The sequence below is a fragment of the Mesorhizobium sp. P3_A10 genome (assembly GCF_056403175.1).
In genome coordinates, this window is the sequence record NZ_JBFUFZ010000006.1 from 281628 (window position 1) to 390387 (window position 108760).

115 protein-coding genes, 2 tRNA genes and 1 pseudogene (1 of these 118 running past the window's edge) are annotated in these 108760 nt (G+C 62.6%); 62 read left to right on the forward strand and 56 right to left on the reverse strand.

Features of this window, described 5'->3' with window-relative positions:
- The first annotated feature begins 127 nt into the window (after positions 1-127).
- Entirely contained in the window at positions 128-634 is a 507-nt protein-coding gene (locus tag AC1DXU_RS23025; RefSeq protein ID WP_477372908.1) for a hypothetical protein, read from the forward strand.
- A gap of 63 nt (positions 635-697) precedes the next feature.
- On the opposite strand, the gene AC1DXU_RS23030 is transcribed toward AC1DXU_RS23025, so the two are convergent.
- Complete coding sequence (locus AC1DXU_RS23030) at positions 698-2026, reverse strand: DNA polymerase IV (RefSeq protein WP_477372687.1); 1329 nt, start codon at positions 2024-2026, stop codon at positions 698-700.
- A gap of 65 nt (positions 2027-2091) precedes the next feature.
- Between AC1DXU_RS23030 and AC1DXU_RS23035 the strand changes: the two genes are divergently transcribed.
- Positions 2092-2667, forward strand: a complete 576-nt coding sequence (locus AC1DXU_RS23035; protein ID WP_477372689.1) for an N-acetyltransferase family protein — start codon at positions 2092-2094, stop codon at positions 2665-2667.
- A gap of 102 nt (positions 2668-2769) precedes the next feature.
- A complete protein-coding gene (locus tag AC1DXU_RS23040) occupies positions 2770-4299 on the forward strand; it encodes a hypothetical protein (RefSeq protein WP_477372691.1) in 1530 nt (509 codons plus the stop codon).
- Positions 4300-4332: 33 nt separating this feature from the next.
- On the opposite strand, the gene AC1DXU_RS23045 is transcribed toward AC1DXU_RS23040, so the two are convergent.
- On the reverse strand, positions 4333-4986 hold the full coding sequence (locus AC1DXU_RS23045) for a hypothetical protein (protein WP_477372692.1): 654 nt from the start codon (positions 4984-4986) through the stop codon (positions 4333-4335).
- Complete coding sequence (locus AC1DXU_RS23050) at positions 4983-5282, reverse strand: DUF3572 domain-containing protein (RefSeq protein ID WP_112564834.1); 300 nt, start codon at positions 5280-5282, stop codon at positions 4983-4985. The genes AC1DXU_RS23045 and AC1DXU_RS23050 overlap by 4 nt, the downstream gene beginning before the upstream one ends.
- A gap of 239 nt (positions 5283-5521) precedes the next feature.
- Between AC1DXU_RS23050 and AC1DXU_RS23055 the strand changes: the two genes are divergently transcribed.
- Entirely contained in the window at positions 5522-5893 is a 372-nt protein-coding gene (locus tag AC1DXU_RS23055; protein WP_023667574.1) for a response regulator, read from the forward strand.
- A gap of 33 nt (positions 5894-5926) precedes the next feature.
- A complete protein-coding gene (locus AC1DXU_RS23060) occupies positions 5927-7300 on the forward strand; it encodes a PleD family two-component system response regulator (RefSeq protein ID WP_477372694.1) in 1374 nt (457 codons plus the stop codon).
- A gap of 393 nt (positions 7301-7693) precedes the next feature.
- Here the strand turns inward: AC1DXU_RS23060 and rpmG are convergent, their stop codons facing one another.
- From rpmG to AC1DXU_RS23100, 8 genes are all read right to left on the reverse strand, one after another.
- Complete coding sequence (rpmG, locus tag AC1DXU_RS23065) at positions 7694-7861, reverse strand: 50S ribosomal protein L33 (protein ID WP_006201775.1); 168 nt, start codon at positions 7859-7861, stop codon at positions 7694-7696.
- Between the two features lie 155 nt (positions 7862-8016).
- Positions 8017-8475, reverse strand: a complete 459-nt coding sequence (locus tag AC1DXU_RS23070) for a YqfO family protein (protein WP_477372696.1) — start codon at positions 8473-8475, stop codon at positions 8017-8019.
- A gap of 114 nt (positions 8476-8589) precedes the next feature.
- Positions 8590-9765 (reverse strand): MFS transporter, encoded by a 1176-nt coding sequence (locus AC1DXU_RS23075; RefSeq protein WP_477372698.1) that lies wholly within the window; start codon positions 9763-9765, stop codon positions 8590-8592.
- Positions 9766-9788: 23 nt separating this feature from the next.
- Positions 9789-10529 (reverse strand): NUDIX hydrolase, encoded by a 741-nt coding sequence (locus AC1DXU_RS23080; protein WP_477372910.1) that lies wholly within the window; start codon positions 10527-10529, stop codon positions 9789-9791.
- Positions 10530-10706: 177 nt separating this feature from the next.
- Positions 10707-11156, reverse strand: a complete 450-nt coding sequence (locus AC1DXU_RS23085; RefSeq protein ID WP_477372700.1) for a DUF983 domain-containing protein — start codon at positions 11154-11156, stop codon at positions 10707-10709.
- A complete protein-coding gene (gene rnr, locus AC1DXU_RS23090; RefSeq protein ID WP_477372702.1) occupies positions 11156-13462 on the reverse strand; it encodes a ribonuclease R in 2307 nt (768 codons plus the stop codon). The genes AC1DXU_RS23085 and rnr overlap by 1 nt, the downstream gene beginning before the upstream one ends.
- 5 nt (positions 13463-13467) lie before the next feature.
- On the reverse strand, positions 13468-16104 hold the full coding sequence (topA, locus tag AC1DXU_RS23095) for a type I DNA topoisomerase (protein WP_477314222.1): 2637 nt from the start codon (positions 16102-16104) through the stop codon (positions 13468-13470).
- A 341-nt stretch (positions 16105-16445) separates the two neighbouring features.
- Positions 16446-16823: a COG4315 family predicted lipoprotein gene (locus AC1DXU_RS23100; RefSeq protein ID WP_477372704.1), complete on the reverse strand. Its 378-nt coding sequence runs from the start codon at positions 16821-16823 to the stop codon at positions 16446-16448.
- A 200-nt stretch (positions 16824-17023) separates the two neighbouring features.
- Here AC1DXU_RS23100 and AC1DXU_RS23105 point away from each other — a divergent pair, with 200 nt between their 5' ends.
- Both AC1DXU_RS23105 and glmU read left to right on the forward strand, forming a co-directional pair.
- The gene (locus AC1DXU_RS23105; RefSeq protein WP_477372706.1) at positions 17024-17770 is read left to right on the forward strand and encodes a cytochrome c biogenesis CcdA family protein; all 747 of its coding nucleotides are present in this window, start codon (positions 17024-17026) and stop codon (positions 17768-17770) included.
- Between the two features lie 94 nt (positions 17771-17864).
- The gene (gene glmU / locus AC1DXU_RS23110; RefSeq protein WP_477372708.1) at positions 17865-19232 is read left to right on the forward strand and encodes a bifunctional UDP-N-acetylglucosamine diphosphorylase/glucosamine-1-phosphate N-acetyltransferase GlmU; all 1368 of its coding nucleotides are present in this window, start codon (positions 17865-17867) and stop codon (positions 19230-19232) included.
- A gap of 6 nt (positions 19233-19238) precedes the next feature.
- On the opposite strand, the gene AC1DXU_RS23115 is transcribed toward glmU, so the two are convergent.
- The gene (locus tag AC1DXU_RS23115) at positions 19239-19613 is read right to left on the reverse strand and encodes an ADP-ribosylation/crystallin J1 (protein ID WP_477372710.1); all 375 of its coding nucleotides are present in this window, start codon (positions 19611-19613) and stop codon (positions 19239-19241) included.
- Between the two features lie 228 nt (positions 19614-19841).
- Between AC1DXU_RS23115 and glmS the strand changes: the two genes are divergently transcribed.
- Complete coding sequence (gene glmS, locus AC1DXU_RS23120) at positions 19842-21665, forward strand: glutamine--fructose-6-phosphate transaminase (isomerizing) (protein WP_477372712.1); 1824 nt, start codon at positions 19842-19844, stop codon at positions 21663-21665.
- An 80-nt stretch (positions 21666-21745) separates the two neighbouring features.
- A complete protein-coding gene (locus AC1DXU_RS23125; RefSeq protein WP_477372714.1) occupies positions 21746-22504 on the forward strand; it encodes a DUF502 domain-containing protein in 759 nt (252 codons plus the stop codon).
- On the opposite strand, the gene recG is transcribed toward AC1DXU_RS23125, so the two are convergent.
- A complete protein-coding gene (gene recG, locus AC1DXU_RS23130; protein WP_477372716.1) occupies positions 22456-24564 on the reverse strand; it encodes an ATP-dependent DNA helicase RecG in 2109 nt (702 codons plus the stop codon). The two genes, AC1DXU_RS23125 and recG, sit on opposite strands and share 49 nt — an antisense overlap.
- A 92-nt stretch (positions 24565-24656) precedes the next feature.
- On the opposite strand from recG, the gene AC1DXU_RS23135 reads away from it, so the two are divergent.
- The 4 genes from AC1DXU_RS23135 (at position 24657) to AC1DXU_RS23150 (ending at position 30846) form a co-directional block, all read left to right on the forward strand.
- The gene (locus AC1DXU_RS23135; RefSeq protein WP_477372718.1) at positions 24657-24944 is read left to right on the forward strand and encodes an FAD assembly factor SdhE; all 288 of its coding nucleotides are present in this window, start codon (positions 24657-24659) and stop codon (positions 24942-24944) included.
- 11 nt (positions 24945-24955) lie between these two features.
- The gene (gene mfd, locus AC1DXU_RS23140; protein ID WP_477372720.1) at positions 24956-28447 is read left to right on the forward strand and encodes a transcription-repair coupling factor; all 3492 of its coding nucleotides are present in this window, start codon (positions 24956-24958) and stop codon (positions 28445-28447) included.
- Between the two features lie 130 nt (positions 28448-28577).
- The gene (locus tag AC1DXU_RS23145) at positions 28578-29951 is read left to right on the forward strand and encodes a class II 3-deoxy-7-phosphoheptulonate synthase (RefSeq protein ID WP_477314240.1); all 1374 of its coding nucleotides are present in this window, start codon (positions 28578-28580) and stop codon (positions 29949-29951) included.
- Positions 29952-30141: 190 nt separating this feature from the next.
- Entirely contained in the window at positions 30142-30846 is a 705-nt protein-coding gene (locus AC1DXU_RS23150; protein ID WP_477372722.1) for a hypothetical protein, read from the forward strand.
- A gap of 3 nt (positions 30847-30849) precedes the next feature.
- Here AC1DXU_RS23150 and AC1DXU_RS23155 read toward each other — a convergent pair whose 3' ends face one another.
- The 3 genes from AC1DXU_RS23155 to AC1DXU_RS23165 all read right to left on the reverse strand — a co-directional run bounded on the left by AC1DXU_RS23155 (position 30850) and on the right by AC1DXU_RS23165 (position 33133).
- Positions 30850-31617, reverse strand: a complete 768-nt coding sequence (locus tag AC1DXU_RS23155) for an RES family NAD+ phosphorylase (RefSeq protein WP_477372724.1) — start codon at positions 31615-31617, stop codon at positions 30850-30852.
- Positions 31577-31960 (reverse strand): antitoxin Xre/MbcA/ParS toxin-binding domain-containing protein, encoded by a 384-nt coding sequence (locus AC1DXU_RS23160; protein ID WP_477372726.1) that lies wholly within the window; start codon positions 31958-31960, stop codon positions 31577-31579. The genes AC1DXU_RS23155 and AC1DXU_RS23160 overlap by 41 nt, the downstream gene beginning before the upstream one ends.
- Positions 31961-32062: 102 nt before the next feature.
- Positions 32063-33133: a GGDEF domain-containing protein gene (locus AC1DXU_RS23165; protein WP_477372728.1), complete on the reverse strand. Its 1071-nt coding sequence runs from the start codon at positions 33131-33133 to the stop codon at positions 32063-32065.
- 327 nt (positions 33134-33460) lie between these two features.
- Between AC1DXU_RS23165 and AC1DXU_RS23170 the strand changes: the two genes are divergently transcribed.
- From AC1DXU_RS23170 to AC1DXU_RS23180, 3 genes are all read left to right on the forward strand, one after another.
- Positions 33461-33880, forward strand: a complete 420-nt coding sequence (locus tag AC1DXU_RS23170; RefSeq protein ID WP_477372730.1) for a GFA family protein — start codon at positions 33461-33463, stop codon at positions 33878-33880.
- A gap of 92 nt (positions 33881-33972) precedes the next feature.
- Positions 33973-34332, forward strand: coding sequence for a diacylglycerol kinase (locus tag AC1DXU_RS23175; RefSeq protein ID WP_477314252.1), 360 nt, complete (start codon positions 33973-33975; stop codon positions 34330-34332).
- A gap of 40 nt (positions 34333-34372) precedes the next feature.
- Positions 34373-34966, forward strand: coding sequence for a hemerythrin domain-containing protein (locus AC1DXU_RS23180; protein ID WP_477314254.1), 594 nt, complete (start codon positions 34373-34375; stop codon positions 34964-34966).
- A 1-nt stretch (position 34967) separates the two neighbouring features.
- On the opposite strand, the gene AC1DXU_RS23185 is transcribed toward AC1DXU_RS23180, so the two are convergent.
- Together AC1DXU_RS23185 and AC1DXU_RS23190 are read right to left on the reverse strand one after the other, a co-directional pair.
- On the reverse strand, positions 34968-35573 hold the full coding sequence (locus AC1DXU_RS23185) for a DedA family protein (protein ID WP_477372732.1): 606 nt from the start codon (positions 35571-35573) through the stop codon (positions 34968-34970).
- Positions 35570-36127, reverse strand: coding sequence for a DUF1003 domain-containing protein (locus AC1DXU_RS23190; RefSeq protein WP_477314258.1), 558 nt, complete (start codon positions 36125-36127; stop codon positions 35570-35572). The genes AC1DXU_RS23185 and AC1DXU_RS23190 overlap by 4 nt, the downstream gene beginning before the upstream one ends.
- Positions 36128-36223: 96 nt before the next feature.
- Here AC1DXU_RS23190 and AC1DXU_RS23195 point away from each other — a divergent pair, with 96 nt between their 5' ends.
- The 5 genes from AC1DXU_RS23195 to AC1DXU_RS23215 all read left to right on the forward strand — a co-directional run bounded on the left by AC1DXU_RS23195 (position 36224) and on the right by AC1DXU_RS23215 (position 42778).
- The gene (locus tag AC1DXU_RS23195; protein WP_477372734.1) at positions 36224-36937 is read left to right on the forward strand and encodes a DNA-3-methyladenine glycosylase I; all 714 of its coding nucleotides are present in this window, start codon (positions 36224-36226) and stop codon (positions 36935-36937) included.
- A 77-nt stretch (positions 36938-37014) separates the two neighbouring features.
- On the forward strand, positions 37015-38697 hold the full coding sequence (locus tag AC1DXU_RS23200) for an NAD+ synthase (RefSeq protein WP_477372736.1): 1683 nt from the start codon (positions 37015-37017) through the stop codon (positions 38695-38697).
- Between the two features lie 36 nt (positions 38698-38733).
- Positions 38734-39627 (forward strand): SPFH domain-containing protein, encoded by an 894-nt coding sequence (locus AC1DXU_RS23205; protein WP_477314288.1) that lies wholly within the window; start codon positions 38734-38736, stop codon positions 39625-39627.
- A 4-nt stretch (positions 39628-39631) separates the two neighbouring features.
- The gene (locus tag AC1DXU_RS23210; RefSeq protein WP_477372738.1) at positions 39632-40582 is read left to right on the forward strand and encodes a diacylglycerol kinase catalytic domain-containing protein; all 951 of its coding nucleotides are present in this window, start codon (positions 39632-39634) and stop codon (positions 40580-40582) included.
- A 390-nt stretch (positions 40583-40972) separates the two neighbouring features.
- Positions 40973-42778 (forward strand): ABC transporter ATP-binding protein, encoded by a 1806-nt coding sequence (locus AC1DXU_RS23215; RefSeq protein WP_477372740.1) that lies wholly within the window; start codon positions 40973-40975, stop codon positions 42776-42778.
- 51 nt (positions 42779-42829) lie between these two features.
- Here the strand turns inward: AC1DXU_RS23215 and AC1DXU_RS23220 are convergent, their stop codons facing one another.
- The 5 genes from AC1DXU_RS23220 to AC1DXU_RS23240 form a co-directional block, all read right to left on the reverse strand.
- Complete coding sequence (locus tag AC1DXU_RS23220) at positions 42830-43141, reverse strand: immunoglobulin domain-containing family protein (protein WP_477314296.1); 312 nt, start codon at positions 43139-43141, stop codon at positions 42830-42832.
- Positions 43142-43249: 108 nt separating this feature from the next.
- Entirely contained in the window at positions 43250-43738 is a 489-nt protein-coding gene (locus tag AC1DXU_RS23225) for an NUDIX hydrolase (protein ID WP_477314298.1), read from the reverse strand.
- Positions 43739-43947: 209 nt separating this feature from the next.
- Positions 43948-44448 carry a xanthine phosphoribosyltransferase gene (gene gpt, locus AC1DXU_RS23230; RefSeq protein ID WP_112567259.1) on the reverse strand — a complete coding sequence of 167 codons (501 nt, stop codon included), beginning with the start codon at positions 44446-44448 and terminating at the stop codon, positions 43948-43950.
- Between the two features lie 123 nt (positions 44449-44571).
- Entirely contained in the window at positions 44572-45405 is an 834-nt protein-coding gene (locus tag AC1DXU_RS23235) for a universal stress protein (RefSeq protein WP_477372742.1), read from the reverse strand.
- An 81-nt stretch (positions 45406-45486) separates the two neighbouring features.
- Positions 45487-46230 (reverse strand): competence/damage-inducible protein A, encoded by a 744-nt coding sequence (locus AC1DXU_RS23240; RefSeq protein WP_477372744.1) that lies wholly within the window; start codon positions 46228-46230, stop codon positions 45487-45489.
- A 181-nt stretch (positions 46231-46411) separates the two neighbouring features.
- Between AC1DXU_RS23240 and AC1DXU_RS23245 the strand changes: the two genes are divergently transcribed.
- On the forward strand, positions 46412-47425 hold the full coding sequence (locus AC1DXU_RS23245; RefSeq protein ID WP_477372746.1) for an alpha/beta fold hydrolase: 1014 nt from the start codon (positions 46412-46414) through the stop codon (positions 47423-47425).
- Positions 47426-47478: 53 nt separating this feature from the next.
- The gene (locus AC1DXU_RS23250; RefSeq protein ID WP_477372748.1) at positions 47479-47745 is read left to right on the forward strand and encodes a hypothetical protein; all 267 of its coding nucleotides are present in this window, start codon (positions 47479-47481) and stop codon (positions 47743-47745) included.
- A 78-nt stretch (positions 47746-47823) separates the two neighbouring features.
- On the opposite strand, the gene AC1DXU_RS23255 is transcribed toward AC1DXU_RS23250, so the two are convergent.
- From AC1DXU_RS23255 to AC1DXU_RS23270, 4 genes are all read right to left on the reverse strand, one after another.
- A complete protein-coding gene (locus AC1DXU_RS23255) occupies positions 47824-48063 on the reverse strand; it encodes a DUF2188 domain-containing protein (protein ID WP_477247246.1) in 240 nt (79 codons plus the stop codon).
- A gap of 31 nt (positions 48064-48094) precedes the next feature.
- Complete coding sequence (locus AC1DXU_RS23260) at positions 48095-48373, reverse strand: DUF982 domain-containing protein (RefSeq protein WP_477247244.1); 279 nt, start codon at positions 48371-48373, stop codon at positions 48095-48097.
- 109 nt (positions 48374-48482) lie between these two features.
- Positions 48483-48800, reverse strand: coding sequence for an SH3 domain-containing protein (locus AC1DXU_RS23265; protein ID WP_477372750.1), 318 nt, complete (start codon positions 48798-48800; stop codon positions 48483-48485).
- Between the two features lie 125 nt (positions 48801-48925).
- The gene (locus AC1DXU_RS23270; protein ID WP_477372752.1) at positions 48926-50029 is read right to left on the reverse strand and encodes an NADH:flavin oxidoreductase/NADH oxidase; all 1104 of its coding nucleotides are present in this window, start codon (positions 50027-50029) and stop codon (positions 48926-48928) included.
- Positions 50030-50183: 154 nt separating this feature from the next.
- On the opposite strand from AC1DXU_RS23270, the gene AC1DXU_RS23275 reads away from it, so the two are divergent.
- The 3 genes and pseudogenes from AC1DXU_RS23275 to AC1DXU_RS23285 all read left to right on the forward strand — a co-directional run.
- Positions 50184-50762, forward strand: a complete 579-nt coding sequence (locus AC1DXU_RS23275) for an NUDIX domain-containing protein (RefSeq protein WP_477372754.1) — start codon at positions 50184-50186, stop codon at positions 50760-50762.
- Positions 50763-50924: 162 nt separating this feature from the next.
- Positions 50925-51167, forward strand: a complete 243-nt coding sequence (locus AC1DXU_RS23280; protein ID WP_477372756.1) for a hypothetical protein — start codon at positions 50925-50927, stop codon at positions 51165-51167.
- 289 nt (positions 51168-51456) lie between these two features.
- Positions 51457-51546: pseudogene (locus tag AC1DXU_RS23285) on the forward strand (GDP-mannose pyrophosphatase); the annotation flags it as partial.
- 24 nt (positions 51547-51570) lie between these two features.
- Here AC1DXU_RS23285 and AC1DXU_RS23290 read toward each other — a convergent pair.
- Positions 51571-53076, reverse strand: coding sequence for an HAL/PAL/TAL family ammonia-lyase (locus AC1DXU_RS23290; RefSeq protein ID WP_477372757.1), 1506 nt, complete (start codon positions 53074-53076; stop codon positions 51571-51573).
- 332 nt (positions 53077-53408) lie between these two features.
- On the opposite strand from AC1DXU_RS23290, the gene AC1DXU_RS23295 reads away from it, so the two are divergent.
- Both AC1DXU_RS23295 and AC1DXU_RS23300 read left to right on the forward strand, forming a co-directional pair.
- Positions 53409-53493, forward strand: a tRNA-Leu gene (locus AC1DXU_RS23295).
- A gap of 293 nt (positions 53494-53786) precedes the next feature.
- Positions 53787-53865, forward strand: a tRNA-Ser gene (locus AC1DXU_RS23300).
- Between the two features lie 48 nt (positions 53866-53913).
- Here the strand turns inward: AC1DXU_RS23300 and AC1DXU_RS23305 are convergent.
- Together AC1DXU_RS23305 and AC1DXU_RS23310 are read right to left on the reverse strand one after the other, a co-directional pair.
- Entirely contained in the window at positions 53914-54054 is a 141-nt protein-coding gene (locus AC1DXU_RS23305; protein WP_477372759.1) for a hypothetical protein, read from the reverse strand.
- A gap of 237 nt (positions 54055-54291) precedes the next feature.
- The gene (locus AC1DXU_RS23310) at positions 54292-54570 is read right to left on the reverse strand and encodes a hypothetical protein (RefSeq protein ID WP_477372761.1); all 279 of its coding nucleotides are present in this window, start codon (positions 54568-54570) and stop codon (positions 54292-54294) included.
- Positions 54571-55217: 647 nt separating this feature from the next.
- On the opposite strand from AC1DXU_RS23310, the gene AC1DXU_RS23315 reads away from it, so the two are divergent.
- Complete coding sequence (locus tag AC1DXU_RS23315; protein ID WP_477314322.1) at positions 55218-55397, forward strand: hypothetical protein; 180 nt, start codon at positions 55218-55220, stop codon at positions 55395-55397.
- Positions 55398-55546: 149 nt separating this feature from the next.
- Here the strand turns inward: AC1DXU_RS23315 and AC1DXU_RS23320 are convergent, their stop codons facing one another.
- Complete coding sequence (locus tag AC1DXU_RS23320; RefSeq protein WP_477314324.1) at positions 55547-56212, reverse strand: outer membrane protein; 666 nt, start codon at positions 56210-56212, stop codon at positions 55547-55549.
- Positions 56213-56402: 190 nt separating this feature from the next.
- On the opposite strand from AC1DXU_RS23320, the gene AC1DXU_RS23325 reads away from it, so the two are divergent.
- Both AC1DXU_RS23325 and ade read left to right on the forward strand, forming a co-directional pair.
- The gene (locus AC1DXU_RS23325) at positions 56403-56780 is read left to right on the forward strand and encodes a SecDF P1 head subdomain-containing protein (RefSeq protein ID WP_477372763.1); all 378 of its coding nucleotides are present in this window, start codon (positions 56403-56405) and stop codon (positions 56778-56780) included.
- Between the two features lie 84 nt (positions 56781-56864).
- Entirely contained in the window at positions 56865-58676 is a 1812-nt protein-coding gene (ade, locus tag AC1DXU_RS23330; protein WP_477372765.1) for an adenine deaminase, read from the forward strand.
- A 22-nt stretch (positions 58677-58698) separates the two neighbouring features.
- Here ade and AC1DXU_RS23335 read toward each other — a convergent pair whose 3' ends face one another.
- From AC1DXU_RS23335 to AC1DXU_RS23345, 3 genes are all read right to left on the reverse strand, one after another.
- Positions 58699-59850 (reverse strand): alpha/beta hydrolase, encoded by a 1152-nt coding sequence (locus tag AC1DXU_RS23335; protein ID WP_477372767.1) that lies wholly within the window; start codon positions 59848-59850, stop codon positions 58699-58701.
- A gap of 126 nt (positions 59851-59976) precedes the next feature.
- Positions 59977-61080 (reverse strand): alpha/beta hydrolase, encoded by a 1104-nt coding sequence (locus tag AC1DXU_RS23340; protein ID WP_477372769.1) that lies wholly within the window; start codon positions 61078-61080, stop codon positions 59977-59979.
- Positions 61081-61183: 103 nt separating this feature from the next.
- Entirely contained in the window at positions 61184-62587 is a 1404-nt protein-coding gene (locus AC1DXU_RS23345) for an aminopeptidase P family N-terminal domain-containing protein (RefSeq protein WP_477372771.1), read from the reverse strand.
- Between the two features lie 145 nt (positions 62588-62732).
- Between AC1DXU_RS23345 and ilvA the strand changes: the two genes are divergently transcribed.
- Both ilvA and AC1DXU_RS23355 read left to right on the forward strand, forming a co-directional pair.
- Positions 62733-63989: a threonine ammonia-lyase IlvA gene (ilvA, locus tag AC1DXU_RS23350; protein WP_477372773.1), complete on the forward strand. Its 1257-nt coding sequence runs from the start codon at positions 62733-62735 to the stop codon at positions 63987-63989.
- A complete protein-coding gene (locus AC1DXU_RS23355; protein ID WP_477372775.1) occupies positions 63986-64552 on the forward strand; it encodes a DUF1697 domain-containing protein in 567 nt (188 codons plus the stop codon). The genes ilvA and AC1DXU_RS23355 overlap by 4 nt, the downstream gene beginning before the upstream one ends.
- Here the strand turns inward: AC1DXU_RS23355 and AC1DXU_RS23360 are convergent.
- Both AC1DXU_RS23360 and AC1DXU_RS23365 read right to left on the reverse strand, forming a co-directional pair.
- On the reverse strand, positions 64549-64842 hold the full coding sequence (locus AC1DXU_RS23360) for a DUF2218 domain-containing protein (protein WP_477372777.1): 294 nt from the start codon (positions 64840-64842) through the stop codon (positions 64549-64551). The two genes, AC1DXU_RS23355 and AC1DXU_RS23360, sit on opposite strands and share 4 nt — an antisense overlap.
- A gap of 129 nt (positions 64843-64971) precedes the next feature.
- A complete protein-coding gene (locus AC1DXU_RS23365; RefSeq protein ID WP_477372779.1) occupies positions 64972-65412 on the reverse strand; it encodes a VOC family protein in 441 nt (146 codons plus the stop codon).
- A gap of 329 nt (positions 65413-65741) precedes the next feature.
- On the opposite strand from AC1DXU_RS23365, the gene AC1DXU_RS23370 reads away from it, so the two are divergent.
- The 6 genes from AC1DXU_RS23370 to AC1DXU_RS23395 all read left to right on the forward strand — a co-directional run bounded on the left by AC1DXU_RS23370 (position 65742) and on the right by AC1DXU_RS23395 (position 68691).
- A complete protein-coding gene (locus AC1DXU_RS23370; RefSeq protein ID WP_477315107.1) occupies positions 65742-66317 on the forward strand; it encodes a cold-shock protein in 576 nt (191 codons plus the stop codon).
- Positions 66318-66342: 25 nt separating this feature from the next.
- The gene (locus tag AC1DXU_RS23375) at positions 66343-66906 is read left to right on the forward strand and encodes a DUF192 domain-containing protein (RefSeq protein WP_477372781.1); all 564 of its coding nucleotides are present in this window, start codon (positions 66343-66345) and stop codon (positions 66904-66906) included.
- Between the two features lie 8 nt (positions 66907-66914).
- Positions 66915-67682 carry an alpha/beta fold hydrolase gene (locus AC1DXU_RS23380; RefSeq protein ID WP_477372783.1) on the forward strand — a complete coding sequence of 256 codons (768 nt, stop codon included), beginning with the start codon at positions 66915-66917 and terminating at the stop codon, positions 67680-67682.
- A 107-nt stretch (positions 67683-67789) separates the two neighbouring features.
- Positions 67790-67975, forward strand: coding sequence for a hypothetical protein (locus AC1DXU_RS23385; RefSeq protein WP_477372785.1), 186 nt, complete (start codon positions 67790-67792; stop codon positions 67973-67975).
- Entirely contained in the window at positions 67972-68160 is a 189-nt protein-coding gene (locus AC1DXU_RS23390) for a hypothetical protein (RefSeq protein WP_477372787.1), read from the forward strand. The genes AC1DXU_RS23385 and AC1DXU_RS23390 overlap by 4 nt, the downstream gene beginning before the upstream one ends.
- Positions 68161-68190: 30 nt before the next feature.
- Positions 68191-68691, forward strand: coding sequence for a GNAT family N-acetyltransferase (locus AC1DXU_RS23395; RefSeq protein WP_477372789.1), 501 nt, complete (start codon positions 68191-68193; stop codon positions 68689-68691).
- Position 68692: 1 nt separating this feature from the next.
- On the opposite strand, the gene AC1DXU_RS23400 is transcribed toward AC1DXU_RS23395, so the two are convergent.
- Positions 68693-69292: an HD domain-containing protein gene (locus AC1DXU_RS23400; protein ID WP_477372791.1), complete on the reverse strand. Its 600-nt coding sequence runs from the start codon at positions 69290-69292 to the stop codon at positions 68693-68695.
- Between the two features lie 133 nt (positions 69293-69425).
- Between AC1DXU_RS23400 and cysE the strand changes: the two genes are divergently transcribed.
- Positions 69426-70274 (forward strand): serine O-acetyltransferase, encoded by an 849-nt coding sequence (gene cysE, locus AC1DXU_RS23405; RefSeq protein ID WP_477314354.1) that lies wholly within the window; start codon positions 69426-69428, stop codon positions 70272-70274.
- 151 nt (positions 70275-70425) lie between these two features.
- Entirely contained in the window at positions 70426-70629 is a 204-nt protein-coding gene (locus tag AC1DXU_RS23410; RefSeq protein WP_013531334.1) for a DUF3126 family protein, read from the forward strand.
- Positions 70630-70710: 81 nt separating this feature from the next.
- Here the strand turns inward: AC1DXU_RS23410 and AC1DXU_RS23415 are convergent, their stop codons facing one another.
- Positions 70711-71442: a hypothetical protein gene (locus AC1DXU_RS23415; protein WP_477372793.1), complete on the reverse strand. Its 732-nt coding sequence runs from the start codon at positions 71440-71442 to the stop codon at positions 70711-70713.
- 124 nt (positions 71443-71566) lie between these two features.
- On the opposite strand from AC1DXU_RS23415, the gene AC1DXU_RS23420 reads away from it, so the two are divergent.
- Together AC1DXU_RS23420 and AC1DXU_RS23425 are read left to right on the forward strand one after the other, a co-directional pair.
- Positions 71567-71914, forward strand: a complete 348-nt coding sequence (locus AC1DXU_RS23420) for a DUF6949 family protein (RefSeq protein ID WP_477314358.1) — start codon at positions 71567-71569, stop codon at positions 71912-71914.
- A 19-nt stretch (positions 71915-71933) separates the two neighbouring features.
- Positions 71934-72461 (forward strand): gamma carbonic anhydrase family protein, encoded by a 528-nt coding sequence (locus tag AC1DXU_RS23425; protein ID WP_477372795.1) that lies wholly within the window; start codon positions 71934-71936, stop codon positions 72459-72461.
- Positions 72462-72490: 29 nt separating this feature from the next.
- Here AC1DXU_RS23425 and AC1DXU_RS23430 read toward each other — a convergent pair whose 3' ends face one another.
- The 7 genes from AC1DXU_RS23430 to AC1DXU_RS23460 form a co-directional block, all read right to left on the reverse strand.
- The gene (locus tag AC1DXU_RS23430; RefSeq protein ID WP_477372797.1) at positions 72491-73057 is read right to left on the reverse strand and encodes an ankyrin repeat domain-containing protein; all 567 of its coding nucleotides are present in this window, start codon (positions 73055-73057) and stop codon (positions 72491-72493) included.
- Positions 73058-73178: 121 nt separating this feature from the next.
- On the reverse strand, positions 73179-74915 hold the full coding sequence (locus AC1DXU_RS23435; RefSeq protein ID WP_477372799.1) for an adenylate/guanylate cyclase domain-containing protein: 1737 nt from the start codon (positions 74913-74915) through the stop codon (positions 73179-73181).
- A 447-nt stretch (positions 74916-75362) separates the two neighbouring features.
- Positions 75363-75971, reverse strand: a complete 609-nt coding sequence (locus AC1DXU_RS23440; protein WP_477314366.1) for a transglutaminase-like cysteine peptidase — start codon at positions 75969-75971, stop codon at positions 75363-75365.
- Positions 75972-76255: 284 nt separating this feature from the next.
- Positions 76256-76873: a PilZ domain-containing protein gene (locus AC1DXU_RS23445; RefSeq protein ID WP_477249105.1), complete on the reverse strand. Its 618-nt coding sequence runs from the start codon at positions 76871-76873 to the stop codon at positions 76256-76258.
- Between the two features lie 118 nt (positions 76874-76991).
- Positions 76992-77630 carry a PAS domain-containing protein gene (locus AC1DXU_RS23450; RefSeq protein ID WP_477314368.1) on the reverse strand — a complete coding sequence of 213 codons (639 nt, stop codon included), beginning with the start codon at positions 77628-77630 and terminating at the stop codon, positions 76992-76994.
- 374 nt (positions 77631-78004) lie between these two features.
- A complete protein-coding gene (locus tag AC1DXU_RS23455) occupies positions 78005-78298 on the reverse strand; it encodes a MoaD/ThiS family protein (RefSeq protein ID WP_477372801.1) in 294 nt (97 codons plus the stop codon).
- Positions 78299-78303: 5 nt separating this feature from the next.
- A complete protein-coding gene (locus AC1DXU_RS23460) occupies positions 78304-79386 on the reverse strand; it encodes a WD40/YVTN/BNR-like repeat-containing protein (protein ID WP_477372803.1) in 1083 nt (360 codons plus the stop codon).
- Between the two features lie 239 nt (positions 79387-79625).
- Here AC1DXU_RS23460 and AC1DXU_RS23465 point away from each other — a divergent pair, with 239 nt between their 5' ends.
- Both AC1DXU_RS23465 and AC1DXU_RS23470 read left to right on the forward strand, forming a co-directional pair.
- Positions 79626-80360 carry a rhomboid family intramembrane serine protease gene (locus AC1DXU_RS23465; RefSeq protein ID WP_477372805.1) on the forward strand — a complete coding sequence of 245 codons (735 nt, stop codon included), beginning with the start codon at positions 79626-79628 and terminating at the stop codon, positions 80358-80360.
- Between the two features lie 88 nt (positions 80361-80448).
- Positions 80449-80880, forward strand: a complete 432-nt coding sequence (locus tag AC1DXU_RS23470; RefSeq protein WP_477249016.1) for a CBS domain-containing protein — start codon at positions 80449-80451, stop codon at positions 80878-80880.
- Between the two features lie 49 nt (positions 80881-80929).
- Here AC1DXU_RS23470 and AC1DXU_RS23475 read toward each other — a convergent pair whose 3' ends face one another.
- On the reverse strand, positions 80930-81187 hold the full coding sequence (locus AC1DXU_RS23475; protein ID WP_477372807.1) for a YjhX family toxin: 258 nt from the start codon (positions 81185-81187) through the stop codon (positions 80930-80932).
- 294 nt (positions 81188-81481) lie between these two features.
- Here AC1DXU_RS23475 and gatB point away from each other — a divergent pair, with 294 nt between their 5' ends.
- From gatB to AC1DXU_RS23490, 3 genes are all read left to right on the forward strand, one after another.
- Positions 81482-82981 (forward strand): Asp-tRNA(Asn)/Glu-tRNA(Gln) amidotransferase subunit GatB, encoded by a 1500-nt coding sequence (gene gatB / locus AC1DXU_RS23480; RefSeq protein ID WP_477372809.1) that lies wholly within the window; start codon positions 81482-81484, stop codon positions 82979-82981.
- Positions 82982-82985: 4 nt separating this feature from the next.
- Positions 82986-83474: an N-acetyltransferase family protein gene (locus AC1DXU_RS23485; protein WP_477372811.1), complete on the forward strand. Its 489-nt coding sequence runs from the start codon at positions 82986-82988 to the stop codon at positions 83472-83474.
- 129 nt (positions 83475-83603) lie between these two features.
- Positions 83604-84302 carry an AIM24 family protein gene (locus AC1DXU_RS23490; protein ID WP_477372813.1) on the forward strand — a complete coding sequence of 233 codons (699 nt, stop codon included), beginning with the start codon at positions 83604-83606 and terminating at the stop codon, positions 84300-84302.
- Between the two features lie 33 nt (positions 84303-84335).
- On the opposite strand, the gene AC1DXU_RS23495 is transcribed toward AC1DXU_RS23490, so the two are convergent.
- From AC1DXU_RS23495 to panB, 3 genes are all read right to left on the reverse strand, one after another.
- Positions 84336-85496, reverse strand: coding sequence for a helix-turn-helix transcriptional regulator (locus AC1DXU_RS23495; protein WP_477372815.1), 1161 nt, complete (start codon positions 85494-85496; stop codon positions 84336-84338).
- 216 nt (positions 85497-85712) lie between these two features.
- A complete protein-coding gene (gene panC, locus AC1DXU_RS23500) occupies positions 85713-86564 on the reverse strand; it encodes a pantoate--beta-alanine ligase (RefSeq protein WP_477372817.1) in 852 nt (283 codons plus the stop codon).
- The gene (gene panB, locus AC1DXU_RS23505; RefSeq protein WP_477372819.1) at positions 86561-87397 is read right to left on the reverse strand and encodes a 3-methyl-2-oxobutanoate hydroxymethyltransferase; all 837 of its coding nucleotides are present in this window, start codon (positions 87395-87397) and stop codon (positions 86561-86563) included. The genes panC and panB overlap by 4 nt, the downstream gene beginning before the upstream one ends.
- A gap of 206 nt (positions 87398-87603) precedes the next feature.
- On the opposite strand from panB, the gene AC1DXU_RS23510 reads away from it, so the two are divergent.
- From AC1DXU_RS23510 to AC1DXU_RS23520, 3 genes are all read left to right on the forward strand, one after another.
- Entirely contained in the window at positions 87604-88002 is a 399-nt protein-coding gene (locus tag AC1DXU_RS23510; RefSeq protein ID WP_477372821.1) for an NADH:ubiquinone oxidoreductase subunit NDUFA12, read from the forward strand.
- 113 nt (positions 88003-88115) lie between these two features.
- Entirely contained in the window at positions 88116-88652 is a 537-nt protein-coding gene (locus tag AC1DXU_RS23515; protein WP_477372823.1) for a DUF2155 domain-containing protein, read from the forward strand.
- A gap of 71 nt (positions 88653-88723) precedes the next feature.
- Positions 88724-89110 (forward strand): hypothetical protein, encoded by a 387-nt coding sequence (locus tag AC1DXU_RS23520; RefSeq protein ID WP_477372825.1) that lies wholly within the window; start codon positions 88724-88726, stop codon positions 89108-89110.
- Between the two features lie 11 nt (positions 89111-89121).
- Here AC1DXU_RS23520 and aat read toward each other — a convergent pair whose 3' ends face one another.
- The 6 genes from aat to AC1DXU_RS23550 all read right to left on the reverse strand — a co-directional run bounded on the left by aat (position 89122) and on the right by AC1DXU_RS23550 (position 94441).
- Positions 89122-89739 carry a leucyl/phenylalanyl-tRNA--protein transferase gene (gene aat, locus AC1DXU_RS23525; RefSeq protein WP_477314396.1) on the reverse strand — a complete coding sequence of 206 codons (618 nt, stop codon included), beginning with the start codon at positions 89737-89739 and terminating at the stop codon, positions 89122-89124.
- 26 nt (positions 89740-89765) lie between these two features.
- On the reverse strand, positions 89766-91109 hold the full coding sequence (gene accC / locus AC1DXU_RS23530) for an acetyl-CoA carboxylase biotin carboxylase subunit (RefSeq protein WP_477372827.1): 1344 nt from the start codon (positions 91107-91109) through the stop codon (positions 89766-89768).
- 7 nt (positions 91110-91116) lie between these two features.
- The gene (gene accB, locus AC1DXU_RS23535; protein ID WP_477372829.1) at positions 91117-91575 is read right to left on the reverse strand and encodes an acetyl-CoA carboxylase biotin carboxyl carrier protein; all 459 of its coding nucleotides are present in this window, start codon (positions 91573-91575) and stop codon (positions 91117-91119) included.
- A 26-nt stretch (positions 91576-91601) separates the two neighbouring features.
- Positions 91602-92036 (reverse strand): type II 3-dehydroquinate dehydratase, encoded by a 435-nt coding sequence (gene aroQ / locus AC1DXU_RS23540; RefSeq protein WP_477314402.1) that lies wholly within the window; start codon positions 92034-92036, stop codon positions 91602-91604.
- Positions 92037-92181: 145 nt separating this feature from the next.
- The gene (locus AC1DXU_RS23545) at positions 92182-92985 is read right to left on the reverse strand and encodes a DsbA family protein (RefSeq protein ID WP_477372831.1); all 804 of its coding nucleotides are present in this window, start codon (positions 92983-92985) and stop codon (positions 92182-92184) included.
- A 58-nt stretch (positions 92986-93043) separates the two neighbouring features.
- The gene (locus AC1DXU_RS23550; protein WP_477372833.1) at positions 93044-94441 is read right to left on the reverse strand and encodes a M48 family metalloprotease; all 1398 of its coding nucleotides are present in this window, start codon (positions 94439-94441) and stop codon (positions 93044-93046) included.
- 168 nt (positions 94442-94609) lie between these two features.
- Here AC1DXU_RS23550 and AC1DXU_RS23555 point away from each other — a divergent pair, with 168 nt between their 5' ends.
- Together AC1DXU_RS23555 and AC1DXU_RS23560 are read left to right on the forward strand one after the other, a co-directional pair.
- The gene (locus tag AC1DXU_RS23555; RefSeq protein ID WP_477372835.1) at positions 94610-95761 is read left to right on the forward strand and encodes a pyridoxal phosphate-dependent aminotransferase; all 1152 of its coding nucleotides are present in this window, start codon (positions 94610-94612) and stop codon (positions 95759-95761) included.
- A gap of 8 nt (positions 95762-95769) precedes the next feature.
- A complete protein-coding gene (locus tag AC1DXU_RS23560) occupies positions 95770-96699 on the forward strand; it encodes a glutaminase (protein ID WP_477372837.1) in 930 nt (309 codons plus the stop codon).
- 231 nt (positions 96700-96930) lie between these two features.
- Here AC1DXU_RS23560 and AC1DXU_RS23565 read toward each other — a convergent pair whose 3' ends face one another.
- Positions 96931-99876, reverse strand: a complete 2946-nt coding sequence (locus AC1DXU_RS23565) for an Rne/Rng family ribonuclease (protein WP_477372839.1) — start codon at positions 99874-99876, stop codon at positions 96931-96933.
- Positions 99877-100529: 653 nt separating this feature from the next.
- Here AC1DXU_RS23565 and AC1DXU_RS23570 point away from each other — a divergent pair.
- From AC1DXU_RS23570 to AC1DXU_RS23610, 9 genes are all read left to right on the forward strand, one after another.
- Positions 100530-101792, forward strand: a complete 1263-nt coding sequence (locus tag AC1DXU_RS23570; RefSeq protein ID WP_477372841.1) for an N-acetylmuramoyl-L-alanine amidase — start codon at positions 100530-100532, stop codon at positions 101790-101792.
- A gap of 1 nt (position 101793) precedes the next feature.
- Positions 101794-102009: a hypothetical protein gene (locus AC1DXU_RS23575; protein ID WP_477314420.1), complete on the forward strand. Its 216-nt coding sequence runs from the start codon at positions 101794-101796 to the stop codon at positions 102007-102009.
- Positions 102006-104462, forward strand: coding sequence for a penicillin-binding protein 1A (locus tag AC1DXU_RS23580; RefSeq protein WP_477372843.1), 2457 nt, complete (start codon positions 102006-102008; stop codon positions 104460-104462). The genes AC1DXU_RS23575 and AC1DXU_RS23580 overlap by 4 nt, the downstream gene beginning before the upstream one ends.
- Before the next feature lie 125 nt (positions 104463-104587).
- Positions 104588-105719 (forward strand): peptide chain release factor 2 gene (gene prfB / locus AC1DXU_RS23585; RefSeq protein ID WP_477372845.1). Its coding sequence is split into 2 segments (ribosomal slippage): positions 104588-104653 and positions 104655-105719, totalling 1131 coding nucleotides; the frame shifts between segments, so codons are not numbered across the junction.
- Positions 105720-105970: 251 nt separating this feature from the next.
- Positions 105971-106348: a hypothetical protein gene (locus AC1DXU_RS23590; protein ID WP_477372847.1), complete on the forward strand. Its 378-nt coding sequence runs from the start codon at positions 105971-105973 to the stop codon at positions 106346-106348.
- Between the two features lie 106 nt (positions 106349-106454).
- Positions 106455-106823: a GFA family protein gene (locus AC1DXU_RS23595; RefSeq protein WP_477372849.1), complete on the forward strand. Its 369-nt coding sequence runs from the start codon at positions 106455-106457 to the stop codon at positions 106821-106823.
- Positions 106824-107021: 198 nt separating this feature from the next.
- Positions 107022-107306: a hypothetical protein gene (locus tag AC1DXU_RS23600; RefSeq protein ID WP_477372851.1), complete on the forward strand. Its 285-nt coding sequence runs from the start codon at positions 107022-107024 to the stop codon at positions 107304-107306.
- Between the two features lie 115 nt (positions 107307-107421).
- A complete protein-coding gene (locus AC1DXU_RS23605) occupies positions 107422-108072 on the forward strand; it encodes a YiaD family glycine zipper/OmpA-like lipoprotein (protein WP_477248974.1) in 651 nt (216 codons plus the stop codon).
- 241 nt (positions 108073-108313) lie between these two features.
- On the forward strand, positions 108314-108760 hold the 5' portion of the coding sequence (locus AC1DXU_RS23610) for a hypothetical protein (protein WP_477372853.1). Its footprint extends 162 nt past the window's final position; the window shows 447 of its 609 coding nt (coding positions 1-447); the start codon lies at positions 108314-108316; its stop codon lies off the right edge, out of view.

Here is a 108760-nt window from a genome sequence, read left to right on the forward strand (position 1 = left end):
TGGGCCACAGCCGCGTTGCAAAACAGACATACTGGAAGCGGAACCTGACGCCTCGGCGGACGTTGATTCCCGGTATTTGCCAAATTTGTTGGAAGTGCTGTTTTTCAATACCAATGGGAGAGTTCCGATGAAATCATTCTCGCGATTTCTGCTTGCCGGCTGCTTGATAGCCGCAAGCGGCGCAGCCCATGCCGACGAGGCTGATTTTCTCAGCTCCTTGCAGGGGAATTTCTCCGGCAAGGGCACGGTCCAGGTAACCACCGATGTGCCGAACGTTGGCGTATCCTGCAGCTTCAAGTCGAATGCGACCTCAACCTCGCTCTCGCTGGATGGTAATTGCCGCGGTCTGATCGTGGTCACGCGGGCCATCAGCGCCAACTTGAAGGTCGCGGGTGCGAAGTACAGCGGCGTTTATGTCGGATCGCGCACCGGGCCGGCACAGCTCGCCGGCAGCCGTTCGGGCAACGCGATCAATCTCGGGATCCGTTGGGCGACAGAGGTCAACGGCGATCGCAAGGCGCGGCTGACGGTCGAGAAAACCAGCGGCAACGGCATGCGGCTGACGGTGACCGACGTCGATCCGAAGACCGGCAAGAGCGTGGTGACGAGCCGGATCGATCTGACACGGATCTGATCTATCTTATGGTTGGATCATGATCTTTTCCGAAAACCGGTGCCCACTTTTCGGGATCATGGTCTAATCCTCGATCGGCTCCGGCGGGTGGGCGTTGCGGCCCTTGCCGAAGGTGTAGCCGGTTTCCACCGCCTTGTTGCCGAACTTGTCGCGCAGCGTGTCGATGGCGCCTTCGGCCATCGCGCGCTTGCGCGACTGGATGTCGACGAGATCGGGCGGATCGGCCTTGTCGTCGTCGGAGAGGTCGCTGACGCCGATGCCGAGCAGCCGGTATTTCGTGCCGTCGGCTTCCTTGCGCAGCAGTTCGAGCCCGGTCTGGAAAATGCGGTCGGCCAGCCGGGTCGGGTCGCCAAGCTGGCGGTTGCGGGTGCGGAGCTTGAAATCCTGCGTCTTCAGCTTCAGCACCACGGTGCGCCCGGCAATGCCTGATTTCTTCAGCCGCCCCGAGACCTTTTCCGACAGCGCTCTCAGCACCGGCACCAGTTCGTCCATGGTTGCAATGTCGGTGTCGAAGGTGGTTTCCGCCGATACGCTCTTGGCGTCCTGGTCGGGATGGACGCGGCGGTCGTCCTCGCCGCGCGACAGGTGGTAGAGCCGGTCGCCCATGACGCCATAGCGGCGCATCAGATCACCGCGCTCCATGCGCTGCAACTGGCCGATGCTGCGAATGCCGTCGCGTTCCAGCGTGGCGGCGAAGGCTTTTCCCACGCCCCAGATCAGTGTCACCGGCTGCTCGGCCAGAAAGCCTGGCGCTTCGGCCTCGCCGATCACCGAGAGGCCGCGCGGCTTGCGGAAATCGGACGCCACCTTGGCGAGGAACTTGCAGTAGGAAAGGCCCGCCGAGACAGTGATGCCGATCTCCTTCTCGACGGTCAGCGCGAACCGCGCCAGCACCACGGCAGGCGGCATGCCGTGCAGCCGCTCGGTGCCGGCAAGGTCGAGAAACGCCTCGTCGATGGAGAGCGGCTCGACCAGCGGCGTCAATGCCTGCATCAACGCGCGGACTTCGCGCCCAACCCGGACGTATTTTTCCATGTCCGGCGGAATGACGACGGCTTCCGGACAGGCTTCGAGCGCCTTGAACATCGGCATTGCCGAGCGCACGCCATGGATGCGGGCGATGTAGCAAGCGGTGGACACGACGCCGCGCTTGCCGCCGCCGATGATCAGCGGCCGGTCCTTCAGCGCCGGGTTGTCGCGCTTTTCGACGGCCGCATAGAAGGCGTCGCAGTCGATATGGGCGAGGTGCAGCCGGTAGAGTTCGGGATGGCGGGCAAGTCTCGGGCTGCCGCAGCGTTCGCAGCGGCGTGCCTCGCCGCGCTGAAAGGTCAGGCAGTCGCGGCAAAAACCGTGCTCGGGATTGTTGACAGGGGTCGCCATCGCTGCGAACATAAAGAGAACAAATGCAATGGTACGTCAGTCCGAGGGCAGCGACAAGCTTGGCCTGGGGAGAACGCATGAGCACGACCATAAAGCCGCTGGCGCCCGCGCTGTGGGCGGATTTCGAAGATCTTTTCGGCAAGCAGGGCGCCTGTTATGGCTGCTGGTGCACGCATTTCCGGCTGGCGCCGTCGGTGCGCCGCGAGAGCAGCCGCGAGCGCAACAAGGATCATATCAAGGCGCGCATCGAGGCCGGGCCGCCGCCCGGGCTGCTGGCCTTCGAGGACGACAAGGCGGTCGGCTGGATGCAGATCGGCCCGCGTGCCGACGTGCCCGAATGGAACAATCAGGGCAGGGGCTCGGCGCCGGTCGACCCGGCCGATGCCGTGGATCCAGGCGTCTGGGCGATCTCCTGCTTCTTCATCCGCGCCAAGGCGAGGGGGCGCGGCATCTCGCACCGCCTGGTCGAAGGTGGCATCGCCTTTGCCCGCGAGAACGGCGCGCGGCAGGTCGAGGCCTGCCCGATCGACCTGTCGCGCGATTCGCGGTCGATCGGCCTGTTTGTCGGCTCGTCGCGGGTGTTCGAGAAGGCCGGTTTCGAACGGCTGGTCGAGCGCAAGAGCGGCCGGCCGTTGATGCGGCTGGTGTTGTAGGCAATCGCCGGCAATTCATGCGCCTTGTCTTGCAGCCGTGATGGTATTTCCCTACCAGTGGCAAGAACGGTTTTGACGGCCGTAATAGAGTGGAGGATCGATATGAAGCGCGTTTTGCCATTTGTTTTGCTTCTTGCCTGCAGCGTACCGGCCTTTGGCCAGACGGTCGACAGCCAAGGCGCCAAGCAGCTTACCGACAATCTGGCGCGCTATTTCGGCAAGACGCCGTTCGACATCGGGTTTCTGAAGATTTCGGTCGACGGCGATTCCTACAAACTCGCATTCGATTTCAAGCCGCTCGTGGAACTCTTCGCAAAAGAGGATGGCTTGAAGCTTGATCTCACGCCCTATGCGCTGTTGACCAAGCCACGCAGCGATGGCGCGTGGGATGTTTCAGGCAATCTGGCACCGGAAGGGACGATGGAGTTCAACGGGCCTCAGGGGCCGCAAAGCATGAAGATGTCGATCAAGGGCGGCAAGTTCGTCGGCATCTACGATACCGAACTGGCGGCTTTCAGCAGCGCGACGTCGTCGCTGGAAGGCATGACGATGACGTCGCAGGACGCCAAGCAGCGCACGGAGATGAGTTCTGGTGCTGGAACCGCCACAATGAGCGCTACGAAGGGCGCAAATGGCGGTGTCGATTTCAACCTGGTTCAGACAATCGCCGATTTTGCCGACTCGGTCACGATCGATAACCCGAACAACGGGCAGAAAATCCCGCTGACGGTCAAGTCGCCCGAATTGTCGGTGGACGCGAAAGGCAAGGGGCTGCGCACGAAGCCTCTTCTGGACCTGTTGGCCTTCGCCGTGGCCAATGAGGATGAGGCGAAGCTGAAGGCCAACCAGGCCGAGCTCAAGTCGCACCTCCTGGCCGCGCTGCCGCTGTGGGAGCGGGTCGATGGTGCTTACGGCTTCAAGGATTTCAGCGTCGGCAGCCCGGTCGGCAGTTTCGGCGCGGCCAATGTGGGTGTTGCTTTCGGCATGGACGGCGTCGCCCGCAGCGGGACGATCAATTACGGGATCAAAGCGTCGGGGCTCTCGATACCGCAGTATCTTGTTCCGGCCTGGAGCGTGGCGCTGCTGCCCACCGATTTCGATCTCAATTTCGGCGGCGCCAACATCGATCTCGACACCATGGCGAAGAAGGCAATCGAAGCCTTCGATCTCAACAAGAACCCGCCGTTGTCGGACGAGTTTGGCGAGGGGCTGAAGGCTGACTTCCTGGCCAATGGTCCCAAGATCGTCATCGGCCACAGCACGGTCAAGAGCGGCGGTGCTGAAATCGCGCTGGAGGGCGACATGACGTTTCCCGATGGCGAGAAGCCCGATGCCAACATGACCATCGACGTCACCGGCTATGACAAGATCGTGGCAAGCCTGCAGGAGGCGGCGAGGACCGACCCTCAGGCTTCGCAGGCTTTCACCGGCGCCCTGGCCATCAAGGGATTTGCCAAGACCCTGCCGGACGGCCGTCTGGAATGGGTGATCAGCGCCAAGCACGATGGCTCGGTGGCGGTCAACGGCGCCATGCTGAAAGGCCCCGATCCGGCGGTGGAAGACAACACCGATCAGGGTGCTAACCTTGGCGAGGGTAACAGCGGCGGTGCGGGGGCGAAGCTCAGTCCCTGACTGAGAGCGTCGGACCTTGACGCTGCTGGCTTTTTAGAGCTCGAGCGCTGCTACGATCTTCGGCATAGCCTCGTGCCAATCCTCGACGGCGACGATGTCGTCCGACACCGGCGGCAGGAATGCGCGCAGCGAATTGTCGGCCATCAGGTGGAAGAGGTGGGCGTCGGCAACGGCGCTGCGCACCGACACCAGATTGTGCGGCTGGTCGTCGACGAAGGCCACCGGCCGGCCCTTGTTGCCGCGCAGTTTGGCCACCGCCGGGCCCTTGGCCATTTCGGTGGTCAAAAGCGGGTAGCTCAATCCGAGAGCGTCGAGGTGTTCGCGGCGCGCCGCCCGATGCCTGTGCGGCATGGCCGTCAAAAGGATGATCTCGGCGCGGCCGCCGATGCTCGCCAGCGCTTCGGCCGCGCCATCGGTGATGCTTTGCCAATCTGCCTGTGCGTCGAAGAATTCGCCCAGAAGCGCCGTCACCTCCTCCTGTTCGATCAGCCGGCCGTTCGCCGTTTCGGCAATGTTGCCGGTGAGGCGGAAGGAGGCGAGCGTCAGCTTGAAGCCGCGCGACTGGAGGAAACGCGGGAACGGCCGGATGAATTCGAGCACGACATCGTCGACGTCGAGCACCAGCAGCGGCCGGTCGTCGGCGGCAAGTTCCTCGATCTGGCGCGCGGTTTCGGGATCATCGCTCATATCGAATGCTCATGATCGTCGCCGCCAAGCGGCAGCGCCCGCAACGCCTTGCCGACGGAGGCCGGCGGCGTGCCGGTTTCCTCGGCGAAGCGCAACAAGGTCGGTTCGTGGGCAAGGATGAACTGCAGCACGCCGGCGAGGAATCCCGGCTCGCTGGCGGCGCGCCGGATGGAATGTGCCTCGATGCCGGTGATGGCCAGGAAGCGCGGCAGGAGTTCCGGATCGGCGGCGACGAAGCCCAGGGCCTTCACGGCAATGGTTTCGGCTTCCTCGCGCATTGACGCTGCGTTTGCCATCACTACCTTCTGGGTGCGGAAATGAGTCTCTTTTCCGCAGTAATCGCTAGCGTCGCCTGCGGCAAGCCACCGCCCCGGTCCAATGCGGTTTTCGAGGCGGAAATCCGAATGGCTTTTGCGGCCGCGGGTTTGCGTTTCGTCAATCATATTGCCTTAGAGTGAACACGGGTTTGGTGTGCTCCGGCAAAGGGCGCATGACGGCAGGCTTCGGACTGAAGGCCGGTCGGGACGGGAAATCGATGCCTAAGAAGGTCATGATCGTCGAGGACAACGAGCTCAACATGAAGCTCTTTCGGGACCTCATCGAAGCAAGCGGCTATGAGACGGTGCGCACGCGCAACGGTCTGGAGGCGCTCGATCTGGCGCGCCAGCACAGGCCCGATCTCATCTTGATGGATATCCAGCTGCCCGAAGTGTCAGGCCTGGAAGTGACCAAATGGCTGAAGGAGGACGATGACCTCCACTCCATCCCGGTCATCGCCGTCACCGCGTTTGCCATGAAGGGCGACGAAGAGCGCATTCGCCAGGGCGGTTGCGAGGCGTATATTTCCAAGCCGATCTCGGTGCCGCGTTTCATCGAAACCATCAAATCCTATCTGGGCGACGCCTGATGCGCATAGCCTGCCGAGCTGGAGCCTCATGACATGACTGCGCGGATCCTCGTCGTCGACGACATCCCTGCCAATGTGAAGCTGCTCGAAGCCCGGCTGCTGGCCGAGTATTTCGACGTGCTGACCGCTTCCAACGGACCGGACGCGATCGAGACCTGCGAAAACGGCAAGGTCGATGTCGTGCTGCTCGACGTGATGATGCCTGGCATGGATGGGTTCGAGGTCTGCAGGCGGCTGAAGAGCGATCCGGCGACTTCGCATATCCCGGTGGTGATGATCACCGCACTCGACCAGGTTGCGGACAGGGTGCGTGGTCTCGAAGCCGGCGCCGACGACTTCCTGACCAAGCCGGTCAATGACCTGCAGCTGATGACGCGCGTCAAAAGCCTGGTGCGGTTGAAGTCGCTGACCGACGAATTGCGCCTGCGCGCCTCGACCACACGCAATATCGGCATCGAGGAGCTGTTGAGCCGCACCTTCACGCCCGAAGACGTGACGCCAAAGGTTCTGCTGATCGACGAGCGCAAATCCTCGGTTGAGCGTATCCAGAAGATGCTGCGCGACAGTGCCGATCTCGACATTGCCACCGATCCGCATGCAGGCTTCTTCCAGGCTGCCGAAGCGCCCTATGAATGCGTCATGATCTCGACGGCCTTTGCCGATTTCGATCCGCTGCGGCTGTGCTCGCAGTTGCGTTCGCTCGATCGCACCCGCTTCCTGCCGATCATCCTTCTGGCCCAGGAAGGCGAGGAGGGGCGCATCATCCGCGGCCTCGAACTTGGCATCAACGACTATCTGATGCGGCCGATAGACCAGCAGGAGCTGCTGGCGCGGCTGCGCACGCAGGTGCGCCGCAAGCGCTACAATGACCAGCTGCGCGCCAGCGTCACCCAGACCATCGAGATGGCAGTGACCGACGGGCTGACCGGCCTGCACAACCGCCGCTATCTCGACAGCCATCTGCAGACGCTGTTCGATCGCGCCGTGGCGCGGCGACGGCCCTTGTCGGTGATGATCACCGATCTCGACCGCTTCAAGACCATCAACGACGCCTATGGTCATGATGGCGGCGATGCGGTGCTGCGCGAGTTCGCGCGACGGCTGCGCAAGAATGTGCGCGGCATCGACCTTGCCTGCCGCTTCGGCGGCGAGGAGTTCGTGGTGGTGATGCCGGACACGGATGGCGCGGTCGCCGAAAAGGTCGCCGAACGCATTCGCGCCGAAATCGCCCAGCTTCCCTTTGCCCTCGATCATGAAGGCAAGACGGTCGAAGTCACCGTCAGCGTCGGCGTGTCGTCGGTGCTCAAGGGGGCGGATACGGTTGCGGCACTGATGAAGCGCGCCGATCTTGCGCTCTACGAAGCCAAGAGCGGCGGCCGCAACCGCGTCGTCGCCAAGGCGGCGTAGGCCCGATTATCCAGTCAACCCGACAGGGTTAGGAATTTACCTTAATCCAAGCGATTCGGCCGCCTTGGTTAAGAAATTGTTGATTTCCATAAGCCATTGCGCAAATGTGCAGCCCATAGACGGAGCCGGCGCGAGGACAGATTGCCGGATCGATCCGAAAAATACCCCATGATGCTCAGGTCCGCCGCATCTCCTGGGTCCGTGGGGTCGGCCGGCCGGCGCTGGCACATAGTGGCCTCCTCGTACCGCTGCCAATCGCCGACCGGCCCCCTTATTCAAAACAATGACATGAGGAGTCCGCGCCAAGCTTCGGAAGCTTCGTGCTTTTCCGCGTGCTCAAACAAAAACGCCGCCCAATGGGCGGCGTTTTTGTTATCGCGGAAAGAAACCAGATTACTTGATCTTGGTTTCCTTGAATTCGACGTGCTTCTTGGCGACCGGGTCGTACTTGCGGAACGACAGCTTGTCGGTCTTGGTGCGGCTGTTCTTGCTGGTCACGTAGAAGAAACCGGTGTCGGCGGTCGACAGAAGCTTGATCTTGATGTTTGCGGCTTTGGCCATGATATCAGTCCGTTGTGTTGGTGGAGTTTTGGCCGCTGGAGCACGGGGAAACACCCGGATGCGGGAAACTTGGCGCGACACATAAAGAATGCGCCCTGAAAGTCAAGCCCGCGCGACCTGGCCTCTTCCTTCTCCCCTTGTGGGAGAAGGGAAGTCTATGCATCCTCCTTGACCAGTGAGGCGGCCTTCTTCCAGTCCCCGGTGGTGTTCCACCAGCGATTCGGATTGGCCTGGTCGTCCAGCCCCTTGGACCGGCTGGCAAGGATCGGCTGAATGCGGATCACCGGCTCCTGATAGGAATGCGCCTGGAAAATGGCCTCGACCACCCGGGAGGCCAGTGCCTGGTCGTCGGGCAATTCGAACGAGACCTCTACAGTGCCCGGGCGACGCCGCAGTTCGGTTTCCGGGCCCGCGGCAGCGCCTTCCAGCGGCCTGTAGCGTTCGATGCCGTGCGCCGACTGATAGGCATTGCGGTCATATTTGCCCATCACCAGCGGCGCGATGGCGACCACCGCGTCCATGATGCGGTCGACATCGGCGGCCGGCGCCTGAAAGGTCACCAGCAGCAGAAGCGTCATGCGAACGGATGTGGTTTCAAAGCCGCTGTCGATCATGGAGATATCCTCAACTCAGGAGTTTTTGAGGACACTCTTTTAGCCGAAGGCTCCTGACACGGTTCTGTCAGCAGCCGCAGCGTGTCGCCGTGGGCTGGCGGCCAATGCCGTGCGCTACAGAAACTTTCGCAAGAGCCTGACGCCGACCAGGGCGATATAGGCGCCGAAGAACAGGCCGAGCGCCCAACCGAAACCGGACGGTCCAAAAGCGTCCATGCCGATGCCGATCGCCTGCGGCCCAAGCACCATGCCGACACCGTAACAGAGCACGAAGGCCGCGTTGGCGGATGCCAGTTCGTGGCCGGAAAGCTGCGATCCGAGATGAGCAAGGCCGATCGTGTACATGGCCGCGACCACGCCGCCCCAGACGAACAGAAGTGCCGCCATCAGGTGCCAGTTCTGCGCGAAGAACGGCATGAAGATGGTGCCGGCAAGTCCAACGATGGCGCAGGCCAGAAGCAGATAGCGGCGGTCCGAGACGCGGTCGCTGATCATGCCGATCGGGATCTGCAACAGCACGTTGCCGAGGCCGATCATGGTCAGCAGCAGGGCGGCGTCGGCCTCGGAGTAGCCGATGCGGTTGCCATAGACCGGGAACAGCGCAAAACCGCCGGTTTCGACGGCGCCGAACACCAGCACGGCGGCGGTCGCTGTTGGCACCAGCCAGATGTAGCGCAGGAAATTGCTGGTCTCGCCGTCGGCCACAATGGTGGGGCTTTCGTTCCGCGCGGCCAGCACCGGTACGGCGGCCAGCGCCACCAATCCGATGATGACGCCGAAGGGTGCGAAGCCGGCGCTGCCGAGATGGGCGAATATCCACGGTCCCGCGGCAAAGCCGAGCGAGAGCACGGTGGCGTAGATGCCGAGGACCAGGCCACGCCGATGCGGCGGCGCCGAGGTGCTGATCCAGAACTCCGACAGGATGAACAGCACCGTCAGCGCGATGTGCAGGACGATGCGGAGCGGAAACCACATCCAGAAATCCGGCGCGAAATGGAAACCGATGAAGGCCAGCGCGCCGGCAACAATCATCGCGATCATCGTCCAGGCGACGCCGAAGCGCGTGGCAAGCGGGGTGGCGAGCGGGGCCCCGGCGATCGAGGCCAGGCCGGCGACCGCGGTGTTGAGGCCGATCATCGAGGCCGAATGGCCGCGTGTTTCCAGGATGACGCTGAGCAGCGGCATGCCGAGACCGATGGCGATGCCGACGACGCTGATCGACGAGATCGCCGCGATCATCGGCAGCCAGTGTACGCGTTCGTCGCCCTGTGGTTGGGTATCGACCGTCATGAGATGCCTGATTACTCGATGCTTTACAGAATTTCGCGGGTGAAGCGGTTGCGGACCAGCCGGTAGAACGGCACCGAACCGCCCGGACGCAGCTGCGGATCATGGGCAAGGCGCGTCCGCAGCTCGTCCAGGATCATGCGGGTGATGTCGGGTATGTCGGCTTCCCTGGCCTTGGCCAGCGGCAACCAGACCAGTTCCTCGAGCTCGTTGGTCGGGCCGCCACCCGGCAATTCGACCACCACATCGCTGCGCCAGGCGCTAAGGAAGCGCGTGTCGAAACGGCGCACCCGGTTGGGCGGGGTGATGGCGCGGGCAATGAAGCGCAGCGCTGCCAGCGAAGGCGTTACGCCGTGCTCGACAAAACCCTGCCAGTCTCGCTTGTCCGTCGCAAAGGCGCCTTTCTGGCCGATGAGCAGGCCAGCTTCCTCATAGGTTTCGCGGATCGCCGAGAGCGCAATAGCGCGGGCGCGCGCCAGGCTGGTGCGGCCGACGCCGGCGGTCAAATTCGCTTCTTCCTGGGGGTGCAAGGCGGTGGCGACGGGTATACGGCTGTCGGCTGGATCGGTGCGGCCGCCGGGAAAAACGAACTTTCCTGGCATGAAGGCGTGGCCGGCATGGCGGCGGCCCATCAGCACCAGAAACTCATCGCCCTGGCGGTCGAGCAGGATAAGCGTCGCCGCGTCACGCGGGCGCATAGGCTTGGCGTGATGCGGGATCTCGCGCCGCTCAACCTTGTCGACTTCCGCCTTGGTCATCCCGTCCATACGTCCGACCTGATGCATGTCGCCCAAAAGTGCGTAGCGGTTTTGGGGCAGCGACATGCATGAAAACACAAATTAAAAGCGCGCCGCATGAATCCCTTCACACGCGACGCGCTTTAGCGGAATCTTCTCGGATGCGAAAGTGGCGTTCAGCCATGGCCGATTGCGCCAACCCTGATTTCAAGCCTCGGGATAAGACTCGATCCTGTCTTCTTCGCCACCGAAGCCGTGCATATAGAACGCCCATTGCAGGCCGATGACGGCGCCTTTGACCGGTTGCAGCAGCGCCAGCGCCAAAAGAATGGTCAGCGGCACCCAGATGGCGATGTGCTGCCAGAGGGACAACGTGGACGTCGCCTCGACGCCCATGAAGGCGCCAAGCACGATGTGGCCGACGATGACGATGACGAGATAGGCGGGCAGGTCGTCGGCGCGGTGGTGATGAAGGTCCTCGCCGCAGACTTCACATTTGTCGACGGTCTTGGTGAAGGCGCGGAACAGTTTTCCCTCGCCGCAATGCGGGCAGCGGCCAAGCAGGCCGCGCTTCATGGCCGTCCACAGCGGGCGGGCGGCCCGGCCGGAATGATGTTCGCCACCGAAGACTTGTTCCAAACCCAGTTCGTTTTGCATCATCGTCTCCTGCCGCGCGAGCCTGGACGCGATTGCGACGCACGGGCGCGGCCCTTGGCCTTGTGAAACGACCGCTTGGAGCCGGGCAGCGGCTTCGGGTCGGTCAGCATCTCGAAGCGCATCGCGCCGGCCATGGGCGCCACTTCGATAAGGCGGACTTCGACGCGGTCGGCAAGCTGATAACCCTTGCCGGTGCGCTCTCCGTAGAGCGATCGGGCCGTCTCGTCGTATATATAGTAATCGCCGCCGAGAGTTGACACCGGGATGAAACCATCTGCGCCAAATTGTGGCAATTGGACAAATAGTCCCGATTTGGTGACGCCCGAAATACGCGCGTCGAACCGATCGTCAATGCGCTCGGCAAGATAGGCGGCAATCAGCCGGTCAACCGTGTCGCGCTCGGCTGCCATGGCGCGGCGCTCGGTGCCGGAGATCAGCACCGACACGTCTTCGAGCCGCGCTTCCTCATCCTGCGTCAGCCCGCCCGGACCAAGGCCAAGGGCAGCAATCAGCCCGCGATGCACGATCAGGTCGGCATAGCGGCGTATCGGCGAGGTGAAATGCGCGTAGCGTTTCAGGTTGAGGCCGAAATGGCCGATGTTCTTGGGCGAATATTCGGCCTGGCTCTGCGAGCGCAGCACCACTTCGTTGACCAGCCCCTCATTGTCGGCACCACGCACGCGCTCCAGAATGCCGTTGAACTGGCTTGGCCGCATCTGCGCGCCGCGCGCCAAGGACAGGCCGAGCGTCTGCAGGAACTCGCGCAGCGATTCCTGCTTGGCCAGCGAAGGCGCGTCATGGACGCGGTAGACCAGCTCCTGTTTTTTTGCCTCCAACGTCTCTGCGGCGGCGACGTTGGCCTGGATCATGAACTCTTCGATCAGCTTGTGGGCGTCGAGCCGTTCCGGGACGATGACACGATCGACGGTGCCGTCCGGCTTGAGCATGATCTTGCGCTCGGGCAAATCGAGATCGAGAGGCTGGCGGCCATCGCGGCCACGCTTCAGGATGGCGTAGGCGTCCCATAGCGGCTTCAGTATGGTGTCGAGGATCGGGCCGGTCTTGTCGTCGGGCGCCCCGTCAATCGCGGCCTGCGCTTGCGGGTAGGCCAGTTTTGCCGCCGACTTCATCATGACGCGGTGGAAGGAGTGCCTGAGCTTGCGGCCTTCGGCGGAAAAAGTCATGCGCACCGCCAGCGCCGGCCGATCCTGGCCTTCGCGCAGCGAACAAAGATCGTTGGAAATGCGCTCGGGCAGCATCGGCACGACGCGGTCGGGGAAATAGACCGAATTGCCGCGCTTCAGCGCCTCGCGGTCGAGTGCCGTGCCATAGCGGACATAGGCGGCGACATCGGCGATGGCGACGGTGGCGATGACGCCGCCGGGGTTCTTCTCATCAAGATCCGGCGTGGCGAACACCGCGTCGTCATGGTCCTTGGCGTCGGCGGGGTCGATGGTGATCAGCGGCAGGTCGCGCCAATCCTCGCGGTGATCCAGCGTCGCGGGCTTCACCGCCTCCGATTCGGCGATGACATCTGACGGAAAGATGTGCGGAATATCATGGGCGTGGATGGCGATCATCGAGACCGCCTTTTCGCTGGTCAGCGACCCCAGCACGTTGAGCACCTTGGCTCTCGGCAGCCCGTAGCGGGAGGCCCGAGCCGGCTCGACCTCGACCAGGTCGCCGTCCTTGGCGCCGTTCTGGAATTCCTTGTCGACGATCAGTTCGGGCTGGCGGCGCTCTACCGGTTCGATGCGAAAGGTGCCGTCCTGAAGCACGCGAAAGATGCCTAGAACGGCGTCGGTGCGCTTCTCGAAGATCTTCATCACCCGCCCGGTATAGGCGGGGCCGGTCGCTTCATTGGTCGGAAAGGTCTTGGCCAGCACGCGATCACCGATGCCCGGTGCCGGGCCATTGCCGCTGCGCGACACACGGATCGAGACGACGGGCGGCTCGCCAGGGCCGACGGCCTCGGCCGGATGCGCCAGCAAGATGCCGTCGCCGTCGCGGCCAAAGATGTCGAGCACGGCGACATGGGGCAGGGCGCCGACGCGGGCGAGCTGCTTGCGCTCCTTGGTCAGCAGGCCCTCGTCCTGCAGGTCGCGCAAGATGTCCTTCAGCCAGATGCGGTCGTCGCCGCGCAGCGCAAACGCCTTGGCGATCTCGCGCTTTCCGGAGCGGTCCGGATTTTCGGCGATGTAGCGCAGGATTTCGTCGCGGGACGGGCGATAGTCGTCCTTGACCTTGGCGCGGGTATCAGCGGTGCGCGGATCGCCGTGGGTTCTACCGGTGATCCTGCGCGCCACGCTGCTTATCCCTTTTTCTTGGCCGCCGGCTTCTTCGCCGCCGCCTTCTTGGTTGCTGTCTTCTTGGCTGCCGGGGCCTTGGCCGCTGCCGCCTTGCGGAAAGGCTTCTTGCCACCGCCGCCCTTGGCTTCCTTCTCGGCAATCAGCGCCAGTGCGTCCTCGATCGTCACCGACTGCGGGTCCTTGCCCTTGGGCAGCGTCGCGTTGACCTTGCCGAAGTTCACGTAAGGCCCGTATTTGCCGTCGCGCACGACGATCTTGCCGCCGCCGTCCGGATGGTCGCCAAGCTCCTTCAGCGCAGCGGCGGTGCCGCCATTGCGGCCGCCCTTGCCCTTTAATTGCTTCTCGGCAATTACCGACACGGCGCGGTTGAGGCCGATCGAAAACACCTCGTCGATGCCTTCGAGATTGGCGTAGGTGCCGTCATGCAGCACGAACGGACCATAGCGCCCCAGGCCGGCTGAGATCATCTTGCCGCTCTCCGGATGCTTGCCGACATCGCGTGGCAGCGACAGCAGAGCGAGCGCCTTTTCGTGGTCGATGGACTCGACCGTCCAGCCCTTGGGCAGGCTGGAGCGCTTGGCTTCCTTGCCGTCGCCGCGCTGCAGATAGGGGCCGAAGCGGCCGCTGCGCAGCGTGATTTCCTCGGCTGTGTACGGATCCTTGCCGATCACCTTGGTGCCGTCCTCGCCGCCGCCATTCTCGCCATTGGGGTTGGCGGCGTCGCCGAGCTGGCGGGTGAACGAGCATTCGGGATAGTTCGAGCAGCCGACAAAGGCGCCGAACTTGCCGAGCTTCAGCGACAGATTGCCGGTGCCGCATTTCGGGCAGATGCGCGGGTTCGAGCCGTCTTCGCGCGCGGGAAACACCAGCGGCGCCAGTTCTTCGTTCAGCGCATCGAGCACGTCGGTGACGCGCAGTTCCTTGATGTCGGCGACGGCGCCGGAAAAATCCTTCCAGAAATCGCGCAGCACGTCCTTCCAGGCGAGCTTGCCGTCGGAAATCTCGTCGAGCTTTTCTTCGAGAGACGCGGTGAAGTCATACTCGACATAGCGCCGGAAGAAGCTTTCGAGGAAGGCCGATAGCAGACGGCCCTTGGCCTGCGGCACCAGCCGCCGCTTGTCGAGGGTGACGTAGTCGCGGTCCTCGAGTGTCTTCAGGATCGCCGTGTAGGTCGACGGACGGCCGATGCCGAGTTCTTCCAGCTTCTTGATCAACGACGCTTCGGAATAGCGCGGCGGCGGTTCGGTGGAGTGCTGGGTGGCGTTGATTGCTTCGCGGGCAAGCTGTTCGCCGGCGCGGATTTCGGGCAGACGGCGGTTTTCCTCGTCTTCCGCATCGTCGTCCTTCTGGTCGGTGTAGGCGGCAATGAAGCCGTCGAAGCGGACGACCGAACCGACGGCGCGAAGCTCGGCGGTGCGGGGGCCGTTGACCGCCTCGATCTCGACCGTGGTGCGCTCGATCTCCGCCGGCTGCATCTGGCTGGAGATGGCGCGCTTCCAGATCAACTCATAGAGCCGCATCTGGTCGGAATCGAGATATTGCCTGACCGAGGCGGGCGTGCGCATGAAATCGGTCGGACGGATCGCCTCGTGGGCTTCCTGGGCGTTCTTGGCCTTGGTGGTGTACTGACGCGGGTTTTCCGGCAGGTATTTGGGGCCGAACTCCTTGACGATGGCGTCGCGCGCAGCGGCGATCGCCTCGGGCGCCATCTGCACGCCGTCGGTTCGCATATAGGTGATCAGACCGGTGGTCTCGCCGCCGATTTCCATGCCTTCATACAGCCGCTGCGCCACTTGCATGGTGCGGCTGGCCGAGAAGCCGAGGCCCGATGACGCCGCCTGCTGCAGCGTCGAGGTGGTGAAGGGCGGACCGGGATTGCGCCTCGTCGGCTTGGCTTCGACCGACAGCGCCTTGAAGGTGGCGCCTTCGAGCATCGCCTTGATGTCGTCGGCCTGCGCCTTGTTGGCAATGTCGAGTTTTTGCAGCTTCTTGCGGTCGAAGGCGGTCAGCCGTGCTTCGAAATTCTCCTTGCGCGGCGTGCCGAGGATGGCGGCGACTTGCCAGTATTCCTCGCGGATGAAGCGCTCGATCTCGGATTCGCGGTCGCAGACGAGGCGCAGCGCCACCGACTGGACGCGGCCGGCGGAGCGGGCGCCCGGTAGCTTGCGCCAGAGCACCGGCGACAGCGTGAAGCCGACGAGATAGTCGAGCGCGCGGCGGGCGAGATAGGCATCGACCAGCGGAGCGTCGATCTGGCGCGGATTGGCCATCGCTTCCAGCACCGACGATTTGGTGATGGCGTTGAAGACGACGCGGCTGACCGGCTTGTCCTTCAGCGCACGCTTCTGCTTCAGCACTTCCAGCACGTGCCAGGAAATCGCCTCGCCCTCGCGATCCGGATCGGTGGCGAGGATCAGGCCATCGGCGTCCTTGACCGCCTTGGCGATGTCGGCGAGGCGCTTGCCCGAGGCCGTGTCGACGGCCCAGGACATGGCGAAATCCTCGTCCGGACGCACCGAGCCATCCTTGGCCGGCAGATCGCGGACGTGACCGAACGAGGCCAGAACCTTATAGTTCTTGCCGAGGTACTTGTTGATTGTCTTTGCCTTGGCCGGCGATTCGACGACGACGACGTCCATGAGGTCTCATATCAGCTGTGGTGCGGCAGAAGAATTCCGCTGCGCGCGACGAAATCTCGTACAATTTGTCGCTCACATGGCCGCGCTTTTGCATCCGGTCAAGGGGAAGCGCCCAAATTGCGGGGATGTCGGCAGCAATACACTCTTAGAGTGTATGGAGAAAATCACAGAATTTTGGGCAAGAGCACTTTGTGTCCCAGGCCCCCCGGGAAACGACTCGGGGGGCCGTCGCTAGCCGGTCGTCACGATAGGCAAAAGGCTGGCCGCCGGAGGGGGCTTGGAGGGGGAATCCGGCAGCCAGCCCTTTTCCCGCCGATGGAGCGGGAATCCAGGTTCGAAAATCAGTCGGCCTTGACGATATGCCAGACCTCGCCGACGCCGTCGCCGGTGACATCGCCGGCCTTCTTGTCCTTGATGAAGGTGTAGACCGGCTTGCCGTCATAGGCCCACATCTTGGTGCCGTCGGTGCGGTCGACGACGCTCCATTCGTCATCCGCCTTGGCGCCGGCCTCGGCCTTCAGCGGCGGCCAGTTGGTGGCGCATTTGTCGTAGCAGTTGGTCTTGCCTTTTTCGTCCTTGTCGTAGGTATAGAGCGTCATGCCGTTGGCATCGGTGTAAATCTTGACGCCTCCGACCTCGGCTTCCTTCCACGCCTCGGCAGCGAAGGATGCGGCGGTGCTGAGCAAAAGCGCGGCCAAGCCTGCTGTTATCGTTTTCATCGGAATCTCCCTGGGTGATCTCGAAGCGCGCGGACAATCGCGGCCTCGTTCTGCAAACGCCGCCCGGCGGCGGTTTCTTCCCGGTCAATCCTGACTTCCTAGTCAATCCCGTCGGGCACGGCGACGACTTGCCACGCGATGGTGATTGGCGGACGGGTACGGTCGCGGCTATATGGCAGCGCAAGGACCAGGAGACGGAAATGGCATTGGACATCGGCTATGTCAGCGCGGTCGGGGCAGGGGCGATCTCGTTCCTGTCGCCTTGCGTGCTGCCGCTGGTGCCGCCTTACCTGTGCTACATGGCCGGCGTCTCGGTCGACGATTTCCGCGGCGACGCCGGCGCCACGGCAAAGGCCGGCGCGCGCGGCGCGCTGCTTTATTCCTCGCTCGCCTTCGTGCTCGGTTTCTCCACGGTGTTCGTGGCGCTCGGCGCCGGCGCTTCGACCATCGGCCATTTGCTGCGCGTCTGGCAGGAGCAACTGGCGATGGCCGCCGGCGTGCTGATCATCCTGATGGGCCTGAATTTCCTCGGCATCCTGCGTATCCCGCTATTGTCGCGCGAGGCGCGGTTTCAGTCACAGGGCAAGCCTGCCAGCCTGATCGCCGCCTATGTCATGGGGCTGGCCTTCGCCTTCGGCTGGACGCCGTGCATCGGCCCGGTGCTGGGGCCGATCCTGACGCTGGCGGGTGGCCGCGAGACCGTGGGCGAGGGCGCATTGCTGCTCGCCGCCTATTCGCTTGGGCTCGGCATTCCGTTCCTGATCGCGGCGCTGTTTTCCGGCGCCTTCATGCGTTTTCTCGGAAAGTTCCGCGTCCATCTCGGCCGTGTCGAAAAGGCCATCGGCGCGCTGCTGGTGGTCGCCGGCGTGTTTTTCCTCACCGGCGGCGTGCAGGCCGCGTCCTACTGGCTGCTGGAGAACTTTCCGGTGCTGGGGCAGCTGGGGTAGGTGTCCGCCTCACCGGAATTTAACCGCATTGGTGCAGCATGGCGCCAGTGCTAGATAGTCCCGATTCCTGATCCCTTTCATACGGTTGCCATCCATGAGCCAGAGATCCTGCCTGTCCGTCATCCTCGCCGCTGGCGAAGGTACGCGCATGAAAAGCGCGCTGCCGAAGGTGCTGCACCCGATCGCCGGCCTGCCGATGGTCGCCCATGTGGTGAAGGCGGCTGAGGCCGCAGGCGCCGGGGATCAGGCGCTGGTGATCGGCCATGGCGCCGACGAGATGCGCAAGGCGGCGCAGAAGTTCGCACCGAAGGCCGAGACGTTCGTCCAGGAAAAGCGGCTTGGCACTGCACACGCCGTGCTGGCGGCGCGCGCTGCGATATCAAGGGGTTATGACGATGTGCTGGTGATGTTCGGCGACACGCCGCTGATCGATCCGGACGCGCTGACCGTGGCGCGGCTGAAGCTGGCGGAAGGTGCGGCCGTTGTCGTGATCGGCTTTCGCACACCCAATCCGACCGGCTACGGCCGGCTGATCGAAAAGGGCGGCAAGTTGGTCGCCATCCGCGAAGAAAAGGACTGCTCCGACGAGGAGCGGACAATAAACTTCTGCAATGGCGGGCTGATGGCGATTGCCGGCAGCCAGGCGCTGAAGCTGCTCGATGCGGTCGGCAACACCAACGCCAAGGGCGAGTATTACCTCACCGACATCGTCGAGATCGCCAGCGGGCAAGGGCTCGACGTCGTCGCCACCGAGGCTAGCTTCGAAAACGCGCTCGGCATCAACAACCGGGCGGAACTCGCCGAAGCCGAAGGCATCTGGCAGGCGCGCCGGCGTCGTGCGGCGATGCTTTCCGGCGTGACGCTGATCGCGCCCGAAACCGTGTACTTCTCGCACGACACCGAGATCGGCGCCGATACCATCGTCGAGCCCAATGTCTGGTTCGGGCTGGGCGTAACGATCGGCACGGCGTCGAGGATCCACGCCTTCAGCCATTTCGAAGGCGCCACCATCGCCTCGCATTGCGAAGTCGGGCCGTTCGCGCGGCTGCGGCCTGGCGCCGATCTCAGGAACAAGGCCAAGGTCGGCAATTTCTGCGAGGTCAAGAAAGCTGTTGTCGAGGAGGGCGCCAAGGTCAATCACCTGACCTATGTCGGAGATGCCCGGGTCGGTGCGGGCGCCAACATCGGTGCCGGCACCATCACCTGCAACTATGACGGCTACTCGAAGTTCTTCACCGATATCGGCGAAGGGGCTTTCATCGGCTCGAATTCCTCACTGGTGGCGCCGCTCACCATTGGCAAGGGCAGCTACATCGCCTCGGGCAGCGTCATCACCGAAAGCGTGCCTGACGACGCGCTGGCTTTTGGCCGTGCCCGCCAGAAGACCATTCCCGGCAAGGGCAAGGAAATACGCGAGCGTTTCGCTTCGGTCGCGGCGGCGAAGAAAAAGGCTGCCGGGTGAGAGGCGTTAGCCGGAAATCTTCGCGTCTTTGCCAAAAGCGGCTGTCACTTCGATCTTGCCGACGATGGCCTCGTTGAATACAGCGAGATCTTCGGCCGGGATCCAGTATTCCAGATGCGCCTTGCTGCCGGCATGCTCGACGCGGTAGCGGTCGAGAAAGCTCTTGAGGACATCGAAGCGGGTGACGAATCCCGAGCCGCTGGCCGGCACGTTCCAGTCGCGGGCGATCTGCACCGCATTTGCTTCGGTCGTCACGGGATAGAAAATGGGCTGCTCGGGCAGGCGCGGTGGAAACGCCTGCATGCCCGAGGCCTCGATCAGTTCCAGTTCCTGTGGGCCGACAGGACGCCAGAGTGTTACGATGTGCTTGCTTTCGCTCATGGCCGGGTTACTAGCCAAATATCTCTGTGGTGAAAACCATCGTCTCAGGTCGATCGCCAGAAAAAACTGAACGATTGCAGTAACCGGATTGCAAGAGCAGTCTGGCATGGTGCATCGGTGCAGAAGCGTTCCGGCTGATACGGGACGAAACGCAATGTGACTTTCGCGGCAGGCCGGCCATCCCTAAATAGCGCTGGGTTTTCTGCAGGGAATCGGGGGCAAGCAGCCATGTGCGGTATCGTTGGGATTGTCGGCCACTCGCAGGTGGCGCCGCTCATCGTCGATGCGCTGAAGCGGCTCGAGTACCGGGGCTATGACTCTGCCGGTGTCGCCACCATCGAGCATGGCCAGCTCGGCCGCCGCCGCGCCGAAGGCAAGCTGATCAACCTCGAGCGTCGGCTCAAGGACGAGCCGCTCGATGGCACGATCGGCATCGGCCACACGCGCTGGGCGACGCATGGCGTGCCCAACGAGACCAATGCACACCCGCATTTTTCCGACGGCGTCGCCATCGTCCACAACGGCATCATCGAGAATTTCGCCGAACTGCGCGAGGAGCTGATCCGCGACGGCTATTCTTTCGCGTCACAGACCGACACCGAGGTGGTGGCGCATCTGGTGGCGCGCGAGCTGGCCAAAGGGCTGAAACCGGTCGAGGCCGCGCATCAGGCGTTGAAGCGGCTGGAAGGCGCCTTTGCGCTCGCCATCATGTTCAGGGGCGACGAAGACCTGATCGTCGGCGCCCGCAACGGCCCGCCTTTGGCCGTCGGCCATGGTGACGGCGAAATGTTTCTCGGTTCCGACGCCATCGCGCTCGCCCCGTTCACCAATTCGATCACCTATCTGGAAGACGGCGACTGGGCGGTGGTGCGCCGCGGCGGCGTCGCCATCTTCGACATGGATGGCAAAGAGGTCGAGCGGAAGCGACAGCAGTCGCTGTCGACCAGCTTCATGGTCGACAAGGGCAACCGGCGCCATTTCATGGAAAAGGAGATCCATGAACAGCCCGAAGTGATCTCGCACACGCTGGCGCATTATGTGGATTTCGTCGGCGGGGTCTCGAAGCCGCTCGACCTGCCGTTCGACTTTGCCAAGATCGGCCGGCTGGCGATCTCGGCCTGCGGCACCGCCTATCTTGCCGGGCTGATCAGCAAATACTGGTTCGAGCGCTATGCGCGGCTGCCGGTCGACATCGATGTCGCCTCCGAATTCCGCTACCGCGAGATGCCGCTGTCGGCGAATGACGCCGCCTTCTTCATCTCGCAATCGGGCGAAACCGCCGACACGCTGGCCTCGCTGCGCTATTGCCGCAAGGCGGGCATGAAGATCGGCGCCATCGTCAATGTGCGGGAATCGACCATGGCGCGCGAATCCGACGTCGTGCTGCCGACACTCGCCGGCCCCGAGATCGGCGTTGCCTCGACCAAGGCTTTCACCTGCCAGCTCTCCGTGCTGGCATCGCTTGCCGTGCGGGCCGGCGTGGCCCGCGGCACGATCTCGAAGGAGCAGGAGAAAATCCTGGTGCGCGAACTCTCGGAAGCGCCGCGCTATGCCAACCAGGTGCTGAAACTCGAGGCGCAGATCGAACGGATCGCGCGCGAACTGTCGCGCTACTCCGACGTGCTCTATCTCGGCCGCGACACCAATTTCCCGCTGGCCATGGAAGGCGCGCTAAAACTCAAGGAAATCTCCTATATTCACGCCGAGGGCTATGCCGCCGGCGAGTTGAAGCATGGGCCGATTGCGCTGATCGACGAGAACATGCCGGTCATCGTCATCGCCCCGCATGACCGCATTTTTGAAAAAACCGTGTCGAACATGCAGGAAGTGGCGGCGCGCGGCGGCAAGATCATCCTTATCACCGACGCCAAGGGTGCGGCCCAGGCCAGCGTGAAGACGATGGAGACGATCATCCTGCCCGACGTGCCGGAAATCATCTCGCCGATCATCTATGCGCTGCCGATCCAGATGCTGGCCTATTTCGCCGCCGTGTTCATGGGCACGGATGTCGACCAGCCGCGCAACCTGGCGAAATCGGTGACGGTGGAATAGGCGTTCTTTAAAAACTTCGCAGTTCCAAAGCGCTTTACGGTTCACTAGTGTTGCGGTGCAACCCGCGCCCCCGGTGACCCATGTCCGACGCCCCACGAACCTCCGGCATGACCCGGTTGAGGAATTATTTCCTGACGGGCTTTGTCGTCTGCGCACCGCTGGCGATCACCGCCTATATCGCCTGGTCCGTGGTCGGCTGGGTCGATTCCTGGGTAAAGCCCTATATTCCGGCACGCTACAGCCCGGACACCTATCTGCCGTTCCAGGTTCCGGGTTTTGGGCTGATCGTGGCGTTGTTCCTGATCACGATGATCGGTTTCCTCACCGCCAACATCGTCGGCCGCGCCATCGTCAATTTCGGCGAACGCCTGCTTGGCCGCATGCCGCTGGTGCGCGGCATCTATGGCTCGCTGAAGCAGATCTTTGAGACCGTGCTGTCGAACAAGGGTGACATGTTCCGCCAGGTCGGGCTGGTCGAATATCCGCGCAAGGGTGTCTGGTCGCTGGTTTTCGTCGCCAGCGAGAAAGAGACCGAGATCAACCAGAAGCTCGATCAGGAAGGCGACCCGCTGATCGCGGTGTTCATGCCGTGCACGCCCAACCCGACCACCGGCTTCCTGATGTATGTGCCGAAATCCGACATCGTGCTGCTCGACATGACGATCGAGGACGGCGCCAAGCTGATCGTCTCTGCCGGGCTGGTGGCGCCGGAGGTCAACGCCAAATTGGTGACGCTGAACGGCGAGCAGATCGATGGAGATCTCGCCAACCCGCCAATCGGCGCTCTGTCTCAGCCGGCGCGCAGGAGCCGGACGGCTTCGTCGCGGCCGAACAGGTAAAGCAACAGCCGCAGGGCTTCGCCGCGCTCGGACTGCAGTTCCGGATCGCGCGACAGGACCAGCCTGGCGTCGTCACGGGCGGCTTCCAGCAGGTCGGCATGCACTTCCAGGCGCGCCACCTGGAAGCCCGGCGTGCCGGATTGGCGGGTGCCCAGCAACTCGCCTTCGCCGCGCAGTTTCAGGTCCTCTTCGGCTATGCGGAAGCCATCCTCGGTCTCGCGCATCACCGACAGGCGGCGCTTTGCCGTCTCGCCGAGCGGGTCCTTGTAGAGCAGCACGCAGGAGGAGGGCTTGTCGCCGCGCCCGACCCGGCCGCGCAGCTGGTGTAGTTGCGCAAGGCCAAAGCGCTCGGCATGTTCGATGACCATGATCGTGGCGTCGGGCACATCGACGCCGACCTCGATGACGGTGGTGGCGATCAGGATGCGGGTTTCGCCGACCTTGAAGGCGCGCATCGCTTCGTCTTTTTCGGCGCCTTTCATGCGGCCGTGGACAAGACCGATGCGGTCGCCGAACAAGGGCGCCAGCGAGGCAAAGCGGTCCTCGGCCGACATCAGCTTGATCTCTTCAGATTCCTCGACCAGCGGACAGATCCAGTAGATCTTCTGGCCGTCAGCGACAGCGTCGAGCATGCGGCCAACCAGTTCGTCGAGCCGCTCGAGCGGTAAAGTGACGGTGCGGATCGGCTGGCGGCCGGCCGGTTTTTCCGTCAGCTTCGACACGTCCATGTCGCCGAAGGCGGTCAGCACCAGCGTGCGCGGGATCGGCGTTGCCGTCATCACCAGCATGTCAGGCGCGTCGCCCTTGGCGGTGATGGCAAGCCGCTGGTGGACGCCGAAGCGGTGTTGTTCGTCGACGACGGCGAAGACGAGGTCGTGGTAGGTCACCGTCTCCTGGAACAGCGCATGGGTGCCGACGACAATGTCGATGTCGCCGCTGGCCAGACCGGCCAGCGTGTCTGTGCGTTCCCGGCCTTTCTCGCGGCCGGTGAGGATGGCGATGCGCAGGCCGGCTTGTTCCGCCAGCGGCGTGATGGTGGCAAGATGCTGGCGTGCCAGGATTTCGGTCGGCGCCATCAAGGCGGCCTGGCCGCCGGCTTCGACAGCGCGCGCCATGGCCAGCAACGCCACCACCGTCTTGCCGGAGCCGACATCGCCTTGCAGCAGCCGCAGCATGCGTTCGGGAGCGCCGAGGTCGGCGTTGATCTCGGCCAGGGCGAATTCCTGGCTTGATGTCAGCGAATAGGGCAGGGCCGCACGCAGTTTTTCGACGATGCGACCGTCGCCGACCAGCGGCCGCCCCGACAGGCGACGGACCTTTGCCCGCACCAGCGCCAGCGACACCTGGCCGGCCAAAAGCTCGTCATAGGCGAGACGCCGCCAGGCCGCGCCGTCGACGGAGACATCGATGGGGTCAGCCGGGTTGTGGATGCGGGTGAGTGCGTCAGCAAAGGGCGGGAAGGTGCGGCGGCGCAGGAATTCGGCGTCCTGCCATTCCGGCAGCACCGGCAGCCGGGCGAGCGCCTGGCCGATGGCGCGGCGCAGCACTTTTCCCGATAGCCCGGCGGTGAGCGGGTAGACCGGTTCGACCAGCGGCAGGTTCTCGGCGTCGCCGGCCAGCGCGATATGGTCGGGATGGACCATGGTCGGGCGGCCGTTGAACCATTCCATGCGGCCGGAGACCACGACATGTTCGCCCACGGGCATGGCCTTTTCGAGATAGGCTGCATGGGCATGGAAGAAGGTCAGCCCGATCTCGCCGGTGTCGTCATGGGCGTAGACCCGGTACGGCACCGACCGGTTGCCACGTGGCGGTGGCTGATGGCGGTCGATGCGCACCTCGAGGGTGACAATGGCGCCCTCGGCGGCAAGTGCGATGCCCGGCCGGTTGCGGCGGTCGATCACCGTGTGCGGCAGCACGAACAACAGGTCACCGGCGCGCGCGGCACGGTCGCCGAGATCGGCCGGCACGATTTTCTCGATCAGCGTGCCAACCTTCGGCCCGACGCCAGCGAGCGAAGTGATCGGGACAAACAGCGGATCGAGGATGGAAGGACGCATGATGTCAGCTTATGTCGCGACAGCCGCGGCGCAAGGCTGACACCGTCCTCTATCCACGCTATATGCGCCGTTCAAGACCCAGGATCCGTACGATGACCGGAACGACTCGATCAAGCGAAGGGCTCGACGCCCGCCGCCGCAAGCTTTTGTTCCGCTCCTGGCATCGCGGCATGCGCGAGATGGATCTTATCCTCGGCAGCTTCGCCGATGCCGAGATCGGCGCCTTGACCGATGACGAAATCGACCAATATGAGGGGCTCCTCGACATTCCCGACACCGAATTCCTGCCCATGGTCACCGGCGAGCGCCCGGTTCCCCTCGAAATCGACTGTGCGGTCCTGCAAAAGATCCTGGCGTCCCGCCGCTCCATGACATTCTGAACGTGTAACCCATGAGCCTCATCCCCATAATCGGCCTGCCGAAGGGCCGCGCCGGCCAGTTCATCGTCGACGGCGTCGCCGACGGCTACGAGGCCTTCGCGCTCGTGCAGGCGGCACTCGAGATCGCGCGCGACAAGCCGGTGCTGTTCGTAGCACGCGACGGCCAGCGCCTGCCGTCGATCGTCGAGGCGCTGGCCTTTGCCGCGCCCGGGCTGCCGGTGCTGGAACTGCCGGCCTGGGACTGTTTGCCTTACGACCGCGTCTCGCCTGGCTCGGACGCCGCCGCCAAGCGGCTCGATGCGCTCACCGCCATGATCGCGCTGGCCAAGAAGCCGCATCGCGCTGTCATCCTCACCACCGCCAATGCGCTGCTGCAGCGCATTCCGCCGGCGAGCCTGGTCGAGTCGCAGACGTTCCACGCCAAGCCCGGCAACCAGATCGACATGAACGCTCTGGTGTCGCGGCTGGAGACCTCCGGCTTCGAGCGGGTGCCGACCGTGCGTGGAGTTGGCGAATTCGCGGTGCGCGGCGGCATCCTGGACCTGTTCGCGCCCGGTTGGACCGAGGCGCTGCGTCTCGATTTCTTCGGCGACACGCTGGAATCGATCCGCGTCTTCGACGCAGCGACCCAGCGCACCACCGGCCAGCGCAAGTCGATGGCGCTGCAGGCGATGAGCGAAGTGGCGCTGACGCCCGAAACCATCAGCCGTTTCCGCCGATCCTACATCGAAGCTTTTGGCGCGCCGCAGCGCGACGACGGGCTTTATGCGGCGGTCAGTGAAGGCCGCCGCTTTGCCGGCATGGAGCACTGGCTGCCGTTCTTCTACGAGCGGCTGGAGACGGTGTTCGACTATCTCCCGGACACACCGGTCATCTTCGATCATCTGGCGCATGAGGCGCTGGCCGAACGCCATACGCTGATCCTCGATCACTACGAGGCGCGCAAGAAGCAGGCCGACGGCGCGCTGAAGGACGCCGTGCCCTACAAGCCGGTGCCGCCGGACCTGCTTTATCTTTCGCCGGAAAACCTGGTGGCGTCGCTCGGGCCGCGCGAAGCGATCGACTTCACGCCCTTCGACGCGCCCGATGCCGGCGCCAAAAAGGTCTACCATGCCGGCTCGCGCCATGGCCGGAGTTTTGTCGAGGAACGCGCCGACCCCGGCATCAACGTCTTCGATGTCGTCGTCAAACACATTGCCGACGAGCGCGCGGCGCGCCGTCGCGTCGTTATTGCCGGCTGGACCGAGGGCTCGCTCGACCGGCTCGGCCAGATCCTGGCAGAACACCATCTCGGCAACCTCAGCCAGGTCGCGACGCTGGCCGAGGCGGAAAAGCTCGAGCCGGGGCAGGCGGCACTTGCCGTATTGCCGCTCGAATCCGGTTTCGAGACCGAAACGCTGGTCGTCGTCGCCGAGCAGGACATTCTCGGCGACCGGCTGATCCGGCGCTCGAAGCGCAAGAAGCGCGCGTCCGATTTCATCGCCGAGGCCTCGTCATTGTCCGCAGGCGACATCGTCGTCCACGCCGACCACGGCATTGGCCGCTTCATCGGCCTGCGCACCATCGAGGCGGTCGGTGCGCCGCATGACTGCCTGGAAATCCACTATGCCGGCGACGACCGGCTGTTCCTGCCGGTCGAAAACATCGAGCTTCTGTCGCGCTATGGTTCGGATTCAGCTGAAGCCTCGCTGGACAAGCTTGGCGGCGGCGCCTGGCAGTCGCGCAAGGCGCGTCTGAAGAAGCGCCTGCTCGACATGGCCGGGCAGTTGATCCGCATCGCCGCCGAGCGGCAGATGCGCGCCGCACCGGCTTTGGTGCCGGCAGACGGCCTCTATGGCGAATTCGCCGCCCGCTTCCCCTATGAGGAAACCGACGACCAGCAGACGGCGATCGACTCGGTCAGAGACGATCTGGCCGCCGGCAAACCAATGGACCGGTTGATCTGCGGCGATGTCGGCTTCGGCAAGACCGAAGTGGCGCTGCGCGCCGCCTTCATCGCGGCCATGGAAGGCTTTCAGGTCGCGGTCGTCGTGCCGACGACGCTGCTCTCGCGCCAGCATTTCAAGACGTTTTCACAGCGCTTTTCCGGCCTGCCGATCCGCGTCGGCCAGGCCTCGCGGCTGGTCGGCGCCAAGGAACTGGCAGAGACCAAGAAAGGCATCGCCGAGGGCCAGGTCGACATCGTCATCGGCACCCATGCGCTGCTCGGTTCCGCGATCTCGTTCAAGAATCTCGGCCTGCTGATCATCGACGAGGAGCAGCATTTTGGCGTCAAGCACAAGGAGCGGCTGAAGGATCTGAAGACCGATGTGCACGTGCTGACCCTGTCGGCAACGCCGATCCCGCGCACGCTGCAACTGGCGCTGACCGGGGTGCGCGAACTGTCGCTGATCGCCACACCGCCGGTCGACCGCATGGCGGTGCGCACCTTCATCTCGCCCTTCGATCCGCTGGTGATCCGCGAGACGCTTTTGCGCGAACGCTACCGCGGCGGCCATTCCTTCTATGTCGTGCCGCGCATCAGCGATCTCGCCGAAATCCATGATTTCCTGCGTGAATCCGTTCCGGAACTGAAAGTGGCGGTGGCCAATGGCCAGATGCCGCCGGGCGAACTCGACGACATCATGAACGCCTTTTATGACGGCCAGTACGACGTGCTGTTGTCGACGACGATCGTCGAATCCGGCCTCGATATCCCGACCGCCAACACGCTGATCGTGCATCGCGCCGACATGTTCGGCCTGTCGCAGCTCTACCAGTTGCGTGGCCGCGTCGGCCGCTCGAAGGTGCGCGCTTATGCGCTGTTCACGCTGCCGGCCAATCGCAAGCTGACCGACACCGCCGAGCGGCGGTTGAAGGTGCTGCAGTCGCTCGACACGTTGGGCGCCGGCTTCCAGCTTGCCAGCCACGATCTCGATATCAGAGGCGCCGGCAATCTTCTGGGCGAAGAGCAGTCCGGCCACATCAAGGAGGTCGGCTTCGAACTCTACCAGCAGATGCTGGAGGAAGCCGTTGCCGAAGTGAAGGATTCCGGCGAGGTGCAGGATGGCGGCTGGTCGCCGCAGATCGCTGTCGGCACGGCGGTGATGATCCCGGAAAGCTATGTTCCGGACCTGCAGCTCAGGCTGGCGCTCTATCGCCGCCTCGGCGATCTCGAAAACACTGAGGAGATCGATGCCTTCGGCGCCGAGTTGATCGACCGCTTCGGTCCGTTGCCCGAGGAGGTGAAGCACCTGTTGAAGATCGTCTTCATCAAGGCGCTCTGCCGCAAGGCCAATGTCGAAAAGCTCGATGCCGGGCCAAAGGGTGTCGTCATCCATTTCCGCAAGCGCGAGTTTTCCAATCCCGTCGGGCTGGTCAAGTTCATCGGCGAGCAGGGCTCGCTGGCCAAGATCCGCCCGGACCACAGCGTCGTGTTCAGCCGCGACTGGGCGACTGCCGAAAAGCGGCTGGCCGGATCGGCGGTGGTGATGACGCAATTGGCGCGGCTGGCGGCGGCATAGCCGGCTCATTCGCCAGCGCTGAAATTCCGGTCTAGAATAGGAAATCGGCTTCGTGTATGGAGCCGCCACCCCATATAGGGGCTGAAATGGCGAGCGCGGGTGTTCGCTGGAAAGAGCGTTGGGTGCAACGATGACGAAATGGTCACCGAATTCCTGGAGATCGATGCCGATCAAGCAGGTTCCTGCTTATCCGGATCTCACCGCGCTCAAGAACACGGAAGCCCAGCTCGCCACCTTTCCGCCGCTGGTTTTTGCAGGTGAGGCACGCAAGCTGAAGAAGCAGCTTGCGGCTGTCGCTGCCGGTGACGCATTCCTTCTGCAGGGCGGCGATTGCGCCGAGAGCTTTGCCGAACATGGCGCGGACAACATCCGCGACTTCTTCCGCGTCTTCCTGCAGATGTCGGTGGTGCTGACCTTTGCCGGCGCACAGCCGGTGGTCAAGGTCGGCCGTGTCGCCGGCCAGTTCGCCAAGCCGCGCTCGTCCGACAACGAGACCAAGGGTGAGGTGACGCTGCCGAGCTACCGCGGCGACATCATCAACGGCATCGAGTTCGACGCCAAGTCGCGTATTCCAGATCCCGCACGGCAGGAGATGGCGTACCGCCAGTCGGCGGCGACGCTCAACTTGCTGCGCGCCTTCGCACAGGGCGGCTATGCCAGCCTGGAGAACGTGCACAGCTGGATGCTCGGCTTCGTCTCCGACAGCCCGCAGGGCGAAAAATACGAGTCGTTGGCCAACCGCATCACCGAGACGATGGACTTCATGAAGGCCGTCGGCATCACCTCGGAGACCAACTACGCGCTGCGCGAGACCGATTTCTACACCAGCCACGAGGCGCTGTTGCTCGGCTACGAGGAGGCGCTGACCCGCGTCGATTCGACTTCGGGCGACTGGTACGCAACCTCCGGCCACATGATCTGGATCGGCGACCGTACGCGCCAGCCCGACCATGCGCATGTCGAATATTGCCGCGGCATCAAGAACCCGCTCGGCCTGAAATGCGGCCCGTCGCTGACGCCGGACGGTCTGCTGCAGCTCATCGACCTGCTCAACCCGGAAAACGAGCCGGGACGGCTGACGCTGATCGCGCGCTTCGGATCCGACAAGGTCGCCGACCATTTGCCCAAGCTGGTGCGCGCGGTGAAGAAGGAAGGCCGCAGCGTCGTCTGGTCGTCGGACCCGATGCATGGCAACACTATCGAGGCCGCCGGCTACAAAACGCGGCCGTTCGACCGCATCCTCAAGGAGGTGCAGACCTTCTTCGAAGTGCATCGCGCCGAAGGCACGCATCCTGGCGGCATCCATGTCGAGATGACCGGCAAGAATGTGACGGAATGCACCGGTGGCGCCCGCGCCATCACCGCCGAGGAATTGCAGGATCGCTATCACACCCATTGCGACCCGCGCCTCAACGCCGACCAGGCGATCGAACTGGCGTTCCTGGTGTCGGATCTGCTCAAGAAGAGCCATCCGGTGCAGCACAAGCAGGTTGCAAACGGCTAAGCCTGCCGGCTTGAGTTAAGTTGATCAAAAGCGCTGGAGAAATCCGGCGCTTTTTTCGTTTCGCGGCCATGCATGACGGGCCGTCCTCACATCCGGGCATACGAAAATGTGTTCGCACGCGACCATTGCAAAACCAAGATTGAGGCGGAACGCGGAAGCTCCGAGTTCTCTCTATCCGGTCGCCAGCACCATGCGCCACGAGCATGCTATCATCCACCACCGCGCGCTTGACTTCTGGTCGGCGCGTGCCGCGGTCCTCGTCATCATCTGCCTACAGCTTCTCGTCATCAACGACCTGTCGTTCGGGCCGCGCTGGCTGGCACCCGTGATCGAGGCGACGCTGCTTGTGCCGCTGTCGATCGCGACGGCCTGGACGCAAATGGCGACGCAGAGGGCCGTCGACCACGAGCACTGGTATGCGATCGGCCAGTTTCGCGTCTACATCCGCCGGACGGCCCTGGTCATGACAGGCGTCATCAGCATCATGAACTGCGGCGCACTGGTCCTGCTGGTAAAGGCGCTGCTCGAAGGCCACGCGGGCGCCGGAACGACGCTGCTGGTCGATGCGCTGAACATCTGGGTCACCAACGTCATCGTCTTCGCCTTGTGGTTCTGGAGCACCGACCGGGGCGGGCCGCCGACCTGCGGTCTGGTCAAGCGCGCGCAGGCTGACTTCCTGTTTCCACAAATGACGCTGCCCGACCGCGAAACCCATGGCTGGCTGCCGGGCTTCATCGACTATGTGTTCCTGGCCTTCACCAATGCGACAGCGTTCTCGCCCACCGACACCTTGCCGCTCAGCCAGCGCGCCAAGCTGCTGATGATGGCGGAGGCGATGATCTCGCTGCTGACGATTGCGCTGGTGGCAGCGCGTGCCGTCAACATTTTGGCATAGGCACTAGCGCCCGCGTTCCCAGCGCAACTCCTTCAGGCGGGGGTCGGAAAAAGCGGTCCTGGAAAACTCGAGACGCTTTTCCGGAAATTCGCCGATCGCCTGCACGCCGAAGGCGCCGAGGCGGATGCGCCAGGTCTGTGGTTCCAGCGGTTTGGCCTTGGTGAAACCCTTGCAGGTCAGAAGCGCGATGTTGGCGCCTTTTGGGTCGCGCGCCGACCGATAGCGGATCGCCTGCATCCCGGCCTCGCGTGCGATATCGGCAATGGACTGGCAAGCGGCATAGTCGGTCGGATGCGTCCACGCCGCCTCATCGCGATCGAGTGGTGGCCGCGTCAGGTCGATCGCTTTGTCGATACGTATCGCAGCCGCGAAGGCGGTGTATTCGGCGGCGTCGTGCGGCCAGGGTGTGTCAGGCGATTCGGCAAAGAACAGCAGCCTGTAGAAGGCCATTTCGGCAACCGCGGTCATCATCGTTTCCGCGGCATAGTAGACGCCCAAGGTCTTGCCGGCGCGGCGGAAGCGCGAGCCGTGCGGATAGACCGAGCCGTAGCGGAACGGCGTCGCCAGGAGATAGTGGAGATGCCGGCATTCAAGCGGGATCTGCGGCTTGGTTTCCTCGATCAGCTCTTCCAGCAGCGCCTGCTCGTCAAGCGTGTCGACGACTTTCAGCGTCGAGACACGGTGCTGCGCCTCGACCATGCGCCAGTATTTGCCGTCGAGGCGGACGGCTTCAGACGAGAGCGCGTCGGGAGTCCAGATAGGCAATGACATCGACAAGCCCGGAAATGGTCAGGATTTTTTCAAGCGGGCTGCTGTCGAACGCCGTATTGGCGTTCTTCAGCCACGCGCGGGCGACGGTCTCGTCACCGCCGACGATGGCGTCGAGCGAGCGGAACAGCCGCACGAACAGCACCGCCAATTCGAACGGCTTGGTGCCGCGCTCCAGCAGGAATTCCTGCCGGCGCATGCGCGAAACCGTGGCTTCCGAAACACCGATGACGGAAGCCAGCATCCTGGCGGTAATGTCCAAAAGGTCGGCGGCGCGTAGTGTGGCCTTGGTCAGGACCGCATTTTCGGCTGCATTGGCAGCAATTCGAGGCTGTGTCACGGACATAGGCTTTCCATTTCTGTGGGAAATATAGTCCACAAAAATTCATATGGAAAGATGCTGGATCAAAACAATTCGAGGTGCGACCGGCAACTTGCGGCGGAAGGGTCAGTCCTTCTTGTAAAGCAGCCAGCTTTTGCCGGCGCGGCCGGCCATCGCCGAATGCTTGGTCACGCGGTTGCGCCCGCTGACCTTGGAGCGATAGAGCGCCCGGTCCGCCTTGGTGTACAGGTCCTCGGCACTGTCGGCCTCGGATGCCATGCAGATGCCCATGGATACGGTGACGGTGCCGTAATTGGTGCCGGTCTGGCTGCTGGTGAACGGCGTCTGTTCGATCAGCTGGCGGATGCGCTCGGCGATCTCGTAGGTAGTGTCCTCGCTGACACCCTCGATGATCAGCGCGAATTCCTCGCCGCCGGTACGGGCCACGAACATGTCGCCGGCAATGCTGGTCTGGAAAATGTCGGCGACGATCTGGATGATCTTGTCGCCGACCGGGTGGCCGTAGCGATCGTTGATGTCCTTGAAGCGGTCGATGTCGGCAAGGATCAGGGCGTTGAACAGGATGCCCTTGTTGCTGGTGTAGATTCTGGTGATCTGCTTGTCGAAGGCGCGGCGGTTCCAGATATGGGTCAACGGATCGGTGTCGGCGAGCCGCTTGTACTCTTCGAGCTTGGACTTGACGCTTTCGAGTTCAGCCGTCTTGTCGCTCAGCGTGGTTGCAACCTGCTTGCCGTGGTCGATCGTGGAATTGGTGGCGGCCGATATGGCGCTGACGACTTTTTGCAGCAGATCCTGCGAAAGCAGGCTGCGATTGGAAAGTCCGCTCGACGTTTCGTCGAGGATCCTGCCGTATTTCTCGATATGGCTGCGTTCATTGCGCAGCAGCGAGGCGATGTCCTCGAGCTCGCTGGCTAGGACGTCGCGCGCCTGCTCGACAATGCCCGGACCATGGTGCTGCGCAAAGAAGGTGCGGCCGATCTTGTCCAGCTCCTCTTGCGTCGGCCGGTTGCTCAACGAGACGACGGCTAGGCTGAGCTCGCGATTGGTGCCGTTCAGCGCCTCGTAGAAGATTTCATAGTTGCGCGGCAGGCCGAGCACACCGAGCTGACGCATGGTGGTCACAACGGTGGTTGCGATGTCTGCATTTCGGTCGGTCTGGACGGCTACCGGCTGCATGTGCTGTTCACTCTACCCTGGGAGCCTTCGCAGACCTGCGAGTGCAAGATGTCGCCGACGGGGCGTGAGCCGAATTCCAGGTCAACCTTCGAAAAGCCGCGTCCCCATCACGACTTTCGCTGGCAAGGACCATAGATGCGGGGGCGCTAAAGTTTCCTTAATGTCACCTGGTTTCTCTACCTCAGGCTGCAAAAGGGTTGCTGCCCGTGTCGCGGGAATTCAAAACACGCCCACGCGGTGTCGCATTTGCCGGTACGCGACGGCGGCAGAACTGGAATCCTGCCAGTGTAGCGAAACCATGAATGGCGCTATCAAATGGAGGCGGGGATGGATGACAATCACAGCGGATCGTGCCTGTGCGGGGCGGTGCGCTTCAAGACGCGGGGAGCTTTGCGCGGGGTGGTCTATTGCCACTGCTCGCAATGCCGCAAGCAGAGCGGGCATTTCTACGCCGCAACCAATGTCCCCGATGAAAACATCACGATAACGGGAACCGAGGGCATCACCTGGTACGAGGCGTCTTCGTTTGCCAGGCGCGGCTTCTGCAAGACATGCGGTTCGCTGCTGTTCTGGAAGCCGCGGCACGACGCCTATGTTTCGGTCATGGCCGGGCTGTTCGACAAGCCCACCGGGCTCGAGGGTCAGTGCCACATCTTCGTCGGCGACAAGGGCGACTATTATGCGATCGACGACGCGCTGCCGCAGTTCGAGAAGTCGACGCCGTCGGTCAAGGTGGCCGAGGAGTGACAGTGCGGGCCCATGATTTTTGAAGCAGCTGCCTTATTCCCTTGATCCGGCCATTGCGTTATCCCCTGCCGGTGATTCCAGGGGATTTGAGCATGCAGCGGCTTATCGATGCTTTCTTCAATTCAGTGCGGGCGTTTCGCAAGCTGGCCGCCAGCGAAAAGGCTTTTCAGCAGGAGCTGATGCTGCTGGTGCTTGCCTTGCCGCTTGGCTGGTTTGTCTCGGTGTCGTGGCGCGGCTACGCGCTGCTGATCGGCGCGGTGCTGCTTTTGATCATGGTCGAGGTTCTGAACACCGGCATCGAGGCAGCCTGCGATGCGTTCAGCCGGGAGTTCAACGTCGATATCCAGCTGGCCAAGGATTGCGGTTCGCTGGCGGTGCTGATTTCGGTGCTGATCGTGGCCGGCGTCTGGGGCATCGCCATCATCGAGCGCATCACCGGACTACCGATCTGACACCTCAGGCACTACATGACGGTATCCAAAGGAGACTGTCATGGCCGAGGCCACCGATTTCTTGCTGCTTGAGCGGGCGGGCCTGCCGGACGATCTGCGCTGGCTGGTCGAAAAATACCCGCGTGAAAACTGGCAGGGCCATGCCAACATCCATGGCATGGCCAACATGTGGCTGCAGCGGCACGATATGTTCCGCGAGCTCGGCGGCATGCTCGGCAACGGCATCGGCGACTATCGCGAGGGCAGGCTGACGGCACCGGATTTCGCCCGCTGGTTCGCGCCGCGCCTCAACCATTTTCTTGGGCACCTCGACGGCCACCACAATGTCGAGGACTATCAATACTTCCCGGTCTTCGCCAAAGCCGAGCCGCGGCTGAAACGCGGCTTCGAGATTCTCGATGCGGATCACCACACGATCCATGAAAGTCTGGAGCGCAATGCCGAGACGGCGAATGCCTTCATCAAGACGCTGCAGGAGAGCGAAGACAAGCAGCGCTTTGCCGCTGAAGCCTATGCCAACGAAAACAGCCGGCTGATCGCCATGCTGACCAGGCATCTTGCCGATGAGGAGGATTTGATCATCCCGCTGATCCTAGACCGCGGCGACCGCGCCTTGATCGAGGACGACGACTGAACTACGTGGCGTCGCTATCGCGGGCGTCCTTGGCGCGTTCCTTTTTGGCAACATTGCGGGCGAGGAGCCAGGCAAGGATGGCGACGGCAAGCCCGATGGCGAGCGCTACCAACAGCCGTTCGTGACGATGCAGTGCCTGGCCGACGATACGCTCGGCGCCCAGTCCGAAGACATAGCCGATGGTGCAGAACAATGCCGCCCAGGCCAGCGACGAGATGGCGTTGAGAATGACAAAGCGTCTCACCGTGATGCTGGCAAAGCCGGCTGCTATGCCGCCGACCAGGCGCAGGCCGTAGATGTAGCGGTTCGACAGCACGAAGATGTTGGGGTGCGAGGAGACCATACGGTAGGCGTGATTGAAGCCCGGCCTGGCTTTCAGTTTGAGAACGTAGGGATGGTCGGCAAAGCTTCGCCCAAGGGTGAAGAAGAAGGTGTCGCCGACGAAGGCGCCGAGGGCGGCTGCCAGGAAGGCCTGCAACAGGATGAAGACGTGCTGGTGCGCGAAGAAGCCGCCAAGGATGGCAGCACTTTCACCCTCGGCGATGCAGCCGAGAAAGACGGCGATCAGCCCATACTGCTCGATGAGATGATGGATGGTCTCCGTCATGATGTCTGCGGCATCAGCCGTTCGTCGATCCGCTTCAGCCGGTCGGCGATCTCTGCGATCTCGTCACGCATGCCGATGATCTGGCTGTGGCGCAGTTCGTCGAGCTTTTCATGCAGCGCCATGATCTCGATCTCGGCCTTGAGATTGACCTCATAGTCGTGGGCGGCGTCGATGCGGTCGCGTGCGGCCTGACGGTTCTGCGACATCATGATCACCGGCGCCTGCAGGGCGGCGATCATCGACAGGACGAGATTGAGGAAGATGAAGGGGTAGGGGTCGAACGAACTTTGCCCCAGCAGCCACCAATTGCCACCGATCCAGAGGATCAGGAAAGCGATGAAGGAAAGGATGAACGACCATGAGCCGCCGACGCGGGCGATGGCATCGGCGATACGGTCGCCCGCGCCCTGAAGGCCGGCCAGACTGTCATTGATGTCTTGCGATATCGGCTTGCGGTCGACGGTGCTCTGCAGCACGCGTCGCTCGAGCTCGCTGAGAGCCTCCGGCGTTCGCTTCAGCCAGCGGTTGGCGAGTTCGGGCACGGTCTTGTTCATGGATGTCTCCATCGGAAAAGCATCGGCTTGGCAGCCTCGTCTGCATATAGGAAGATGGCGCTCCGTCAAAAGCGTGGCGTGAGGATGCGAGCAAAAATGCCCGATTTCGCGAAGATCCGTGCCCGCGCAGCAAAACGCAAAGGCGGCGAGGCGCAGCTGTCGTCGCTGCTCGGGCCTTTGCCCAACAATGCCGCGGTGGCGAAAGTTGCAGACGACCGCATTCTCTCGACGATGGCCGAGCGGGTGTTTGCCGCCGGCTTCGTCTGGCGCGTCATCGAACAGAAATGGCTCGGTTTCGAGGAGGCGTTTCTCGGCTTCGAGCCGAAGCGGCTGCTGTTCCAGCCGGATGATTTCTGGCACGATTTGACGGCCGACAAGCGCATCGTGCGCAACCCGCAGAAGATCAAATCCGTGCGCGACAACGCCGCCTTCGTCGAGCGTGTGTCGAAGGAGCATGGCGGTTTCGGCAAGTTTCTCGCCGAATGGCCTGCCGACGACCAGGTCGGGCTGATGGCTTATCTCGGCAAGCATGGCAGCCGGCTCGGCGGCAACACCGGCCAGTATTTTCTGCGCTGGCTGGAGTGGGATGCCTTCATCATTTCGGCCGACATGGGAGCGGCGCTGCGCGATGCCGGCCTCGACATCGCGGAAAGTCCGACATCGAAGAAGGATCTCGGCAAGATCCAGGCCCAGATCAATGCTTGGGCGGTCGAAACCGGCCTGCCGCGTCGCCACATTTCGCGCATTCTGGCGATGTCGATCGGCGAGAACCATTCGCCGGAATCGTTGCGCGAATATATGGGCGAATAGGCTGGTCGCCGTCAGGTCAGAATTGGTCCAAACGAACGCCATTGCCCGGGCAAATTTGGCGCGCTAAGTCAGCAGGCATGACCAAGAAGACCGCCCCCGATATTCTGCGCATCGCTGTTGCCCAGCTCAACCCGACGGTCGGCGATGTCGCCGGCAATCTTGCCAAGGCGCGCGAGGCGAGGGCGGATGCCGCCCGCCAGGGCGCCGACATCGTGCTGTTCACCGAGCTTTTCCTCGCCGGCTACCCGCCGGAGGATCTGGTGCTGAAGCCGGCCTTCCTGAAGGCCTGTGAAAAGGCGGCGCAGGACTTTGCCGGCGATACATCAGATGGCGGCCCAGGCGTCATCATCGGCACGCCGTTGAAGCGTAAGAGCGGCACGCATAACTCGATCATCTTTGCCGATGGCGGCAAGATCCTGGCCGAGCGTTACAAGCTCGATTTACCGAATTACGGCGAGTTCGATGAGAAGCGCGTCTTCCAGGCCGGACCCGAGGCTCAGGGACCCGTCAATTTCCGTGGCGTGCGCATCGGAATTCCAATCTGCGAGGACATTTGGGGCGACGTCGGCATCTGTGAGACGTTGGCCGAAAGCGGCGCGGAAATCCTGCTGGTGCCGAACGGCTCGCCCTATTATCGCGCCAAGATCGATGTGCGCCATCAGGTCGTTATCCGCCAGGTCATAGAAACCGGTCTGCCGATGATCTATGCCAATCAAGTCGGCGGCCAGGACGAGTTGATCTTCGACGGCGCGTCCTTTGCCATCGGCACCGACAAGACGCTGGCTTTCCAGATGAGCCAGTTCGAGGAGACGGTCGACGTCACCACCTGGAAGCGCACGGATGCGGGCTGGGTCTGCTCGGAAGGGCCGATGTCGAAAATCCCCGAGCGCGAGGAGGCGGACTACCGCGCCTGCATGCTGGGCCTGCGCGACTACGTCAACAAGAACGGCTTCAAGAACGTCGTGCTTGGCCTTTCCGGCGGCATCGATTCGGCGATCTGCGCCGCCCTTGCCGTCGATGCGCTTGGCGAAGAACGGCTGCGCGCCGTGATGATGCCTTACCGCTACACCTCGAAGGACTCGCTCGCAGACGCCGAGGCTTGCGCCCGTGCGCTCGGCTGCCGCTATGACATCGTGCCGATCTTCGAGCCGGTCGAAGGGTTTCTGCACACGCTGACGCAGATGTTCGAGGGCACCAAGGAAGGCATCACCGAAGAAAATCTGCAGAGCCGCGCGCGCGGCACCATCCTGATGGCGATCTCCAACAAGTTTGGCTCAATGGTCGTCACCACCGGCAACAAGAGCGAGATGTCGGTCGGCTACGCCACGCTCTATGGCGACATGAATGGCGGCTTCAATCCGATAAAAGACCTCTACAAGATGCAGGTCTATGCGCTGTCGCGCTGGCGCAACGGCCATGTACCGCCGGGTGCGCTCGGCCCTTCAGGCGAGGTGATCCCAAAAAACATCATCGACAAGGCGCCGTCGGCGGAACTGCGCGAGAACCAGACGGACCAGGATTCACTGCCGCCCTATCCGGTGCTGGACGATATCCTCGAATGCCTGGTCGAAAACGAGATGGGCGTCGACGACATCGTTGCACGCGGCCATGAACGGGCGACGGTGACACGCATCGAGCACCTGCTCTACATCGCCGAATACAAGCGCCGGCAGGCGGCACCTGGTGTAAAGATCACCCGGAAGAACTTTGGCCGCGACCGCCGCTATCCGATCACCAATCGATTCAGGGATCGCGGGTAAATATCTGTTTTGACTTGATGAACCCGGGGGGCGTGCATGTTTGTCAGTTATTTCAGGGGAACGCCTGAGTATCACATTGTCCGCTTCAAGAACGGCAAGATCCTTGAGCAGGGGCGCGGCATCAGCTTCTGGTACGGCACGCTCGGCACCACCATCGCGATGGTGCCGGTAACGTCGCTCGACAACCCCTTCATCTTCACCGAAACGACGGCGAACTTTCAGGATCTGGCGATCCAGGGTTCGGTCAGCTACCGCATTGTCGATCCGGTCAAGGCGGCGGAAGGTTTCGACTTCAGCGCCAGGCTCAGACGTGCCGATATCGCCGGCGACGGCCGCGAGAAGATCGCCGAACGTCTCGTTCTCGCTATCCAGAGCCATGCGCGCGCCGTGGTGTCGCGGATGAGCCTGGAGCAGGCGCTGGCCGAGGTGACCAAGCTCGGCGGCAATCTGGCCGAACTGCTGCGCAGCGACCCGATTGCGTCGACGGCAGGCCTGTCCATCGAAGAGGTTCACATAACCTCGGCGCAGCCGACACCTGAGATCCGGCAGGCCCTGCAGACCGAGTACCGCGAGACCTTGCAGCGCCAGGCCGACGAGGCGATCTATGCGCGCCGGGCGCATGCGGTGGAAAAAGAGCGCGAGATCAAGCAGAGCGAACTGGCCACCGAGATCGAGCTGGCCGAACGCAACAAGGTTCTGGTCGACACCGAGGCGCGCAACAAGCTGACGCTCGCCGAGGCCGATGCCAAGGCGCAGCAGCTCGAACTCACCGTCTATTCGTCGGCGCCGGCCAATGTGCTGACGGCGATGGCCTTCAAGGCCTGGGCGGAAAAGGGCGGTTCGGTCGGCAATCTGTCGATCACGCCCGACATGCTGACCAGTGCGCTGAGCCAGCTTGCCACGCCGGCGAAAGCCGGGCCTTCGAAGTGATCTAGTGGCCAGCGAGGGCAATGACAGGCCGATCGATCGGGTGATTGTCGTCACCCGCAAGACCGAGCTTGAGGAACTGACGGCGCGCTTCAACACACAAGGCCAGGCCCGCTTTTATCTGAGGCAAGCCGGCATGAATTTCGATCCGGTCAAGGCCGCGCACGATACCTATCATCGGGCGCTCGAAATGGTGATGGGCTCGCTTCCGGCCGGTCTCAAACAATTGCGGCTCGACCGCGAACTGGTGCCGCAGTTCGAATTCGGTTCCGATGTGGTGATTGCGCTCGGACAGGACGGGCTGGTCTCCAACACGGCGAAATACCTGCCACACCAGCCGCTGATCGGCATCAATCCGGATCCGGCGCTTTTCGACGGTGCGCTCCTGCCGTGGCGCGCCGACGACACCGAACGCGTGCTGGCGATGACGATCGCCGGCAAGGCGCGCCGGCAAGCCGTGGTCATGGCCGAGGCGCGCTCCCGGGACGGGCGCCGGCTGATCGCCTTCAACGACCTGTTCGTCGGCGCCCGCACGCATGTCTCGGCGCGCTACGATCTCAGCTACAACGGCAGGACCGAACGCCAGTCGTCGAGCGGCATCATCATTTCGACCGGTGCCGGCTCGACCGGCTGGCTGCGCTCGGTCATGGCGGGTGCCGCCGGTCTGGCCGCGGCCTATGGTGATACCTCAGTGCCGACAGTGCCGCCGCAGGGCTATGACCGGGAAGGCGAGCAGCTGTTCTTTTCGGTGCGCGAACCGTTTCCGAGCAAGACGACAGGCGTATCGCTGGTGCATGGCGTCATCACCCGCGAGCGTCCGCTTGTCGTGTCTTCGCGGCTGAGCAAGGGCGGCGTGGTTTTCAGCGACGGCATGGAAATGGATTTCGTCGATTTCAATTCCGGCACGGATATGTCGATCACCATCGCCGATCAGAAGGCCTATCTCGTGGTGCGGTGACCGCCCGGCACCGGCTGAGCGTTGTTGTTGCAAAATCGTCTCACTGGTTGGACCAGATGCGCTTTCGGCGGTTCCCTGTCTTGGCGAGGCGTTGAGCCGTCCTTATAAGAACGTCTCCGCGATTCCCCTTTGGGAGGACCGAATGCTAGGATTTGACATTATTATGCGAGGCCGCGAAGCCTAGGTCTCAAACGGCGCGCCGGAAGGTTTCGACCTTCGCTGCAAAGCCCTTCTGAGAACAGGCGTTCGTCGATGCCGGTCGCCACCCGACAAATCGGGTGTGCCGCCAAATATGCCGAACCTTCCGCATTCCTGGGCGAATTGCCCTAACGCGGTTTCTTCAATTTTCGACCTTACCGGGATCGGGCTCGTTTGCGCCCGAATGACATCATGGCTCGTTTTCGAATCGATCTGCGCGCAGGCGCCTTTCGTAGTGTTCTTGGTTTCACGCTCGGCCATTGGCGGCGTCAGCCCTGGCGGCTTTCGCTCATCATGGGCACATTCCTGCTGTCGACCCTGGCCGACGTGCTGACGCCGCTCTATTCCGGCCGGCTGGTCGATGCCGTTGCCAGCAGTGCAGGCGCGGACGAGGTGGCATGGAACGCGGCGATGGCGGCGTTTTCGATGCTGGTGGCCCTGGCGCTTGCCGGCGTCGTGCTGCGCAACCTGGCGTTCATGGCCATCGTCGAACTGACGCTGAAGATGATGGCGGATATCGCCGCCGACGCCTTCCACCGCGTCCAGCGCTTTTCCACCGACTGGCACGCCAACAGTTTTGCCGGGTCGACCGTGCGCAAAATAACGCGCGGCATGTGGGCGCTCGACCTGCTCAACGACACGATCCTGATCGCGCTGTTGCCGTCGATCGTCATGCTCGCCGGCTCGACGCTGCTGCTTGGCTGGTTCTGGCCGATGATGGGTGCGGTCGTTGCGGCAGGCTCGGTGGTGTTCATCACAGTGACGGCGATGCTGTCGCTCGGCTATGTCGCGCCGGCGGCACGGCTGGCGAATACCTGGGATACACGCCTCGGTGGCTCGCTTGCCGATGCGGTGAGCTGTAACGCTGTGGTCAAGGGGTTCGGCGCGGAGGTGCGCGAGGAAACGCGCCTTGCCAGGGTCGTCGCCAAATGGCGCGCCCGCACGGGCCGCACCTGGGTGCGCGGCACCGTCAACGGCACCACGCAAGGGGCGTTGCTGCTGGTGCTCAGGGCCGCGGTCATCGGCCTGGCGCTGTTGCTGTGGTCGTGGGGGCAAGCCAGTGCCGGCGATGTCGCCTTCGTGCTGACCGCGTTCTTCGTGCTGCAGGGCTATCTCAGGGATATCGGCACGCATATCCGCAATTTGCAGCGCTCCATCAACGACATGGAGGAACTCGTCGATTTCCAGTCCGAACCGCTAGGCATCGAGGATCAGCCCGGCGCCAGGCCGATCCGGATCGCCGACGGCCGCATCAGCTTCGACAATGTCACCTTTCACTATGGCAGCCACCGATTGCCGCTTTACCGCGACTTTTCGGTGGACATCGCGCCAGGTGAACGCGTTGGGCTGGTCGGTCACTCGGGCTCCGGCAAGACGACCTTCGTCAAGCTGATCCAGCGCCTCTATGACGTGAATGCCGGCAAGATCCTGATCGACGGCCAGGATATTGCCGCGGTGGCGCAAGCGTCGCTGCGCGGGCAGATCGCGATTGTCCAGCAGGAGCCGATCCTGTTCCACCGGTCATTGGCCGAAAACATCGCCTATGCCCGCCCGGGCGCTAGCCAGGCCGAGATCGAGCACGCGGCGAAGCTGGCCAGCGCGCACGACTTCATCGTTGGCCTGCCGAAGGGCTATGGCACGCTGGTCGGTGAGCGTGGTGTGAAACTGTCGGGCGGTGAGCGTCAGCGCGTGGCCATCGCGCGCGCTTTCCTCGCCGATGCGCGCATCCTGATCCTCGACGAGGCGACATCGAGCCTCGATTCGGAATCGGAGGTGCTGATCCAGCAGGCGATGGAGCGGTTGATGGTCGGCCGCACGACGCTGGTCATTGCGCACCGGCTGTCGACGGTGAGGGCGCTCGACAGGCTTTTGGTCTTCGATCGCGGCCGCATCGTCGAAGAGGGCTCACATGACGCGTTGATCCGGCTGCAAGGCGGCATCTACCGTCGGCTGTTCGAACGCCAGGCGCTGGAACTGACCAAAGGCCTGGTGATCTGACCAGGAAGCATCCAGGCTGGAGACGGCCCGGGTGCCCGTTCTCGCCGGCGGTCAGCCGTAGTGCAGCCTCGGCTTCGGCTCGGTGCCGGTGAACTGAACGCCGATTCGATCATTGCGGCGCCAGCGAACCTCGGATCGATAGCCAATTCCGTCGACGGGAATGTAGAGCAGGAAGCGATCGGGCACCCGGGCGTCGACCGCGACTTTCAGTTCGGCGCCGCCTTCATGCTGGTTGCGCACGGTGCAGCTGATTTCGGAATTCTGGATCCCGGTGATGATCGTCCCGCCCTTGAGCACGCGCTGGCGGTGTTCGCGCCGGTGTTCGTCGGACTTCGCTTCGGTTGGGTTTGTGGGGTCTGCCATAAATAAAAAATCGGATTGGCCGATCGATTGCTCGACGTAGCAGCACCCCCGTGCCGACGGACAGTATGCCACAGATCAGTGGCAGTCGCTGGAAATTTCAGTTTTGAATCAGGCGAACCTGTGCGGATCGGCGCAGAAATAGGCGATGATCTGGCAAAGGTCCGGTTCGTTGACCATGCGCACTGCCTCAGTGGAATTCACCCATTTGCGGGTGCGCGCGCGCTTTTCCTTCCAGCGGTCGGCGACCTTGTCGACTTGCAGCGGAAACACCAGCACTTCGCAAGGCACTTCCTCGCCGGAGGCCAACACCTTGGCGTAGAAGTAGCGGCCGGCTTCGAGATGGGAGACGGTGCCGCGCAATCCGGCTTCCTCGCCGGCCTCGCGCGCCGCCGCCTCGCAAAGCGGCTCCTTGGCCTCGGGCCAGCCCTTGGGTATGACCCAGCGGCCGGTGTCACGGCTGGTGATCAGCATGATCTCGACGCCGTTCCCGGTATCGCGCCAGGGCAAGGCGGCAACCTGCAGGCGGCACGGCGCCGTGCCGAAGAGTCGCCGGACCCTTTCGGCCAGATGGTTGTGCGTCGTTGGCCTCGTCAACATCGGAGAAGCTAGCCCCAGCCTCCAGAATCGTTTGCCGTCTCACGAATCTTACGGCTAATCATAGGCAATAAAAGTAAAAAACTTCACACCGGCGCGCAAAACGCCCCCAGAAACGGTCGATTTCGCGAAATACGATGCCCGCGAACCTCTTTCCAAAGCAAAAGAGTATTCGCACGGCCGTTTCGACTGGAAAAAAGGATCGACGCGAATCAGCCGGCGTGGTCGTCGGCGATCGGCTTCTGGTAGGTAAAACCCATGTCCCAGGGAAAGTAGATCCAGGTGTCCTGGCTGACTTCGGTGACGAAAGTATCGACCAATGGCCGGCCTTTCGGCTTGGCGTAAACGGTGGCGAAATGCGCCTTGGGCATCATGGCGCGCACGATGCCTGCCGTCTTGCCGGTGTCGGTGAGGTCGTCGATGATCAGCACGCCGACGCCGTCGTCGGTGAGCAGCGCGGGCGTGATCTCCTTCAGCACCTGCAACTGCCCCTGGCTGGTGTAGTCGTGATAGGAAGCGACGCAGACCGTCTCGATGACGCGGATGCCGAGCTCGCGCGAGATGATGGCGGCCGGAACCAGACCGCCGCGGGTAATGCAGACGATCGCCTTCCACTGGCCCTTGTTGGCGCCGGCAAGCCGCCAGGCCAGCGCACGGGCGTCGCGGTGGAACTGGTCCCAGGAGACCGGAAAAGCTTTTTCGGGAAGGGACATTCGTGCACTCCGCGCGCAACATCATGGAATGCGCGCGGAATTAACTGGAAAGTCAGGGCATTGGCAAGGGCAACGCAGCTCTAGGCTGTGGACGTGAACGCGTCGCGCTCACGCCCTGATGCATCAGCGCGACAGGAAGGCCGCGACCGGCACGGTGCGCAACACGGTGCGCGTCACCCCGCCGAACAGCAGCTGGCGCAGCCAGGAGTGGCTGTAGGCGCCGAGCACCAGCAGGTCGGCGCCGGTCTCCATGATCCTGGTCTGGATGACGTCATCGACGGAGATGCCGCCCGACTTCAGCACCGAGACGCTGACCGTGGCGCCATGCCTCGACAGGGCGGCGGCGATCTCGGCGCCGGCGGCCTCGGAACTCTCATCCAGCGTATCCGGCGGATCGATGACCAGTATTTCGGTCTTCTCGGCCTCGATGATGAAGGGCAAGGCGTCGAAGGCGGCGCGTGCGGCCTCCTTGCTACCGTTCCAGGCCAGAAGCACGTGCTTGAAGCTGGTGGCGAGCGGACCCGAATGCGGCACCACCAGCACCGGCCGGCCGGCATCATACACCAGTGTGTCGACATCGGCGCTCGGGTCGCCGCCAGACTCGCGCTGCGCGGCGATGATCAGGTCGGCAGTGCGGACGCTGGAGATGCCGGTCAGCGCGCTGTCGCCGGAAAAACTCTCCAGGCTGCGCCACTCGAAGGACAGGCCGGAATTCTCGATATGCCTTAGGAAAACCGCCTGCAATTTGTCGGCGCGCTCCCGGCTCATGTCGGCGGAAACCTGCAGGAACTCGGTATCGGGAAAGCCGGTGGCCGAGGTGTAGGGGACAGGAAGCGCTTCGGCATGGATGCCGATGAGATGGCTCTGGAAGCGCTCGGCAAGCGGGATGGCGCAGTCGAGCACGCGCTCGGCATCCTGTTCGTTCTGCAATATGGCGACGATGGTCTTGAAGCGCATGGCAAATCCCTCATTTTGCGGCGATCGAAATCGTCGACGGGAAACGCTACACCGCCATGCTTTGTTCCGGCCTGATCCAGATCAACTTGCCGTGCTGGCGAAGCCCGCGACCATGGCTTCGACATCGGCGCGCGCTGCGTCCAGAGCCTCCTGGCTGCGGGCGCGGACGACCAGCTCCGTCCAGAATTTGCCGTCGCCATATTTCGGATAGGAGCCGATGATGGTGTCCGGGTGCGCCTTCTGGATGTCGCCCAGGGGACCACCGATCAGGCCTTCGCCGAACGGGCAATGCACGGTCGCCGACAGCATTTTGGTGCCCGCCTTCAGCGTCGGCACGACATTGTCGAGCATGGCCTGGAAAATCGACGGCACGCCGGCCATGACATGGACGTTGCCGATGCGGAAGCCGGGCGCGATGGACACCGGATTGTCGATATGGTCGGCGCCGCGCGGCATGCGCGCCATGCGCTTGCGCGCCTCGGTGTATTCGAGGCCGCGCGTGGCGTAGCTCGCTTCCAGCATGGCATAGGCCTTGGCATCGTATTCGCACGGCACGCCAAAGGCCTTGGAGATCGAATCCGCGGTGATGTCGTCATGGGTGGGGCCGATGCCGCCGGTGGTGAAGACATAGGTGTAGCGAGCGCGCACCGCATTGACCGCGGAGACGATCTCGTCTTCCTCATCGGGAACGATGCGCACTTCCTTCAGGTCGATGCCGATCGCCGTCATGATGTCTGCGAGATGGCCGATGTTCTTGTCCTTGGTGCGGCCGGATAGAATCTCGTCGCCGATGACGAGCATGGCGGCGGTGACGATTTCAGGCATGGGAAGCTCCGGCAAACGGGTCACCTTGGCAGGCAAGGTCGCCTGAGGAAGACAAGGTCGCCTGAGATAGCGCGGCGAACGGCCGGCGGCAATGCCGGGGGAAGACGGACCGGCTTTCACGCCCTTGCGGTCAAACCGGCGGTGGGTGATGGTGCGCGCCCGTCCAGATCCCGGGTGAAGAATGCTTCTATCGATTCTGCTGTGGCTGCTCGGCGGCCTGCTGCTGCTGGCAGTCGCGATGGGCGTCTTTCTGGTGCTGGCGACGTTGTGGATCGCCGCCAAGGCCGAAAGGCTGGTGCCGGCGCGCGGAAAATTCGTCGAGGTCGACGGCAACCGCATCCACTATGTCGAGGAAGGCGAGGGGCGGCCGATCGTCTTCCTGCACGGCATGGGCGCGCAGCTCCACCACTTCCGCCATACGCTATTCGGCCGGTTCGGCCGGGGATACCGGCTGATTGCACTCGACCGCCCGGGCTCCGGTCATTCGGTGCGGGCCAGGGGCGCCACCGGGCGCTTGCCCGAACAGGCCGAAATCGTGCGCCAATTCATGGAAACGCTCGGGCTGGAAAAGCCGCTCGTCGTCGGCCATTCGCTGGGTGGCGCCATCGCGCTGACGCTGGCGGTGGAGCATCCGCAAGCGATTTCCGGCATCGCCTTGCTGGCGCCGCTGACGCATCTGGAACCACGTGTGCGGGAGAAATTCGGCTCGCTCTACATCCAGTCGCCGCTGCTGCGCTGGGTCATGGCCCACACCGTTGCGATGCCGGCAGGCCTGAGATACGCACGGCGCACGCTGAAATTCGTCTTCGCGCCGCAGACGACGCCGGCCGACTATATGGTGGAAGGCGGCGGCTGGTGCGGATTGCGGCCGGACCATTTCTACGCGACTTCCACCGACGTCGTCGCGATCGAGCGCGACCTCGGCGGCCTCGAGCAGCGTTATGGCGAAATCGCCATGCCGGCCGGCATTCTGTTCGGTACGCGCGATCGTGTGTTGGGCATCCATGTGCATGGCGCGCCGATGACGGAAAAGATCAGGGGGCTCGATTTCGAGCCCGTCGAGGGGCTTGGCCACATGCCGCAATTCATCGAGCCGGAACGGGTCACCGCTTTCATCAAGCGCATCGCTGAGCGGGCGTTCGCCGGCCTTGTATCACCGCGCCCTCACGACAATTTCACTGAACCTTTGGGGTGATTGCCGGGTTTACCCGTGTCGCAGCATCGCGACGCAGACACGGAGTAACTTCAATGATCACCAGACTTCTTGCAGCATCGGTTTTGACGATTGGTCTCGCCACCTCGGCGATGGCGCAATCGTCCGCCGTAAATACCGCCCACACCCGGCATCGTCCGGTTGAACAGACGATGACCGTCGATCCGAACACCACCGGCAGCATTGATGCCTCCGGTCTGAACACCATGGGCTCCGGCGCGATGGGACCTTGCGCCTCGAACACGCCAGGACCGGACGCCAACGCCGATTCCAGCGTCAACGATAACTACTGCGGCAAGTAATCGGCTGCAGACCTCGACTGACCGGCAGGATGCCTCCAAAGGGCATCCACGGCCGGCAGAGACAAACAAAATCAAAAACTAGTCGGAAACTTCGGTTTGTGGCCGGTCGCGGCCGTCAGCCAGTTCATCGTGCCATTTGCCGTCGGCGTCCTCATACTGGATGCCGTCAGTCGAGCCCGCAACTTGCTGTTCGGCCGAAGCGATCTCGGCGGCGCGCAGCGCGTCCTGATGATTGGGGAACGTCTCCGAGAATGTCGAACCGACCTTGTAGGCCCAGCCCCCGTCGTGCTCGACGATCTTGTAAGTCAGCTTCGCCATGAAGTCCTCCTGGTGAAAAAGCCCCGTTCGCTCAATGCAGCTTGCTATCGAGCAGCCGGTCGTCGGGAACGAGCACTTCCGATTCCTTGGCCGCTTCGATCAAGGCGCGGCGTGCATCCGCCGTCGAACGGTAACCTTCCAGCACTTTGAGGCAAGTGTCGAGGGCATCACGATGCCGAGGGCCGCGATTTAGCGGCCAAACGGTCATCAGGCACTCCGCCGCCTCCTGGGTGCTGCGGATATGGCGATATTTGCCGACATGACCGAGTTCGACCACGACCGGCGTTTCAAAAGGTTTGTTGTCCATCATGGCCGCAACGCAAAGCAGCCAATTTGGTTGCAAAAGTGGCCGTCAGCCTGCGCCCAAACGTCTCAGAGCCTGTTTGGAAACTCTCCTCCGGCAGCCATCTGGTGGCGCTTCAGTAGCCGCAATCGTTGCGCAGCCAGCGCGCGTTCGCCCAGCCGGTGCCGCCGCCGATTTCGACCTTGTACCAGTTTCCGCGGCGATCGAAGATCTCGGTATGATCGCCGTTGAACAATTGGCCGATCATGCGCGACGACGAGTTCGGCCGCGCCCGCACGGCAAGAAAACCGCTTCCCGTCGCCAGATTGTAGTGGCGGGAGAGGCCGTGCACCGTGCCTTCGCAATATTGCGCGCCGGCCGGCGTTGATGCGCCAATCCAAAGTCCGGCCACGGCTGTCAGCGCTGCAACCGGCAAGAATGCCTTGAATGACATGATTTCCTCCCAAGCCTCGGCCGCGCCCGCCGCAGCCTCACCCAGCGTAACAGTTTGCGGACAAAATTGAAGCGGGGGCAAACTGTCCAGAGAGGCGCCGCGCCGGCATCAGGAGAGCGGGCCGGTCAGCCCGCCGCCTTCATCCAATGCTGCATTGTCGTCACCGAGCGGGCCAGTTGCGGGGCTGGGTGAATTTTCTCGTCGAAGGTGGCGGCGGCGCGCCATCCCCAGCGCGGATCGGCGAGGAAGGCGCGGGCGAGCGCCACCATGTCGGCGCGGCCATCGGCGACGATCGCCTCCGCCTGCTTCGGATCGTCGATCAGTCCGACGGCGCGTGTCGGAATGCCGGCTCCCTTGCGCACCGCTTCCGCCAGATGCACCTGGTAACCGGGACCGGTCGGCAGCTTCTGCAGGGGCGAATTGCCGCCGCTCGAACAGCAGATATAGGCGACACCAAGAGCCTTCAGCGCCTTGGCCACTTCGATCGCATCCTCAACATCGAAACCGCCATCAACCCAGTCTTTCACCGACAGGCGTGCGCCGAGCATCAGGTCGGGGACGGCCTTGCGCACCGCCTTGGCGATCTCGACGACAAACCGCATGCGGTTCTCCAGCGAGCCGCCCCAGCGGTCGGTGCGCTGGTTGGAGAGCGGCGACAGGAACTGGAAGACCAGATAGCCGTGCGCGGCGTGTAGTTCGAGGAAGTCGAAGCCGGCGCGTTCGGCCCGCCTGGCGGCTTCGGCAAAGCGCTCGATGAGCTGCAGGATCTCTTCCTCCTCCAGCGCGTGCGGCACGTTCCAGCCGGTGTCGTAGGCAATGGCCGAGGCCGAGACGGTCTGCCAGGGATCCTCGTTCGGCTGCAATGGCCCGCCGCCCTCCCAGGGCTTTCGGTTGGAAGCCTTGCGCCCAGCATGGGCAAGCTGGATGCCGAATTTAGTGGCCGGAGAACCGACGCGCCTGGCCGCATCCAGCGTGCGCCGGGCTGCCGCCTCGTTGTCGTCGGAATAAAGACCGAGGCAGCCGTGCGTGATGCGGCCGCGCCGTTCGACGTCGGTCATCTCGACGGTGACCATGCCGGCCCCGGACATTGCCAGGTTCATCCAGTGATAGAGATGCCAGTCGCTGGCCGAGCCGTCGTCGGCGGAATACTGGCACATCGGCGCCACCGCGATGCGGTTTGAAAAGGTCAGGCCATCAAGCGTGATCGGCTGGAAAAGCGATGTGGTCATCCGAAAACTCCGGGAAGGATGTTGTTATCTAGGCAATGGCGACTGCCGGCGCCAGACACGAGGCGGTGAAACGCTTTTCTGGACCAATCGCTGGCCGGATTGCGGAAACCGCGGTTCGCGGCTACGCCTTGCCGCCGACGCCAAGGAGTTCATCATGGAAGATCGCATTCGCATCCGTTCGGAGGAAGTCCTTTCCGATGACTGGGCGGTCCTGAAAAAGACCGTCCTCGACTATCGCCGGCGTGACGGGCAGTGGGAGACGCAAATCCGCCAGACCTACGATCGCGGCGACGGCGCGGTGATCCTGCCTTACGATCCGGCGCGGTCGACGGTGCTTTTGGTGCGGCAGTTCCGCTATCCCGCCTATGTCACCGGCCATCGCGAGCCGTTGATCGAAGCCTGTGCCGGCCTGCTCGACGAAAACGATCCGGAGACCGCCATCCGCAAGGAGGCCGAGGAAGAACTCGGCTACCATCTGAAGAGCATCGAACGGCTGTTTGCGCCCTATATGAGCCCCGGCAGCGTCACCGAACGGCTGTGGTTCTTCGTCGCCCGCTACACGCCCGCCGACCGCATCTCGGCCGGTGGCGGCGCGGCGGACGAGGGCGAGGACATCGAGGTGCTGGAAATGTCGCTCGACGAGGCGCTGGCCGGCATTTCAGACGGCCGCATCATCGACGCCAAGACGATCATCTTGATCCAGCATTTGAAGCTGAACCCGATTTCCGTTTGATCCGCTTCCCTGTTCCTGCGCCGGAGGGCACACTGACTGCCGCAAAGACTTGCGAGACAGGACGCCAATGCCACTGCTCCCCGCTTGAGAGCATGCGGCGAGCCGCCGCAGCATCAACGTAAGAAGGGAACGAACCGCTCCGCCATGTGTTAGCAACTCATGATGAACAGATTGGACCCCCACGGTCGCGGGATGGCGGCCGATATTTTGGCGCTGGAACTTGCCAGAGCAAGACAGCGCATTAGCCGAGCCAAACTCGCCCTCGAAAGCGCGGAAGAAATGCTGGACGAGGATTGTGGCGTAGCCGTCAAGCTTGCGCTCTGCAGCACGATCAGGTCCGCGCAACGGCGTGTGCTGGAGGCCAGGAAGCGCCTTACGAAGATCGATCCCGCCGGCATGAATTGACCCGGATTGTAGCCGGCGATGCTCCCGACCTTCAACGTGAAGACCAGCGAAACAGCGACATGTGTTGCGCTGCCAGGCTTGCGATGCTGAGGCACCGAGTGGTCCACCACATCGAGCGCACTGACGCCTCGGCGCAGAAGGTCGAACAGGCGCTGGCCAGGTTCGCTGAGGCAAACGCGCTCGGTGACCGTCTCGCGCCATGGCGTAGGCACTGACAAAACTCGCCTGGGCCGGTTAGGTCGAGAACCCCACGTCAAAGTTAGATGCGGCCGGTTCGACCGCTCGACGAGCGCTGGCCGGCATTTCAGACGGCCGCATCATCGACGCCAAGACGATCATTTTGATCCAGCATTTGAAGTTGAACCCGTTAAAGCCTTAGGACCGAGAAGCCCGGTGAGGGGTTTCACTCGGTGTGCTGCGGACAGGGCGGCACGTCCACTTCGCGGATGAAGGTGCGCAATTCCTCCATGTCCCCGGACAGAGGCCGATCGTCGGAATAATGTGCGATGTTGTCCCGGACCATGCGGTAGATAATGTCGGTGCCGGGCGCACGTGCACCGCGCTCAGCCAGGAAATCATGGGCCTGCGCGGCGGCCATGAGTTCGATTGCCAAAATGTATTCGGCGTTGTCGATAACCGCGAGCAGCTTGTTGGCCGCCACGGTCGGATGCGCCAGAAAGTCCTCCTGCAGGCCGGAAGTAACACCGCCGTCGGTCGCCGCCGGGGCGGCCAGGCGCCGATTGACGTTGCTCAGCGACGTGGCGGTGTATTGGGCAATCATGAAGCCGGAATTGGCTCCGTCCTCATCGGCAAGGAAGGGCGGCAGATTGTTGACAAGCGGATTGACGAGACGGTCGATCCGCCGCTCGCTCATTCCAGCCACCTGCGCCAAGGCAATCGTCAGGCCATCGGCGGCCTGTCCGAGCGCGGGCGCCACCGCATGCGCTTCTGAAACAACCTGCGGATCGTTCAACGATCCGAATACAGCGGGATTGTCGGTGACCGCAGCCAATTCACGGTCGACCAACTCGGCGGACCGATCCAGCACCTCGCGGGCGGCGCCGTGAACATGCGGCACGGCACGAAGACTGAGCGCGTCTTGCGTGCGACTGCCGTGGGCCAGCGCGATAAACTCGCTGCCGTGAAGCCAGCCACGCAGCGATCTGCCGACATCCTGAATGCCGGGTGAGGGCCTCATCGCCAGGATGGCTTCGCCAAACGCCGGCATTTGCGCGCCGGCGGCTTCAAGCGTTAAAGCGGCCGCGGCGTCAGCCCAACCCAGCAAGCGTTCGGCGCGCTGCACGGCAATGCTGGTCAGGCCGGTCGCGCACGCTGTGCCGTTGACGAGGCTCAAGCCTTCCTTCGCGCCAAGCTCCAACGGTTCCAGCCCCATTTCAGCCAGCGCCTCGAGCCCGCTCATGGAGCGGCCCGCCACGGTTGCACTGCCTTCGCCGATCAAGACCAGGGCTACATGCGCATTGTGCGTCAAATAGCCGGCTGATCCACGAGACGGCACATCGGGAACGCAGTCGCGCTCGATAAAGGTAAGCAAATTGCGGACGATCTGAGGGCTTACGCCCGAATGGCCATGCGCGAAATTTGCCACTTGAGCGGCAATGATGGCGCGCACGCCACGTCTCGGCACCAGGTCACCGACGCCGCACGCGTGACTGCGAATGATGTTGCGCGACAGTTTCTTTTGCAGGGCAGGCGCCACGACCTTGCTTGCCAATGCGCCGACCCCGGTATTGACGCCATAGGCGCGGATGCCTTTTTCGACGATGGAAGCCACGATCTGGTTTGCAAAAGCGATCCTCTCCCAAGCTGCCTGACCAAGCGCCAGAGATTCGCCTTCGCTCACTCGCGCGATGTCGCGCCAGCTCGCGTTTTTGTCGATCGTTATTGTCATTGGTCGTTCCGAAAATGGGGCACGCGCTGGTGCTGTTTGCTTGCGTGAAGGGCAGATGAGAACCTTGCTTTTGGCGCCGCACCGTACAACGTCGCGTCGATGCATGATGGCGACGGAATTGCTGACCGATATGACTGTAGCGACGTCGCGGGTGCTAAAACCGGGTCAAGGAAGGCAAAATTGTCGAGTGGGATGTGCCGCATCATCGGCGCCAAGACGGTCATTCTGATCCAGCATTTGAAGCCGGACCCCGGCCTGGTCGGCTGATCGGCAGCGGTCGCCGCCAGAGCAGGCTTGCAATCCTGTCTGGCTCTATTACCAGTGGCGGCCACGCGGACGTGGCGGAATTGGTAGACGCAAGGGACTTAAAATCCCTCAGCTACGGCTATCCGGGTTCGATTCCCGGCGTCCGCACCATCTGCGGAGATTGCAACGGTGCATTTCATTTCACTCGGGAATTCTCGGGCAGCCTATGTATTTACGTGCCATCGGTTCCTCCTTGGAACTCCCGCCGTTTTCGGCGGCGAAACGGCATACTCCTGCATGCTTATGCAAACAATCTACGTCCATTGACGCAAACATGAGCCGCCACAGTGAGGCAGCGGGCTAGGCCATTTAGCATCTTCACCTACTTCCATTGCAGGCGGCGGTTACCCTAATCTCCAGATTGATCGCAGAACGCTTGTTTCTGTAGCCTGCTGTAAATGTTCGCGCTCGTAGCTCAACCAGGACAGAGCCACCAATAGAAGTCTCGGGCAGATGCAGGTTCGATCCCTGCCGAGTGCACCAATGTCCGAACGTCCTGTGCTCTCCGCAATCCTCAGCGGTGTCGTGCTCTCAAGAGCATAGAATCGCTTGGGACTGGTGATCTTCATTTCCATCTACATCGCTGGAATCGCTGCCCTGATGCTCGCCAGCTTGATCTGGCGCTACAGTCAGCGTGACATGGTCGGTATGTGCGGTGCCGATGACCGGCATGGTGCCTACGTCCTGTTTCGGATCGCAGATCCGGCTACACCAAGAGTTGTAATATGCTCCTAGGCCTATTGGAGATGCTGACTGGCCGTCAGTCCAGGCGCATGTAGGTTCAGCCGGCGTGCTAACCGCCGGCGAGGTCCGGCGGCCGGAGGCGGTCCCTCCCCAAAGGCTGCCGGACCCCATCCTGATACAAGCTCATCGTCTAGGCCGTCGGTCCAGCGTTACCGCTGCGCCGGCCTAAGTCAGCCCTTTTTTGCGACCGCCTCGGTGCAACGGTCGGTTAGGAACGGCAGGCTGTTTGGTAACGTCCGGAGTGGTCTCCTCCGCCGCCTGCTTGGTGTCTCGCTGCCCATAGACACGCCAGAGCACGAGCGCGAAGTACCCGATCTGCAGCAAAACCGCTGCGATGATGCCCCACGCAACAGCTTTCCAGATTGATCCTGTGGCTGCATAGGCCCAAGCCCCGACGAAAGCCAACGTCGTCAGCATTCCCACGAGAAACTGCGGAAAATACATTGCCCCAATCCGCTTCCCGTCCCCCAACGGGTCTCAAGCGAAAGCTTTCATTATTTTAGCGATTGCGCAAGTATCAAAACTGTCCAGCCATTAGCGGGGGAAAACGTCCGAACAGGGTTTTGTTGCAGGGTTGCTAATATTAGGTTCGGCTTTAGCCGGCTTGCCCCCAACGAGAGCCCCAAGCCGGTCAGGCCCGACGGTCAGTCGAACACACCCCAACAGACTGTCGGGCCGCTGCCTGTAGCAGCCGGCCGAAGCCAGCGGGAGGGCTGGAGTACGCCAGAGTGCGGTCTGGCAGATTGAAAACGTTCAGATCCGACTTTGCTTCATGAGTTGCTAAAGTACGGAACGTCACATGGACATTGCCGGAACCGAACGGGGCCGAACTAGCCCTTTGCATTACGCTCTAAAACCTGGCCTACCACTTAGGTAGGAGCCTCGCGAAGCGCGCGTTTCCCCCTGCTGGTCTCCAGCCGCCGGGGCCCCTCGCGCGTCCTGGCGCCCGCCTGTGGCTGGCAGCGTATGGGTTAGTCTGCGGCTATCCGGCTCACTCTCGCGTCACGGTGCATTAGCAGGAGCTTGTATTTCGCCTGAAGCAGGATCATCATGCAAGCCGCTTTGTCGGGAACTCTGAGGAAGGTTTTCCGATGCGTCCGGTGCTTATAGTGATCGCCCTGGCAGTTGCCTTTTTCCTATGGGACAGGCTTGCGAACGAAGGCCGGTACACGGATGCAGCGGAACATTCTTTCCGAAACGCTGCCGCTGATCTGCCGAGCGGGTACGGCAGCACCGGCATCAAATTCAACCGCGATCTCTTCAAGCACTAGGTCAGCACGATCTTCGGATCGACGTGGAATGTTGACGATGCTTTTCCCTGATCGCACGGGTTCGGTCCCCGTCGTCCGCTCCAGTAATCACAGGGCGTTTTCGCGTTTTAAAACAAAAGCCTGTGGCGATGGGCTGAACCCAGCGGCGCTCAGAATTTGTAGCTTAGGTTGATGCCGACCGTGTTCAGCTTCACGTCCTGATCGCGATCGTTGAAGGGGGCCGCCACGTCAAAATGCTCGGAGCCGAAATCATAGTAGCGATACTGCGCGCCGACGATGAATTTGTCGGTCAGCGCGTAGTCGACGCCGGCACCCACGGTCCAGCCGACATTCGTGCGTGTGCTGGCGAAGGCCGGGCCCGAGACTTGCGATGTTTCGATGCCGGCAAAGGCGACGCCGCCAATGCCGTAGATCAGCAGGCGGTTCATGGCGAGGCCGGCTTTGGCGTTGACCGACCCGAACCACTTGATGTCGGTACCAAATGTGCCGCCCAGGCCCGATACCGCCGTGCCGTCGATCGTGGAATAGTTGAGGTCGGCCTCAGCGCCGACCACCGCCTGGTCGAACTGCCACAAGCCGGCGACATGGCCGCCGATGAAGCCGCCGTCGATGTCGGGCGTGATGGAAAACGGTGCGCCTTCCGTCACTGATATGTCGGATTGGCCCCAGCCATAGCCAGCCTGCAGGCCGGCATAGTAGCCGGTCCAGTCGAAGCCGGGCGCGGTCATCGGCAGGTCTGTCATTGGATCGGCGGCGAAAGCCGGCACGGCCAAAGCGGTTAAAAAACCGGCACTTGCGAGCGTCAGGCGATGCATCAGGCTTCCCGAACGTCGGTTCCAGAATGACACTTCTGGTTGAAGGTAACTCGATTTGCCGCAAAACGGAATCATATTTCGACCGGGGCCGATATCTTGGGTTGCCATGGTTTACGACCTGCCGCGGCGATGGCGGCATTGCCGCGGCAGCGTCGCCGTGCAAGATCGGCGGCTTGCAAGGTAAAACCGGATGCTCGCCCTGTTTCGTCTGATCGCCGGCCTCGCCATCGTGCTGCTCGCCTGCGGGCTGGCCATGGCCAAGCCGTTGACGCTTGCCATTGCCAAGGCGGATGTCGTGCACGATCCGGCGCCGGGACAAGTGGCGCTCAACCTCAAGCTGACGCCGGGCAGCAAGCAGGCATTCGCGGCCTTCACCAAGGCGAATGTCGGCAAGACCATCGATCTCAGCATCGATGGCGCCGTGGTGATGTCGCCGCGGCTGGTCGAGCCGATCCTCGGCGGTGAGATCAGGGTCAGCGGTACATTCGCCAAGGGCGAACTCAGGCGCCTGGCCGAACGGATCTCGTCCGGAAGCGCGAAGGTCGCGGTCGATGTGAAGGCTGAATAGCCTCGGGACCAATCCACCGATCTAGCGTTCCGCGCTGGTCAAAACGCCGCCGGCTTGGCACAGTCAAGCAAACAGGAGTCTTTCATGGCCAAGAAGCCGTCCGCGACGAAACCCAAACCGTGGGCCGAGATGGCGACGCAGCTGGTCGATGTCGCGATGGGGCGCAAGCCTGCCGATCTGGTCATCCGCAACGGGCGCTGGGTCAATGTTCATTCGGGCGAGATCATCGCCGGCACCGACATTGCTATTGCCGGCGGCCGCTTTGCCTATTGCGGGCCGAATGCCAGCCACGCCATCGGCCAGGGCACCAAGGTAGTCGATGCCGGCGGCCGCTATCTGGTGCCCGGCCTTTGCGACGCGCACATGCATGTCGAGAGCGGCATGGTGACGGTCACCGAGTTCTGCCGCGCGGTGATCCCGCACGGCACCACCTCGATGTTCATCGATCCGCACGAGATCGCCAATGTGCTCGGCCTGCCCGGCGTGCGGCTGATGCATGACGAGGCCGTGGCCATGCCCATCAACGTGCATGTGCAGATGCCGTCCTGCGTGCCCTCGGCGCCGGGGCTGGAGCATGCCGGCGCCGAGCTGACGGTTGCCGATGTCACGGAGGCCATGACCTGGGAAAACATCATCGGCCTCGGCGAGGTGATGAATTTCCCCGGCGTCGTCGCCAACGATCCAGTCATGTCCGGCGAGATCGCGGCGACAGTCAAGGCCGGCAAGACGGTCGGCGGCCACTATGCCTCGCGCGATCTCGGCCTGCCGTTCCACGGTTATGTCGCTGGCGGGCCAGAGGACGACCACGAGGGCACGCGCGCCGAGGACGCCATTGCCCGCGTGCGCCAGGGCATGAAGGCGATGCTGCGGCTGGGCTCGGCCTGGTACGATGTGGCGTCGCAGATCAAGGCGGTGACGGAAGGCGGCATCGATCCGCGCAACTTCATCCTGTGCACCGACGACAGCCATTCCGGCACGCTGGTCCATGAGGGCCATATGGACCGGGTGGTCCGGCACGCCATTCAACAAGGCTTGAAGCCGGTGACGGCGATCCAGATGGCGACGCTCAACACCGCCCAGCACTTCAAGCTGGAACGCGAGATCGGTTCGATCGCGCCGGGTCGGCTCGCCGATATCCTGATCGTGTCCGACCTGGCCGAGATGACCATCGACGAGGTCTATGCGCGCGGCGTCAGGCTGGCCAAGGGCGGCAAGCTCGACATCGACATTCCGGCCTACGACTATCCGAAAACGGCGAAGAACACCGTCAAGCTCGGCAAGAAGCTGAAAGCCGGCGATTTCGACATTGCGGCGCCCAAGGGCGCCAATGAGGTGCGGGTGCGGGTCATCGGCGTGATCGAGAACCAGGCGCCGACGCGGGCGCTCGAGGCCGATCTTGCGGTGGAAGACGGGCTGGTGGCCATGGATCGGCGCAACGACGTCTGCCAGATCGCGCTGGTCGAGCGCCACAGAGGCACGGGCGGCGTCACCAACGCCTTCGTTTCCGGCTTCGGCTATATGGGCGACTGCGCCATGGCGTCGAGCGTCGCGCATGACAGCCACCACATCATCGTCGTCGGCACCAACAAGCAGGACATGGCGCTGGCCGTGAACCGGCTGGGCGAGGTCGGCGGCGGCGTGGTGCTGTTCTCCAAGGGCAAGGAGCTGGCGCTGGTCGAAATGCCGATCGCCGGGCTGATGTCGGACGAGCGGGCGGAAATCGTCGCCGCCAAGGCCGAGCAACTGACCGAGGCGATGCGCAAGATGGGCTGTTCGCTCAACAACGCCTACATGCAGCACTCGCTGCTGGCGCTGGTCGTTATCCCGGAACTGAGGATTTCCGATGTCGGCCTGATCGACGTCACGACCTTCCAGAAGGTTGATCTGTTCGTCTGAGGTCCGGGCAGCGTGCCTTTGGTCAGCCGCCGGTGGCGATGGTCAGCACCTTGAACGGCGTGGTGATGATGATTTCGGCGGCTGAGCCGACGGCCTTGCCAATCCCTTGGCCGATGTCGTCAAACTCGCCCGGATCGTTCGATCGCAGGGCGGCTGGTGTACGCAGTCGGTCACCGAGCAATTGCACCAGGATCGGATTGTCCGCGAACTTGGCATGGTTCAAACGGTCACCGCCCTTGGTCTTGGTCAGATCCGCCACGACCACGCCATAGCTGGCAAGGTCGGCCGCATTGCCGTAGTCGCCGACACGCGGCTTGTCGCCGGAGATCAGGGACGACAGCTTCAGCGCACGGTCGTCTCCCGAGAGCAGGATGGCAAACGGCTTGTCGGGCTTGCCGTAGCGGATCATCTGTTTCTTGAAGACGTCGACGTCGATGTCCGGCGAGGCCAGGATGACGTAGCCGAGCTTGCCGCCGAGATTGCGGTCGCCGGTGATGGCGAGCTGGCGCAGCGCCTCCATCGTCACCCAGGTTCCCATCGAGTGCGCGATGATGTCGATGCTCTTGGCCCGGGTCTTGGCCAGCATCCTGAGCGTCGCCTCGAGGTCGTCGCGGGCAGCGTTGGCACTGTCCTTGTCGTAGATGTAGCCGGTCGTCTTGGCGCTGGACGCCCATGAGAACAGCACCGGCGTGCCCGGATAATTGGTGTCGTGGGCGATCTGCGTCAGCCGGTAGACGCCGTCGTCGAAGCCGTTGTTGAAGCCGTGCACGAACACCAAGGCGCGGTCGCCGCGCATGGCGATGTCGGCGCCGACCGCCTTGGCGAATTGCGGGGCGTCCTCGTAGTGGGTGACGCCGGTCGCGGTGAAGTCCTTGGCCGGGTTCGAGTTGGCGGAACCCTTGGCCCGCTCGATAGCGCCCACCTGATGGACCTTCGGGACGGTCACGTTGACGCGGGCGTAGCTGGTGGTCAGCGAGCGTTCGCCGTCGAAGACCTGGCGCGGGTCTTTCGTCGCCTGCTGGCGGGTGGTGGCGACGAAGATCTCATGCGTCGCCGCAATGTCCGAGGCGGGTGCGGTGATCGTCGTCTTGTTGAGAAGGTCGTGCGTGTTCTGGTTGGCGCAGCCGGTGACGGCGAGCGCGAAGGCTAGGGCGAGGACAGTCTTCGAACACACGGTTACGCGAGCTCCCGCTGGCGCATGACGCCTTTGGCTATTTCGATAGAGCCAGAGGGCGGCCCGGTCCAGTTCAAACTGATCCGGCGCGGCAATCGTGACCATGCGCGGCCACCGAGCGGCACTCTATTGGCCGAGCTGGCTGATGCGGTCGGTCACCGTCTGGTCACTGGCAAAGCCGTCATCCTCACGCAGCCGCTGGCCGATCATCTTCACCAGCTCGGGATTGTCGGCGAACTTGGTGTGATTGAAGCTGTCGGTTCCCTTGACCTTGGAGAGATCGACGACCGTGACGCCGTAGGTGGCAAGGTCGGCGGCGTCCTTGTAGTCGCCGACGCGTGGCCGCGAGCCGGCGATCAGGCCGGAAAGCCGCAGCGCCCGGTCGTCGTCGGAGAGCAGCAGGATGAACGGCTTGTCGGGCTTGCCGTAGCGGCGCATCTGGCTCTTGAACACATCGACATCGATGTCAGGCGAGGCCAGGACGACGTCGCCGAGCTTGCCGCCGAGATCGCGGTCGCCAGTGATGGCGAGCTGGCGCAGCGTTTCCATGGTGACCCAGGTCCCAAGCGAATGGGCGACGATGTCGATGCGCCGCGCGCCGGACTGCTGCAGCATGCGCAGCGTCACTTCCAGCTGGTCGCGGGCGACGCTGGCGCTTTCCTTGTCGTAGACATAGTCGGTGGTCCGGGCGCCCGATGCCCAGGAAAACAGCACCGGCGTGCCGGGGTAGCCGGAATCGTGGACGATCTGGGTGACGCGATAGACGGCGTCGTCAAAGCCGGTGTTGTAGCCGTGGACGAAAACCATGACGCGGCCGCCGCGCGCGGCGATGTCGGCGCTGAGCGCGCTGGAGAATTTCGGCTGGGCGTCGTAGCCGACGACCTCGGAAGCCATGAAGTATTTCGCCGGGTCGTCCGACTTGCCGCGCGAACGCCGCTCGATCTGGCCGGCCTGGTGGATGCCCGGAACGGTGACGTTGACGCGGGCATAGTTGAGCGTCGCCGAGCGCTCGCCATCGAAAACCTTGTTGGGATCGTCGGATTTCTTGCGCGTCGTGGCGATGAAGATCGAGTGATTGCCGGCGATTTCCGTCACCGGCGCGGACACGACCGTGCTGCCGAGAATTTCCTGGGTCTGCTGACCGGCACAGCCGGCAATCAACAAGGCAAGGGCAACGATGCAAAGCTTCTTCAAAGGCACTTCAGAATTCCAATCGAAAGGTGAATTCATTCAGACAGAATTCACTTTGAGGCCAAACGGCCCATCTACCCCCGCGATACCTCCCGGACAGGTAGAGTGCGGCAGAACTAAGTCGTGTCCAGCCGAAAAGCGGTCAGCGCGTGGCGACAGCCATCGCACTGTGGCGCGAAAGCCAAAATGGCGGCAGGAACGCCGGTATGTTGGAGAAGGGCAGCACCTCCGGCTTGAGCCGGATGCCGAGCACGTCGTTCATGAAGGCGCGGCGCGCCTCGATGCGGCGCCAGGCCTCCGGATAGCGCGCGGCGATCTCTTCGCGCAGCGCCTGGTCGGCGAGTGCGATGCCGTCCTCGATATTGGTGGTGAAATAGTCGGTGCCGGTCGCCGGAATGATGTCGACCTGCAGCGCCATGCCCGATTTCAGCGGGATGTCGGAGCCGGCAAAAATAGGCGAATGCATCCATTCGTCGATATGGACGAGATGGCCGGGATTGAGCGAGACGCCGAAGAACGGATCGCCGATGCGATCATGCACGGCTTTCCACAACGTGCCGCCGGCAACGCCGATGCCGACCGTCTCATACCAGTCGACGACGGCGCTGAAATAGGGCGCGACCAGTTTCTCGACATAGTCGCGTATGCCTTGTGGAAGGTCGGCAGCGCTCTCGGCCAGAAAACCGGCGCGGGCGTTGAGCGAGCCCTGGAGGCCATAGGCCATGGTGATCGGGTCGCCGCGCCTGATGATGTCGAGGCGAGGGCTGGGCAAGCCATAGGCCGCGCGCTTGGCGGCCGACAGCATCGGATGACAGCATTGCGGCAGGCCGTTGATGCCCATCAGCCGCGCGGCCTGCAATTCGGTCATGCCGGGTTCGATGCCTTGCAAGACATTGCGAAGGCCTTGCGAGGAAAAGGTCGCAGCGAATTCGAACGACGCCAGCTGGTCGGCCTCGTTGATGGCGCGCAAGCCGTCGGCCGGGTTCATCAACAGGTTGGCCGCGTTCAGGACCGCGCCCTTGTCGCCGACAAGCGTGCGCAGCGTGTCGGCGATGAAGGACGGCAGGTCGAGCGCCGTTTCGCCAAAGCCGGCATCGCCGGGACCAAACGGCTTCCAGCCGATGGCGCCGATGCGCTGGCCGGCCTTCAGGCCGCAAGCGGTGAGGATGTCGGGAAGCGCCGCCGAGCGGTCGCGCGGCTGCGCCGGCAGCGAAAAAGTCTGGTAAAGGATGCGCTCGTAAGGGCCGTCGCAGATCTCGGCGTAGCCCCAGCCTTCATTGCCGACGAGCAGTTTCGGCTGTTTGCCGGGGACGATGACCAGCAGCGTCTCCTCGAAACGGGGATCGTAGCCGCAGAGATAGGCGATATTGGCCGCGTGCTCGCGGTCGCCATAGATGGCGAAGGCCTCGAAGCCCGACGCGGTGCCGCGTGTCAGCAGTGCATCGATGCGCGCTTCGTAGGTGGTGCGCGCAACCAGCGGCATCAGCGTCGGCTCGCCAAATTCCGGCAGCGACATGGTTTTCAGGGCAACCGATGCGACAGGCATGAACAAACGCCTTCAAGTGCTTGCAAGGTTTCTAGGAATGCCCCTGCGGCGGGGCTGCATGATCGACCGGACAATGGCTTTGCGAGGCCGGATATGCAATAGGCGGGGATCAAAGTCGCGCACAGACGATCCGGGTGATCTTGCCATGAACAGTTTCTCCTCACGTGTTGCCGTCGCCGCTGCCGCAATCCGGCAGATCTTTCCCGAAACACCGCTGCAGGAAAACGACTATCTGTCGAAGAAGACCGGCGCGCGGGTGCTGTTGAAGCGCGAGGACCTGACGCCGGTGCGCTCCTACAAGATCCGCGGCGCCTTCACCTTCTTTCGCAAGGCGCTCGCTGCCGGCAATGAAGCCGAGCTGTTCGTCTGCGCTTCGGCCGGCAATCATGCCCAGGGTTTTGCCTTCGTCTGCCGCCACTTTGGCAAAAAGGGCGTGGTGTTCATGCCGGTGACGACACCGCAGCAGAAGATCGACAAAACGCGGCTGTTCGGTGGTGAATTCATCGAGGTCAGGCTGGTTGGCGATTTCTTCGACGACTGCTACCGCGCTGCCTTCGAATTCACCGAAACGACGGGCGCGCATATGGTGCCGCCTTTCGATCACAAGGACATCATCGAGGGGCAGGCGACCGTCGCCTATGAGATTGCCGACCAGATGCCTGGCGCGCGCATGCCCGACATCATCATGCTGCCGGTTGGCGGCGGCGGCCTGGCCGCCGGCGTAACGCATTACTTCGCCGACCAGGGCCGTGACGCGCGCTTTGTCTTCTGCGAACCGGCCGGCGCGCCGAGCCTGCGCGTGAGCCTGTCGGCGGGAAAGCGGATCAAGCTCGCCAAGGTCGACAATTTTGTCGACGGCGCGGCGGTGGCTGAGATCGGCCGCGAACCGTTGCGGCATCTCAAGGAGTTTGCGGCGGACGCTGTGCGGCTGATCCCGGAAAACCGGCTCTGTGCGACGATGATCGAGATGCTGAACGTCGAAGGCGTGGTGCTCGAACCGGCCGGCGCGCTGGCGATCGACGCGCTGAAGGATTTTTCGAAGAAGGAGATCCGGGGCAAGACCATCGTTGCCGTGGTTTCGGGCGGCAATTTCGACTTCGAGCGGCTGCCGGACGTCAAGGAAAGGGCGCTGCGCTTCGAGGGCCTGAAGAAGTACTTCATCATCCGTTTTCCGCAGCGGCCAGGCGCGTTGCGCGACTTCCTCGAAATGCTGGGGCCTGACGACGACATTGCCCGCTTCGAATACTTGAAGAAATCGGCGCGCAATTTCGGTTCGGTGCTGATCGGCATCGAAACCAAGGACCGTCGCAATTTCGATCTGCTGAAGGCGAATTTCGAAGCCGAGGGCGTCCAGTATCAGGACATCACCGACAACGAGACGTTGGCGGGATTCATCATATGAGCGGCAAGGGAAAAATCTTTGTCGCGCTGTTTTCCGGCATCAATGTTGGTGGCAACCGCATCGTCAAGATGGCGGAGCTGCGGGCATTTTTCGAGGAACTCGGCTTTTCCGATGTCGCCACCTATGTGCAGAGCGGCAACGCCGTTTTCCGGTCGTCGAAGGGCGATGCAGCGACGCTGACGAAGCAAATCGAGGCAGCCTTCGAGAAGAAATGGGGATTTTACTCGCGCATCATGGTGCGCGATCTCTCTTGGTTCGAGCGGCTGGTGAGCGAAAACCCCTATCCCGAACTGGCTGCGGAACACACCAAACTCCACGCCTATGTGCTGGAGCGCGAGCCGACCGCCGATGAGATCGCGCGGCTAGCTGAAAAATGCACCGGTCCCGAAAGCTTCGAGATCAAGGGCGACGTGCTCTACCTCAATGCGCCCGACGGGCTCGGCAAATCGGTGTTTGCCGGATTGATCCCGCGCACGCTGAAAGTGCCGGGCACCGCGCGCAACTGGCGCTCGGTGCTGGCGCTGCTGGAGATGGCGGGACAGGCCGCCGGCTTGAACGCCTAGACTGCCGGAGCCTGCTTCCAGTCGAAGGTCAGCTCCTCGCGGAAGGCAAAGCGCTTGATGTGGTCGGCGACGACCGATTCCAGGCGCTCCAGCGATCCGCCTTCATCCGTCGACACCGTGATGTGCAGCGCGCTGGCGTCTGCATCCATGACGGTGCGGCCGAGCGAGAGCTCGATGCTGCCGTGGGTCGGGTTGAACTCGACGGGAAATTTGTGCGCCCAGTGCTTGCACAGCTGCTGCAGATAGCGGCTGGCGTGCTCGGTGGCGACATCGGCATTGCTGGACGGCATGAACGAACCTCTTGTTCTGGCGCTGGCTGTCAGCTGGGCGCGATGACCGTCTAGATAGGTGGCTTTGTACAAAACGGCAAAGGCGGCCGGCTTTTACCTCGGCCGCCTGGCTTCAAGATGGCGTGATCGCTACCAGGTGCCGGTGTTCGTCATCGACGCCCAGGGCTCGGCCTTTGGCTTGGGCGGGCCTTTTTGCAGCAGCTCGAACGAGATGCCGTCCGGTGACTTGACGAAGGCCATGTTGCCGTCGCGCGGCGGCCGGTTGATGACGACGCCACTGTCCATCAGATGCTGACAGGTGGCGTAGATGTCGTCGACCTCATAGGCGAGGTGGCCGAAATTGCGGCCGCCCTTATAGTCCTCAGGATCCCAATTGTAGGTCAGTTCGATCAGCGGCGCCTTGTCGGCGATGCCGCTCTCTTCGTCCTCGGACGCCGCGAGGAAGATCAGCGTGAAGCGGCCCTGCTCGTTTTCGTAGCGGCGCACTTCCTTGAGACCAAGCTTGTTGCAGTAGAAATCGAGCGAAGCATCGACGTCGGCGACACGGACCATGGTGTGGAGATAGCGCATGTGGTTTCCTCGGGATGTTACGTCGCGGCGGAACATAGGGGCCACCCGGCCAAAGGGCAATCGCGGAGCCGGAAGCGGCGAGCGGTTTCGGGAAAAATCCGATGCTCAAGCCAAAGGCAGAACGGCAGTGGGTCCGGTCTGAGAAGCCGCTGTTCTGGCCGCCAGTGGCGCCGGCAAACAACAAATCAGGTATTCCTGTATTGAACCGTGAAAAAAGGCACGTCAGGTCTTGCACAGACCGGAAGCCGCGGTGTTAATCTAATGTCAAGAATCAGTTGCGGTGTTTCTTGAAAAAAGGGGGCATTCTTATGGGGGAAAAGGCCTCTTTCATGGGGCGGGACGAGAGCCTTGACGACGCCTTGCATCGAGACGCTAGCGGCGACTCCGCCGACCTCGTTGAAATCGCCGGCGCGATCAAATGGTTCGACGTGGCCAAGGGCTACGGTTTCATTCTTCCGGATGACGGTTCTTCGGGCGACATCCTCCTCCATGTGACATGTCTTCGAAAGGACGGCTTCCAGACTGCATTGGAAGGCGCGCGTGTCGTCTGCCTCGTCAAGCATGGTGACCGCGGACTGCAGGCGTTTCGCGTGTTGTCGATGGATGTCACCACGGCGATCCATCCGGCCGAGATGCAGGAGCCGCGCACCCACATTTCGGTGACGCCGGAAAGCGGCCTCGAACGGGCGCTGGTCAAGTGGTTCAACCGCACCAAGGGGTTCGGCTTCCTGACCAGGGGTGAGGGCACCGAGGATATTTTCGTCCATATGGAGACGCTGCGCCGCTACGGCATCACCGAGCTCCGGCCGGGTCAGGTCGTGCTGGTTCGCTTCGGACGCGGCGACAAAGGCCTTATGGCTGCCGAAATTCACCCCGATATGGGAACCTTGCCGGTCTCGCATTAGGGCGGTGCCCGGCAGAGGACTTTGAATGGCTAACAGGATCTGGCTGACTGCGGGCGCGATCTGCGCCGTCATTGCCGTTGCCGCCGCCACTGGCGTCTATTTCTATTCGCAGGAACCGAGTGCCGCCGACAGCCGGGCGATGATCCTTCCCGTCGACCCGACGCCGTTGGTTGCGGTGACGAAAGGCGGCGAACGTTCTTTCTCCATCGAGGTCGCAGACACCGGCGCGGAGCGTGAAGCCGGGCTGATGTTCCGCGAAGACATGGCCGACGACCATGGCATGCTGTTTGTGTTCGAGACTGTCGGGCAAGTGAACTTCTGGATGAAGAACACGCCGATGCCGCTCGACCTGATCTTCGTCGGCCAGGACGGCAGGATCCGGGCGATCAAGAAAGGCGAACCGCAATCCGAGGCGATCATCTCGTCTGGCCTGCCGGTGCGCTTCGTGCTGGAACTCAAGGCGGGCACCGCCGCCAGGGACGGCATCGAGTACAACGACCTGCTGCGCCATCCGGCAATCGGCACCGCGTCGGGGCCGGGCAAGCCGCCGGCCGACAATGGCGATGCGCCGAACGCCGGCGGCAGCTGAGCCGGCCGATGCAGTTTTTCTCCCATGACGGTTTCGACCTTGCCTTCCTCGATCGCCAGCCGGCATCGGGCCACGGCGACCCGGTGTTGATGATCCACGGCTTTGCCTCGAGCCATTACGTCAACTGGGTGTCGCCCGGTTGGTTCAAGACGCTGAACGATGCCGGCTACCGTGCCATCGCCTTCGACAATCGCGGCCATGGCGCCTCGTCGAAAAGCTATGAAGAGGCTGACTACACGCCAGCCAAAATGGCTTCGGACGGAGCGGCTCTGCTCAACCATCTCGGCATCGAGCGGGCTCATGTAATGGGCTATTCGATGGGTGCGCGCATTTCGGCGTTTCTGGCGCTGTCCGACCCGGACAAGGTGGCAACGCTGGTCTTCGGTGGCCTCGGCATCGGCATGGTCGATGGCGTCGGCGACTGGGATCCGATTGCCGCAGCCCTACTTGCCGACGATCCCGATGCGACCAGCCATCCGCGCGGCCGTTCGTTTCGCGCCTTCGCCGACCAGACGCGCAGCGATCGCCTGGCGCTGGCCGCGTGCATTGCCACCTCGCGGGAATTGCTTGATGAGGACGACATGGCGCGCATCGCCCAGCCGACGTTGATCGCTGTTGGCACCAAGGACGATATTGGCGGCTCGCCGGACGAACTGGCAGCGCTGATGCCCAACGCCAGGGCCTTTCACATCGAGGGCCGCGACCACATGCTGGCTGTCGGGGACAAGGCCTTCAAGCAACGGGTGCTTGAGTTTTATGCGGAAAATCCGCTCTAACACTTTGTTTTTACGCAATTCCGCAGGGAAAGCGTTACGCGCTTTTCCCGGGAAAACCGCTACACACTTTTCCTGGAATTGCTCCAAGCGGGATGGCGGGTGCCACTATGACACAATGGGGAAGAAGCGCGGACGCTCTGCCGGGCGTCGTCGCGAAAGGCAGGTTCGGCAAACGCTCCATCATGCTGGCGCTGGCCGCCTTTGCAGCGGACGCCATTGTCCTTACCGCAATGGTGGTGCTGCCGAGCGGCACGTCCGAGCTTTCCCAGAACGTTGTCACGGGCGTTTCATGACGATATTTCTGCTCGCGGCGCCGCTGGCGCATATTGCCGGAGTGATTTTCGGGCTGATGGCGCTGTCGCGTTCGAACGACAGCCGCCTGCTCGGTCTTGTCGGCATCCTGCTCAACGGTGCCTCTCTGGCCATTGGCGCCTGGGTGTTTATGGCCATGGTGTCGACGCTCGGCGCCTTTACCTGATCTCGGGTGACCTGCAGGCTTGGTGCCGCCTTGGTTGATCTTCTCGTCACCTACATGGAAATGCGCGAACCGAATTCCGCGCCGGCTTTCGACAGCCCGCTAGCGGGCGCGACGGTGGCGCGCGAAACGCTTGATATGGCCGACTATATCAGCCTCTACCGCGCCGTTGGCGAGCCGGTGCAGTGGGACCAGCGGTTGCGCCTGCCAGCGGGCGATCTCGAGCGCCTTCTCGCCAGCCTGTCGACGCATATCCATGTCCTGCGTGTCGATGGCGAGGCCGCCGGCCTGTGCGAATTCAACGGCGTTGGTCAGGCGGTCGTCGAGCTGACCCATTTCGGTCTCGCTCCGGCTTTCCAGGGCCGCAAGCTCGGACCGTTCCTGCTTGACCGATCGCTTCGTGCCGTCTGGTCGCATGGGCCGGAGAGGCTGTGGCTGCACACCGACACCTACGATCACCCGGGCGCGCAAGCGGTCTATCGGCGCGCCGGTTTCAGGCAGTATGCGCAGCGGATCGAGACTTTTCCTGACTAAATCAGGATTTGAGCGCTTCGAGCGACCGCGCCATGTTTTGCCTGGCCTGGGGCTCGAACCGCTGCCGGAATTCCTCGGTGTGAAAAATGTGCGGGCGGGCGAGGAAAGTCTTCAGAACCGCGCCACGGCCGGCGCGCCACATCGGCTCCTCCACCCAGCCATATTCGCGGCGGACCGCCTGTTCGTACTCGTCGAAGGCTTCCGGGGAAGCCCCGAGGATCGACAGGTCCATGTCGAGGAAGAGAGCAGCGTCGCGGACGGCTTCCTTGTCGGCAAGGCTGGGCAATTCGTGTGTTGCGGTGGCGACTATCATCGCAGCGATGTGATCCAATCGCTCCGCATTGGTGCGACCGGCGAGTTTTTCCTCTGCCAGTGCAGCACTCCTGGCCTCGTTGTCCTTGGCACGGCTGTCATAGATGGCGTCGTGGAACCAGATCGCCGCCTCGACGGCCCTGGGGTCGTGCAGCGATGCGCTATACTGGGCGGCCAGCGCCAGCATCGCCTCGATATGGCTGAGGTTGTGATAGTGGCGGCCTTCGGCGAGATAGAGCGTGGAAAGCTCGTGCTTCAGCGGCGCTTCGATCAAGGGTTCGTTTTCCATGGCGGCTTGAATTCCCGTGAACCAAATCCATTTGATCGAGCACTAAGGAAAATTGAGTTCAATCGTGCTATGATCTGGCTTATATGTGCGGCCGGACAATAGGCAAGCCGGCAGGACGCAGGACAAGACGTCGATGAACAGCATCAGCATTTCCCGACACAGCGCGTTGCAGCCGGTCGATCCGATCTGGCGTTCGATCCGCGATGAAGCGATGGAAGCGGTTAACCGCGATCCGCTGCTGGCAGCGTTCCTCTATGCGACGATCCTGAACCAGGAGAGCCTCGAGGAAGCCGTCATCCACCGGCTAGCCGAGCGTCTCGACCATCAGGACGTCGGTTCCGATCTTATCCGCCAGACCTTCAAGTCGATGCTGGCCGACGACAAGGAATGGTCGTCGACCGTGCGTGTCGACATCCAGGCCTATTACGACCGCGATCCGGCCTGCGACCGCTTCATCATGCCGGTGCTGTATTTCAAGGGTTTTCACGCCATCCAGACGCATCGGCTGGCGCATTGGCTGTGGAACCAGGGCCGCAAGGATTTCGCGCTCTATCTGCAAAGCCGCTCATCCTCGGTGTTCCAGACCGACATCAATCCGGCTGCTCGCATCGGCAAGGGTATCTTCATCGACCACGCCACCGGCCTTGTCGTCGGCGAGACCGCGGTGATCGAGGATGATGTGTCGATCCTGCATGGCGTGACGCTGGGCGGTACCGGCAAGGCCGGCGGCGACCGCCATCCCAAGATCCGCTACGGCGTGCTGATCGGCGCCGGCGCCAAGATCCTCGGCAACATCGAGATCGGCCATTGCTCGAAGATCGCGGCAGGCTCGGTGGTGCTGTCACCGGTGCCGCACAACAAGACGGTTGCCGGCGTGCCGGCCCGCGTCGTTGGCGAGACCGGCTGCGACCAGCCTTCGCGGCAGATGGACCAGCTTTTGCCGTCGCAGTCGATGGACCAGGTCGTCAGCTTCGATATCTGATTTTCCGGCTCCCCGGGCGCGGGCGCCGAAATCCGGCTGCACGCGCCTGGGCCTGGTTCGCGTGCGATCTGTCCGGCTTGCCTTTACATCGCCATTGTCGACGTGTCAGAAGCGCGTTCAAACCAGCAAGCCCGACGATCGGAGAAGACTGTTGAAGCCGGACGAAATCAGAAAGCTGGACGCCTATTTCAAGCGCGTCTTCCAGAATCCCAAACTCGAAGTGAAGGCGCGGCCGCGCAAGGACGATTCGGCCGAGGTCTATGTCGGCGACGAGTTTCTCGGCATCGTCTTCAAGGACGAGGACGACGGCGACTATAATTTCTCGATGGCGATCCTCGACATCGATCTGGCCTGAGCCAGTCACTATGACTGATCGGACCTGCGGACGCAGGCCGATCAGCTCTCCAATTCCAAAATATGCAATGAATAGAGTGCTTTAGTGCGCAGCTTTCAGGACTTGCGCAGCCCTGGTGGCGATCGCCGCGTCGAGCGCTTGCCAGTTGTCCAAAAACTCCCTGGGGAAGCGGTAGGTGAGGGCGAGGCTATCGCCCACCTGGATGTCGCGCTCGCATGGCGCCAGCGATTCTTCAGCGCTTGGACCGCTCAGGCAACGGGCGACGAACGGAGTCTTGCCGGGGCGGCTGGCGACCGCGAGCACCTCGTTGAGATAGCCTGATTTTTCGGTGAAGGCGTAAATCGTCGTGCCGCCGGGGCCAGGCGTGCCGGGCGGGACGATCATTGCACTGTAGATCGGCGCGAAGCGGCCGCTCATGTCGCGCGACATCATCTGCGGCTCGAACGACAGGAAGATAATGTCCTTGCTCTGGCCGGTGTGATTGAAGTCGTCGCGCGCGGCTTCGCTATAGCCGTCCATCTCGGGATAGCGCAGATAGAGGTCGAGGCGCGAGGCGACGCCGTCGCGCCGCGCCTGGTCGAAGCGGATGACATTGGCCGGCACGGCGATGACATTGTTGCCGATGACGATCCTGTGGACGGTCGCGTCATCCGTATATCCGGCCATGGCGATCGAGCGGCCGAACCATTTGCCGCCCAGGCTGATCGCCACCGAAAGCAGCGCCAGCGTCGCGAAGGCATAGAACACCCGCTTCATCAGCCTGGAATCGACGACATCGAACTCCGGGCTGTCGGCGGTGGCTGCCTGCTTCATTTCAATCCCCAAAATCAGCCGCACCTCAAGAGGTGTCCTCGGGCGGCACACATGGCGCGGCATGGCTCTTGCAGCGCGCGTATCGGGTGCGACTGTGCGATTTCATGGTAAACGGAAGGTAAAGATGAGCCCGGTGGAACTCACTCTCTTCGCTTTTGCGGTCGGCGTGACCGCATGCGGCCTGGTCGGATCGGCGATGGAGCTGATCTCGGGCCGCCGGCTTGCCTTTGTCGAGCCCTATGTGTCGCCGTCGCATATCGTGCGTTCGCTGGCCGCAACCGCATGCGCGGGGCCGTTCATGCTCGTCAACGATGCGCTTGACGCCCGTCGGCAGGGACGCATTTCGACGCTGGCGCTGATTTCCTGCGGCTGCACCGCAGTGGCCTGGGCACTGGCGCTCGGCGTCGTGCTGATCGCCATTGCGTCGTGGGCGGGCACGCTCCTAGGCTCGGCCGCCGCTGTCGCGGCCTGAGACGATTCGGAGACGAAAAATGCCGGTCTATGCGATCGATGGAAAGGCGCCCAGCTTCGAGGACGCCGACAGCAACTGGATCGCGCCCGACGCGACGCTGATCGGCGATATCAGGGTCGGCCGCAACGTCGGCTTCTGGTTTGGCGCCGTCATCCGCGGCGACAATGAGGCGATCGTCATCGGCGCTGACAGCAATGTCCAGGAACACACGGTGATGCACACCGATCCCGGTTTTCCCCTGACCATAGGACAAGGCTGCACGATCGGCCACCGGGCTCTGCTGCATGGCTGCACGATCGGCGACAACAGCCTGATCGGCATGGGCGCGATCGTGCTTAACGGCGCCAGGATCGGCAAGAATTCGCTGGTCGGGGCCGGCGCGCTGGTCACCGAAGGCAAGGAATTTCCCGACAATTCGCTGATCGTCGGCTCACCCGCGCGGGTGATCCGGACACTGGACGACGCGGCTGTCGCAAGGCTGCGCGGCTCGGCCGCGCACTACGTGGCGAACGGCAAGCGGTTCAAGGCCGGGTTGAAAGAGGTCTGAGGCCGGCCTAGCCAATCCTCGCCGGCGGTTCATTGCGCCCAACTGTCGGAGCCGCGCCCGGCCATTGCATCGCGCAGCAATGAAGCGCCGGCGTCAAAGCCGGCATTGTCGGCTTCCTCGAGGGCCGTCGTATAGTGATCGACACGGGTTTCGAGCGCCGGGTCGGCGCCCGCCGCCAAAAGCAGGCGGATCGCATCGACACTGCGTATGGCCACTGCATAATGAAGCGGCGTCCAGTCGTTCACGCCCCGCATGTTGGGGTCGGCGTCGCCATCGATCAGCACCTGGACCATTTCCAGCCTGTCGGCCCGGTCGGTCGACAGCGCCGCAATGATTGCCGGAAACCCGCCGTGATCCCCGTAATTCGGATCCGAGCCCGCATCCAGCAAGGTCGAGATGAAGGAAACGGGGCTCCAATAGATCGCATATTCCAGCGGATGGCCAAGGCCGAGTTCGAACGGCATGCGCTCGTCGAACCAGCGGGGCGAGCCGCCCAAGGCCGCGCCGAGGGCTGCGAAGTCGCCTGCCTTGAACGCATCGTCGATGGCCTTGAACAGGCGGTGGCGCTCGCACCGATCTTCCGGGATTTCCAGCATGGCCGTGATCCAGAAGGTGGCTTTTGATCGCTCATACTGCAGCGATCAAAAGCCATTTGGAAGCTGGATCGCGGACCACTCCGTTGTCGAATTCGTCCCCGATCCGCATCCCAGATCGAATTCAAGGTTCCTCCAGCGCCTTGATCGCAAGATGGACGAGTTCGCGCTCGTGCTCCCGATAGTCCTCTTTTGTGTATTGATAGCCCCAGTCCACGCTACGCCAGTCTGGTTTGAGTTTGTTTGCCAGACGGCCTTGCGCCCGCGCTTCATCTAGACGCCCGAGCTTCGCCAGGCATCCGGCCTCATAAACGTGGATGTAGTAGTAAGGGCTGCTGATAGCGGCGAAAGACTTTATCGCCTCGACGTACCGTCGCGCCATCATGAATGCCATGCCCATGGTCTCACGCAGAGAGACCGGAAGGAACAGCGGACTGACGCGGATAGTTTTGAGCGATCTCTCGATAGCCTCGCCCGCCTGTCCCGTGCATAGCAGGTAGTACGCCATTATGTCATTGAGATCTGCGTCATCAGGTGTCAGTTGGAGGGCACGCTGGAACGTTTCCGACGCCGCTTCGAAGTTCTTTTCGAGCAGAAGACACATCCCTCGAATACCCAAGCACCTACTATCCTCGCCGTCGAGTCGCACGGCGAGCTCAGTTTCTTTGTCTGCGGACTGTAACGCGAGTGGCGCCAGTGTTTGCCAGTAAAGACGAAGGTGCATGTGGCCCAACAAAGCATGAGCGCGGGCGAAGGTTGGGTCCAGCTTCACGGCGGTTTCAAATTCCGTTATGGCCTGCGGGATGTCGTCATTGCGCCAGCGGTTTGTGATTTCTAAGCCGCGCAGATAGCGATCATACGCACCCAAGCTTTCGGTAGGATTTCGCCGCGATGCTTTCACAAGGTCAGATTCGAGGTAACCTGGCACCGCAGCGACGATGCTTCTGATCACCTCGTCTTGAACAGCAAAGATATCTTCCAAGTCACGATCATAACGCTCCGCCCAGACGTGGCTCCCGGTCGCTGCTTCGATGAGTTGGGCTGTGATGCGCACGCGTTTGCCGCTCTTGCGAACGCTGCCCTCGACCACATAGCGCACGCCGAGCTTTCGGCCGACTTCTGCGATTTCTGCGGAGGTTCCCTTGAACGTAAATGACGAATTCCGCGCAACCACGAACAACCCATGGTTGCGCGACAGTTCAGTGGTAAGGTCCTCTGTGATGCCGTCGGCGAAGTACTCCTGCTCCTGATCGCCACTCATGTTGGTGAACGGTAGAACTCCAATCGACGGCCTGCTATCGACAGGCTCCGACGGCTTCGGCGGTGTTGACCTAGCGTTGCCAACCAGAAGCGAATAGACCCTTATGGGCTCCGCGATGTTCTTGAGTTGCGTGTTCCCGAGGTCGACGACCGGCAGGTCGAGCCTACCCTTGACCTGGCGAAAGGCATCCTCGGACAGGCAGATCGCGCCAGGTGCCGCGACGCCTTCCAAACGCGCAGCGATGTTGACACCATCCCCCATCAGGTCGCCGTCGCTCTCTTCGACCACGTCTCCTAAATGAATGCCGATGCGGAATTCGATCCGACGGCCTTGCGGCACGCCAGCATTGCGCTCCACCATGCCGTTCTGCACCTCGATGGCGCAGCGCACAGCGTCCACGACACTGCGGAACTCGACCAGCGCGCCGTCCCCTGTGCGCTTAACCACGCGACCGTTGTGCACCGCGATAGTTGGATCGAGTAGGTCGCTGCGAAGTGCGCGCAACCGTGCCAAAGTTCGGTCTTCGTCCTCGCTGGCGAGCCGGCTGTATCCGACCACGTCAGCGGCCAGGATTGCGGCCAGCTTGCGATTGTCGCCCATGGCGCGGACCTCCTTCCCACTAGGATAGCAGAAATGCAATTGCAGAAAGGGACATTTGGGTCTGCTCAACAATCACCGGAGCCGGCAGTTCAGATGGCATCGGCATTGGGCCGGCTATAGCGCTCGGATCGGTGGGCTACCGACCCGCTATTACGTCGACCACGGCTGGCGTTTACGGTCGAGCGCCTCGTTGGTCTGGTGTGCTGTTCACTTGCGCAATTGCCACCAAGCGGTCTCATGCCAGAACAGGCGCCCCGGCCAGGCTGCTGCCAGAAATCGTATCCTTATCGGGATTTAAATGAGCTGCCGCCTGAAATGGTGGAGCCGGCCCGGGGACGGGGCCGGCTCCTTAAAACCCGGTCGTTGGGGACGGGGAGGGTGGGGACTCGACCGGGCTTCCTCGTTAGGCACGTCGCATTGTGCGGCGTGCTTGACCTCTGGTTGTGCTTAGCGGACGCTGGCGACCGCGTCGGCGCGGCCGTCATTGATCGTCACCCAAACGCCGGAATTCTGGTCCGATTGGCGCTTCAGGTAGGTGTAGTCGGTGTCGGTCCAGGACAGCACCCTGGATTCCAGATTGTCGAGGATGAACTCGCCGAGGCTGGTGCGCACGGTGAGCACCGCATGGCCGTCGCCATTCGGCTGGCGCGCCACCGTCATCAGCAAATTGCCGGCGGGGATCCCGGCGCTCATCAACTCGCGGCGCTTCTCCAGCGCATAGTCCTCGCAATCGCCGAAGCCATTGTCGGGATAGGACCAGACCTCTTCCTTGCCCCACTGCTCCATGTCGGTGCGCGGGATGATCCGGGTGTTGACCGAATTGTTGACGTTGACGATCGTCGCCCACAGTTTGCGGGTCAGTTCGACCGGCGCCTGCTTCGGCGTCCGCTCGGTGCATTCCTGTGGAAGCTTCTGGCAGAATTCGTAATGGCCGACCGGCTGCGTGGTGCGGCCGCCAGTGTGCATGAAGGCTGGTTGCGCCGCTTCCGCTGTTCCCCAAGCGGAAAGCTGCATCGCTATTGCCATAAGCAACAGCTTGCCCCTCGTCTTGCTCATTGTTCAGTCTCCCCGTTTGAGAAGACCATGACAGGGTTGGATTTATTTGACGCAAAAACCCGAAGTAGATTTTGAGTAAAACCTCAGTAGAATAAACATAAAATTTGAGCTATTTGAGTATAAAATTCTTCAGGTATTTCTAACCAAGCCGGGTGCCTGCGCCACCACAGATACGGCGCTAGCGAGTACGGATTGGTGGGTTCGGGGGCAGGCTTTGGCGGGGATGTCCGGTCAACAAAAACCGGCCGCAAAGGGCCGGTTCGCTGGATTGCGATGTCGCTGCCTCAGGAGCGCGGGGCGTTGAATTCGGAATCGAGTGTTTCGGGGCGCTGGATGACGGCGAATTCGATGGCGACGCCATCCTCGAAATGGCGGACCACCTGGCCGCGCATGGTCCCCAGCATGACCTGAATGCCGATGGCCGGCTTGACGTCGATCTCGATTGCCGCGCCCGACAGTGACAGGTCGATGATGCGGCACTGATACTGGCGCCCGTCGGTCAGCTGAAGCACGCTGGTCGGATTGCGTGGCGCCACGCGTTCGTGACGACGGTCTTCCGGAAGATCGAGTTCATGCTTGTTGGCAAGCCAGGTCAGCTGCGCGGCAAGCTTGTCTTTCTTGCGGTCCGAGGCGATGACGGTCATCGCAAAGCCATCCTGCGAGGTGCGCGTCACCACGCCCTCGATGCGGCCGATATGATCGATATAGGCAATGACTTTTTCGCCCGGCATGCCGACGCGATCGGTACGAAGCGCGACATTGCCCGGCGACATGTCGATCACCTGGCACGGATGCTCGGTGCGGTCTTCCAGCATGAAGCGGCCGTAGATCTTTACACGGACGCGCTGAAAGTTACGCCTTTCGGCGCGGGACGGCGCGGACTCGACCGCCGCTGACCTCATCATGCCTACACCCCGTTGGGCATTCCTACGCGCCGATGCGAGGAACTTCACCTGCAAAACTACAGGAAAGCAGGTTAACAAAGGGGAAAAGCCGGCCGCCGTGCTTTAAGATTTGGGGTTATTCTTCGCGCCCGCCATCGAAGACGACCAGATGGCGGATGCGGCGCGCCCGGCCCAGTGCCGAAATCGTTTCCGGCGGATCGAATTCGGACGGTACAAGCGAGGGAACGGCGATCTCCGGCCGGTTTTTCAGGTACATCGGGTCCTTGTCCGGATCGATGACGCGGATCGCGTCGATCAAAGCGTCGGTGATCGGGTCCGCCCCCAGCCAGAAGGGCTTTTCGACGGCGCTGATCACGCCCAGGCAGCGCGGATTTTCGATCCCGCCGTCGAGCGGCAAGGCAAGCAGTTCGAAGCGGTTGGAACGGCCATTTTGGCTGAGGCCCTCATAGGTGATGAGCACCACGGATTTCTGCTCGAGAACGCCGTGGAACAGCTTGGAGACAAGCCGCTGGTCCTTCTGGCGCCACAGCGAGGGAAAGGAAAAACCCTTGAGCTCGCGTCCGTAGACGGCGCAAAGCCGGGTGCCGGCAAGCCGAAACACGGCTTCACCGCGGGTGTCCCTTTCCAGGATGAAGGTGTCGGCCAGCAGCGACTTGATATCAGCGGGCTCTACTTCCGAACGCTTCGGGGCAGAGCGCCCATCACGCAGCCTGTTCCAATATTGGAACAGTGTGATCGACCCGTTCTGTTTCATGCTAGCAGCTCCGCGCATTCTGTCTTCTGGTGTCCCATCGGGGAACAGAAAGGGCGCTCTCCGATGACCTACATGCGGTGCGTCGCAGGATGCGTGCCAGCAGCGTTAACACTTGTTCACGGGTCGGGGCCGTTAAGGTTAACAAGTGGTTTACGTTGCTCCTAGGCAGGGTCTGTGGCACATAAAAACCACTCCAGAAGCGGTCGTTTCGCGACGATCGGCAGCACTTCGGTTAAGAGTTTTTTAGGGGAGCAGGGGGCTCGACCAGCCGTTCAAGGGAAACCTTGGACGGCTTCTTTTTGATTCGCGCTTGATGATTCGCCGGATCCACGATTCGCGGCCAAGCGCATCGCTGGGCTATCTTTCGTCCGTGCCTAACCGCCGCTGATCGCCGTCAGGATAAAAACCTCGGCGCCGGGCGCGAGCCTGGTTTCCAGGGTTGCCTTCTCGCCATCGACGAAGACGTTCATATGGCGGCGGATCGCAGGGCGGGAATCGCACATGCGGTCGCGCATGCCGGGCCAGAGCGCGTCCAGCCCGTCGATCATTTCTTTCACGGTCGAGGCCGGCAGTTCGATCCGGCGCGGCGCGCCGGGAAACAGGTCGACGAGCACGCCCGGGAGCCGGGCGACAATAAGGGACAGGCTGCTGGCGGTGTCGTTCGGCATTTGACCTACCCGTTCACCACCATCGTCTCGACGGACAGGATCGGGGGCAGATGCTGGGCGATCTCCGACCAGCTTTCGCCTTCGTTGGCACTGGCGAAGAGCGAGCCGCCGCTGGTGCCGAAATAGACGCCGGCCGGCTCGAGGCTGTCGGTCGCCATGGCCTGCCGCAACACGCCGGCATAGCAATTCTCCTGCGGCAGGCCCTTGCGCTCGTCCAACCAGGTGGCGCCCGCATCCTGCGTCTTCCAGACCGCCGCCTTCGCGTCCGGCACGTAGCGGCCGGCACTGTCGCCGTTAAGCGGCAGGAGGAAGAGGGTGTCGGCGTCGCGCGGATGGGTGGCGGCAGGAAAACCGAAGGTCGAGGGAAGGCCCTTCTCGATGCTCTGCCAGTTTTTGCCGCCGTCGTCGGAGCGGTACATGCCGCAATGGTTCTGCTGGTAGAGCCGATCGGGCTTGCCGGGCGCCATCACCAGGCAGTGCACGCACTGGCCGAACTCTGGGTAGTTTTGTCCTTCAGGCAGGAAGTCCGCGCGGGTACCCCGGTTGCGCGGCTCCCACGTCTTGCCGCCGTCCCAGGTGTAGAACACGCCTGCGGACGAAATACCCACCCAGATCTGCTCCTTGTCTCTGGGATGGGTGACGATGGAATGGAGGATGAGGCCAGCGCCACCCGGGTTCCAGTCCTTGCGGCTGGGGTGATGCTGCAGGCCCTCGATGTGGCTCCAGGTGGTGCCGCCGTCGTCAGAGCGAAACAGGCCGGCCGGCTGCACGCCGGCATAGAGGCTGCCGTTGCGCCTGGCGAGGCTCCACACCGCCTTGATCGGTTCCTCGCCAGCCGCATAGGCCAAACCATCGCTGGAATGCGTCCAGCTCTCGCCAAGGTCGATCGACTTCCAGACCGCCGGGCCGAACCATTCGTTGCCGCCGGCGCCGTAGATCGCGCCGGTCGCGGCGTCGCCGACGACATGGTTCATCGGCCAGTGCTCGCAGAACGGACCGCGCAGCTTCCACGACCCGCGCTTGCCATCGCTCTCGGCGATGAAGGCGCCTTTTTTCGTGCCGATGAGGACCAGGACTTTTTCCGGCATTTTCTCCTCCCGATTGCGTGCCTTTCATCAAGGACGGCGGAGCGTGGGCCTGGCCGACAACGGTCAGGAACTTTTTTCAGTCTAAACCCGTCGAGGCCAAGATGAGAAGATATGGCTGGTTCTTAGCAAATGACCGGCGAGCCGGGCATTGGCTGCTGCCGGGAAATAGAATTGTTCCAACTCGAGCCTCCTTGCTCTAAAGCTCGCGACGTTGAATCCCGGAGCTGAGTGCAAGGCGTATGAGCGAACCTGTAAGCCCATCGGAAATCGAGCTGGCGGAACCTCCTCCGGAGCCGCGCCGCGAGCCGGTGTTCAACCTGCCGCCGGTGGTTCTGGCGGTGATCGGAATCTGCGCGGCCGTCTTTCTGCTGCAGCAATATGTCCTGAACGACACGCAGCAAATGACGCTGCTCTACGACGGCGCCTTCATCCCTGTCCTTTATACCGGACAATACGGCTTCGACTGGTTCCTGTTCACGCGGCCCTTCACCTATGCCTTCATGCATGGCGGTTTTGCGCACATCGCCATCAACATGGTCTGGCTCGCCGCCTTTGGCTCGCCGCTGGCCAATCGTCTCGGTGCGTTCTGGTTCGCTTTGTTCTTCGCCATCACCGGACTGGCTTCCGTGGTGCTCTTTTGGGCCATGCATCCCTATGGCGAGGCGCCGCTGGTCGGCGCCTCGGGCGCAATATCGGGCATGATGGGGGCTGCCGCGCGCTTTGGCTTCAGCATCGACCGTTCATCCGGCAAAGCCGCCTTTGCCGGTGCGCCGCTGTCGATAGCCGCCGTGCTGCGCTCGCGCAGCGTCATGACCTTTCTCGCCATGTGGATGGTGATCAATCTCGCCACCGGCCTGTTCGGCGCCCCCGGCGTCGACAGCCAGATCGCCTGGGAAGCGCATATTGGCGGCTTCGTCGCCGGCTTCTTCGGCCTGCGCCTTTTCGATCGTCGACAGCAGGCAGACCGCACTTGAAAAGCAGCCGATCGCGGCGCACGATGTTCACCGGAACGTGAAAGCCGGTCAGGGCAGGAACCGGCGAGCAAAAACTGAGGAGGACGCCATGACCGTTAAGGCAATTCTCGAGAAGAAGGGTCACGACGTGTTGACGCTCGGGCCCAACGAAAAGCTGAGCGAGGCCATTCGCATGCTCGCCGACCACAAGATCGGCGCGCTGGTCATCACCAATGGCGATCACAAGATCGTCGGCATTCTTTCCGAGCGCGACATCGTGCGGGTCGTCGCCAAGGAAGGTGCTGCCGCCCTCGATATCGCCGTGCGCTCGGCAATGACGCCGAAGGTGAAGATCTGCAACGAGAACCACACCGTCAATGAGGTCATGGAGATCATGACCAAGGGCCGTTTCCGCCATTTGCCGGTGGAAAAGAACGGGTTGCTCGACGGCATCATCTCCATCGGCGACGTGGTCAAGCGCCGCATCGAGGACGTCGAGCGCGAGGCCGACGAGATCAGGGCCTATATCGCCACGGCTTGAGCGGGCAAACAAACCGCCGACCGGAATGCCGGCCGGCGGGATATTGCCGCTATCGGTTGTCGAGTTCGGCGCGGACGAGTTCCAGCCCGCGCCGAGTGATGCGGTAAGGGCCGCCACCCGACGAGGAAACCGCCTTCTTCCGCTTCAGTTTTCGAAACAGGTCGAGGTCGACGCCTGGGTAATGCCAGCCGTCGCGGGTCAGGCATTTGACGAAAGCGATCCGCCTCTTCTCACTCTTTTCGACTTCGATGCGCCCGCCCTGCGCGAGCAGGTGCAGGACGCGCTGTTCAATGCGCGAAATATCCATATGAAGAATTCCCGGGAAAACACAAAATGCCGCCGCCGCGAAGCTTCGCGGCACGGGGTTTCAGGTTTTTCTGCCCTGCCTCATCGAGAGGTCAGGGCCTTACCGGGACTGAGCGTAAGTGGACATCCACTCTCCATTGGGATGACCCGCCTCTAGGCGAAAGCGGCTGAAAAGGCCAGCCTGCGGCTTTGCGCTTGTCTCTTTTGGCGGTTTGCACTAGCGAATGGCTAAAGTTCAGCCTCACTTAACTTGAGCCGAAACGGCTAAAGTTTCGAAATCCAAAAATGGGCCACCATGACACTCATCGACACCCGCACGCCCGACGCCAAACGCCTGATCCCGGGCGCCACCGGCGACTGGGAGATCATCATCGGCCTCGAAGTGCACGCGCAGGTGACTTCCGAGGCAAAGCTGTTTTCGGGCGCCTCGACGGCCTTCGGCGCCGCACCCAATGCCAATGTCAGCCTGGTCGATGCGGCAATGCCGGGCATGCTGCCGGTCATCAACGAGGAATGCGTCAAGCAGGCGATCCGCACCGGCCTTGGGCTGAAGGCGCAGATCAACCACAAGTCGGTGTTTGACCGCAAAAACTACTTTTATCCCGATCTGCCGCAGGGCTACCAGATCTCGCAATTCAAGCAGCCGATCGTCGGCGAGGGCACTGTCATCGTCTCTGTTGGTCCGGACCGGCAGGGCGAGTTCGAGGACATCGAGGTCGGTATCGAGCGGCTGCATCTGGAGCAGGATGCCGGCAAGTCGATGCACGACCAGCATCCGACCATGTCCTATGTCGATCTTAACCGCTCCGGTGTGGCGCTGATGGAGATCGTCTCCAAGCCCGACATGCGCTCGGCCGATGAGGCCAAGGCCTATGTGACCAAGCTGCGCACCATCGTGCGCTATCTCGGCACTTGCGACGGCAATATGGACGAAGGCTCGATGCGCGCCGACGTCAACGTCTCAGTTCGCAAGCCGGGCGGTGAATTCGGCACGCGCTGCGAGATCAAGAACGTCAACTCGATCCGCTTCATCGGCCAGGCCATCGAATACGAGGCACGCCGGCAGATCGCCATTCTCGAGGATGGCGGCAAGATCGACCAGGAGACGCGGCTGTTCGACGCCGTCAAGGGTGAGACGCGCTCGATGCGTTCCAAGGAAGAGGCGCATGACTACCGCTATTTCCCGGACCCCGACCTTCTGCCGCTGGAATTCGACCAGGCCTATGTCGATGCGCTGGCGAAAAACCTGACGGAACTTCCCGATGACAAGAAGGCACGGCTGATCTCGTCGCTCGGCCTGTCGGTCTACGATGCCTCGATCCTGGTGTCGGAAAAGTCGATCGCCGATTATTTCGAAAAGGTCGCTGCGGGGCGCGATGGCAAGCTTGCCGCCAACTGGGTCATCAACGATCTGCTCGGCCAGCTGAACAAGGCCGGCAAGGACATTGAAAATGCTCCTGTCACACCCGATCAGCTGGGTGCGGTCATCGACCTGATCAAGGAAGGCACCATCTCCGGCAAGATCGCCAAGGACCTGTTCGAGATCGTCTGGAACGAGGGCGGCGACCCGCGCCAACTGGTCGAGAGCCGCGGCATGAAGCAGGTCACCGACACCGGCGCCATCGAAAAGGCTGTCGACGAGGTCATTGCCGCCAATCCCGACAAGGTCGAACAGGCGCGTGCCAAGCCGACCATGGCCGGCTGGTTCGTCGGCCAGGTGATGAAGGCGACCGGTGGCAAGGCCAACCCGCAGGCGGTCAACGACCTGGTCAAGGCCAAGCTCGGCATCGAGTAGGGCGATGTTCGTTCGCACCGCCGGGGAACGCGATCTGGCTGCCATCCGCACGCTGCTGGTCGAGACCTGGCACGCCACTTACGATGCGATCTATGGCGTCGAGCGGGTCACCGAAATCACCGGTGAATGGCATTCGATCGCCGCGCTCAAGGCGCGGCTGGTCCGGCCGAACTCCGAATTTCTGGTGGCCGACGACGGCAAGCGCATCGGCGGCATGGCTTTCGCCGCTGCCACCAATGATACGAAGATCGTCCTCTTGAACCAGCTTTATGTCCATCCCGACTGCCAAAGACAAGGCATCGGGCAGGCATTGCTGGAAGAGGTCGAGGCCAGCTTTCCGGAGGCGCAAATGCTGCGCCTTGAGGTGGAAGAAGCCAATGCAGCGGCCATCGCTTTCTACCGTTCGCAGGGGTTTCTGCCCGCCGGCAAGACAGCCGATTGCGGCGGCAATTCAGGGCTGCCGGCGATGGTTTTTGAGAAGGCCATCGGCTAGGCGCGTCTTCCGGATCGCTCCGGCCATCGCGCGTTTTTGATTTGATTGCGTCCCCGACAAGATGAAGGCTGTCGCCGCCGATCCGTACCCGCATCACGAGACGGGACGCGACGGTGCGAGGGGGATTTCATGCCGAGCTTACCGGAATTGATGCCGACACAGGTGTCGGACGAAACCTTTGGTGGCGTCACCTATCATATTGCCGGCGAACTGGTGCCGGTGCTGTCAGTCGACGTCACGCAGATGCCTGTCTATTTCGAGCACCACATCCTGTTGTGGAAGCATTCCACCATCACCATCGGCCTGAAGTCGCTGAAGGGCGCGCTGAAGCGGATGATGGCCGGCATGCAGATTTTTGTCACCGAGGCATCGGGGGCTGGCATCATCGCCTTCAGCCGCGACGGGCCGGGCCATATCGTGCCGATCCATCTGCGGCACGGCGAGGAGATCCAGGTGCGCGAACACCAGTTCCTCGCGGCGACCGGCAATGTCGATTACACCTTCGAGCGCGTGCGCGGCCTGGCAACGATGCTGTTCGGCCAGAGCGGCTTCTTCATCGACCGTTTTCGCGGCGATGCCGGCGACGGCATCGTCTGGCTGCATGGCTACGGCAATGTCTTCGAGAAGACGCTCGCCGCCGGCGAAACCATCGACATCGAGCCGGGCGGCTGGCTGTTCAAGGACGTGTCGGTGAAGATGGAGACCAAGATCGACCGACTTTCCAGCGGGTTTTTCGGCGCCAACATGAATTTCATCGTCAATCGCTTCACCGGGCCGGGCCGGGTCGGCATCCAGTCGATGTATCTGCATATGCCAACCGAGGAATAGGCAGGCTCGCAAGAAACGCGGTCTGGCGCTGTGTCAGTTCGAGCGCAGGGGCGGTGACAATTCGCGCATCAAGAGTTCCAGCCCGCGCTGGTCACTGGCGCCGGTCTTGTCGAAAATCGTCGCCAGCTGCGACTTGACGGTGCCGTCCGAGACGCCGCTCGTGGCGGCGATTTCACGGCGCGTCAGGCCGGCGGCGACATGGCCGGCGACGCGTTTTTCGGCTGCGGTCAGCCCGAACAGCGCGGCGATTGCATCCAGCGCCGGCATTGGCGTCGAGCCGGCGGCGGCGATGAAGATGGCGGCTGCGGCGCGCTGCGACACGCGTGCCGAAATTTCGCGCCGCGCCAGCGGCATGACATGCGCCACCGCCGGAACGGCGGCCCTGACCAGGGGAATGTTGATGCCGGAAGGTCCGAGCGCGAATTCGTCGCGCGTGCCGAGCTCGACGGCAAGGCCGATCGCGGCATTGGCGTCGGCATAGGTGAACGAGAGCTGGCCGCGCGCCGAAGACACCGAGATGTTCTCGCTCAGCAGTGCTTCGGCCGCCGGATTGGCGAAGAGGATCTGCATGTCGTCGGCGACGATCAGCACCGGATGGTCAAGGCCCTCGATGATCGAGCTGAAAATCTCGGCCTTGCGTCGTTCGGCCTCGAACAGGTCGCCGATGGTCACGGCGCGGCGAACGTGGGGGGCAAGCTGGGAAATCAGCTCGAGATCCTCGCTCGAAATCTGGCGCCTGTCCTTGTCCGTCACCACCATCAGCGTGCCGACGCGGGTTGGCCGCTTGATCAGCGCCACCCAGAAGAAATCGTCGAGCCGGTTGGGTTCCACCCATTCGCGCACGATGCGGCTTTCGAGCCAGTTCTGCCGCGCGCCCGGACCTTGCAGCGCATAGATGGAATCGACCGTGAAGGGCGTGTCGATGTCCATCTTCGGCAAGGCAGTGGAGAAGGGCACAGCGGCCCCGTACTCCCGCTGCAGCGGTTCGAGCATGGCCGGATCGCCGCAGGAAACCGAAAATCGGGCCGCGTTGCTGACCGTGTCGACGACCCCAAGTATGGCAAGCTGGCCGATTGCCAATTTGCAGATGGCGTCGAGTGTCGCTTGCCAGCGGTCGATGTCGGCAATCGAATCGTAGATCGCCTCGACGACCTGCGGCAGTGTGCGACCGATCGTATTTGTGAGGGGAGACATGGGTCCTCTTTTGCCACAACAGGAGTGACTCAGTGCCAGGTTCCACAATAGTTTTGCGGAAGGTCGCACACAACCTTTTCGACCTCTCGATGTATGTGAATTGGTTCACATCGGCTTCTGGTTGTGTCCAGGCTGCATCACTGTGCCGTGTGGAGCCGCATATAGTGGCTTGCACAACACATTGCCTGAGTGGCACTGGCGGCTGTGGCCTGCGCGCTAGGCGGAGGGAACTTCCACATTGTCGATCAGCCTGGTCTTGCCCAGCCAGGCGGCGGCGAGCAGGCGTCCGTCGTGGTTTCGCCGCCACGGGCCAAGCGTCAGGCTGGCGCGCGCCGCGACATAGTCGACGCTGCGGAAGCCGGCGCTGAGAAGGGCGCTGCTGGCCTCGCCAGTCACGCTGGCCTCATCGGCGCCAGCTCCAAGTGCTGCCGCCGATCTGTAAAGGATGGCGTTGAGCTGGCGTGCAATCTCAAGCTCGGCTGCGCCGAGATAGGCATTGCGCGACGACATTGCGAGGCCGTGCGCATCGCGCACGGTCGGCGCGCCGATGATCTCGACGGGCAGGTCGAGATCGCGGCACAGCTGCCTGACGACGCAAAGCTGCTGGTAGTCCTTTTCGCCGAAGATCGCCTGGTCGGGAGACGCTTGCAGAAAGAGCTTTGCCACCACCGTGGCGACGCCATCGAAGAAGGTCGGCCGGAAATCCGATTCCAGCCCGGAAGAGGGGCCGCCAACCGAAATCCTTGTGGCAAAACCGGCCGGGTACATTTCGGAGGCGGTCGGGGTGAAGGCGAGATGCGCGCCGGCTTGCGCCAACCGGTCGAGATCGTGGGCAAGCTGGCGCGGGTATTTGTCGAGGTCTTCGGTCGGCGCGAACTGCGCCGGATTGACGAAGATCGAGACAACGCAGCGATCGGCCCTTTCGAGCGCGATCCTGACCAGCGAGATATGGCCGTCATGCAGAGCGCCCATGGTCGGCACCATGGCGACGCTCAGGCCATCGCGCCGCCAGTCCAGGATTTGCGCGCGAAGGGCTGCGACGCTGTCGACGACGATTGGCCGGCTCATGCCCCATCCTTGCTGGCTGAAAAGACGTGGTCCGGGCCGGGAAAACTGCGGTCTCGCACCTCGGCGGCGTAGCGGGCTGCGGCTCCGGCGATGACGCTGCGCAAATCGGCATATTCCTTGACGAATTTCGGCACGCGGTCGACGGTCAGGCCGACCATGTCGTCGATGACCAGGATCTGGCCGTCGCAGTCGCCGCTGGCGCCGATGCCGATGGTCGGGATGGCAATGCGCCGGGTGAGGGCGGCGGCGACGGTTTCGACCGTGCCTTCGATGACGACCGAAAAGGCGCCTGCTTTTCCGACGGCGTCGGCGTCGCGATAGAGGACCGCGACATTCTCCTCGCTGCGGCCCTTGATCCTGTAGCCGCCATCCTTTTCCACCGATTGCGGCAGCAGGCCGATATGCCCCATCACCGGAATGCCGGCGGCGACGATGGCGGCGATCTGGCCGGCCATGTCGACGCCGCCCTCCAGCTTGACGGCCTGGCAGCCGGTTTCCTCGACGATGCGCCGGGCCGAGGCAACGGCTTGCGCTGCGGAATTCTCATAGCTGCCGGCCGGCATGTCGACCACCACGCATGCCTTCGCGGAGCCGCGCATCACCGCTTGTCCGTGGGCGATCATCATCTCCAGCGAGGCGCCGAGCGTCGTCTTGTGGCCATGCAGGACCATGGCGACGCTGTCGCCGACCAGAAGCAGGTCGACGTGGTCGTCGAGCAGGCGGGCGACAGGATAGGTATAGGCGGTGAGGCAGACGATCGGCACGCCACCCTTGCGACGACGAATGGTCTCGGCGCTGATCCGGACATCAGGGTCGGATGCGTGTGGGGCCAATCGTCACCTCCCTCGACCGGCAATCAGGCCGGATACCCGTACAGGGCGCGCAGAGCTTTAGAAAGACGATGGGGGCTTGGCAAGCGTGACGTTGGTGGCTTCGCTCGATGACCTAGTGCCGCAACCGCGCCAAAACTCTTGCCTTCGCGATGGGCTGACGCCATAAGCAGGGAACGGGCGCCGCAGCTGCCGCCGCGAGGATCTGGATGAAAACTTTCCTTACGCAATTTTTCACCTGGTGGAACGGCCAGACGCTGGGAACGCGTTTGCACACCTGGCGCTACGGCACGAAGGTCGGTCAGGATGAGACCGGCAACACCTACTATGAGGGCGGCACCGATTCGGAAGGCCGCACCCGTCGCTGGGTGATCTACCGCAACTACTCCGAAGCTTCGGCGATCCCGCCGGGCTGGCATGGCTGGATTCATCACCGCGTCGATGTGGCGCCGCCGAGCGACGACTACCGGCCGCGCGACTGGCAAAAGCCGCACGAACCGAACCTCACCGGCAGCGCTGCTGCCTACCGTCCAAAAGGTTCGGTGCTGACCAATCAGCACCGCCCGCAGGTGACCGGCGACTACGACGCCTGGACGCCCGGTTCTTGACCGGCTGCCGGTCTTTTGTCGCCACAATTGGCGTTTAGCTGCTTGTTGATATGACAGCGGCGACTAGCTTTGGGTGAAAGAATCACCCGGGCGCAAACCACCGGTATTCCCAGATGAGCATTTTCAGCCGAATCGCGATGGGTGGACTGACGGCGGCAGCCGTAAGTGTTGCCGCATGCACGGCGGCGTTCGCCGCTGCGCAGACGCCGGAGGCGCCCGTGGCGTCCGATCGGATCACCAATCCCGTCGCCGAATTCGCCGGCATCGACAAGATCACCGGCCGCATCATTACCTTCGATGTCTATATCGACGAGACGGTGCAGTTCGGCGCTTTGCAGGTGACGCCGCGCATCTGCTATTCGCGGCCGGAAACCGAAGAGCCGAAGACTGATTCCTTTGTCGAGGTCGACGAGATTACGCTGGATCGCAAAATCCGACGCATCTTCACCGGCTGGATGTTTGCCGAAAGCCCGGGCCTCAATGCGGTCGAGCACGCCGTCTATGACGTCTGGCTGAAGGGCTGCAAGCAGAAGTCGGACGTGCCGCCCCCCGATGCCGCCAAGGCCGGCACACCAAAGGTCGATACGTCCAAGCCGAAGGCCGCCGCCGCTCCGGAAGCGACCGACCCCGACAGCACCGACGCCAACTGATCCTTCGGAACCGCTTGGCTGGCCACACGTTGGAAAGGCGAGGGCGCATCGATGCGCCGGAGGATTTTCCGATGTCAGACAGCAAGCGGATCACTGCCAGCAAGAAAGACCTGCTCGACCTCGAAAAGGGGTTCTGGACCGGCGACGCGGCCTATTATGAGGCCAACGTCGATACTGAATGCCTCGTGGCGTTCCCGAAAATGGCGCAAGCCATGGACAATGCCGACCTGGCCAAGACCGCGACCAAGCCGAACCGCTGGCGCGATCTGCAAATCGACCTGAAAGGCATTATCGAGCCGGGCAGCGACATCATCATGATGACTTATGAGGCCCGCGCCATCAGGGAAAACGGCGAGCCATACGCGGCGCTGGTGAGCACCGGCTATGTCCACCGCGTCAATGGCTGGAAGATGATGTTCCACGCGCAGACGCCGATGGAGACTGCCGCGAAAGGTTGAAAGTCTGACCGTCAGGGGAAAAAGACGGCTTCACCCTTCAGCGCGTCGGCCAGCATCTTCTCGTATTTGCCACGCGGCACGTCGACCGCGCCGAAGCGCTTGAGGTGTTCGGTGGTGAACTGGGTGTCAAGTAGCGCGAAGCCGCGCGCCTTCAACCGCTCGACGAGATAGAAAAGGCAGGTCTTCGAAGCGTCGGTCTCCCTGGCGAACATGCTTTCGCCGAAGAACACGCGGCCCAGCGAGACGCCGTAGAGGCCGCCGACCAGCCGCTCCTCGCGCCACGCCTCGACCGAATGGCAATGGCCGAGCCGATGCAACTGCACATAGGCTTCGCGGATCGGCGCGTTGATCCAGGTCGACCGGCGCTCTTCGCGCCGTTCGGCGCAGCCATCGATCGTCGCCTCGAAATCGAAATCGAAACGGATGTCGAACGGGTTCTTGCGGATTGTCTTCTTCAGGCTCTTCGGCGCGTGGAAGCCGTCGAGCGGAATGATGCCGCGCGTCTCCGGCCGCACCCAGAACACTTCGGGGTCGGTGGCGCTTTCGGCCATCGGGAAGACGCCCGAGGCATAGGCCTTGAGCAAAAGGTCGGTCGGGATGCGATAGCCGGGCGCATAGGGACGGGTCATCGCGTCATCATAGCGGCAAGTCGTGGCTATTCTTCCTTGGCCAGGTATTTTTCCAGCCAGTGGATGTCGTAGTCGCCATTGGCGATATCGGCATTGCCGACGAGGTCGCGGAACAGCGGCAGCGTCGTCTTGATGCCGTCGACGACGAATTCATCGAGCGCGCGGCGCAGCCGCATCATGCATTCGACCCGGTTGCGGCCATGCACGATCAGCTTGCCGATCAGGCTGTCGTAATAGGGCGGGATCTTGTAGCCGGAATAGACGCCGGAATCGACGCGAATGCCGAGGCCGCCGGGCGTGTGGAAATGGGTGATGGTGCCGGGCGAGGGCGTGAAGGTGCGCGGGTCCTCGGCGTTGATGCGGCATTCGATGGCGTGGCCGTTGAACTTGATGTCTTCCTGCCGCACCGAAAGGCCGCCGCCGGAGGCGACGCGGATCTGCTCGTGTACCAGATCGATGCCGGTGATCGCTTCGGTCACCGGATGCTCGACCTGCAGGCGGGTGTTCATCTCGATGAAGTAGAACTCGCCATTCTCGTAGAGGAACTCGATGGTACCGGCGCCGGAGTAGCCGAGGTCGGCGATGGCCTTGGCACAGATACCGCCGATGCGGGCGCGCTCCTCGGCATTGAGGGCCGGCGAAGGCGCCTCTTCCCAGACCTTCTGGTGACGGCGTTGCAGCGAACAGTCGCGCTCGCCGAAATGCACGCCGCGGCCCGCTCCGTCGCCGAACACCTGGACTTCGATGTGGCGTGGCTTTTCCAGGTATTTCTCGATGTAGACGGCATCGTCGCCGAAGGCCGCACCTGCTTCCGTGCTCGCCGTTTGCAAGGCGATCTCAAGGTCAGCCTCGGCAAGAGCGACCTTCATACCGCGTCCGCCACCGCCGGCCGATGCCTTGATGATCACGGGATAGCCGATCTCGGCGGCAATGCGTCTGGCTTCTTTTTGATCGGTGACGGCGCCATCCGAACCTGGCACCACCGGAATGCCGAGGCGCTTTGCGGTGCGCTTGGCCTCGATCTTGTCGCCCATGATGCGGATATGGTCGCCGGAGGGGCCGATGAAGGTGATGTTGTGCGCGGCCAGAATGTCGGCGAACTTGGCGTTTTCCGACAGGAAGCCGTAGCCCGGGTGCACCGCATCGGCGCCGGTGATCTCGCAAGCAGCGACGATCTGGTGGATGTTGAGATAGCTGTCACGCGACGGTGGCGGGCCGATGCACACGCTCTCGTCGGCGAGCCGCACATGCATGGCGTCGGCGTCGGCGGTCGAATGCACCACCACGGTCTGGATGCCGAGCTCCTTGCAGGCGCGCAGCACTCTCAGAGCGATTTCGCCTCGATTGGCGATGAGGATTTTCTGAAACATTCCTGTTTTACTCGATCACGACGAGCGGCATGCCGTATTCGACCGGCTGACCATCCTCGAACAGGATCGCCGTCACCGTGCCGGCGCGCGGCGAGGGGATCTGGTTCATCGTCTTCATCGCCTCGATGATCAGCAGCGTCTGGCCTTCCTTGACCTTCGTGCCGATCTCGATGAATGCGTTGGCGTCGGGCGACGGCGCCAGATAGGCGGTGCCGACCATGGGCGAGGGCACCGCATTCTTGGAGATGTCGGCGACTGCCGGCGCGGCAGCCACAGCAGGTTGCGCTGCCGCCGGCGCATAGTTCGGCTGCGGTGCTGCAATCGCATGGACAGCCGGCGCATGTCGCGACACGCGCACTTTGAGGTCGCCCAGTTCGACCTCGATCTCGGTGAGGTTGGTGTCGTTCAGTATGCCCGCCAGATCGCGGATAAGCTGCTGGTCAACACCGGTCTTCTTTATCGACATTTTCGAGCCTTCTGTTTGTTGGCCGGTCATAGGCGTGCCGCCAGCGCCTGCAGCGCCAACGTGTAGCCAAGCGGCCCGAACCCGCAGATCATGCCGACAGCGACCGGCGCGACCATGGAGACGTGGCGGAACGATTCCCGCGCATGGATGTTGGAAAGATGAACTTCGGCGACGGGCAGCGGCGCAATAGAGCGGATGGCGTCGTGAATGGCGATCGAGGTGTGGCTGTAGGCACCCGGATTGATGACGATGCCGGCGGCCTTGTCACCGGCCTCCTGGATCCAGTCGACGAGATCGCCCTCATGGTTCGACTGGCGGAAATCGATCTCGAGCCCAAGGGCCGCACCTGCCTGCTTGCAATCGTCGGCGATGGCGGCAAGCGTCTTGCCGCCATAGATCCCAGGTTCGCGCTTGCCAAGCGCGTTAAGGTTGGGGCCGTTCAGGACGAAAACAGTTTTCAAAAATGCCGACCTTTCCCGGTGCCGGCGGCAAGCCGGCACACTGGGCCTCTATAATGGGCATAGACGCCTGCGAAAAGAGCGCAAGTGCGTTCTTTTGCTGTCCACAACAGCCGAAAATCCGCCGGCCCGCCAAATCACCGGCCGATCAGAGCGCGGCCTTCGCCGCTTCGATCTTTTCCGCCAGCACTTCCTGGCCAAGCGCCCCGAACACCACCTCGTTGCCGACCACATAGGACGGGGTTCCGGTGATGGCCAGCTTGTTGGCAAGGTCATAGGTCTTGGAGAAGGTCTCGGTGATGGTCGGGTCCTTCATCTTTTCGCGCAACTTTGCCTCATCGGCGCCGAGCGACAGTGCCACCTTGATGGCGGCAGCCTCGGTGGCGCGGCCCTGGCCGCCAAGTAGCGCGTTGTGGAACTCGCCGTATTTCTCCGGCATCATCATGTGGAACGCCATCGAAACGACGCTGGCCTTTTGCGAATCCGGGCCGAGGATCGGGAATTCCTTGAGCACGAAACGCAGATCCGGATCGGCTTTCGTCAACGCCCGCATGTCCTCGATGGCGCGTTTGCAGAAGCCGCAATTGTAGTCATAGAACTCGACAATGGTGACCTTGCCGTTCGGATTGCCGACAACGCCGTCAAAGGTGGAGTTGAAGATCTGTTCCTTGGCCTTGGTGATGACGCCGAGGGCGGCGATCCGCTGCTCTTCCTTCTGCTTGGCCTCGAGCGCATCCTGCACTTCGAGCAGCACCTCAGGGTTCTTCAGCAGATAGTCGCGGATAATGCCCTCGACCTCGGCGCGGTCGATCTTGGTGTCCGAGGACGCTACCTGCACGACCTGCGCCGTATCGGCCTTGGCGGTCTGCGGACTGCCGGCGACGAAGCCGAAAGCCAGCATGGCAAGAGCGGCCGCCACTCCAGTCGTGCCGAGCAGAATTGCCTTGTTCATCATCCTTTGTCCTCTTGCCTGTTCCGTCCGCTTTTGTCGCCGCTTGCCGCCGGAAGGTTCATTTCTTGATTTTGCCTGATGGCGCGTAGTTTATTATATCCTGGGCGCGAAGCCAGCCCGGCTCGCCGCGCTTCATAGTCTGTTGGGCGCGCATGGCGAAGATCTTCGCATTCTTGTAGTCGCCGGAATAGAAGTGACCTTCGGCTGTCGCCAGTTCGGCCGCCGCAATGTTGCCGAGCTCGCCATAGGCCTGCGCCAGATAGCGGTAGCCTTCGGCATTTTCCTTGTCGCGCCCGATGCCATTGTTGATCTGCACCACCGCCTTCTTCAGTGAATCGGGCGTGCCGACCGCCATCAGCGCCTGGCCGAGCGAGACCGGCAGCAGTCCCGACCTTGCCGGATCGAGGCTGACCGCCTTGGCATAGGCGTCCGCCGCGTCCTTCGGCTTGTTGGCCTTCATCAGGATATCGCCGCGCAATTCCTGGAAATAGGCGTTTTTCGGCTGTGTCTTGATCAGCGCATTGGTCCTGGCGAGCGCGGTGGCCAGATTGCCATAGAGATAGGCCGTCTGCGCTTCGCCATATTGCGAGGCCAGGCTTCCCGGGTTCTTGCGTATCAACCGCGCCGCGGCGGCCTGACCGCCCATATAGGCGGCGATCTTGATGCGCATCATGTCGTGCCGCTGCTGCAGCGCCGGCGGGTCGACCTTGTCGACATAGGGGCTTTCTTTCACCAGCACTTCGAGATTGGCGATGCGCTCCTGCGGCATCGGATGGCTGATCCGGTAAGGATCGACCTGCGCGCCGGATAGCGACAGCGCGCTCTGGAAGCGGGCAAATGTCTTCAGCATGCCCATGCCGGACTGGCCGGTGGCGTTGAGATAGGTGATCGCCGAGCGGTCGGCGGTGGTCTCTTCGGTGCGCTGATAGGCGAGGATGCTGCGCTGCGCCATCTCGCCGCCGCCGGCTGCAACGCCCATGCCGGCGCCGGCAAGGCCGCGGCTGCCGGTGGATGCGCCGGCAACGATGGCGCCGGCGCCAAGCAGCGTGGCGATGATCGCCATCGTCTTGGCGCGCTCCAGCTGTTCGCGCAATTTCTGCTGGTGGCCGCCGGCGATGTGGCCGGCCTCGTGGGCGATGACGCCGATGATCTCGTTGGGCGTTTCCGCCATCATCAGTGCGCCGGTGTTGATGAACAGACGGCGCCCGGTAACGAAGGCGTTGAAGCTTTGGTCGTTGACCAGCACGATGTCGATGCCGTCACCCGCCAAGCCGGCGGCCTTGAAGATCGGCCGCGCATAGTCGCGCACCAGCGCCTCGATCTCGGCATCGCGCACCACCGGCACGTTCTGGGCAAAGGCATTGACCGAGCCGGACAGGGCGACCGCGGCGGCAAGCGCAAGCGTCGCAAAGACGCGCGCTGCCTTGGCAATCGTGGATTTGGGTCGGCTCAGCATGAGGTCCACTGGTAAACGAGCGGGCGAACGATGAAAAGAGTCGGCACCGGAAACTTCCTGAACTTGTGATCCTCACATCAATCGGGCATTTGTGCGGCGCGGCCGTTAAAGCCGGCTGCCTGCGGCGGCAGGATTGGCGGCAAGGTGGGGCGGCAACAGTGAGGTCAAATGGTTGTTTCGCTTTCGCGCCGCGGTGAGGTCGAGCCGTTCCACGCCATGGACATTCTGGCCGAGGCCAACCGGCTGAAAGCCACGGGCGTGCCGGTCGTTTCCATGGCCGTCGGCCAGCCGTCGGATCCGGCGCCGATCGGCGTGAGAGAGGCCGCCGCCAATGCGCTGAAGATCGGCCGTATCGGCTACACCGACACGTTGGGGCTTGCCGGTCTGCGCAAGGCGATCGCCGAGCATTATGGCGAGCACTACGGGATCGATGTCGCGCCCAGCCGCATCGCCGTGACTACCGGATCGTCCGCCGCCTTCAACCTGGCCTTTCTGGCAATGTTCGATCCGGGCGACCGCGTCGCCATCGCCGCGCCCGGCTATCCGGCCTACCGCAACATCATGGCGGCGCTCGGCATCGAGGTCATCGAGATCGAACTCGACGGTGACGCCTATCTCCACGCCGAGCATCTGAAGACCGCGCACCGGGAAAAACCGCTGAAGGGCGTGCTGTTTGCCAGCCCGGCCAATCCGACCGGCGCGGTCATTCCCGCCGAGGAACTATCGGCGCTGGTGAAGACCGCCGAAGAACTCGGCATTGCGGTGATCTCCGATGAAATCTACCACCGGCTGGCTTATGCCGAGCCGGACACGACGGCGCTCGCTTACAGCTCGAGCGTGACGGTGATCAATTCGTTTTCGAAATACTACTGCATGACCGGCTGGCGCATTGGCTGGATGGTGCTGCCACAGCAGCTGGTGCGGCCGGTCGAGCGCATCGCCCAGAGCCTCTACATCTCGCCGCCGGAACTGTCGCAGATCGCCGCGATCGAGGCGTTCAAGGCGACGCCGGAACTGGAGGCGGTGAAGGCGCGCTATGCCTGGAACCGCGAGCTTCTGATGCAACGCCTGCCTGAGCTCGGCTTTCCCTTGGCCGCACCCATGGACGGCGCCTTCTATGCCTTTTGCGATGTCACCAGGCACACCAATGACAGCATGGTCTTTGCGCGTAAAATGCTGGCCGAAGCGCATGTGGCGGCGACGCCCGGCCGCGATTTCGATCCGCTGCAAGGGCACCGCACCATGCGCTTTTCCTATGCCGGCAGCCATGACGACATGGTCGAGGCGATGGCGCGCATCGAGCGCTGGCTGAAGGTGTGAGGACGGGAATGCCGGAACTCGAACAGGCCCTGGCCGAAGTCGCCACCGAAATGGCGGCGCGCAGCGATCGCGGCGACGTCGCCAGCTACATTCCGCAGCTCGGCAAGGTCGATCCGAAAAAATTCGGCATCGCCGCCGTCACCAATGATGGCCGTGTGCTTACGGCTGGCGACGCCGACGAGGCGTTTTCGATCCAGAGCATCTCAAAAGTGTTCACGCTGACCCTGGCGCTCGGCAATGTAGGTGACGCGCTGTGGCAGCGCGTCGGGCGCGAGCCATCGGGCAATCCGTTCAACTCGATCGTCCAGCTCGAACATGAGAACGGCATTCCACGCAATCCGTTCATCAATGCTGGCGCCATCGTGATTTCCGACATCCTGCTCGCCGGCCACCAGCCGCGCGAGGCGATCGGCGAGATCCTGCGCTTCATCCAGTTCCTCGCTGACGACGAGACGATCATCATCGACCGCGAAGTCGCCGCCTCTGAACGCGCCACCGGCTTTCGCAACTTCGCGCTAGCCAACTATATGAAATCCTTCGGCAATCTCCACCACGCACCGGAACTGGCGCTGGGCGTCTATTTCCATCATTGCGCCATCGCCATGAGCTGCCGGCAACTGGCGCTGGCCGGCCGCTTTCTTGCCAATGGCGGCAAGAACCCGGCGACCGGACACTCCGTGGTGTCGGCCGAGCGGGCGCGTCGCATCGGCGCCATGATGCTGACCTGCGGCCACTATGACGGCTCGGGCGATTTTGCCTTCCGCGTCGGCATTCCCGGCAAGAGCGGCGTCGGCGGCGGCATATTGGGGATCGTGCCGGGTGTGGCGTCGCTTGCGGTGTGGTCCCCCGGCCTCAACGCCAACGGCAATTCCAAGCTGGGGTCGATTGCGTTGGAGAAGCTGGCGAGGATGATGAACTGGTCGATCTTCGCTCCTTAGGACTTACTGATATTCAGGTGAGGCCGGCCTGCGGATGGCAGCTTCCTGCGCTTCCGCTGCTCACGTACTTAAGTACGCTCCGCTCCGGTTCTCGGTAGCAGCCATTTTCGACTCGGCCTGACCTGAATCTCAGCAAGTCCCCACGGCGGCACAGGCAAAAAATCCCGCGCCGTCTTCCGAGCGGCGCGGGATCATTATTAGTCAGAAAACCAGTTTAAGTAGCTGAAAAGCTTAGAAAAAGCCCTTCCTCTGCCACCAGCCGGCACGCTTCGGCTTTTCCTCGGCCTTGGGCTCGTCGGCGACAGTCGAGGAGACCACTGGCACGACCGGAGCATCCACTGCAACGGGCTTGCGCCGTGTCGGGCGGGCCTTTGCCGTTTCCTCTTCGGCCACGGCCGGCTCGGCCGCGACAGGGGCATCGGCGACAGTGACAGGCTCGGCGGCAGCTTCCGGTGCAGCCTCGGCCACCGTCTCGGAGGCGATTTCGGCTGTGGCCTTCTTCGCCCTCGATGCGCGCTTCTTCTTCGGCTTTTCGGCGACGGGTTCGTCGTCGTTGGCCGGTACAGGAGCCGCAGCTTCTTCAACCGCTACAGGCTCGCTTGCGACCGTTTCAGCTTCAGCTGCATCGGCCACCGCCTCAGCGGTTTCGCCAGCCTCGGTCTCGGTGCCGCCTTCGCCATCTTCGCGGCGATTGCGCTTGCCGCCGCGCTTGCCGCGCCGGCGTTTCTTGCCCTGGGCGTCGTCCGACGCTTCCACCGTTTCGATAACGCCGACCGGTGTCTCGTCGTCACTGTCGGCGCCGTCATGGCTTGTCGTCTCGGCAGCGCCATCGGTTGGCGCCGAAACAGAAGTAGCATCCGCATGGGCGCCATGCTCGCGATCGCGATCCTTGCCACCGCGCCGTCTGCGGCGCTTGCGGCGCTTGCGGTCGCGGCCTTCGCCGCCTTCTTCTCCGCCGGCAGGCCGTGGCTGCTGTTGCTGCGGCTGCTGCTGGCGTGGCTGTTCGGCTTGCACCGGTGCCTCGTCGTCTTCCGCCTCGACGACAATCTCGTCCTCGGGCTCTTCCGGCTCGACATAGGCCGGGAAGCTGCGCGCTTCGACGAAGCCCTCCGGCTTTTCAGCCAAGGCGCCGCGGAAGATCGCATAGTGCTGCACACCGACCGTGTCGTCGGCCTCGATGGTGATGGTCAGGCCAAAACGGCTTTCGAGTTCCACCAGCGTGCCGCGCTTATGGTTGAGCACGTAGAGCGCGGTCGCCGCCGGCGTCCGCACCGTGATGTGGCTGCGCGAATCCTTGAGCAGGAATTCCTCGATCGCCCTGACAACCATCAGCGCGACCGACGAATCGGAGCGCACATGGCCGGTGCCGCCGCAATGCGAGCAAGGCTTCATCGTCGATTCCAGCACGCTGGCGCGGATGCGCTGGCGCGACATCTCCATCAGGCCGAAATGCGAGATGCGGCCGACCTGGATGCGGGCGCGATCGTTCTTGAGGTGGTCCTTCAGCCGCTTTTCGACAGAGCGGTTGTTGCGGTTCTCCTCCATGTCGATGAAATCGATGACGATCAGGCCGGCGAGATCGCGCAACCTAAGCTGACGCGCGACTTCCTCGGCCGCTTCCAGATTGGTGTGAAGGGCGGTGTCCTCGATCGAGTGCTCCTTGGTGGAGCGACCCGAATTGACGTCGATGGCGACCAGCGCTTCGGTCTGGTTGATGATGATGTAGCCGCCGCTCTTCAGCGTCACCTGCGGCTGCAGCATGCGGTCGAGCTGCGCTTCGATGCCGTTGCGCACGAAGATCGGCGTCGTGTCGCGGAACGGCTGAACCACCTTGGCGTGGCTCGGCATCAGCATGCGCATGAAGTCCTTGGCCTCGCGATAGCCTTCCTCGCCGGAGACAAGAATCTCGTCGATATCCTTGTTGTAGAGGTCGCGCACCGAGCGCTTGATCAGGCTGCCTTCCTCGTAAACGAGGGCAGGGGCGGTGGACTGCAGCGTCAGATTGCGGACGTTTTCCCAAAGCCGCATCAGATATTCGTAGTCGCGCTTGATCTCTGCCTTGGTGCGGCTTTCGCCTGCTGTGCGCAGGATGACGCCCATGCCCTGCGGCACTTCGAGATCGGCAACGACCTCCTTGAGGCGCTTGCGGTCAACGGCGCTGGTGATCTTGCGCGAAATGCCGCCGCCACGCGCGGTGTTCGGCATCAGTACCGAATAGCGGCCGGCAAGCGACAGATAGGTGGTGAGTGCAGCGCCCTTGTTGCCGCGCTCTTCCTTGACGACCTGTACCAAAAGGATCTGGCGGCGCTTGATGACTTCCTGGATCTTGTACTGGCGCCGCACCGGCTTGCGGCGGTTGCGCACCTCTTCCAGCGCGTCCTCGGCGCCGACCGATTCGATCTCGTGGTCGTCAGGATGCGAGGACTGCACCTCTTCCAGCATGCCGCGGTCATTGTCGCTGGACGTGGCTTCGCCACTTGGGTCGCCGGACGAGGCTTCGCCACTTGCGTCGCTGGAGGTGGCTTCGCCGCTCGGCTCTGTCTGCCGGGCCTCGGAAATCACATCCGCTTCGACACTTGCCGCAATCGAGGTGGGGCCGCCTTCGGTAGTTTCGGTCTCGCCATGATCGGTGGCCTCTTCGTGATCGGCTTCGTGCCCGGCCGTATCCGACGAAGTGTCGGCATGTTCGGGAGCGGAGCCTTCGGCGACGGCATCAGCGCCGGTGTCGCCATTTTCGTTGCTGTCTTCTGAATCGGTACCGGCATCGCGCTTGTTTTCACCGCGCTCGCGGTTCTTGCCGCCGCGCCGGCGGCCGCGCCGGCCGCGATCGCGATTCTGGCGGTCGTCGCCATCGCCGTCCTCGTCCTCTTCGTCCTGGGCTTCCTGCGCTTCCTGCGCTTCCGCGCGCAGCAGCGCCTGACGGTCGGCGACCGGGATCTGGTAGTAGTCGGGGTGTATTTCACTGAAGGCGAGGAAACCGTGACGGTTGCCGCCATATTCGACAAAGGCTGCCTGCAGGGAAGGTTCGACGCGCGTTACGCGGGCGAGGTAGATGTTTCCTTTGAGCTGCTTCTTGTCCTGGGATTCAAAGTCGAATTCTTCAATACGGTTACCGCGAACGACGACAACGCGTGTTTCCTCCGGGTGGGAGGCGTCTATCAGCATCTTGTTGGGCATTATTTCGTTTCCCCCCGGCAGCCGCCAGCTGCAGCTTGCGTGGCAGAGCCCGCCGCTGCGTGTCTGGAAGATTATGGGTGCCGGACATTTGAACGTCCGCCGGCCGCCGGCTGAGCGCCATGGCGGTGCCGCCCGCAGCCAAAATGGCGCGGTTTGATGCGGACCTTTCCATGATTGCGCTTGAAGCCATCGTCACCAGCAGAACCTTTTGAACCAAAGCCCGGAAAAAACCGGACCAGCTTGTTTGCTCATATAGAGCCGGCACGGGACGAACCCGGCCGTTTTCCTCACGCAGGCGATTCCCCCGCCACGGGCGCACACCTGCGAAATTCGTCGCGATCACCTGAACCCTTTTCGCTGAAAGCGAAGGGAGCCGCCTTTCATCTGACCTGTAGCAGGAAGCTGCGGGAGAAGCGGTTCCAGGATTGCAGTGATCCACCATCGCTTTTATGATTTGGCGGGGTGGAAGGCAACCCCGATTTCGGATGCCGGCAAAAAGCAGTGCCCTTAGGGAAGCTCTGGCCTCTATCCCTTGATGAAAAGGCTTGGTTAACCTTCTCTGTATACCAATCATTAATCGAGTTCGCGGCCTAACCGGCACTTCGACGAAACGACCCGGCGCCAGGCGCCAAACCGGGAGCGACTGGAGAAAGATGGGACTGGCAGGCAGCACAGACAAGGGGCGTTGCAGCGGGGGGGATTTGGCCCGCGCCGCCTGTGTTCTTCTGCTGATGGCGGCTTGCCTGGTTTTTGCGCCGGTTTGCCGCGCCGCCGACGCGCCGCTCGGCGCGACCAGCTACAAGATGGCGGGCGATGCCACCAAGATGCGCATCGTCATGACCTTCGACCGCGAGCCAGAGATCAAATGGTTTCTGCTGCGCGGTCCCAACCGTCTGGTCATCGACCTGCCACGCACCGTGTTCGCCATCAATGCCAAGGATGTGAAAGCGCGTGGTCTGGTCAAGGGCGTGCGCTACGGCGACCTTGGCGAGGGTGCTTCGCGGCTGATCCTTACCGGCAAGGGGCCGTTTTCGGTCGACAAGCTCGACGTGCTCAAGAACGAGGACGGCAATGGCTACCGCATCGCCATCGACATGTCGGCGGCATCCGAACGCGAATTCGACGCTGCTCTTGCCGATCAGGCGCTGACCACCGGCTCGACGGTTTCGAGCGACAAGGGCGGCAGGGTCGGCACCGGGCCGATCTCCAATCCAGGCCATCGCTTCACGGTGGTCATCGATCCCGGCCATGGCGGCATCGACGGCGGCGCCGAGGGCCTCAACGGCACGATCGAAAAGAACGTCACGCTCGCTTTTGCCACGGAGCTGCGCGACAAACTTGCCGCAATAGGCAAATACGATGTGTTCATGACGCGCGAAACGGACGAGTTCTTACGGCTCGACGACCGCGTGCGCATTGCCCGACAGCACGAGGCTGACCTGCTGATTTCGATCCACGCCGACACGATCAGCGTCAAGGGCATTCGCGGCGCTACCGTCTACACGGTGTCCGACAAGGCGTCCGACCCCGAAGCGCAGGCGCTGGCCGACCGTGAAAATCTCTCCGATCAGTTCGCCGGCATGGTGATCAAGGACGACAACAAGGAAGTCACCGACATCCTGATCGACCTGATCCGCCGCGAGACCCACAATTTCTCGATGAGTTTTGCGCACACTTTGGTCGGCCAGCTTTCGACCAGCGTCGGCCTGATCAACAATCCGCAGCGTTCGGCCGGCTTCAAGGTGCTGAAGGCGCCGGACGTTCCGTCGGTGCTGGTCGAGCTCGGCTATCTCTCCAATGCCAAGGACGAGGCGCAGCTGCTCGATGCCGATTGGCGCGGCAAGGCGGCGCAGAGCATAACCAACGCCGTGGCGCTGTTTGCCTCAGCAAAGAGCGGAACCGGCGCCGGGGGCTGACATGATTGCCGCCGCCCACAACCTGAGGCAGCGTTGCACGACGACAACACCAGGCGCTTTTATTTCCGGCATTGGTGGTCGAAATCCCGCGCTGCCGTATTTTGTCCACATGGTGGCGACATGGATTTTCGATTACGGATTGGGACCGTTTCGAAAGCTTGCGCGAAAGGCGGCTTCGTCTAGGAAATTCCCGAACCACGGACTGGAGCGGGCATGATTCGTCTTATTGGCTATTTCTTCGGCATTGGCACGACGCTGGCCCTTTTGGTCGCGGCGGGCGTGGCGATCTATATCGGCCATTTGGCGAAGGACCTGCCCGACTACGAAGTGCTGGCCAAGTACGAACCGCCGGTAACGACCCGCATCCATGCATCCGATGGCGCGCTGATGGCCGAATATGCGCGCGAGCGGCGCCTGTATCTGCCGATCCAGGCCATTCCGGATCGCGTCAAGGCGGCCTTCCTGTCGGCCGAGGACAAGAATTTCTACAACCATCCCGGCATCGACGTGACGGGTCTCGGCCGCGCGGTCATCGTCAATCTGCAGAATCTGGGTTCGGGCAAGCGCCAGGTCGGCGCCTCGACGATCACCCAGCAGGTGGCGAAGAACTTCCTGTTGTCCTCGGACCAGACCTATGAGCGCAAGATCAAGGAGATGATCCTCGCCTTCCGCATCGAGCAGGCCTACTCGAAGGACCGCATCCTCGAGCTCTACCTGAACGAGATCTTCTTCGGCTTCGGCGCCTATGGCGTCGCCGGCGCGGCACTCACCTATTTCGACAAGTCGGTGAACGAGCTCACCGTGGCGGAAGCGGCCTATCTGGCTTCGCTGCCCAAGGGGCCCAACAACTACCATCCGTTCAAGCATGCCGACCGTGCGCTTGAGCGCCGCAACTGGGTCATCGACCAGATGGTCGAGAACGGTTACGTGACCCGCGAAGAGGGCAACAAGGCCAAGGCTGAGCCGCTTGGCGTGACGCCGCGCCGCACCGGCAATTATCTGTTCGCGGGTGAGTATTTCACCGAGGAAGTGCGCCGGCAGATCATCGCGCGCTACGGCGAGAATGCGCTCTACGAGGGCGGCCTGTCGGTGCGCACCACGCTCGACCCGAAAATGCAGCTCATCGCCCGCACGGCGATGCAGAACGGCCTGATAAAGTTCGATACGCTGCGCGGCTATCGCGGCCCGGTGACGAATATCGATGTCTCCGGCGACTGGGGCGTGCCGCTCGGTAACGTCAAGGGGCTGGAAGACGTGCCGGAATGGTCGCTCGCCGTCGTGCTCGACAGCTCTGACGACGGCCTGTCGATCGGCCTGCAACCGACGCGGCAGGTCTCGGGTGAGATCGTCAAGGAGCGCGTCGAAGGCACGGTCAGCAAGGAAGACATGGGCTTTGCCATGCGCCATATGGTCGACGGCAAGACCGTCAAGGCCAAGTCGCCGGCAGACGTGCTGAAGCCAGGCGACGTCATTTTCGTGCAGAAGAACGATGGCGCCGACGGCGCCTACAGCCTGCGCCAGATTCCGGAAGTGGAAGGCGGCATGATCGCCATGGATCCGCATACCGGCCGTGTTCTGGCCATGGTGGGCGGCTTCTCCTACGCACAGTCGGAATTCAACCGCGCCACGCAGGCCATGCGTCAGCCGGGCTCGTCGTTCAAGCCGATCGTCTACTCGGCTGCGCTGGACAACGGCTACACGCCGGCCTCGGTGATCATGGACGGACCGATCACCATCCAGAGCGGCAACACGACCTGGACGCCGAAGAATTATGATGGCGGGGCGGCGGGTCCGGCGACCCTGCGCTCCGGCATCGAAAAGTCGCGCAACCTGATGACGGTGCGGCTGGCCAACGACATGGGCATGAAGCTGGTCGTGGAATATGCTGAGCGCTTTGGCGTCTATGACCATCTGGCGCCGTATCTGCCGATGGCGCTGGGCTCGGGCGAAACGACCGTCATGCGGATGGTGTCGGCCTATTCGATCATGGCCAATGGCGGCAAGGCGATCAAACCCTCGCTGATCGATCGCATTCAGGACCGCTACGGCAAGACCGTGTTCAAGCAGGACGAGCGCGGCTGCCAGGGCTGCAATGCGCCCGAATGGCAGAACCAGCCCGAACCGGAACTGGTCGACAATGCCGAGCAGGTGCTCGATCCGATGACCGCCTACCAGATCACCTCGATGATGGAAGGTGTCGTCCAGCGCGGTACCGGCGCCACCATCGCCGAACTTGGCCGCCATATCGCCGGCAAGACGGGAACGACTAACGACGAGAAGGATGCCTGGTTCATCGGCTACACGCCGAACCTCGTCGTCGGGCTCTATATGGGCTATGACACGCCGCGTGGCCTCGGCCACGGCGCGACCGGCGGCGGCCTCGCGGCGCCGATCTTCAAGAATTTCATGCGCGTGGCGCTGGACGGCACGCCCAATGTCGACTTCAAGGTGCCGGAAGGCATGAACCTCATCGCCATCAATCGCAAAACCGGCATGCGGGCGGGCGAGGGCGAGGCGGGCACCATCATCGAAGCCTTCAAGCCGGGCACCGGCCCCGCCGACAGCTATTGGGTGATCGGCATGGGCGCCGACGGCTCCAACGGCGCCGGTGGCCCGCTGTCGCCGCAAGCCACGCAAGCCATCCAGTCGACCGGCGGCGGCCTGTTCTGACACGCTGACACCCGAAACGGGGCTGGCTTTCGCGCCAGCCCATTTCGCTTTACAGGCGACGGTGCCGTGCCTATGTATCGCGCCGACCAAAGCGCCATTCCAGCAACAGGACAGAACAACCAGCCATGCGCGCGGAAACGCAGAATATTGTCGACGAAATCAGGCAGGCGATAACCCTGCTGAGGAGGCATCTTTGACTGGGATCAGGCCATAAAGCGGCTTGAATACCTCAATGTGCGCGCCGAGGATTCGAGCCTCTGGAACGACCCGCTGGAAGCACAGAAGCTGATGCGCGAGCGCCAGGGCCTCGAGGACGGCATTGCAGGCGTCAAGAGCCTGACCCAGGCGCTGGAAGACAATATCGGCCTGATCGGGCTTGGCGAGGAAGAGGGCGACGAGAGCGTCATCGCCGAGGCGGAAGCGTCACTGCGCTCGATGCAGGGCGAGGCCAAGGCCCGCCAGGTGGAGACGCTGCTGTCGGGCGAGGCGGACGCCAACGACACCTATCTCGAAGTCCATGCCGGCGCCGGCGGCACCGAGAGCCAGGACTGGGCCTCGATGCTTTTGCGCATGTACACGCGCTGGGCCGAGCGCCGCCGCTTCAAGGTCGAAGTGCTGGAGGTGCATGACGGTGAAGAGGCCGGCATCAAGTCCGCGACCTTGCTGATCAAGGGCCACAATGCCTATGGCTGGCTGAAGACCGAATCCGGCGTCCACCGTCTGGTGCGCATTTCGCCTTATGACAGCAATGCACGCCGCCATACGTCCTTCTCCAGCATCTGGGTCTATCCAGTCGTCGATGACAGGATCGAGATCGACGTCTCGGATTCGGATGTGCGCATCGACACCTACCGCTCGTCCGGTTCGGGCGGCCAGCACGTCAACACGACGGATTCGGCGGTTCGCATCACCCATATCGCCACAGGCATCGCGGTCGCCTGTCAGGCCGAGCGTTCGCAGCACAAGAACAAGGCCAAGGCTTGGGAAATGCTGCGCTCGCGGCTTTACGAGGAAGAGCTCAAGAAGCGCGAAGCGGTGGCCAACGCCACCGAGGCGTCGAAGAGCGATATCGGCTGGGGCCACCAGATCCGCTCCTACGTGCTGCAGCCCTATCAACTGGTGAAGGACCTGCGCACCGGCGTCGAGAGCACCAGCCCGTCGAGCGTGCTCGACGGCGACCTCGACGATTTCATGGAGGCATCGCTGTCGCAGCGCATCGAGGGTGGCGCCGGCGAGGTGGTGGCGGACATCGACTGACGGCGTTCGCCGCAGTCGAAAAAACGCCCCTCGGTTCCATCGCGGCTCGCGCCCAATCGATGTTTGGGCTGCGGCATTGTGGACGCAGCATTTTCTTGCGCCGACTCATAAATCGGCTCACCATCCTTCTCGTTGAAAAGCATTTATGGCCGGACGCGGCATATCTGCGAGCCGACGATCGGCCACTGGGAAGACACGTTCCGGGAACGGGCAAGCGAAACGCTTGATGCTCGTTTGAAAGGAACGTTTCCATGTCTGCTGCCACATCCAGATCGGCCAATGCCGTTCGACCGGCTGGCCGACTTTTGTTTTCCGTGTTCGCAATCGGCGCGACGGCAATGCTGATGGCACCTGCCTTCGCCCATGATGCCACGCCTACCAAGTCGATGCCGCAAGGCTGGTCTTATCCATTCGCATGCTGTGCCAACTATGATTGCCGCACGACCCATACGGGCGAAGTGTTGGAAAAGCCCGAGGGTTACGTGATAGCCGGCACGGGTGAGGTTGTTCCGATGAGCGACAAGCGCGTCAAGGATAGCCCGGACGGCGAGTTCCACTGGTGTGCCCATCAGGCTGGTCTCGACGCCGGTAAGACGATCTGCCTGTTCGTGCCGCCGCGCTCTTACTAGCGTTGCTCGGCTCGTTCAAGCAAAGCCTACTGACAGACAGTTGTCAGGAGCACTTCTCTATGTTGCCTTGTCGCACAGGCGGCGGGCAATGGAGAGGGATGCGCTTATGACCATCAAGGCAAGCTGCCACTGCAAGGCGACGACGTTCGAGGTTTCAGAGGCGCCGCGAACCGTGACGCGCTGCACCTGTTCCTTCTGCTCGAAGCGCGGGTCGCTGTGGGCCTACTACACGCCCTCGCAGTTCAAGCTCACCAGCCCGATCGAAAATGTCTCTTTCTATCTATGGGGGTCGAAAACCGTGAAACACGGGTTTTGCGCCACCTGTGGCTGCGGTACTTTCACCGAGACGCCGGACTGGTCGACCGGCGAGCCGGATTTCGACAATCCGAAGGTGAGCGTCAATTCACGTCTGTTCGACGATTTCGACCTCGACAAGGTCGAAGTGGTCGTCATCGACGGCAAGAATCTCTGGTAGCCGGTCAATCCTGTCTCGCAGGCGGCGCGGAATTGCACCGGGAAAAGCCCTGATCAGCGCTTTGGTAGTGGCGTCTCCAAAATGCTCTGGTCAATGGACAATCTTTGCGAGAAGATGATGCGGTTGCACCGAAACGCGGGCCGTACAAAACGAAAGACGTAGTCTGATGCCGATAAAAGATAGCACCGGGCGGGTCACGTGAAACGCGCGTTTCTATTCGGGCTCGCGGCCCAGCTAGTCTTCATCGGCGCGATCTTTCTTTTTTTTGATGATCTAATGCTTCCAATGACGCGGTCTCCGGTCATTGGCATTGTCGCATTGGGTTTGGGTGTCGCGAGCGCATTTTTCGCCTGGAAGGCGACCCCTCATCCGTCCTGGCCGGTCAAAATCGGGATGTGGATTGCCGGCTTTCTTGCCACCTACGTGATAATCCCCATCGTCGAAGTCGTCGTCGTGTTGATCATTCCGCTTATTTCAAACTGAGACACCACCGGCGCTTTTGCCGTTCCGTTTTTTGCCGTATTTCATGTTACAAGTCGCGGGAAGGGCTGATACGGCGCGCCTTTGGCGCGACCGCCGATTGGAGAGGGACGATCCTATGAAAAAGACTTTGCTCGTCGTCGTGGCGACGGCCGTGCTCGTGAGCGCATGCACCACCACCGATCCGTACACCGGAGAGCAGAAGGTTTCCAACACCGCAGCCGGCGCCGGCCTTGGCGCCCTGGCGGGTGCGGGTCTCGGCCTGCTTGCTGGCGGCAATGATCGCCGCAATGCGCTGATCGGCGCCGGTATCGGCGCGCTGGCCGGCGGCGCCATCGGCGCCACGATGGACCAGAACGAGGCCGAACTGCGCCGGCAGCTTCAGGGCACTGGCGTCAGCGTCACCCGCACCGGCGACCAGATCATCCTCAACATGCCCTCCGACATCACCTTCAACGTCGACCAGGACGCGGTAAAGCCCGGCTTCTACCAGGTGCTGAATTCGGTCGCCCTGGTGCTGAACAAGTTCCGCCAGACCACGGTCGACGTGTTCGGCCACACCGATTCGACCGGGGGCGACGAACACAATTTCGACCTGTCGCAGCGCCGCGCGCTGGCGGTTGCCAACTACCTCTCGGGCCAGGGCGTCGATTCGCGCCGCTTCGCCGTCACCGGCTTCGGCAAGACGCGCCCGGTCGCGTCCAACGCGACGGCCCAGGGCCGCGCCCAGAACCGGCGCGTCGAGATCCAGCTGTCGCCGCTCACCTGAGCTGTTCGGCAGGCGAATGCGAAACGGCCCCCATTTCGGGGCCGTTTTTGTTTAGGCGAACGTCGGCGCTTCTGGTGCGCCAGAGAATTAAGCTACCTCTAAAGAGCTGCTTTCCCGTAGCCATGGAAAGGAATAGCATCGTCGCTGTTCCAGAGGGGATGAGGCGGTACAACTGGCCGCGCTATCAGCATTTTTTCGCCTCGGTCTTGCACGGCCAGATCAGAAAATCTGGGAGGAATGCATGACAACAACAACCAGCCTTGGGCGCTCCGCCATCCTTGCTACGACAAGCCTTCTGCTAGGCGCATGGTTAGGCGTCGCTACGGCTCGGGCCGAGGATGCGAACAAGGCGGACATCGATGCCTTGAAAAAATCGCTCGCCAAATATGAGGACTACACCGCCGCCGTCCGCGACCTCTATCTGTCGACAGTCGGCTGCGTCTACTACAGCGGAGAAAAGATAGCGGGCGCGATGGACTACCCGAAGGGCGCCATGGGCATCCATTTCGTCAACGTCCCAAGCGTCGGCCAAAAACTCGATCCGATGCACCCCAATGTGCTGATCTACGAACCGACGAAAAAGGGCCTGCGTCTGGTCGGGGTGGAATGGCTGGTGCCGCTGACGCCGGACATCAAAGCGCCGCCGAAGCTGTTTGGCCAAACGTTCATGGGCCCGATGGAAGGACAC

Excerpts from the sequence above, each read along its gene's own strand:
- AC1DXU_RS23025 (WP_477372908.1), top strand. The coding sequence starts at position 128 with ATGAAATCATTCTCGCGATTTCTGCTTGCCGGCTGCTTGATAGCCGCA.
- AC1DXU_RS23030 (WP_477372687.1), bottom strand. The coding sequence starts at position 2,026 with ATGTTCGCAGCGATGGCGACCCCTGTCAACAATCCCGAGCACGGTTTT.
- AC1DXU_RS23035 (WP_477372689.1), top strand. The coding sequence starts at position 2,092 with ATGAGCACGACCATAAAGCCGCTGGCGCCCGCGCTGTGGGCGGATTTC.
- AC1DXU_RS23040 (WP_477372691.1), top strand. The coding sequence starts at position 2,770 with ATGAAGCGCGTTTTGCCATTTGTTTTGCTTCTTGCCTGCAGCGTACCG.
- AC1DXU_RS23045 (WP_477372692.1), bottom strand. The coding sequence starts at position 4,986 with ATGAGCGATGATCCCGAAACCGCGCGCCAGATCGAGGAACTTGCCGCC.
- AC1DXU_RS23050 (WP_112564834.1), bottom strand. The coding sequence starts at position 5,282 with ATGGCAAACGCAGCGTCAATGCGCGAGGAAGCCGAAACCATTGCCGTG.
- AC1DXU_RS23055 (WP_023667574.1), top strand. The coding sequence starts at position 5,522 with ATGCCTAAGAAGGTCATGATCGTCGAGGACAACGAGCTCAACATGAAG.
- AC1DXU_RS23060 (WP_477372694.1), top strand. The coding sequence starts at position 5,927 with ATGACTGCGCGGATCCTCGTCGTCGACGACATCCCTGCCAATGTGAAG.
- rpmG (WP_006201775.1), bottom strand. The coding sequence starts at position 7,861 with ATGGCCAAAGCCGCAAACATCAAGATCAAGCTTCTGTCGACCGCCGAC.
- AC1DXU_RS23070 (WP_477372696.1), bottom strand. The coding sequence starts at position 8,475 with ATGATCGACAGCGGCTTTGAAACCACATCCGTTCGCATGACGCTTCTG.
- AC1DXU_RS23075 (WP_477372698.1), bottom strand. The coding sequence starts at position 9,765 with ATGACGGTCGATACCCAACCACAGGGCGACGAACGCGTACACTGGCTG.
- AC1DXU_RS23080 (WP_477372910.1), bottom strand. The coding sequence starts at position 10,529 with ATGGACGGGATGACCAAGGCGGAAGTCGACAAGGTTGAGCGGCGCGAG.
- AC1DXU_RS23085 (WP_477372700.1), bottom strand. The coding sequence starts at position 11,156 with ATGCAAAACGAACTGGGTTTGGAACAAGTCTTCGGTGGCGAACATCAT.
- topA (WP_477314222.1), bottom strand. The coding sequence starts at position 16,104 with ATGGACGTCGTCGTCGTCGAATCGCCGGCCAAGGCAAAGACAATCAAC.
- AC1DXU_RS23100 (WP_477372704.1), bottom strand. The coding sequence starts at position 16,823 with ATGAAAACGATAACAGCAGGCTTGGCCGCGCTTTTGCTCAGCACCGCC.
- AC1DXU_RS23105 (WP_477372706.1), top strand. The coding sequence starts at position 17,024 with ATGGCATTGGACATCGGCTATGTCAGCGCGGTCGGGGCAGGGGCGATC.
- glmU (WP_477372708.1), top strand. The coding sequence starts at position 17,865 with ATGAGCCAGAGATCCTGCCTGTCCGTCATCCTCGCCGCTGGCGAAGGT.
- AC1DXU_RS23115 (WP_477372710.1), bottom strand. The coding sequence starts at position 19,613 with ATGAGCGAAAGCAAGCACATCGTAACACTCTGGCGTCCTGTCGGCCCA.
- glmS (WP_477372712.1), top strand. The coding sequence starts at position 19,842 with ATGTGCGGTATCGTTGGGATTGTCGGCCACTCGCAGGTGGCGCCGCTC.
- AC1DXU_RS23125 (WP_477372714.1), top strand. The coding sequence starts at position 21,746 with ATGTCCGACGCCCCACGAACCTCCGGCATGACCCGGTTGAGGAATTAT.
- recG (WP_477372716.1), bottom strand. The coding sequence starts at position 24,564 with ATGCGTCCTTCCATCCTCGATCCGCTGTTTGTCCCGATCACTTCGCTC.
- AC1DXU_RS23135 (WP_477372718.1), top strand. The coding sequence starts at position 24,657 with ATGACCGGAACGACTCGATCAAGCGAAGGGCTCGACGCCCGCCGCCGC.
- mfd (WP_477372720.1), top strand. The coding sequence starts at position 24,956 with ATGAGCCTCATCCCCATAATCGGCCTGCCGAAGGGCCGCGCCGGCCAG.
- AC1DXU_RS23145 (WP_477314240.1), top strand. The coding sequence starts at position 28,578 with ATGACGAAATGGTCACCGAATTCCTGGAGATCGATGCCGATCAAGCAG.
- AC1DXU_RS23150 (WP_477372722.1), top strand. The coding sequence starts at position 30,142 with ATGCGCCACGAGCATGCTATCATCCACCACCGCGCGCTTGACTTCTGG.
- AC1DXU_RS23155 (WP_477372724.1), bottom strand. The coding sequence starts at position 31,617 with ATGTCATTGCCTATCTGGACTCCCGACGCGCTCTCGTCTGAAGCCGTC.
- AC1DXU_RS23160 (WP_477372726.1), bottom strand. The coding sequence starts at position 31,960 with ATGTCCGTGACACAGCCTCGAATTGCTGCCAATGCAGCCGAAAATGCG.
- AC1DXU_RS23165 (WP_477372728.1), bottom strand. The coding sequence starts at position 33,133 with ATGCAGCCGGTAGCCGTCCAGACCGACCGAAATGCAGACATCGCAACC.
- AC1DXU_RS23170 (WP_477372730.1), top strand. The coding sequence starts at position 33,461 with ATGGATGACAATCACAGCGGATCGTGCCTGTGCGGGGCGGTGCGCTTC.
- AC1DXU_RS23175 (WP_477314252.1), top strand. The coding sequence starts at position 33,973 with ATGCAGCGGCTTATCGATGCTTTCTTCAATTCAGTGCGGGCGTTTCGC.
- AC1DXU_RS23180 (WP_477314254.1), top strand. The coding sequence starts at position 34,373 with ATGGCCGAGGCCACCGATTTCTTGCTGCTTGAGCGGGCGGGCCTGCCG.
- AC1DXU_RS23185 (WP_477372732.1), bottom strand. The coding sequence starts at position 35,573 with ATGACGGAGACCATCCATCATCTCATCGAGCAGTATGGGCTGATCGCC.
- AC1DXU_RS23190 (WP_477314258.1), bottom strand. The coding sequence starts at position 36,127 with ATGAACAAGACCGTGCCCGAACTCGCCAACCGCTGGCTGAAGCGAACG.
- AC1DXU_RS23195 (WP_477372734.1), top strand. The coding sequence starts at position 36,224 with ATGCCCGATTTCGCGAAGATCCGTGCCCGCGCAGCAAAACGCAAAGGC.
- AC1DXU_RS23200 (WP_477372736.1), top strand. The coding sequence starts at position 37,015 with ATGACCAAGAAGACCGCCCCCGATATTCTGCGCATCGCTGTTGCCCAG.
- AC1DXU_RS23205 (WP_477314288.1), top strand. The coding sequence starts at position 38,734 with ATGTTTGTCAGTTATTTCAGGGGAACGCCTGAGTATCACATTGTCCGC.
- AC1DXU_RS23215 (WP_477372740.1), top strand. The coding sequence starts at position 40,973 with ATGGCTCGTTTTCGAATCGATCTGCGCGCAGGCGCCTTTCGTAGTGTT.
- AC1DXU_RS23220 (WP_477314296.1), bottom strand. The coding sequence starts at position 43,141 with ATGGCAGACCCCACAAACCCAACCGAAGCGAAGTCCGACGAACACCGG.
- AC1DXU_RS23225 (WP_477314298.1), bottom strand. The coding sequence starts at position 43,738 with ATGTTGACGAGGCCAACGACGCACAACCATCTGGCCGAAAGGGTCCGG.
- gpt (WP_112567259.1), bottom strand. The coding sequence starts at position 44,448 with ATGTCCCTTCCCGAAAAAGCTTTTCCGGTCTCCTGGGACCAGTTCCAC.
- AC1DXU_RS23235 (WP_477372742.1), bottom strand. The coding sequence starts at position 45,405 with ATGCGCTTCAAGACCATCGTCGCCATATTGCAGAACGAACAGGATGCC.
- AC1DXU_RS23240 (WP_477372744.1), bottom strand. The coding sequence starts at position 46,230 with ATGCCTGAAATCGTCACCGCCGCCATGCTCGTCATCGGCGACGAGATT.
- AC1DXU_RS23245 (WP_477372746.1), top strand. The coding sequence starts at position 46,412 with ATGCTTCTATCGATTCTGCTGTGGCTGCTCGGCGGCCTGCTGCTGCTG.
- AC1DXU_RS23250 (WP_477372748.1), top strand. The coding sequence starts at position 47,479 with ATGATCACCAGACTTCTTGCAGCATCGGTTTTGACGATTGGTCTCGCC.
- AC1DXU_RS23255 (WP_477247246.1), bottom strand. The coding sequence starts at position 48,063 with ATGGCGAAGCTGACTTACAAGATCGTCGAGCACGACGGGGGCTGGGCC.
- AC1DXU_RS23260 (WP_477247244.1), bottom strand. The coding sequence starts at position 48,373 with ATGATGGACAACAAACCTTTTGAAACGCCGGTCGTGGTCGAACTCGGT.
- AC1DXU_RS23265 (WP_477372750.1), bottom strand. The coding sequence starts at position 48,800 with ATGTCATTCAAGGCATTCTTGCCGGTTGCAGCGCTGACAGCCGTGGCC.
- AC1DXU_RS23270 (WP_477372752.1), bottom strand. The coding sequence starts at position 50,029 with ATGACCACATCGCTTTTCCAGCCGATCACGCTTGATGGCCTGACCTTT.
- AC1DXU_RS23275 (WP_477372754.1), top strand. The coding sequence starts at position 50,184 with ATGGAAGATCGCATTCGCATCCGTTCGGAGGAAGTCCTTTCCGATGAC.
- AC1DXU_RS23280 (WP_477372756.1), top strand. The coding sequence starts at position 50,925 with ATGAACAGATTGGACCCCCACGGTCGCGGGATGGCGGCCGATATTTTG.
- AC1DXU_RS23290 (WP_477372757.1), bottom strand. The coding sequence starts at position 53,076 with ATGACAATAACGATCGACAAAAACGCGAGCTGGCGCGACATCGCGCGA.
- AC1DXU_RS23305 (WP_477372759.1), bottom strand. The coding sequence starts at position 54,054 with ATGCCGGTCATCGGCACCGCACATACCGACCATGTCACGCTGACTGTA.
- AC1DXU_RS23310 (WP_477372761.1), bottom strand. The coding sequence starts at position 54,570 with ATGTATTTTCCGCAGTTTCTCGTGGGAATGCTGACGACGTTGGCTTTC.
- AC1DXU_RS23315 (WP_477314322.1), top strand. The coding sequence starts at position 55,218 with ATGCGTCCGGTGCTTATAGTGATCGCCCTGGCAGTTGCCTTTTTCCTA.
- AC1DXU_RS23320 (WP_477314324.1), bottom strand. The coding sequence starts at position 56,212 with ATGCATCGCCTGACGCTCGCAAGTGCCGGTTTTTTAACCGCTTTGGCC.
- AC1DXU_RS23325 (WP_477372763.1), top strand. The coding sequence starts at position 56,403 with ATGCTCGCCCTGTTTCGTCTGATCGCCGGCCTCGCCATCGTGCTGCTC.
- ade (WP_477372765.1), top strand. The coding sequence starts at position 56,865 with ATGGCCAAGAAGCCGTCCGCGACGAAACCCAAACCGTGGGCCGAGATG.
- AC1DXU_RS23340 (WP_477372769.1), bottom strand. The coding sequence starts at position 61,080 with ATGAATTCACCTTTCGATTGGAATTCTGAAGTGCCTTTGAAGAAGCTT.
- AC1DXU_RS23345 (WP_477372771.1), bottom strand. The coding sequence starts at position 62,587 with ATGCCTGTCGCATCGGTTGCCCTGAAAACCATGTCGCTGCCGGAATTT.
- ilvA (WP_477372773.1), top strand. The coding sequence starts at position 62,733 with ATGAACAGTTTCTCCTCACGTGTTGCCGTCGCCGCTGCCGCAATCCGG.
- AC1DXU_RS23355 (WP_477372775.1), top strand. The coding sequence starts at position 63,986 with ATGAGCGGCAAGGGAAAAATCTTTGTCGCGCTGTTTTCCGGCATCAAT.
- AC1DXU_RS23360 (WP_477372777.1), bottom strand. The coding sequence starts at position 64,842 with ATGCCGTCCAGCAATGCCGATGTCGCCACCGAGCACGCCAGCCGCTAT.
- AC1DXU_RS23365 (WP_477372779.1), bottom strand. The coding sequence starts at position 65,412 with ATGCGCTATCTCCACACCATGGTCCGTGTCGCCGACGTCGATGCTTCG.
- AC1DXU_RS23370 (WP_477315107.1), top strand. The coding sequence starts at position 65,742 with ATGGGGCGGGACGAGAGCCTTGACGACGCCTTGCATCGAGACGCTAGC.
- AC1DXU_RS23375 (WP_477372781.1), top strand. The coding sequence starts at position 66,343 with ATGGCTAACAGGATCTGGCTGACTGCGGGCGCGATCTGCGCCGTCATT.
- AC1DXU_RS23380 (WP_477372783.1), top strand. The coding sequence starts at position 66,915 with ATGCAGTTTTTCTCCCATGACGGTTTCGACCTTGCCTTCCTCGATCGC.
- AC1DXU_RS23385 (WP_477372785.1), top strand. The coding sequence starts at position 67,790 with ATGACACAATGGGGAAGAAGCGCGGACGCTCTGCCGGGCGTCGTCGCG.
- AC1DXU_RS23390 (WP_477372787.1), top strand. The coding sequence starts at position 67,972 with ATGACGATATTTCTGCTCGCGGCGCCGCTGGCGCATATTGCCGGAGTG.
- AC1DXU_RS23400 (WP_477372791.1), bottom strand. The coding sequence starts at position 69,292 with ATGGAAAACGAACCCTTGATCGAAGCGCCGCTGAAGCACGAGCTTTCC.
- cysE (WP_477314354.1), top strand. The coding sequence starts at position 69,426 with ATGAACAGCATCAGCATTTCCCGACACAGCGCGTTGCAGCCGGTCGAT.
- AC1DXU_RS23415 (WP_477372793.1), bottom strand. The coding sequence starts at position 71,442 with ATGAAGCAGGCAGCCACCGCCGACAGCCCGGAGTTCGATGTCGTCGAT.
- AC1DXU_RS23420 (WP_477314358.1), top strand. The coding sequence starts at position 71,567 with ATGAGCCCGGTGGAACTCACTCTCTTCGCTTTTGCGGTCGGCGTGACC.
- AC1DXU_RS23425 (WP_477372795.1), top strand. The coding sequence starts at position 71,934 with ATGCCGGTCTATGCGATCGATGGAAAGGCGCCCAGCTTCGAGGACGCC.
- AC1DXU_RS23430 (WP_477372797.1), bottom strand. The coding sequence starts at position 73,057 with ATGCTGGAAATCCCGGAAGATCGGTGCGAGCGCCACCGCCTGTTCAAG.
- AC1DXU_RS23435 (WP_477372799.1), bottom strand. The coding sequence starts at position 74,915 with ATGGGCGACAATCGCAAGCTGGCCGCAATCCTGGCCGCTGACGTGGTC.
- AC1DXU_RS23440 (WP_477314366.1), bottom strand. The coding sequence starts at position 75,971 with ATGAGCAAGACGAGGGGCAAGCTGTTGCTTATGGCAATAGCGATGCAG.
- AC1DXU_RS23445 (WP_477249105.1), bottom strand. The coding sequence starts at position 76,873 with ATGAGGTCAGCGGCGGTCGAGTCCGCGCCGTCCCGCGCCGAAAGGCGT.
- AC1DXU_RS23450 (WP_477314368.1), bottom strand. The coding sequence starts at position 77,630 with ATGAAACAGAACGGGTCGATCACACTGTTCCAATATTGGAACAGGCTG.
- AC1DXU_RS23455 (WP_477372801.1), bottom strand. The coding sequence starts at position 78,298 with ATGCCGAACGACACCGCCAGCAGCCTGTCCCTTATTGTCGCCCGGCTC.
- AC1DXU_RS23460 (WP_477372803.1), bottom strand. The coding sequence starts at position 79,386 with ATGCCGGAAAAAGTCCTGGTCCTCATCGGCACGAAAAAAGGCGCCTTC.
- AC1DXU_RS23465 (WP_477372805.1), top strand. The coding sequence starts at position 79,626 with ATGAGCGAACCTGTAAGCCCATCGGAAATCGAGCTGGCGGAACCTCCT.
- AC1DXU_RS23470 (WP_477249016.1), top strand. The coding sequence starts at position 80,449 with ATGACCGTTAAGGCAATTCTCGAGAAGAAGGGTCACGACGTGTTGACG.
- AC1DXU_RS23475 (WP_477372807.1), bottom strand. The coding sequence starts at position 81,187 with ATGGATATTTCGCGCATTGAACAGCGCGTCCTGCACCTGCTCGCGCAG.
- gatB (WP_477372809.1), top strand. The coding sequence starts at position 81,482 with ATGACACTCATCGACACCCGCACGCCCGACGCCAAACGCCTGATCCCG.
- AC1DXU_RS23485 (WP_477372811.1), top strand. The coding sequence starts at position 82,986 with ATGTTCGTTCGCACCGCCGGGGAACGCGATCTGGCTGCCATCCGCACG.
- AC1DXU_RS23490 (WP_477372813.1), top strand. The coding sequence starts at position 83,604 with ATGCCGAGCTTACCGGAATTGATGCCGACACAGGTGTCGGACGAAACC.
- AC1DXU_RS23495 (WP_477372815.1), bottom strand. The coding sequence starts at position 85,496 with ATGTCTCCCCTCACAAATACGATCGGTCGCACACTGCCGCAGGTCGTC.
- panC (WP_477372817.1), bottom strand. The coding sequence starts at position 86,564 with ATGAGCCGGCCAATCGTCGTCGACAGCGTCGCAGCCCTTCGCGCGCAA.
- AC1DXU_RS23510 (WP_477372821.1), top strand. The coding sequence starts at position 87,604 with ATGAAAACTTTCCTTACGCAATTTTTCACCTGGTGGAACGGCCAGACG.
- AC1DXU_RS23515 (WP_477372823.1), top strand. The coding sequence starts at position 88,116 with ATGAGCATTTTCAGCCGAATCGCGATGGGTGGACTGACGGCGGCAGCC.
- AC1DXU_RS23520 (WP_477372825.1), top strand. The coding sequence starts at position 88,724 with ATGTCAGACAGCAAGCGGATCACTGCCAGCAAGAAAGACCTGCTCGAC.
- aat (WP_477314396.1), bottom strand. The coding sequence starts at position 89,739 with ATGACCCGTCCCTATGCGCCCGGCTATCGCATCCCGACCGACCTTTTG.
- accC (WP_477372827.1), bottom strand. The coding sequence starts at position 91,109 with ATGTTTCAGAAAATCCTCATCGCCAATCGAGGCGAAATCGCTCTGAGA.
- accB (WP_477372829.1), bottom strand. The coding sequence starts at position 91,575 with ATGTCGATAAAGAAGACCGGTGTTGACCAGCAGCTTATCCGCGATCTG.
- AC1DXU_RS23545 (WP_477372831.1), bottom strand. The coding sequence starts at position 92,985 with ATGAACAAGGCAATTCTGCTCGGCACGACTGGAGTGGCGGCCGCTCTT.
- AC1DXU_RS23550 (WP_477372833.1), bottom strand. The coding sequence starts at position 94,441 with ATGCTGAGCCGACCCAAATCCACGATTGCCAAGGCAGCGCGCGTCTTT.
- AC1DXU_RS23555 (WP_477372835.1), top strand. The coding sequence starts at position 94,610 with ATGGTTGTTTCGCTTTCGCGCCGCGGTGAGGTCGAGCCGTTCCACGCC.
- AC1DXU_RS23560 (WP_477372837.1), top strand. The coding sequence starts at position 95,770 with ATGCCGGAACTCGAACAGGCCCTGGCCGAAGTCGCCACCGAAATGGCG.
- AC1DXU_RS23565 (WP_477372839.1), bottom strand. The coding sequence starts at position 99,876 with ATGCCCAACAAGATGCTGATAGACGCCTCCCACCCGGAGGAAACACGC.
- AC1DXU_RS23570 (WP_477372841.1), top strand. The coding sequence starts at position 100,530 with ATGGGACTGGCAGGCAGCACAGACAAGGGGCGTTGCAGCGGGGGGGAT.
- AC1DXU_RS23575 (WP_477314420.1), top strand. The coding sequence starts at position 101,794 with ATGATTGCCGCCGCCCACAACCTGAGGCAGCGTTGCACGACGACAACA.
- AC1DXU_RS23580 (WP_477372843.1), top strand. The coding sequence starts at position 102,006 with ATGATTCGTCTTATTGGCTATTTCTTCGGCATTGGCACGACGCTGGCC.
- AC1DXU_RS23590 (WP_477372847.1), top strand. The coding sequence starts at position 105,971 with ATGTCTGCTGCCACATCCAGATCGGCCAATGCCGTTCGACCGGCTGGC.
- AC1DXU_RS23595 (WP_477372849.1), top strand. The coding sequence starts at position 106,455 with ATGACCATCAAGGCAAGCTGCCACTGCAAGGCGACGACGTTCGAGGTT.
- AC1DXU_RS23605 (WP_477248974.1), top strand. The coding sequence starts at position 107,422 with ATGAAAAAGACTTTGCTCGTCGTCGTGGCGACGGCCGTGCTCGTGAGC.